The organism is Sphingobium limneticum (assembly GCF_008710165.1).
Taxonomy (GTDB): Bacteria; Pseudomonadota; Alphaproteobacteria; order Sphingomonadales; family Sphingomonadaceae; genus Sphingobium; species Sphingobium limneticum.
Genome location: NZ_VYQA01000001.1, coordinates 115,343 through 230,685, shown reverse-complemented (window position 1 = coordinate 230,685; position 115,343 = coordinate 115,343). Strand labels below are relative to the sequence as shown.

Genomic DNA, 115,343 nt, shown 5'->3' with positions numbered 1-115,343 from the left:
GTGAAACCACAGCAGATCGCGCTCCGGCGTGGTCTTCGCATTGGCCAGCAGCTTCGCGACCGGCGCGGCATATTGGCCCACCGCATCGCTGCCGCTCTTCGTCCGGTCGAAGCCGATGCCGTTCGCGTCCGCCTTGTGATAATAGACCGGGTTCCATTCGGGCCGTGCGAGGTCCGACACCCATGGTCCCGGCCCATAATGATGGCCGGTATCCATGACATGGGCCAGGCCAAGCGGCGTCATATAATCGACCGCCGCTTCGCGCGATCCCATCATCATCTTGACGACCGGCTGCACGACCTTCTGGTCGGGCGAGAAAGTCATCTCCGCCCATTCCTTCGCGATCGTCTCGGCCGACAGGCTGGTGTCCCACGCCAGACGGCCGAACGCATACCAGTCCGCTTGGTTGAAGATCGACCCGCTCCAGTCGCGATCCACGCCGATATTGGCGACGCCTGCGATGCCGGTCAGCTTGTGGCCCTCCAGCGATCCGTCGATGACCTTGGCAACGGTCGATCCCTTGCCCTTGGCATAGGTGTCCGCGTCCAAAGTCTCCTCGAATAGCGGGCCAAGATAGGTCAGGTGCGTCGATTGCCCCAGATATTCCTTGGTGATCTGGAATTCCATCATCAGCGGCGTCTTGGGCATCGCGCCGAAAAGGGGGTGGAAGGGTTCGCGCGGCTGAAAATCGATCGCGCCATTCTTCACCTGCACGATCACATTGTCGGCGAACTTGCCGTCCAGCGGCTTGAAATCCGTATAGGCCTGCTTGGCGCGATCGTCGGGATTGTCATGCGCATAGACGAAGGCGCGCCACATCACGATCCCGCCATGCGGCTTTACCGCTGCTGCCAGCATGTTCGCGCCATCGGCATGGGTGCGATTATAATCCTGCGGTCCGGGCTGACCCTCGCTATTGGCCTTCACCAGGAAACCGCCGAAATCGGGGATTGCCTTGTAGATTTCGTCCGCCTTTGCCTTCCACCATGCGGCGACCTGCGGATCGAGCGGATCGGCGGTCTTGAGGCCATCCAATTCCATCGGCGCGGTCCATTTGACCGACAGATAGACTTTGATCCCATAGGGGCGGAAGATGTCCGCCAACGCCGACGCCTTCTCGATATAGGGTGCGGTCAGGCTGTCGGCCTTGGCGTTCACATTGTTCAGCACCGTGCCATTGATACCGATCGAGGCATTGGCTCTGGCATAGTCGCTGTAGCGCGGCCCCTTCCAGTCCGGCAGGCGCCACCAGTCCCAGATGGATTGCCCGCTATAGCCGCGCTCGACCGTGCCGTTCAGATTGTCCCAATGGTTGAGCAGGCGCAGTCCGATCTTCGGCGCGCTGCGAATGTCGAGTTTGTCGAGGCTCGTTCCGCTCTGTGCCAGACGCAGCCAATGATAGGTGCCATGCAGCAGGCCCACGTCGCTGTTCGCGGCGATGATCGTGACCGCCTTGCCGTCTACCGTCGCGCTGCGAATCGCATAGCCTTCCGCGCCCAGCCCGTCCGTCTTGACCGGCAGGGCAGGGGTGGATGCCGGTGTCGCCAGCAGTAGTGCACCTTGCTGGACCGTTGCCGACATAGCGGGTGTGGTGCCCGTCATGCCGGCGATACCGCGCTGCAATTCCTGCGTCGCGATGGTCAGCGTCGGGCTGGTCCCGGCCGCCACGATAGCGGTCGCATGGGCCGCCAAAACCGGCGCGCGCGCCTGATCGGCGGGCGGATAGCGCAACCACAGATCATAGCCGTCCTCGGCCTGCGCCACGGGCGCCAGAACTGGCGTCAGCGCCGTTCCGGCCATGGCAATCATCCAGCAAAACAGGCGCGCTTTCACTTTCATCCTCTCCCTAGTCCCCGAACGTCAAAGCCCATTGATCGGGCATTGACAAGTCTCTCTTGTCGAAGCAATGGTAACGCTATCAGTTCGATCGCGGCAAGCGGAAAGATTGGCGCGCAATAAAATGGAGGGGGGCATCATGATCCGTAACCGCAAAATCTTGTGTGCCGCATCGGCGCTGGCGTTCAGCGTCGCCCTGCCCATGGCGCCTGCATATGCGGCGCCCGCGACGGCATCGGCCAAGGCCGTCTACAAGGATGCCAACGCCCCGATCGAGGCCCGCGTCGATGATCTTCTCTCGCGCATGACGCTGGATGAGAAGATCGCCCAGATCACCACCGTCTGGCTCGACAAGGTCAAGATTTTCGACGACCAGTTGCAGCTCGATCCTGCCAAGCTGGCAGCGCAATATCCCAATGGCCTCGGCCATTTCACGCGCCCTTCCGATGCGAAGGGTGCCGTCAGTCCTCGGGTCGCACCAGGACGCAATCCGCGCCAGACGGTCGCGCTCGTCAACGCCCTGCAAAAATGGGCGACGACGCAGACGCGGCTCGGCATCCCGATCCTCTTTCATGAAGAGGGACTGCATGGCTATGCGGCCGTCGGCGCGACCAGCTTTCCTCAGTCGATCGCTATGGCATCGTCCTTCGATACGGACATGCTGCGCGACGTCAACAGCGTCATCGCGCGCGAAATCCGTGTCCGAGGCGTGCCGATGATCCTGTCGCCGGTGGTGGATATCGCCCGCGATCCGCGCTGGGGCCGGATCGAGGAAACCTATGGCGAAGATCCCTATCTGGTCGGTGAAATGGGCGTCGCCGCGGTTGAGGGTCTGCAAGGCGTCGGCCGGGGGCGCAATCTGCGCGACGGCAAGGTGTTCGCCACGCTCAAGCATCTGACCGGCCATGGTCAGCCCGAAAGCGGCACCAATATCGGTCCCGCGCCCGTCAGCGAACGCGAACTGCGCGAGAATTTCTTCCCGCCCTTCGAACAGGTGGTGAAGCGCACCGGCATTGAAGCGGTCATGGCCAGCTACAATGAAATTGACGGCGTCCCCAGCCATGCCAATCGCTGGCTGCTGGAAGGCGTGCTGCGCGAGGAGTGGGGCTTCAAGGGGGCGGTCGTCTCCGACTATTCGGCGGTCGACCAACTGATGAGCATCCACCATATCGCCGCCAATCTGGAAGAAGCGGCGATCCGTGCGCTGGATGCCGGGGTGGATGCGGATCTGCCCGATGGCCTGTCCTACGCCACGCTGGGCAAGCTGGTGCGCGAAGGCAAGGTGAGCGAAGCGAAGGTCGACCTGGCCACCCGCCGCATGCTGGACCTGAAGTTCCGCGCCGGCCTGTTCGAGCATCCCTATGCCGATGCCGCCGCGTCGGAAAAGATCACCAATAATGCGGACGCCCGCGCGCTGGCGCTGAAGGCTGCGCAGCGCTCGATCACCCTGCTTAAAAATGACGGCATGCTGCCGCTGAAGCCCGAAGGCACGATCGCCGTGATCGGTCCGAGCGCGGCCGTGGCGCGCCTTGGTGGTTATTATGGCCAGCCGCCGCACACGGTGTCGATCCTCGACGGGATCAAGGCGAAGGTCGGCGCACGCGCGAACATCGTCTTCGCGCAGGGCGTGAAGATCACCGAAAATGACGACTGGTGGGAAGATAGCGTCACCAAGTCGGACCCCTCAGAGAACCGCAAGCTGATCGAGCAGGCGGTGGAAGCAGCCAAGAATGTCGATCGCATCGTGCTGACGCTGGGCGACACTGAGCAGTCGAGCCGCGAAGGCTGGGCCGACAATCATCTGGGTGATCGTCCGTCGCTCGATCTGGTGGGTGAACAGCAGGAATTGTTCGATGCGCTCAAGGCTTTGGGCAAGCCGATCACCGTGGTCCTGATCAACGGCCGCCCGGCCTCGACCGTGAAGGTTAGCGAGCAGGCCAACGCCATATTGGAAGGCTGGTATCTGGGCGAGCAGGGCGGCAATGCCGTCGCCGACGTCCTGTTCGGCGATGTAAACCCCGGCGCGAAGCTGCCCGTCACCGTCCCCCGCTCGGTCGGGCAACTGCCCATGTTCTACAATGCCAAGCCCTCGGCGCGTCGTGGATATCTGTTCGATACCACCGATCCGCTCTATCCTTTCGGCTTCGGGCTTTCCTACACGACATTCGACCTGTCGCCCCCGCGTCTGGCGGCGACCAGCATCGGCACCGGCGGCAAAACGACCGTCTCGGTCGATGTCCGCAACAGCGGCGCGCGCGAAGGCGACGAAGTCGTCCAGCTTTATATCCGTGACAAGGTCAGCAGCGTCACCCGCCCGATCAAGGAGTTGAAGGGCTTCCAACGCGTCACCCTGAAGCCGGGCGAAACCCGCACCGTCACCTTCACCATCAGCCCAGAAAGCCTCCAGATGTGGGACGCGGACATGCATCGCGTCGTCGAACCGGGCGATTTCGAGATCATGACCGGCAACAGCTCGGTCGCACTCAAATCCGCCACGCTGACGGTGAAGCCATGAGCGCTCGTCTTGCTCGTCGTCAGGCGCTCGGCCTGCTCGCCTCCACCTCCTTCTTCGCAGCGGCCCCGGCCGTTGCGGCGAAGGGGAAGGGGCCGCTCTACAAGGATGCCTCCGCCCCCATCGACCTGCGCGTCCGCGACCTGCTCGGCCGGATGACGCTGGAGGAGAAGGTCGGTCAGATCATCGCGCTCTGGGCGACCAAGGCGGACATCATGGACGACCTGACCTTCTCGCCGACCAAGGCGAGCAAGGCCTATCCTAATAGTTTCGGCCAGATCACCCGGCCGTCGGATCGTCGCGGCGCGCCGAATGGCTCCAATCAGGCTGGCGGCGTCGGCGCCCGCTGGCGCACGCCGGCCGATACGGTCGCCTTTGTTAATGCCGTCCAGAAATGGGCGATCGAAGAAACCCGCCTCGGCATCCCGGTGCTGTTCCATGAAGAATCACTCCATGGTTATATGGCGACCGACGCGACCATGTTCCCCATGGCGATCGGCATGGCCGGTGCCTTCGATCGCGACCTGATGCGTGAAGTCCAGTCGGTCATTGCCCGCGAAGTGCGCGCGCGGGGCGTCCATCTGGCGCTGTCGCCGGTGGTGGATATCGCCCGCGACCCACGCTGGGGCCGGATCGAGGAAACCTTTGGCGAAGATCCCTATCTCTGCGGCGAAATGGGCGTTGCGGCGGTGCTGGGCCTGCAAGGCGAAAGCAAGCAGCTTGGCCCGGACAAGGTCATGGCGACGCTCAAGCACATGACCGGTCACGGCCAACCCCAGAGCGGCGAGAATGTCGCGCCGGCCCCGATCAGCCAGCGCGAATTGCGCGAGAATTTTTTCCCGCCCTTCCGTCAGGTGGTCAAGCGCACCGGCATCGCCGCCGTCATGCCATCTTATAACGAGATCGACGGCGTCTCGTCGCACCAGAATGTATGGCTGCTCGGCGACATCTTGCGCGGCGAATGGCATTTCGACGGCGCGGTGGTCAGCGACTATGGCGCGGTCCACGAACTCGACACCATCCACCATGTCCAGCCCGACCCGGAGGCATCGGCCCGCGCCGCCCTCCGTGCCGGGGTCGATTGCGAGTTGCCCGATGGGATGACCTATCGGACGCTCGTGGAACAGGTCCGCAGCGGAAAAGTGCCTTCCGAAGCGGTCGACATCGCCTGCACGCGCATGTTGACCCTCAAATTCCGCGCGGGCCTGTTCGAAAATCCCTGGCCGCGTCGCGATTATGATGCGCTGACCGGCAATAAGGAGGCGCGCGCATTGGCGCTGAAGGCCGCGCACAAATCCATCGCGCTGCTCAAGAATGACGGCATATTGCCTTTGGCCGCCGGCGCGCACAAGCGGGTCGCGGTGATCGGTCCCAATGCCGCCATCGCGCGGCTGGGCGGCTATTCCTCCATTCCGCGTCAGGACGTCTCGCTGCTGGAAGGCGTCCAGTCCAAGCTCAAGGGCAAAGCGGAGGTCGTTCATGCGCAGGGCGTCTTCATCACCCAGAGCGAGGATCGTTCGGTGGACGATGTGTTCCTGGCCGATCCGGTCAAGAACCGCGCGCTGATCGCCGAAGCTGTCGAGGTGGCCAAGGGCGCGGATATCGTGTTGCTCGCCATCGGCGACACCGAACAGACCAGCCGCGAAGGTTTCGCCAAGAACCATCTGGGGGACCGCACCAGCCTCGATCTGGTGGGTGAGCAGAATGACTTGTTTGCGGCGATCAAGGCGACCGGCAAGCCCGTCATTGTCTGTGCCATCAACGGCCGCCCACCCAGCTATCCCGCCGTGGTCGACGGGGCCAATGCCCTGCTCGAATGCTGGTATCCGGGGCAGGAGGGCGGCACGGCCATGGCCGACATCCTATTCGGCGATGTCAATCCGGGCGCCAAGCTGCCTGTCACCGTCGCGCGCGATGCGGGCCAGATCCCGATCTTCTACAATCGCAAGCCCAGCGCCCGGCGCGGCTATGTGTTCGAGGATGTCTCGCCGCTCTTCTCGTTCGGATATGGCCTCAGCTACACCAAATTCGAATTTGGAAAACCACGACTTTCCTCACCCCGCATCGGTATAGGTGGCAGCGTCACGGTCGAAGTCGATGTGCGCAACGCGGGCGACAGGGCAGGGGACGAGGTCGTCCAGCTCTACGTCCATGACCAAGTCGCCACCGTCACCCGCCCGATCAAGGAATTGAAGGGCTTCGAACGCGTCACGCTCGCGCCCGGCGAAACGAAGACCGTGCGCATCCCGCTTGGCCCCGACGCCTTCAGCTTGTGGAATCTCGACATGGAGGAAGTGGTCGAACCCGGCCTCTTCGACATCATGGTCGGACCCGACAGCCAGAATATTCAGACCATCCCGCTCGAAATCATCTGAACAGGACCGCTCAAATGCCCAAGATTATTGATGCCAAGGTCATTGTCACTTCCCCCGGCCGCAATTTCGTCACCTTGAAGATCATCACCGAAGACGGCGTCTACGGTCTGGGCGACGCGACGCTCAACGGTCGCGAGCTCTCGGTCGCCAGCTATTTGCAGGACCATGTCATCCCCTGCCTGATCGGTCGCGACGCGCACCGGATCGAAGATATCTGGCAGTATCTCTACAAGGGCGCCTATTGGCGTCGCGGTCCCGTCACCATGTCGGCCATCGCCGCCGTCGATACCGCGCTGTGGGATATCAAGGGCAAGCTGGCCGGTCTGCCCGTCTATCAGCTGCTGGGCGGCGCCAGCCGGGAAAGCGTCATGGTCTATGGCCATGCCAACGGCACCACGATCGAAGATACGGTCAAGACTGCGCTCGAATATCAGGCGCAGGGTTACAAGGCGATCCGCATCCAGTGCGGCGTGCCCGGCATGGCGTCCACCTATGGCGTGTCGAAGGACAAATATTTCTACGAACCGGCCGACGCAGACCTGCCGACGGAAAATGTGTGGAATACCAGCAAGTACCTCCGCATCGTTCCCGAACTGTTCAAAGCCGCGCGTGAGGCGCTGGGCTGGGACGTGCATCTGCTGCACGACATCCATCACCGCCTGACTCCGATCGAGGCCGGTCGCCTGGGCAAGGATCTGGAACAATATCGCCCTTTCTGGCTGGAGGATGCGACCCCGGCGGAAAATCAGGAAGCCTTCAAGCTGATCCGTCAGCACACCACCACGCCGCTGGCCGTCGGCGAGATTTTCAATTCGATTCATGATTGCCGCGAGCTGATCGAAAATCAGCTGATCGATTATATCCGCGCCACCGTGGTTCATGCGGGCGGCATCAGCCACCTGCGCAAGATCGCCAATCTGGCCGACCTCTATCAGGTGCGAACCGGCTGCCATGGCGCCACCGACCTGTCGCCGGTCTGCATGGCCGCCGCGCTGCATTTCGACCTGTCGATCCCGAACTTCGGCGTGCAGGAATATATGCGCCACACGCCCGAAACCGACGCGGTCTTCCCGCACGCCTACACCTTCGCGGACGGGGCGATGCATCCGGGCGAAGCACCGGGCCTGGGCGTCGACATCGACGAGGAACTGGCCGCCAAATATGAATATAATCGCGCCTTCCTGCCGGTAAACCGGCTGGAAGACGGCACCATGTTCAACTGGTGATTTCGTGCTTCGGCTGCCCTTGACGTCGTCATCCCCGCGAAGGCGGGGATCCATCTTCCACCCCATCTCCAGCCGCACCGTTGGGGATGGTTTCCCGCCTGCGCGGGAATGATGAACCTGATTGGACGAGGGCAGTGACTGCAATTCCCAAAACCGCCGGCCCACCCAAGCCGTCAGGCAAGGTCCGTTGGATCGTCTGCGGCCTGCTCTTCGCGGCGGTCGTGCTCAGCTATATCGACCGGCTTGTGCTGCCGACGCTCAAGCCCGACCTTCAGGCCCGCTATGGCTGGAGCGAGAGCGGCTATGCCAGCCTCGCCATCTGGTTTCAGGCGGGTTACGGCATCGCCTATGTCGTTTTCGGCCGTTTGATCGACCGGATCGGCGCGCGGGCGGGCTATGCGCTCGCCGTGACGCTGTGGACCATCGGCCATGTCGCGCACATCTTCTTCACCTCCACGGCGGGCATGCTGCTCGCCCGCATCCCGCTGGCGATCGGGGAAGCGGGGACATTTCCCGCCGCCATCGCCGCGACCAATGAATGGTTCCCCAAGAAGGAGCGGGCGTTCGCCATCGGCATCTTCAACGCCGGGTCCAATGTCGGCGCGATCCTGACGCCGTTATTTGTCCCGATCATCGCGGTGACGCTGGGCTGGCGCTGGGCCTTCATCCTGACCGGTCTGCTGACGGTCCTGTGGCTGGCGGCATGGTTGAGTTTCTATCGCCGCCCGCGCGAGAAAAAGAGCCTCAGCCCGCAGGAACTGGCCTGGATCGAAACCGATCCGGTCGAGGAAAAGCGCCCCGTCAAATGGGCCACCCTGTTCCGCCATCGCCAGACCTGGGCCTATATGTCGGGCCGTTTCCTGATCGATCCGGTGTGGTGGACCTTCCTCTTCTGGCTGCCCGACTTTTTCAACAAGCAATATGGCGTGAAGATGCTGGACTTCGGTCCGCCGCTGATCGCCGTCTATCTGCTGGCCGATGTCGGCTCCATCGCCGGCGGTTGGGCCTCCTCGCGGTTCATGGGCCGGGGCTGGAGCCTCAATCGCTCGCGCAAGTTCGCCATGTTCCTCGCCGCGCTCTGCGCCGTGCCGATCGCCTTTGCCGCCAGCGCGCCTTCCATGTGGATCGCCGTCGGCCTCATCGGCCTCGCCTGCGCCGGGCATCAGGGCTTTTCCGCCAATCTCTACGCGTTGCCCGGCGATGTCTTCCCGCGCTGGATGGCCGGGTCGGTCGTCGGCCTGAGCGGCCTGTCGGGGGCGGTCGGCGGCATGCTGATGGCCAAATTCGCCGGCGTGATCCTCGAAACCGTCGGCAGCTTCGGCCCGATCTTCGCGGTCGCCTCCGTCGCCTATCTGATCGCGCTGGCGGTCATCCACGTCCTGCTGCCCCGCTATCAGCCGGTGGTCGCCTCTGTTCCCGGAAATCCCGCATGACCAAGACGCTCAGCCTTCATCCCGATCGCCTTTTTCCGTCCGATCCCGCGACCCGCGACATCGCCCGCCGCCTCTATGCGAGCGTGCAGGATCTGCCGATCGTGTCGCCCCACGGCCATACCGATCCGCGCTGGTTCGCCTATGACGAGCCCTTCGCCAATCCGGCGGAATTGCTGATCGTGCCCGACCATTATGCCTTCCGCATGCTGATGAGCCAAGGCGTGAAGCTGGAGGATCTGGGCATCCCGACCGTGGACGGCAGCGCCACGGCCAGCGATCCGCGCGCCATCTGGCGTCTCTTTGCCGAGCGTTATTATCTGTTCCGTGGCACGCCGACCCGCATGTGGATGGACTGGGTCTTCGCCGAAGCCTTCGGCATCGATGTGCAGTTGGACGCCGACACCGCCGATCATTATTACAACATCATCGACGCCGCGCTGAAGACGGATGCCTTCCGCCCGCGCGCCCTGTTCGAACGCTATAATATCGAAGTGATCGCCACGACCGAAGGACCGCTCGATCCGCTCGACCATCACCGCGCCCTCCGCGCGTCGGGCTGGGGCGGCAAGGTCGTTACCGCGTATCGTCCCGACCCGGTACTCGACCCCGACGATCCACGCTTCATCGCCAATGTTCAGCGCTTCTGCGCGATGACGGGCGAAGATCCCGCCAGCTACGCCGGCTACCTGCGCGCCCATGAAAAACGCCGCGCCGATTTCCGCGAAGCCGGCGCCACTTCCACCGACCATGGCCACCCGTCCGCTTTCACCGCTGACCTGCCCCGCGATGAGATCGAGGCGCTCTATGCCAAGGTCACGACCGGCCCCGCGACCGCCAAGGAGGCCGAGCTGTTCCGTGGCCATATGCTGACCGAAATGGCGCGCATGTCGATCGCGGACGGCATGGTCATGCAGCTGCATCCCGGCGTCCACCGCAGCCATAACGCCGCCGTGCTGGCCCGCTTCGGCAAGGACAAGGGCGGCGACATCCCGACCGCCGGTGAATTCGTGCAGGCGCTCAAGCCGCTGCTCGACGCCTATGGCAATGATCCGCGCCTGACCTTGATCCTCTTCACCCTGGACGAGGATGTCTATGCGCGCGAACTGGCCCCGCTGGCCGGCCATTATCCGGCGCTGAAACTGGGACCGCCCTGGTGGTTTCATGATAGCCCGGAAGGCATGCGCCGTTTCCGCGAGCGCACCACCGAAACCGCCGGCTTCTACAATACGGTGGGTTTCAACGATGACACCCGCGCCTTCCTGTCGATTCCGGCGCGGCATGACGTCGCCCGCCGCATGGATTGCGCCTGGCTTGCCCAGTTGGTCGCCGAACATCGGCTGGAGGAGGATGAAGCGCTCGAACTCGCCCGCGCGCTCGCTTATGACCTTGCCAAGGCGGCGTACAAGCTGTGAGCCGCCTGTCTTCCGCCACGCTCGCGCAATTGCCCGCCGACGTCACTCTGCCCAGCTATGATCGAGCCGCCGTGACATGCGGCGTCGTCCATATCGGTATCGGCGCCTTTCATCGCGCGCATCAGGCGGTGGTCTTCGACGACGCCCTCAATGCCGGCGACCTGCGCTGGGGCATCATCGCGGCCTCGCTGCGGTCGCCCGCCGTGCGCGACCAGATGCAGCCGCAGGACGGCCTCTACACCATGTTGGTGCGCGACGGCGCGGCCGAGCAGGCACGCATCATCGGCGCGGTGCAGCAAGTGATCGTCGCGCCGGAAGAGCCGACGGCGCTGCTCGCTGCGCTGGCCTCCCCGGACACGCATATCGTGACGCTCACCATCACGGAAAAGGGCTATAAGCTCGATCCATCGACCGGCGCCCTGATCGCGGACGATCCGCAGCTCGCCGCCGACCTGGCCTCGCTCGAAAGCCCGCAGACCGCGCCCGGCTACCTGGTCGCCGCGCTGGCCCTGCGCCGCGCCGCCGGCCTTGCGCCCTTTACCGCCATCAGTTGCGACAACCTCCCGCATAATGGCGTGCGCCTGCGCAATGCCGTGCTGGAACTGGCGCGGCGGCATGACGCCGATCTGGCCGACTGGATTGCGACCCACGGCGCTTTCCCCGAAACCATGGTCGATCGCATCGTGCCGGCCACCACGCCCGAAGACATCGCCGCGCTCACCCAGCGTCTCGGCCTGGAGGATCAGGCGATGGTCAAGACAGAACCTTTCATCCAATGGGTGATCGAGGATAAATTCTGCGGCCCCCGTCCGGATTTCAGTGCCGGCGTGCAATTGACGCAGGCCGTCGCCCCCTGGGAGGAAGCCAAGCTGCGCCTGCTCAACGGCGCACATAGCGGCATCGCCTATCTGGGCGGCCTGGCCGCCATCGACCATGTCCACGAAGTGCTGGCGCTGCCGGAAGCCCGCGCCTTCGTGGAAGCGCTCTGGGACGAGGCGGAAACCACCCTGACGCCACCGCCCGAACTGGACGTGGCCGCTTATCGCCGCGACCTGATGGCGCGTTTCGACAATCCGACGCTGCGCCACCGCACGCGTCAGATCGCGATGGACGGGTCGCAAAAGCTGCCGCAGCGGCTGCTCGCGCCTATCGCCGCCCGCTTGGCGGCGGGGCAGGGGATCGATGCGCTCGCGCTGGCCGTGGCCGCCTGGCTCCGCTGGCAAGCGGGGCAGGATGACAAGGGCGATGCGCATCAGGTGGACGACCCGCTCGCCGCGCCCATCGCCGCGACGCTGGCCGATGCCCGGACGTCGCAGGATCGCGTGGCCGCCATTCTTGCTTTCGACGCCGTGATTCCCCCGACGCTCGCCACCGACGATCGTTTTCGCACGGCGCTCACGCATTGGCTGACGCTGCTGGAAAGCCAGGGTGCGCTGGGTGCATTGGCCGCTTTCCGCCACTGACAACGTAGTCACCTATATCGTTACCATTGTTGCCCGCCGGACGTCTTGACAAAGTCGACGGCGGGTTTATTGAAGCCATAGTGATAGCGCTACCAGTTTACGCCCACCGGAGAGTCGGGGGCGGCGCTCAGGAGAGGGGTTTGTTCATGTCTTCACGCACCCAGATTTTTCGCACCGCGCTGTTCGCCGCGTCCGCGATCGGTTCGCTGGCTCTCGGCCAAGCCGCCCTTGCGCAGGACGCCGCGCCGCAGGATGGCGACGTTGCCGACATCGTCGTGACCGGCATTCGCGCGTCGTTGCAGAGCGCTACCAATGCCAAGAAGGATGCGGTAGCTTTTGGTGACTCGATCTTTGCCGAAGATATCGGCAAGCTGCCTGCCACCAACCTTGCCGAAACGTTGAACCGTATGCCGGGCGTGCGCCTGCGCCGCGACAATAATGGTGAAGGTACGCAGGTCGCGATCCGTGGCCTTGGCCCCAGCTTCACCCGCGTCCTGTTGAACGGCTCGCAGATTCAGGTCGCGTCGGACGGCGGCACCAACGGTGGCAGCGCCAACCGTGAAGTCGATCTAGACTTCTTCCCCTCGGAACTCTTCACTCGCCTCGACCTGGCCAAGAGCCCGTCGCCCTCTACGCTGGAAGGCGGCATCGCCGGCACCGTCAACCTGCGCAACGCGCGCCCCTTCGACAAGGAAGGTACGCATTTCACCGTCGTGGCGCAGGGCCAATATACCAGCCCCAATGACAAGATCAGCCCGCGCGGCGCGATCGTTGCCAGCCACACCACCGACACGTTCGGTATTCTCGTCGGCGTGGCCGGCGTGAAGACCAAGACGCGGATCAAGGGCTTCGAAACCGTTGGCTGGACCGACGGCAATCTGGGCGCCGTCAACGGCGTGCCCGATGCGGGCGGCAACAATTTCTCCTGGGCATCGGTCGTGCCGCGCAATGCGGGCCATGGTCTGGTCGCTGGCCAGCCGGTCAATGTCGTCGCGACGTCGGGCCTGACCCGCTCGCAGCTCAGCACCGCACTGTTGCCGCGTCTGGGCCGTGAAAGCCTGACCGAAGGCACGCGCTCGCGCATCTCGGCGCTGGCCGCGCTGGAATGGCGTCCGTCCGACACGCTGCATTTCGCCATCGACGGTATCTGGGCGAAGTCGACCCGCGATTATACGAAGGTCAACATGAACTGGCAGGTCCGCAATTCCGGGCCGGGCACCAGCGCGCAATCGACCGGCGGCATGATCCCGATCGGCCTGACCGTGGACGAAAATAATGTCGTGACCAGCGGCACCTTCGCTAACTCGTCCTATTTCCTGGAAGCGAGCGTGTTCAAGCAGACCACGAAATTCTGGAACATCAACCCCAGCGTCAGCTGGGAGCCGACCGACAATCTGAAGGTCAACCTCAGCGCCAACTATTCCAAGAGCCGCTTCTTCCGCGAACAGCCGACCTGGGCGTTCCAGACCACGCCCAATTCGGGCGTCGATACCTATTATGAAAATAAGGGCGGCGATTATCCGTCGATCACCAGCAATCTGGACCTCAACGATCCGAACAATGGCAGCTGGCAGTGGTATCGCCAGAATATCCAGCTGGTCCGCCGTCATACCGAAACCAAGGGCGCACATTTCGACGTCATGTATGGCGACGAACAGTTCAACGTGAAGGTCGGCGCGGCCTATGATCAGGCGACCCGCTCGATCCGTGCCTACGACAATAGCATCGCGTATCAGCAGTCGGTCTGTGGTACGGGCTGCACCGGCGCCACCGGCTCGATCACGACCAGCCAGATCGCGCAATATCTGAAAAGCTCCTCGACGGCCGGCTTCGTCGTGCCCAATTTCGATGCCATCAAGCAGGCGACCAACTATGCCAGCTATCGTGACAGCGCGCCCGAAGCGCGCGGTGCGGTAACGGGCGGCGCGACCGGCGACATGGACGAAAAGGTGATGGGCGCCTATTTCGAAGTGAACGGCGTGACCGAAATCGCCGGTCGTGACCTGCACATCAATGCCGGTATGCGCTATGCCCATACCAATCAGGAAGTGACCGGCCCCAGCCAGGTTGGCACCACGATCATCGACATCACGTCGCGTTCCAAATATGAAAATTTCCTCCCGTCGATCAACCTGACCTATGACGTGGCCGATAATATCAAGCTGCGTGCATCGGCTTCGCGCACCATGACCCGTCCGGATGCTGGCCAGATCCTGCCCGGCGTCACCTTCTCCGATCCTTCGGCTCTGATCGCGAACGCCGGCAACCCGGACCTGAAGCCCTACACTTCGGACAATTATGATCTGGGTGGCGAATTCTACACCGGCGGCATCGGCTATGTCGGCGTCTCGGCCTTCATGAAGAATGTCCAGGGCTTCACCACCACGGTGCCGACGCAGGCGACCTTCGGTTCGCTGAACATCCCCTATGCCAGCCTGCTGTCGACCCAGCAGAATGCATTGACCGATCGTTCGGGGGCAACTGGCGTCGCCATCAACGATCTGGCCATCACCGTGAACCGTCCGGTCAACCTCTCCGACCTGAAGATCAAGGGTCTGGAAGCCACCTGGGTGCAGCCGCTCGACTTCTTCGTGAAGGGCCTCGGCTTCTCGGCCAACGGCACCTATCTCAAGCAGTCCTCGTCCTCGGGCCTGGTTGCCGAAGGCGTGTCGAAATATTCGTACAATCTTCAGGGCTTCTACGAAAATCACGGCCTGTCGCTCAGCCTGAACTATGTCTGGAACGGCAAGTCCATCGCGCTCAACGGCCCGCAGAACGGCATCGCCGGCGCGGACCTGAAGGCCGATGCCCGTGGTCAGCTCGACCTGTCGGCCGGCTATGAACTGCCCTTCTTCAACAAGGCGATGCGCCTGACGCTCGACGTGCTGAACATCACGAACGAGCCGATCCGCACCACCTTCGAATATTCGAACGCCGCTTATTCGGTCTATTATCCGGGTACGTCGGTTCTGGCCGGTATCCGCGCCAACTTCTGATCCTCCCCAAGGACCAACTGACAGGGCCGGCCGCAACGCCGGCCCTATTTTCTTGGGGCTGGTGATTTGGTGAGGATTGGGATCTCATGCTTCCAATGTTGGATTTTATCTGATCTATCCGGGCTGCCTTCCGAAGGGCCGTCAGGCCTGTATAGGAAGTGACGCTTCGCGAGCGCGCAGGGAGCGCCTGGCGAGCGCTTCGCGAACGCTTCGACCCCAAATAGGGCGACAACGGTGTGAACTTCGGCCGTCGCTTCGGTGGCGCGCCATCATGGCAAAAAGGCAAGGCGATGATGCGTCTCTCTCTCCTCTTCACCATCCCCCTTGCACTGGGCACTATGCCGCTGCAGGCCAAGACCTGCACCCCGACCTGGGTCGCCGGTTGGGCCTCCTCGCAATTCCGTCCCACCGGTGACGCCGAACTGCCCGCCGGCACGCTGCGCGACCGGACCCTTCGCCAGATCGTTCGCCCATCCGTCTCCGGCGACCGTCTCCGCGTCCGCTTCTCCAACCTTGCCGGCACGCAGCCGCTGCGCATTGCCGGTGCCAGCATCGCCCGCGCACTGGGCAGCGCATCGCCGACTGTCGATCCCGGCACGCTCATCTCGCTCCGCTTCGATGGCGCGCCAGAAGTCGTCATCCCTGCCGGCGCCGATTATCTCTCCGACCCGGTATCGCTGCCGGCCAGGGCGCTGGACAATATCGCCATCTCGATCCGCTATGAGGGCGAACCGGAACAGACATCCCATCCCGGATCGCGCGCCACATCCTGGCATCTGCCCGGCAACCATCTGACCGCCGAAGCGATGCCCGGCGCCGCCAGTTTCGACCACTGGTTCAATCTTGCTGCGCTGGAGGTCGAACGCTGCGCGCCTGCGCACCTCATCGTGGCGCTGGGCGATTCCATCACCGACGGCAAAGGTTCCACCACCAACGGCAATGACCGCTGGACCGATATACTGGCGCAGCGGCTTCAGGCCGATCCGAAACGGCGTCCCATCGCCATCGTCAATCAGGGCATCGGCGGCAACCGCCTGCTGAACGACGGCCTGGGTCCGAACGCTCTGGCGCGGCTGGACCGAGATGTGCTGGCCCAGCCCGGCGTGAAGTATATGATCCTGCTGGAAGGCATCAACGACCTGGGCACCCTGACCCGCGACACCCCGGTGAGCGCAGAGGCGCATCAGGCCCATGTCGCCCGCATCATCGGCGCCTATCGGCAGATCATCGCTCGCGCCCATGCCAGGGGGGTCAAGGTGATCGGCGCGACCGTCATGCCCTTCGTTGGCAACGGCTATTACCATGCCGACGCACAGAATGAGGCGGACCGGCAGGCGGTGAATGCGTGGATCAGGAAGCCCGGTAACTTCGACGGTCTGATCGACTTCGACCGCGTCACCCGCGATCCCGCCCATCCCGACCGGCTGCTGCCGGCCTATGATGACGGCGATGCGCTCCACCCCTCGCCAAAGGGCTACAAGGCGATGGGGGAGGCGATTCCGCTCAGCCTTTTCGACTGACCCGCTTGTGCCCCGCCTCCAGCACCGTCTCCATCGCCACGAAGGTCGATGTGCTGGCGACATGGGGCAGGGCGCTGATCTTTTCGCCCAGCACGACCCGATATCGCCGGATATCGGACGTCCGTACTTTGAGGAGATAGTCGAAATTGCTCGCCAGCATATGGCATTCTTCGACTTCCGGAATGCGCCGCACCGCCGCATTGAATTCGCGCAGCGCCGCCTCCCTCGTGTCGGACAATTTGACCTCGGTAAAGGCGATATGATCCATCCCCAGCTTCGCGGGGTCGACGATCGCGCGAAAGCCGCGAATGACGCCAGCCTCCTGCAATCGCTTCAACCGCACCTGGCAGGGCGTCTTGGAAAGGCCAACAAAAGCAGCCAGATCGGTGACGGTCATGCGGCCATCTTCGACCAAAGCGGCTATGATCCGCCGGTCGAATTCATCCATTTCGACTGTGATGGGCTTATTCTCCATCCAATCTGCCTAACATGGGCCATTTAATAAGTCACTCCGACCATGTTGGAGCCATTCATAAGACGGAACGAAAATCTGATCTGGATTATTCTTGTCCAATGACCGACCAGCACCCCTTCGCCGACTTCGCTCCCGCTCTCCGCCAGCCCACCCCGCTGCGCGAAGCGATTACCGCCGCCTACCGCCGCGATGAGGCTGAGGCGCTCGCCCCGCTGATCGCCGCTGCGACTCTGCCGACCGAGACTAAGGCTGCGGTCGCCGACACCGCCCGCACCCTCGTCACCGCATTGCGGGCCAATCACAAGGGCACGGGCGTCGAGGGACTGGTCCAGGAATATGCGCTTTCCAGTCAGGAGGGCGTGGCGTTGATGTGTCTGGCCGAAGCGCTGCTGCGCATCCCCGACACCGCCACCCGCGACGCGCTCATCCGTGACAAGATCGCCGACGGCGACTGGGGTTCGCATCTGGGTGGCGACAAGTCGCTGTTCGTCAATGCCGCCACCTGGGGTCTGGTCGTCACCGGCAAGCTGGTCGGCAGCGTGGACGATCGGGGCCTCGGCGCTGCGCTCACCCGCCTTGTCGCCCGCGCCGGCGAGCCGGTCATCCGCCGTGGCGTGGACCTTGCCATGCGCATGATGGGCGAACAGTTCGTCACCGGAGAGACGATCAAGGAGGCGCTCAAGCGCGCAAAGGAACTGGAGGCGAAAGGGTTCGCCTACAGCTACGATATGCTGGGCGAAGCGGCGACGACGGCAGCCGACGCCAAACGCTATTATGCCGATTATGAACAGGCGATCCATGCCATCGGCAAGGCGTCGGCCGGGCGCGGCATCTATGCCGGTCCCGGCATCTCGATCAAGCTGTCAGCGCTCCATCCCCGTTACGTCCGTGCGCAGGCCGATCGCGTCATGGGCGAGTTGCTCCCCGCCGTGAAGAAACTGGCGTTGTTGTCTAAACACTATGACATCGGCCTCAACATCGATGCGGAGGAGGCCGACCGGCTCGAACTCTCGCTCGACCTGCTGGAAAGCCTGGCGACCGATCCGGACCTTGCCGGCTGGAACGGCCTGGGTTTCGTGGTGCAGGGCTATGGCAAGCGCTGCCCCTTCGTCATCGACTGGATCATCGACCTTGCCCGCCGCGCCGATCGGCGGATCATGGTGCGCCTCGTCAAGGGCGCCTATTGGGATGCGGAAATCAAGCGGGCGCAGGTCGATGGCCTGACCGACTTCCCGGTCTATACCCGCAAGGTCCATACCGATGTCGCCTATGTCGCCTGCGCGCAGAAGCTGCTCGCCGCGCCGGACGCCGTCTTCCCGCAATTTGCGACGCATAATGCGCAGACGCTCGCCACCATCTACCAGCTGGCCGGCCCGGATTTCCAGATCGGCAAATATGAATTTCAGTGCCTGCACGGCATGGGCGAGCCGCTCTACGAGCAGGTCGTCGGTGCAACGAAGCTGAACCGCCCCTGCCGCATCTATGCGCCGGTCGGCACGCATGAAACGCTGCTGGCCTATCTGGTCCGGCGTCTGCTGGAAAATGGCGCCAACAGCAGCTTCGTGAATCGCATCGCCGACCCCAATGTCTCGATTGAGGAGATGATCGCCGATCCGGTCGATGTCGTGCGCGTCATGGCTCATCCCGGCCATCGTCACGACAAGATCGCCCTGCCGGCCGATCTCTACCCAGAACGCCGCAATTCCGATGGCCTCGACCTCAGCAGCGAAACCACGCTTGCGGCGTTGGGCGATGCGTTGCAGCACAGCGCCGCGCTCGCCTGGACTGCCGCCCCGGCCAGCGGCGCGGGGGAAGCGCGCCCGGTTCTGAACCCGGCCGACCATCGCGATATCGTCGGCACCGTCTGGGAAGCCTCACCCGACGAAGCCCGCGCCGCCGCCATTCGCGCTGCCGTCTCGCTCTGGCCCAACAGCCCGGTCGCCGATCGCGCCGCTGCATTGGATCGCGCTGCCGATGCGATGCAGGCGCGCATGCCGATCCTGCTCGGCCTCATCGTCCGTGAAGCCGGCAAGTCCCTGCCCAACGCCATTGCCGAAGTGCGCGAAGCGATCGACTTCCTGCGCTATTATGCCGCGCAGGCGCGCACAACTTTCGGCCCGGCCCAGGTTGCGCTTGGCCCTGTCACCTGCATCAGCCCGTGGAACTTCCCGCTCGCTATCTTCACCGGACAGATCGCCGCCGCTCTGGTCGCCGGCAATCCCGTCCTGGCCAAACCGGCAGAGGAAACTCCGCTGATCGCTGCCGAAGCGGTCCGCCTGCTTCACGAAGCGGGCGTGCCAGCCGATGCGTTACACCTGCTGCCCGGCGACGGCCGGATAGGAGCGGCGCTGGTCGCCGCGCCCGAAACCGCTGCCGTCATGTTCACCGGATCGACCGAAGTGGCGCGCCTGATCCAGCGCCAGTTGGCCACACGCCTCTCCCCAACCGGCCGCCCGATCCCGCTGATCGCCGAAACCGGCGGCCAGAATGCCATGATCGTGGACAGCAGCGCGCTGGCCGAGCAGGTGGTGGCCGACGTCATCGCCTCCGCCTTCGACAGCGCCGGTCAGCGCTGTTCGGCGCTGCGCATCCTCTGCCTTCAGGAAGATGTGGCCGATCGCACATTGACCATGCTCAAGGGCGCACTGGCCGAATTGCGCATCGGCCGCACCGACGCGCTGAAGGTCGATATCGGCCCGGTCATTTCCGCCGAAGCGCGTGATGGCATCAACCGGCATATCGATGCCATGGCTACGCTGGGTCGCAAGGTGGAACAAAGCCTGCTGCCGGCCGACGCCGCTCATGGCACCTTCGTCCCGCCCACGATCATCGAGATCGAGTCCGTCGCCGACCTCAGCCGCGAAGTCTTCGGCCCGGTCCTTCATGTGCTGCGCTTCAAGCGGGATCGGCTGGACGCGCTGGTCGATCAGATCAATGCGACCGGCTATGGCCTGACCTTCGGCCTGCACACTCGGCTCGACGAAACCGTCGCTCGCGTGACCGCCCGCGTGAAGGTCGGCAATATCTATGTGAACCGCAATGTCATCGGCGCGATCGTGGGTGTTCAGCCCTTTGGCGGCTGCGGCTTGTCGGGCACCGGTCCGAAGGCGGGTGGGCCGCTTTATCTTGGCCGTCTGGTCGCGACGCCACCCGTTTTCGCTGCGCGTGTCAGCCATCTGCGCTCGCCGCTGCATGCCTTCGCCGACTGGCTGGACGCGCAGGGCGAAGCGGATGTCGCCGCACATGCCCGCCGCACGGGCGACGCGTCGGCTTTGGGCGTCGAACTGACGCTGCCCGGTCCGGTGGGGGAGCGCAATATCTATGCCCTGCACCCGCGTGGCCGCATCTTGTTGCGCCCCGCTACCCGCCAAGGCCTTTTCCGCCAGATGGCAGCCGTCCTTGCCACCGGCAATCATGGCGTCGTGCAGGGGATGACCATTCCGCCCGGCCTGCCCGCCGAAGTCGCCGCCTGTTTCGGTACCGACGCCACGGGTCATTATGCCGGCGCTCTGGTCGAAGGCGGCGCTGCCAAGGTTGCGGCAACGGCCCAGTGCGTGGCGGACCTGCCCGGTCCGATCGTGTCCGTGCATGCCGACGATCATGGCCATGGCTATTGCCTCGACTGGCTGCTGGAGGAGCAGTCCATATCGGTGAACACCACGGCGGCGGGCGGCAATGCCAGCCTGATGATGATCGGCTGAGGAACGCGGCTGGCCTCAGTCCAGGTCGTGAAAGGGGCGGATTTCGATCTCGCTCGGTCCCGGCATGGGGTTGGGGCATCGCTTTACCCAGGCGATCGCTTCCTCCATGTCCTTGACCTCCCAAATCCAGAAGCCGGCGACCAGCTGCAGCGGCTCCGGGAAAGGTCCGTCGATGACGCGCCGGTCGGCGCCATCGAACGCCACGCGCGCGCCGGCCGAAGACGGGGTGAGGCCGTCCGCCATGATGAGGATGCCGGCATCGCGCAATGCGTCGTTGAAACGTCCCATCGCGTCCATCATCGCATCCGTTTCGGGCGACCGCCGATAGCCTTTTTCGCTATCCTCTGTAGCCTTTACCAGCACCATCACGCGCATCGACCATCTCCCGTTTGCACCGCCAATCTGGCAAGGATGGGGACGGTTCAGCTCAACAGCTGAATCATCGACGAAAAATCACGCCCACCCTCGCCCTTGTTGGCGAGCAATTGATACAGGCTTTCCGCCTGCGCGCCCATAGGCACGCTGGCATTGACGGAGGAAGCGGCTTCCAGCGCCAGCTTGAGATCCTTGAGCATCAGGGCGACGGCAAAACCGCCCTGATAATCCGCATCGGCCGGCGTTTGTGGCCCGACGCCAGGCAGCGGACAGTAGCTGGTCATCGACCAGCTCTGCCCGGACGACACGCTGGAAATATCGTAAAAGGTCTGCGGATCGAGGCCGATCTTCTGCGCCATGGCAAAGGCTTCGCACGTTGCCACCATCGTTGCGCCGAGCAGCATATTGTTGCAGATCTTGGCCGCCTGCCCATTGCCCGCACCGCCCGCATGTATCACCGCCTTGCCCATGGCCGACAGGATCGGCTTCGCCTTCGCATAAGCATCGTCCTGCCCGCCGACCATGAAGGTCAGGGTGCCGCCATTGGCCGCAGCAATGCCACCGGAAACCGGCGCGTCGACCATGTCGAACCCCTTGGCCAGCGCAGCGGCGATGACCCGGCGGGCCGTCGCGACATCGATGGTCGAACAGTCGAGCAACAACGCGCCTGCCTTGGCCGCTCCGAACACGGCGTCGTCATACACCGCTTCGACATGCTTGCCGGCCGGTAGCATGGTGACGACGGCGTCAGCGCCGGTCACGGCATCGGCCGCGCTGGAGGCGCGGAGGGCACCTGCCGCCTCCGCCTTGGCCAGCGCATCGTCCGACAGGTCGAAGGCGCGCACCGAATAGCCATTCTTGACCAGATTGGCGGCCATGCCACCGCCCATATTGCCTAGGCCGATGAAGGCGATTGTCTCAGTCACATCCTGCTCCTTACAGCGATCTTCCCTGGGCCGTCATTTGTGCCCATTGTCTATCCATACCGGCCCATCGCGGGCCGTCCGCGCTTAGCGCCCCTTCCAGACGCCGGCGCGCTTTTCGACGAAGGCGGTCATGCCTTCCGTCCTGTCCTCGGTAGCCGTGAGGATCTGGAACAGACGCCGCTCGGTCAGTAGCCCCTGCGCCAGGCCGGTCTCGAAGGCGATATTGACCATTTCCTTGTTCACCATCGCGGCCATCGGCGGCAGCGCGGCGATCGTCGCGGCGGTCTTGAGCGCTTCGTCCAGCAGGTCCGCAGCCGGCACGATGCGGCTCACCAGCCCGGCACGCTCGGCTTCGGCCGCGTCCATCATGCGCCCGGTCAGGCACATCTCCATCGCCTTGGCCTTGCCCACCGCGCGGGTCAGGCGCTGCGATCCGCCCATGCCCGGCGCCACGCCCAGCTTGATCTCGGGCTGGCCGAATTTCGCCGTATCGCCCGCGATGATGAAGTCCGCCATCATCGCCAACTCGCAGCCACCACCCAGCGCAAAGCCCTGCACCGCCGCGATCCACGGCTTGCGGGTCGCGACCACGCCGGTCTGCCAGCCGGAAAAGAAATCCTCCAGGAAGAAGTCGGCGGCCTGCTTCTCCACCATTTCCTTAATGTCCGCGCCGGCCGCGAAGGCCTTCTCACCGCTGCCGGTCAAGACCGCACAATGCTGGGTCGGATCGGCATCATAGGCGGAGAAAGCCGCGCTCAGATCCTTCAAGACCTGGCTATTCAGCGCGTTCAACGCCTGCGGCCGGTTGAGCGTGATCAGCGTCACGGCATCGCGCTGTTCGACGATGATGGTTTCATAAGTCATGGCAGATTTTCCGTTTCAGGCAGAGGTGTCCATTCCTGTTCCGGCGCGAGCGGCGCGAAAAGGCTGTCGATCAGCGCGTCGTCCACGGCTTCCGGCGTGGCGGGTGTCCATCGCGGCGCATTATCCTTGTCAAAGATTACCGCGCGCACGCCCTCCACGAAATCGGGCCGGCGGATGATATGGCAGGCCAGGCGATATTCGTTGCGCATATTGTCGGCAAAATCGGTCAATGCGGCGCCTTCCACCAACTGGCGCAGGGCGACCTTGACCGTCTGCGGCGATTTCGTGGCAAGCACGGCCAACTGCTTTTGCGCCCATTCGGATCCATCGGCGGTCAGCGCGGCCAATATCTCCTCATAGCGGTCCGACGCGAACAACTCGTCGATCGTTGCGCGCTGCGCCGCCAGACGAGAGTCCGGTGTCATCTCGTTCGCGCGATCCAGCAGCGCCGACAGGGCAGTGGGATTGGCCAATATATCGGCCTTCAGCGCGTCCAGCTTTTCCGATCCGATATAATGGGTCGCGATACCGGTGGCCACGCAATCCGCCCCATCGATCCGCGATCCCGTCGTCGCCAGCCAGGCGCCGATACGACCGGCCAGGCGTGGCAGGAACCAGCCGCCACCCACGTCCGGGAACAGGCCGATGCCGGTTTCGGGCATGGCAAAGCTGGTCCGCTCGGTCGCGACGCGATAGCGGCAGGGCAGGGATAGGCCGACGCCGCCACCCATGACGATGCCATCGATGAAAGCAACGATCGGCTTGTCATAGACGAATAGCAGATGGTTCATGCGATATTCGACATGGAAGAAGCGTTCGGCCTCGATGCAATCGGCCTTGGCGCTGTTCGCGATCAGCGCGATGTCCCCGCCGGCGCAAAAGCCGCGCGACAATTTGGGATCGCCATCGGCTGCGGGCATATGGTCTATCATCACGGCGACCACGGCGGGATCGTCCCGCCATACCAAAAGCGCCTGATTGATCGCCTCGCACATGTCGGGCGTCAGGGCGTGGATCGCTTTGGGGCGGTTCAGCCGGATACGGCCGACGCCATTGTCGATGATGGTCAGGACTTGATCGGTCATGGCCTGCTCCTTCACGCGCGCAGCATGTCGCGGGCGACGATCATGCGCATCACTTGATTGGTGCCCTCCAGGATCGAATGGACGCGTAGATCGCGCCAGATGCGTTCGATCGGATAGTCCATCAGATAGCCATAGCCGCCATGCAGTTGCAGCGCGCGGTCCACCACCGAAGAGCCGGTGTCGGTGGCAAAGCGTTTGGCCATGGCGGCAAAGCGCGTCTTGTCCGGCGCATTGTCCGTCACCTTGACGGCTGCGGCGTAGAGCAGAGTGCGCGCCGCCTCCAATTCCGTCTGCATGTCGGCCAGCGTGAACTGCGTATTCTGGAAATCCGCGATCGACTGGCCGAACTGTTTGCGGTCCTTGGTATAGCGCACCGTTTCGTCGATGGCTCGCTGCGCACCCCCCAGCGAACATGCGCCGATGTTGAGCCGGCCACCGTCCAGCCCCATCATCGCGATGCGGAAGCCTTCCCCTTCGCTGCCGACCAGATTTTCGACCGGTACTCGGACACCGTCGAAATTGACCTGCGCGGTGGGTTGGCTGTGCCAGCCCAGCTTGCGCTCCTGCGCGCCGAAGCTGACCCCTGGCATGTCCTTCTCGATGACGAGGCAGGAAATACCCTTTGGCCCATCCTCACCGGTGCGGACCATGACGACATAGACGTCATTCTCGCCGCCGCCGGAAATAAACTGCTTCGAGCCGGTCACGACATAATGATCGCCGTCCCGCACCGCCTTGGTCTTGAGCGCGGCAGCATCCGATCCGGCACCCGCTTCGGTCAGGCAATAGCTGGCCATGCGCGTCATGGGCACGAGATCGGGCAGATATTTGTCCTTCACCGCCTGACTGCCGAACCGGTCGATCATCCATGCGCCCATATTATGGATGGAAATGAAGGCACTGGTCGACGGGCAGCCATAGGCCATGGCTTCCATGATGAGCGCGGATTCGAGCCGACCCAGACCGATGCCGCCGGCTTCTTCCGACACATAGATGCCGCCGAAGCCCAGTTCGGCCGCAGCACGGATCGTGTCGCGGGGGAAGATATGCTTTTCGTCCCACTCGGCTGCATGTGGCGTGATGGCATCGGCGGTGAAACGCTGCGCCATTTCCTGGATGGCACGCTGGTCGTCGGTCAGGTCGAATTGAGTCATATTTCGGTCCTAAAAGGCGCGCGTGCGTACCGAAGAGCTACGCTCGTGCGCCCGAGTTTAGCCGGCGACCTTCCAGAATCCACCGACATCGTGCGGGGCGCTTGGATCCCCGCAAACAGCCTTATCCCATCGTCGGGATAACGAACGCACTGTCGCCGGTGCCGCCACCGTCCGGCCAGCGCTGCGTGATGGTCTTGACCTTGGTCCAGAATTTCACGCCTTCCATGCCATGCTGGTTGGTATCGCCGAAGGCCGAGCGCTTCCAGCCGCCGAATGTGTGATAGGCGACCGGCACCGGGATCGGTACGTTGATCCCGACCATGCCGACATTGACGCGCGCGGCAAATTCGCGCGCGGCATGGCCGTTGCGCGTGAAGATGGCGACGCCATTGCCATATTGATGTTCGCTCGGCAGCTTCAGCGCTTCTTCGAAACTCTCGGCGCGCACCATCTGGAGCACCGGGCCGAAAATCTCCTCCTGATAGGTGCGCATCGTCGGCTTCACATGATCGAACAGGGTAGGGCCGACGAAGAAGCCTTCCTCATGCCCCTGAAGCGTGAAGCCACGACCGTCGACGACCAGTTCTGCGCCTTCGTCCACGCCCATCTGGATATAGTTTTCGATCTTCGCCTTGTGCGCGGCCGTGACGACCGGGCCATAATGGGCATCAGGATCGGTCGAGACGCCGACGCGCAGGGCCTCGATCGCCGGGATCAGCTTCTCGCGCAGCGCGATCGCCGTCTTCTCGCCCACCGGGGTTACGACGGGGAGCGCCATGCAGCGTTCGCCGGCCGACCCGAAGGCGGCGCCGGACAGGTCATTCACGACCTGGTCGAGATCCGCGTCCGGCATGACGATGCCGTGATTCTTCGCGCCGCCCATGGCCTGTACGCGCTTGCCGTTGTCGACGCCGCGCTTGTAGACATAATGGGCGATGTCCGACGATCCGACGAAGCTGATGGCGCCGATATCGGGGTGATCAAGAATGGCATCGACCATTTCCTTGTCGCCCTGCACGACCTGAAGAATGCCGTCGGGCAGGCCGGCTTCGCTGAACAATTCGGCCAGGCGGACAGGTACCGACGGATCGCGCTCGGATGGCTTCATGATGAAAGCGTTGCCGGTCGCGATGGCGACGCCCGACATCCAAAGCGGGATCATGCCAGGGAAGTTGAAGGGGGTGATGCCCGCGCCGATGCCGATGGGCTGACGGAAGCTATAGACGTCGATGCCCGGACCCGCCCCCTGGGTATATTCGCCCTTCAGCACATGGGGGATGCCGCAACAAAATTCGATGACCTCCAGACCGCGCTGAATGTCGCCCTTTGCGTCGGCGATAACCTTGCCATGTTCGGAGCTGAGCAGATATGCCAGCTCGTCCATATTCTTTTCGACCAGCGCCTTGAAGTTGAACATCACACGGGCGCGACGCTGCGGATTGACGGCGGCCCAGGCCGGCTGCGCCGCCTTGGCGGCCTCGACCGCGCGATCGAGCAAGGCCTTGTCACCCAGCGCGACACGCGCCTGCACTGTGCCGTTGTTGGGATCGAACACGTCGCTGTAACGCGCCGCCTTACCGTCATGGGCAAAGGCGAGCTTATGGGAAATGTCGCGCATCGGAACCTCTCGCTATGATTTGCGCCGATCATGACTTCATGCGATATTGCGCGCAATCAATAAATTTCGCAGACTATGTCTGCATTTTTGCAGGATGATGGATGTTCGACTGGGACGATCTGCGTATCTTTCTGACTGTAGCCCGGCTGAAACGCATGGCGCCTGCCGCACGATCGCTCGGTATCGACGCCACCACCATAACCCGCCGCATGGCACGGCTGGAGCAGGCGCTCGGCACCAAGCTGTTCGAGCAATCAGGCGGCGAGCGGGTTCTGACCCAGCGTGGGGCCGTCCTGCTGCGCCATGCCGAAAGTGTCGAGGGGGCGACGATCGACGCGCTGGTCGATGTGCGCGGCGAACAGCATAGCCTGAGCGGCCATGTCCGCCTGTCCGTGGCGGAAGGGTTCGGCACCTGGATATTGGCGCCCGGCCTGCGCCATTTCCATGAGGAACATCCCGGCATCCAACTGGACGTTGTAACGGCGTCCGGCTTCCTCAACCCGTCCAAGCGGGAAGCGGATATGGCGGTCATGCTGGCGCGGCCACAGAGCGGCTATCTGACCGTGCAGCGGCTCGCCGATTATGGCCTGCATCTCTACGCCTCAAGGGCCTATGTCGAACGACATGGGCGACCGCAGGCCCGGTCCGACCTTAGCGGCCACACATTGATCGGCTATGTCCCGGAATTTCTGTTCACGCCGGAACTAGACTATCTGGACGAGGTGGACACCGGACTGGAAGCGACGCTGCGTTCCAGCAGCATCGGGATTCAGCGGCGACTGGTCATCGACGGCGCGGGCATAGGCGTGTTGCCCGATTTCATGGCCGCACAGGACAGCCGGTTGACCCGCATCCTGGCCGACACTGTGGAAATCAAGCGCAGCTTCTGGCTGGTGACGCACCGCGACATGACGAAGCTGGCGCGGATGGCGGCCGTGTCCGACCTGTTGCGCCGTCAAGTGGCGTTGAAACTCTGAGGGTCAGGGTTTCAGGCTCACCGGATCGAGTTTGGCCACGCCCTTCAACGCCATGTCGTCGGCATGATGGCCGACCGCCAGTGCATAGCTGCCACCATCAAGCCGCCAGCCAGCGCCTTCCTCGAACCGGGCGATCAGGCGCGGATCGACGGTCATCGTCACGCGCCGCGTCTCGCCGGCGGACAGGCTGATCTTGTCGAAGCCGGCGAGACGCCAGGCGTTGACACCCGCGCTACCCTTCGCCTGCACATAAAGCTGCGGCACATCCGCGCCGGATCGGTTGCCGGCATTGGTGACGTCGAAGCTGACGGTCAGCGCTGTGCCGTCGTGCACTTTCAAATTTGCATAAGTGAAGCTGGTATAGCTCAGGCCATAGCCGAACGGGAACAGCGGCTTGCTGCCTTTCATCGCATACCAGCGATAGCCCACCTCAGCACCTTCGGGATAATCGACCGCGAACGGTGCAACGCCCCCGGTCATGCCGTAATTGGCGGTATCGCCGGCCTCGCGTCGGGCGTCGGCGGCACGTAGTTCGGCAAGGCCCAATGGTTCGGGGCGTGGCGCCTGATCGGCGTGCACCGGGAAGGTGATGGGCAAGCGACCCGAAGGCGCCACATCGCCAAACAGGATATTCGCCATCGCCTCGCCACCGCGCTGACCGGGATACCAGGCCTGCACCAGCACCGGCACCTTGGCGATCCAGGGCATCTCGACGGGGCCGCCGGTTTCCAGCATGACGATGGTCTTGCGGTTGGCGGTCGCGACCGCGTCGATCAGCGCGTCCTGATTGTCGGGCAGCCGCATATTTTCGGGGTCTTGCGCCTCCGTCTGCCATTGCCAGCCAAAGACGATGGCAAGGTCGGCCCGGCGCGCTGCCTCCGCCGCCGCCTTGGGATCGCTGCCGTCGATATAGGTGACGTCGGCTTGAGGCGCGAGCGCCTGGATAGCCTTGAGTGGCGAAGACGCATGCCAGGTCATCCGCGCGAAGGATGCCGCCGCGCCCTTGGTCAGCGGAATTTCGACCGGAGCCCCGCCGACCGAACGGACCTGAGACGATCCGCCGCCCGACAGCACACCGACATCGGCGTGGCCACCGATCAGGACGATCCGCCGCGCGCTCTTGGCCAGCGGCAGCAGATTGCCCTCATTCTTGAGCAGGACGATGCCTTCCTCCGCCGTCCGCTGGGCGACATCGGCATGGGCGGCATAGTCGATCTGGCGCGGGCTTTCCGGTACCGGATCATCCATCAATCCGCTGGCGATCACGCCATGCAGGATACGCGTTACCATATCGTCCAGCCGAGCCATGGGGATGCGCCCGGTCTTCACCGCGTCCTCGAACGGCTTGCCGAAATGGATGGCGTCGTCCAGTTCCTGACCCGATTCCTGATCCAGCCCGCCTAGCGCTGCCTTCTCGGTCGAATGGACCGCGCCCCAGTCGGACATGACCCACCCCTTATAACCCCAATCCTTCTTCAGGACCGTGTTGAGCAGCCAGTCATTCTCGCAGGCATAGTCGCCATTCACCTTGTTATAGGCGCACATGACGGAGGCCGGATCGCCGATTTCCGTCGCGATCTGAAAGGCCAGGAGGTCGCTCTCGCGCAACGCCGCCTTGTCGATCCGCGCATCTAGAACGGTCCGCCCGGTTTCCTGGGAATTGAGCGCGAAATGCTTGATGGTCGATACGATATGGTTGCTCTGGACACCGCGAATATGTTCGCCGGCCATCACGCCCGCCAGCAGCGGATCTTCGCCCAGATATTCGAAATTGCGTCCGTTCCACGGATCGCGGGTCAGGTTGACGCCACCTGCCAGCAGGACGTTGAAGGTTTTCGCCCGTGCCTCCGCCCCGATCATCGCGCCGCCGGCATAGGCGATGGAAGGGTTGAACGTGGCCGCAGTAGCCAGGCTGGCGGGCAGGGCGGTCGCCGTGTCGCCCTTGCGCTGCTCGATCTGGTTGGCGACGCCCAGGCTCGCGTCGCTTTCGCGCAGTGTCGGGATGCCAAGCCGTGGGATGCCCGGAATATGGCCGGCCGACGGGATCATCGCGATCGGTTGCGGCGGCTTCGCCATCGGCGGGAAATAGCCGTGGACGATCGCCAGCTTCTCTTGCGTGGTCATGGCCGCGACCAGCGCCTTGGCTCGCGCCTCCGCCGACAGCGCGCGATTGCTGCCGGCTGTCGTTGCGGCCAACTGGGCTTGCGCGGCGGGAACGCAGGCGGTGCCAAGCAGGAGGAGAGCGATCAGGGCATGGCGCGTCATGGGCGGTCTTTCATCTATATGATGCAAAAGTGGCGGCGGATGCCCTTGGGGGAGGGGAGGGCGTCCGCCGCCTGAAGGGCGACCGGCTGGGGAAGGAAAGCCGGTCGCTGGCCGTTGTCAGAAGTTCGCGCGGGCGCGCACGCCCCAGGTGCGCGGCGGCTGAAGGTTGGACAGGAAGATCGGATCGTAGCGCGGTGCGCCGAATGCGCCGGCACCGGTACGGATCTTTCCATTTTCGATATTCTGGACGAAGGCCTCGACCGAATATTTCTCATCCGGCGCGGTGAAGCGGATCGACGCGTCGGACCGGAAATAGGCTTTCTGCCGATCCCAATCGGTGCCGTTGGTGCCCCGGCTGGGCATATTGTCGGCCGGGTTGTTGGCATTGACGAACGGATTGGCGTCCCCGTTGAAGTAGCTCAGCCAGCTCTTCGTCTCATAATGGGTGGTGAAGCGCGGGGTGATACGCGCGCCGCTCGCCATCACGAAATCATGCTCATAGCTAAGCGTCGCGGAAAAGCGCGGCGCATGGGCCAGTTCATTGCCTTCAAGCTGGGCGATCGAGGACAGCTTGCCGCCATCGTAAAGCCGACCGTCGACGCTTGCCAGCTCCTCCAGCTTGGTCTTCTGGAGCGTGCCGGAAAATTGCAGCCGGTCATTGTCGGTCAGGTTGGCGACCATTTCCGCTTCCAGGCCATAGGCTTTGGCACCCTTGGCATTTTGCGTGATCATCTGGCTGCGTACGACATTGCCCTGATCGTCGCGGAAGGTGACAGCCTGGTTCACCTGATAGCCCTTGAAGTCGCTATAATAAGCGGCAAGGTTCAGCGTCACGCGGCGGTCCAGGAAGCGGGACTTCAAGCCCACTTCATAGTTGGTCAGCGTTTCCGGATCGGTCAGGCCGGCATTGTCCTGAATATTGCCCGACTTGAAGCCGGTGCTGATGCTGGCATAGCCCAGCACATCCTGCGCCAGGTCCGCATCGACACGGGCCAGATAGGTCAGCTTGTCCCATTTGCCCTTCACATCGTTGCTGGAGATGGAGAAGCCCGGCAGTAGCGTGGCCAGTTCCTCCGCCGTGGCACCCGGATAGGCGCCGAAAATGCCACCGGTGCAGCGGCCGCCGGGCAGCTTGTCGGCATCGGAACAGCCTTCGCCCGAATAAGTCACGTTGCGGCCGCCAATATCCTGCTTCTTGTCGGACGTGTAGCGCAGGCCGCCGGTCACGCGGATCGCGTCATTGACGTGCCATACCGCCTGACCGAATACGGCGCGGCTGTCGATCTGGCGATTGGCCTGGATGAAGCTGCCGGCCCAGCTGAAGGTGCCGTCGCGATAGCCGTTGCGCTGATCGATGTCGAAGCGGATGCGGTTCTTTTCGTGGCTGTAATAGGCACCCAAAATCCAGTCGATCGCCTGCTCGCCGGACGATTTCAGCTGGATTTCATGGCTCTGGAAATCATAGCGCGACGACAAAGTCCGGTTTTCGCCGAACGCGCCCAAGGGCAGATCATTGCCGCTGGCATCGACCTGTCCCGTCGGCGGCATCGCGCCTCCATCGGCGTCGGTCTGGGTCGATCCGCCGATCCGCGACCAGCCGGCGATGTAGCTCAATTGGATGCCGTCGGTCAGGTCGTAATTCATGCTGCTGCGCACGCCCACCGAATAGCGATCGGTGTCGGGCGCGGTGTCGCTCAGCGTCGACCAGCGCTTGGTTCCAGCACGCGGCGTCTGGAGCAGGCCGATGACCGGCGCGCCATTGTCCAGGAAGCCTTCGGCCGACAGGTTCCAGCTGAACTTGTCGCTCGGCTGCCAGAGCATCGACACGCGGCCGGATTGCTGGTCGGCAGCATAATATTTCTTGCCGCTGGTCACGAAGGCGGACTTGTTGATGCCGGTCACATTGGGCGCCGGCTGGAAATCGGCATAGCCGTCATGCCGGTCGGTGACGAAGGCGACGCGGAAGGCCAGCGTGTCGCTGACCGGGATGTTGATCGCGCCGCGCACGCCCAGCCGGTCGTAATTGCCGGCGGTGACTTCGACATTGCCTTCGAATTCGCCGAGCTTAGGCTTGGCGGAAATCAGGCTGAGCGCGCCGACCGTGGCATTGCGGCCGAACAATGTGCCCTGCGGACCGCGCAGCACTTCCACGCGCTCCATATCATACATCAGCACGGACGCGCCCTGCGAACGCGGCGAATAGATGCCGTCGACATAGATGGCGACTTCCGGGTCGGCCACTTCGGTATAGGCGCTGTCGTTGCCGATGCCGCGCAGCGTCAGCAGCACGGCCGACTGGTCGCCCTGCTGGTTGAACTGAAGCGAGGGGACGAAACGCGCAAGGTCGGTTACGTCCTTGACCTGTTGCCTGTCCAACTGCGCCTGACCGAAGGCGGATACGGCGATCGGGGTCGATTGCAGGGTCGTTTCGCGGCGGGTGGCGGTGACGATGATATCGCCGTCATATCTGTTTTCGGGCTGCTGGGCGGCCTGCGGCGCGGTGTTGTCCTGCGCGTAGGCGGGGGCCATCGCCAGCGTCATGGTCGCAAGCGCAGTGCTCGCGACGAGCGCAATGCTCTTCATCATCTCTCTCCCTGGACTCACATCATTGTGTGTGCCGCGTAATGACCAAAGCCTGACAACGATGTCAACATGGTTTTGACAACGATGTCGGATTCGCGCACACAGCATGCCCGCTGCTTCCCATTCCTGCCCATGTCCTGTAAGGATCGACCGAAAAGTCCACTCGATGGTTACCGCTACGTCAACCTTGGCCATTCCCGATGGCGATTACATCGCGACCCGTCTTTTCCGGCTGTCCATCGGCGTGTTTTTCATCGGCGGATTCCTGACGTCATCGGTCAGCCTTCTAGTGCCGCAACTCAAGTTGCTGCTGCATCTCGACTATCGAGAGGCGCTGCTGGTGCAATTGGCTTTCCATTCCAGCTATCTGCTGTTCGCATTGCCCATCACCTGGGCGATCGTCCGCAACGGTTATATGCGCGCTATCGTCACCGGGCTGGCGGTGATGACGCTGGGTTGCCTGGCACTGACCATGGCACAGACCGTCCTGTCCTTCGCCATGGTGATGGGCGCGCTGCTGCTCCTGTCGGCGGGGCAGACCTTTCTTCAGATCGCATCCAACACGGTGGTCGCGGTGATCGGCCCGGCGCGCGGCGCGGTTCGCCGCCTTACTTTGCTTCAGGGCTTCAACGCGCTCGGCACGGTAATGGGACCATTGATCAGCGCGCCGTTGTTGCTGAGCGAACTAGATGCCGACGCCGCGCGGGGCATCGATCCGACGCTGCCATTTGTCGGGACCGCCTTGGTCACCGCGGTCCTCAGCCTGGCCTATATGCGCTATCGCAACTTGCTGGTGCGGGGCGAAGCGCAGCCCTTCGCCGGGATAAGGCAGATGTTCCAGTTGATCCGCCTGCGCCGTTTGAAATGGGGAACGGCGGCGATCTTCTTCTATGTGGGGGCGGAGGTTGCGATCGGTGCGCTGCTGCCCACCGTCTTGATGCGTACCGATCGGCTAGGGGTGACGCCGGTGGCCGGCGGTCAACTGGTCAGCCTTTATTGGGGTGGTGCGATGGTTGGCCGCTTCATCGGCGCCTGGGTGATGACACGCATGGCTGAATATCGTCTGTTGCTGGCGGCGGCACTAGGGGCCGTGGCGTTGACGCTGGCGGCGATCATCCTACCTGGTGCGCTGGGTGCTGGCGCCCTGATCGCGGTCGGCCTGTGCAACGCGATCATGTATCCCACCATCTATGCCCTTGCGCTGCCTGCGGATGATCGGCAGGCGCCGGTCGCCTCCATGTGGCTGTGTATGGCGGTGGTCGGCGGCGCGATCATTCCCCTTGCCACCGGCGCTCTCGCCGACGGGATCGCGTTGCTGCCGGCGCTGCTCGTGCCCGCCGCCTGCTATGCTTTCATTGCCCGGTTCGCCGCCCTGTGCGCGCAGCCGCAGGAGCCCATATCATGAAGACCGTTACCATCAAGGATGTCGCGGCCCGTGCCGGTGTGTCCCCCAAGACCGTCTCGCGCGTCATCAACGGGGAAGATCATGTTCGCGCCGAAATTCGCGAGGCGGTGCAGCGGGTCGTGGCCGAATTGGACTATCGCCCCAATGCCTTCGCACGCAGCCTGTCCAGTTCGCGCTCCTATCTGCTCGGCCTTTTCATCGATGATCCCGTGTCGGGCTATGCCGCCGATGTGCAGCATGGCGCGCTGATCCGCTGTCGGGAGCGCAGCTATCATCTGGTGGTGGAGCCGGTCGACCTGAGCCGCCCCGGCTGGCAGGACCATGTCCGCGACAGCATCGCCAGCCTGCGGCTGGACGGCGCGATCATCGCCCCGCCGATTTGCGACGCGCCCGAACTGATCGACCTGTTCCGCCAGTCGGCCGTGCCCCATGTACTGATGGCCCCGTCCGTCGAGCCGGAGGATAGCGGCGCGGTGCGGATGGACGATCATGGTGCGGCGCGGGAAATGACCGACTATCTGATCTGCCTTGGCCATCGTCATATCGCTTTCGTGCAGGGGCCGGAAAATCACAGCGCCTCCATCCGGCGGGAGGAGGGATTTCGCGCGGCCATGGCGACGGCCGCCATAGCGGTGGACGAGCGTTTCGTGCTGCGTGGCGATTTCAGCTTTCGATCGGGACTGGAACTGGGCGAAGCGCTGTTGCGCGGGCCGGATCGGCCCAGTGCCATCTTTGCCTGCAATGACGATATGGCGCTCGGTCTGCTCATCACTGCGATCAAACGGGACATTCAGGTGCCCGACGATCTGTCGATCGCCGGCTTCGACGATGCCGCTTCTTCGCGTGCGGCTTGGCCGCAAATCACCACCATTCGCCAGCCCAAGGCGGAAATGGCCGCCGCAGCCGTCGATATTCTGGTCGATCCGTCCTTCCGCAGGACTATTCCGCACCCGGACGCACATCTGATGCTGCCCCATGCGTTGGTCGTGCGTGGCAGCACGGGGCGATGCGGGACGGACGCGGACAGGGTTTGACGCAGGTAGCGGCTATCGCTAGGCCGCCGCGATGATCGTCCTGCTGTCGCCCGCCAAAACACTCGATTTCGAACGCGAACTCCCGTCGATAGCGACGACGAGGCCGCATTTCGCTGACGAAGCGCGCAGCCTTGCCCATTCCGCCGCGAACCTGACGCAGAAGCGGCTGGCCGAACTCATGCACATCTCGCCGCGTCTGGCCAAATTGAACGCAGACCGGTTCCGCGACTTTCCCGAATTGCCGGAACGGCCCGCTCTCTATGCCTTCGCCGGTGACGTCTACACCGGCTTCGAAGTCGATACGCTGGACGAAGCCGGGGTCGCCTTCGCGCAGGATCATGTGCGGATATTGTCGGGCCTCTATGGCCTTCTGCGCCCGCTGGACGACATCCGGCCCTATCGGCTGGAAATGGGCACACGCTGGGCACCGCGTCAAAAAAAATTGACCGACTGGTGGGCTGACCGCATTGCCGATCATCTGCGCCGCGAATTGACGGAGGAAGGGTCCGCCACGATCCTGAACCTCGCCAGCCAGGAATATTACGCCGCGGTCGACGGTAAGCTGGCAGGCGTGCGCGTGATCGAGGTGGAGTTTCGCGAGCCGGGGCCGAACGGCCCGCGCTTCGTCAGTTTCAACGCGAAGCGCGCGCGGGGCATGATGGCCCGCTGGCTATGCGAGCATCATGTCACCGATGTGGAGGCCATGCGCGGTTTCGACAGCGACGGCTATCGCTTCGATGCTGAAGAGAGTGATACGGATCGCTGGCGCTTCACCCGCGCCTGACATTCTACTGGACGGATGATTGCTTCAGCTTTGCGCGGGGTTTGCCCGCGATGCGCAGCGCGATCCACCCCGCCAGCATGGGAATGGTAAGAAGGCCCACGGCGATAAGCACCAGATGCTCGCTCTGCAGGTCGAACTGCGCCAGCTTTCCGCCGGCGAAATAGCCAGGCAGCAAGAGGGCCGGCACCCAGAGCAGGGCCGACACGATATTGGCCGTCTGGAAATGGCGTTGCGGCATCTTCACCACCCCGGCGACGACCGGAACGGTGGAGCGAACCGGCCCCAGAAACCGCCCGATCAGCACGGACATGAAACCATAGCGTCGAAAGAACAGGCGCGCCCGCGCGAAGGCCAGCTTATGGCCTTTCAGCCAGCGATGGCGATAGATCGCAGGCCCGATCCGGCACCCTAGCGCGTAGGAGGTCCAGTCCCCCAGGATCGCGCCGACCACCGCACAGGCAAAGACCGGCGCAGGCTCGATGATGCCCGCCCCGATCAACCCGCCGATCGCGATCATCGTCGCGATCGCCGGCACGAACAGGCCGATCACCACCAGCGATTCGAAAAAAGCCAGCACGCCGATGATCGGACCACTCCAGCCGGCATAGCGGGTGACTGCGTCAAGGAGGAGGTCTGATGGGTCGGACATGCTCGATCAGTTCGATGAGAAAGGACGCAGGGTAGCGCCGTCCGATGAGCCTTTGGTTAACAAAGGGCAATGGAGAAAATCCATCTGCCGTAACTGGGCCACGGCTCGGATGCGCCCGAAGCGAGCATGTCGCTTCGGGCGCATCCATATCCCTCGTCACACCAGCTGGTTGGTCCGCACCAGTTCGCGATACCAGTCGGCGCTCAGCTTGGGCGCGCGCTTCTGCGTCTTGAAGTCGACATGATGGATGCCGAACAGCTTGGTATATCCGTCCTCCCACTCGAAATTGTCCATCAGGCTCCAGACGAAATAGCCCTTTACCGGCAATCCCTCACGCGTCGCGCGCTGAAGGTGCGTCAGATAGTTGCGCAGATACATGACGCGGTCGGTGTCATAGACCTTGCCGTCTTCGGCGACCTTGTCGTCGGCCGAGCAGCCATTTTCGGAGATGTAGAGGCCCTTGGGCTTCCACATGTCGTTGATCGCCCGCATGCCCCAATAAATCACCTCCGGCGTGACATAGAGCCAGGGGGAGGGCATGCGCGGCGCCTGACCCGGATGAGGCAATATCTTGTAGCCCGACGGCGCGGTCGGGTCGGCGCGGACGGTGTTGCCGGTATAGACATTGACCGACAGGAAATCGAGCGGCGCGCCGATCAGCTTCATGTCGCCATCCTTGACCTTGGGCGCATCCTTGCCCTGCGCGGTCAGATAGCTGTCGATATAGCGGCCTTCCATGATGGCGGTCAGGAACATGGCATTTTCTTCGCGCACGGCTTTCTTCACCGCCTCGATATGCTCGGGTGTCTCGATCGCGGGGACGTAGATATTGGGATTGTCCGCGATGCCGACCTGCGTGCCGCTCTTCGTCGCCGCCCGGATCGCCTGGACGCCCAGGCCGTGGGCCAGCACGCCATGGTGCCGGATCTGGTTCACTTCACCCATCGGTAGCTTCAGGCCCGGCGCCTTGCCACCGGTCATGTAGCTGAGGTCCGTGAAGCAGCGCAGTTCGTTGACCGTCATGAAATGCTGCACCCTGTCGCCCAGCTTGCCGGCGGTATAGCCCGCATAATCGGCAAAGGCATAAGCCGTGTCGCGGTTCTGCCAGCCGCCCGGCAGGGCTTGGGGCAGATCCCAATGGAACATCGTGACATGCGGGGTGATGCCCGCCGCCAGCAATCCGTCGACCAGCCGGTTATAATAGTCCAGCCCCTTGGCATTGGGCTTGCCCTTGCCATCGGGGAAGATGCGCGACCAGGCGAGGGAGAAGCGATAAGCCTTGACCCCCAGCGCCTTCAGCAGGGCGATGTCGTCATTATAGCGATGATAGCTGTCGCAGGCGACATCGCCCGTATCGCCATTGGCGACCTTGCCCGGCGTGTGGGAAAACACATCCCAATTGGTCTGGCCGCGCCCATCCTCCTTCACGCCGCCTTCGATCTGGTAGGCTGCGGTGGCGCAGCCCCAGAGGAAGTCGGCCGGGAACGACTGCGCACCCTGCGGCGCCGAAGCCGACCCAGCCTGCGCGCGCGCAGTGCTGCCGCCCGCCAGAGAAGCGCCCAGAGCAGCCGCGCCCAGACCCATGCCCAATTCGCGGCGATTGATACCCGTCATCGTCGATAGTCTCCTTACTGGCCTACGACCTGAACCAGGCCGCTCACAGCCTGGCCGGTGGGCAGTTTCGTCTTGCTCGTCAGCGTCTTTGCCTTGTCGTCCCAGACGAGGTCAGCCTTTATCCCGCCCTTGCGATAGGCGTTGGTGGTGCCGTCATCGTCATAAAGGGTGAAGCGCGCATCGGTGCCGGGATAGACGCGGATGCTTTCCAGCGCCTGCTTCTCCGCCGTGCTCTTCACCTGCACGCCCATCGGCACGATCGACCCGGCCTTCACGAACAAGGGAATGCGCTCGATTGGGGCGTCGACCTCGATCGTCTGGCCGCCCTCGAACTTCTGGTTGGTCCAATAATCATACCAGGCGGTGCCCGCGGGCAGGTAGACGGGCCGCTTCGTCTGACCCTGCACCGTCACCGGCGCGACCAGGAAGGCGGGACCGAACATATATTGGTCGCCGATGTTCGATACTTGGGGGTCGTTCGGGAAGTCCATGAACAGCCCGCGCATGAAAGGCGCGCCGGTGTCGTAGGTATGCCGCCCCAGCGCATAGATATAGGGCATCAGCGTATAGCGCAGGCGCAACCAGTCGGCCAGGATCGGTTCGGCCGCCTTGCCATATTCCCACAGCGCGCTGCCCGGCCGCTGGCCATGGATGCGCAGCGTCGGGGTGAAGACGCTATATTCGAACCAGCGAACGAACAATTCGGAATAGTCCGCATAATCGGGGCTGGCCGCCGTGGAGCCGGCCGGATCGACCAGGACCGGATTTTCCGCCTTCGGTCCCTTGGGCCATTGCCAGCCGCCAATGTCGCTGCCCCAATAGGCGATGCCCGAAGCCGTGAAGTTGAGGCCGGTCGGGATTTGCCGGTGCAGCGCTTCCCAGGTCGATTTGATGTCCGACGACCAGAACAGGCCGCCATTGCGCTGCGCACCCAGATAGGCCGCACGCGCCAGGATCATGTTGCGGAAACCGGGGCGGTCGCGCTCCGACCCTTCGGCCACGCCGGTCGTATGCACCAGCGGGAAGAGGTTATGATAACGGTCGCCCGACCCCTTGGAATAGAAATAGCCGTCCGGCACCAGATCCGGCTCCGTTTCGTCCAGCCAGAACCAGTCGAAACCCTGGCTCGCGATATTGTCGCGCAGTTTGCCCCAGAACCATTCCCGCGCTTCCGGATTGGTGCTGTCGATCAGCGCGCCTGCGCGATCGGAGCGGGAAGGCAGGCCATCAACCGGATTGCCGTCCTTGTCCTTCAGGAACCAGCCCTTGGTCGCGAGCATGTCGAAATAGCGCGATTCCCGTTCGAAGCGCGGCCATACGCTGATGATCGAGCGCATACCCAGCGATTTGAGCGTGTCGTTCATCCCCTTGGGATCGGGGAAATAGGTGCGGTCGATGTCGAGTTGCCCCATGCGGGTCCAGTAGAACCAGTCCAGCACCATCACGTCGAGCGGCAGGTTGCGCTGGCGATAGCCATTGGCGATGTCGAGCAGTTCCTGCTGGCTTTCATACCGCGCCTTGCTCTGGATCAGGCCGAAACCGGCCTTGGGCGGCAGCGGCGTTTCGCCGGTCAACTTGGCATAGCCGGCATAAAGTTCGTCGGTCGTCTTGCCGGCGATGACGAAGAACGAGACGCGCTCTCCCACCTGGCTTTGCCAATGGGTGCTGCTGTGCAGGCCGGGCTGGATCAGCGTGCGGGCCGGATTGTCCCAGACGATGCCATAGCCCTTGTTCGTGACCATGAAGGGGACGCAGACCGTCTCGCCGGCCGGCGCATCATAGCTGTGCGAACAATCGATCTGCTTGCCGCGCAGATCCATATAGCCTTCCTGATTCTGACCCAGGCCATAATAATGTTCGTCCGCCGGGGAATCGAAGCTGGCACCGACCTTGAAGGTCTGCTCGCCATTCACCGTCACGGGCGCCATTTCCCAACCGGTCATCTTCGTCAGCAGCGTGCCGCCGGCATCCTTGACCGACAGGCTGACCGGCGGCAGCGACGGCGCGAAATAGCGCTGCATCTGCGTCGGCGCGCCGGGCCATTGCTTGGCGCCGATCGTCAGGGTGAGGGCCGAAGAAGTGAAGACGTCCCCGCTCGCATCGGTGCTGTGGGTCCAGCCAGTCGCGTTGGGCTTGGCGTTAGGTCCTTCGCCCGGTGCGGCGGACGCCAGCACGGGATCGAGCGCGATCGTCACGCGCACGATATTGGGCGCATAGGGTTCCACCGCGACGCGGCTGCCATGCCGGTCCAGCAATGCCATTGGTTCCGCCAGCGCAGGTGCCGCCATCGCCAGGACGGACGCGCCCAGCGCGATCCCCGCCACTTTTGCCTTGAAACCCGTTGCGATCATCCCTGTAATCCCTTGTCTTTGCATTAGATGAGGCCGCGTCCGTCGATGCGGATGGCCGGAACGAAATGGCCGGTGCGTGGCATATCGACATGCAGGCCAGCGCCATCCTGTCGGAAGGGCAGCGGGCCGCCGCCCAGCAGCGTCACCTGGCCGATTGTGCCGTCCACGCGGCCGCGCGCCAGTGAGCGGATGGTCGTAGATCCCTGCGCCCGGCCCAGGAACAGCGCATAAAGTGCGCCCTTGTTAGTGGTGAAGCGGATGTCCTGCGCGGTGAAGGGCTTGGCCTTCTCCTCATTCTGCATCCCCGCGATCAACTGGGTCGGCCCCTCGCCATAAATACGCCAGGGCCGCGATCCGAAGATCGCCTCTCCGCCATGGGTCATCCATGCCGCCATGCCGTCCAGCACCTTCTCCGTCTCGCTGTCGATCGACCCGTCGCCCGGCTGCGGGATGGAGAGCATAAGATTGCCGTTTTTCGACACCACATCGGCCAGCCGCTGGACGACTTCCTCGGCGCTTTTGTAGCTTTTGTCGTGCAGCCGCGCTTCATTGTAGAACCAGTCGCCGATGCAGGTGTCCGTCTGCCACGGCTCGTCCCACAGATGGTCGGTAAAGCCACGCTCCACATCCTGCACCATGCCAAAGCGGGCATAGGGTTTGAGCTGCTTGCCGGTCAGCACCACGTCGATCTTGCCGTGCCATTCGATCGAGCGGTTATAATAGTCCGCCGCCGCTTCCAGCCCTACAGGTCCGAAGGGCAGTTCATGATCGTCCATATAGACCATGTCGGGCTTGTATTTCGCGACCAGATCGGTCTGGCGCAGCAGCCAGCGGGTGACATAGGCCGGGTCGTCCTGCGGCCCCGTTTCGATCCACTGGCCGTTATGGGCATCGTGCCATTTGTCCATCGCCTCGATCGTGTCGATACCATCGGGCAGCACGGCATGGCCGCCGGTATAAAGTTCCTGCGGGTCGAGGCCATCCCACCATTGGCCCTTGCCGTCCGCCTTGCGCAGGCGGAAAGCGTCGTACCGTTCGCCCTTTTTCGGGCCGATCGGGTCATAGCCATAGGCCGGCTGGTACCAGTGCCAGGCATGAGCGGCATGGTTGGACACGCCGAATTTCATGCCCGCCTTGCGCGCCGCCTTCTCCCAGATGCCGACGATATCCTTCTTCGGTCCGACGCGCAGGCTGTTCCAGGCATGGTAGCGGCTGTCGTAGCAATCCAGATTGTCGTGATGGCAGGCCAGCGCCATGAAATATTTGGCGCCCGCCTTCTGATAGCGGGCCATCAGCGCATCGGGCTCCCACTTGTCGGCGGTCCAGAGATTTTGGATGTCCTTCATCCCCGCGACCGACGGATGGCCGTAGGTCTTCAGGTGATGCTCGTACATCGGGTGGCCCTGCATATACATGAAGCGGCCATACCAGTCGCCTTGCGCCGGCACCGATTGCGGCCCCCAATGCGACCACATGCCCAGCTTCGCGTCGCGGAACCAGTCGGGGTAACGATAATTGCCGACCAGTGAGGGCCAACTGGCCTGTACCGGCCCGCGCATCGTGCCCATGGGGCTGGCGGCGCGCGCCGCGCGGGCGAGGCCGAGCGCGGCTGTGCCGGCCAGGAAGGCGCGGCGTCCCAGCATCGTCATTGGATTTCCCTCAAAGCCTTGTCGATGGCTTGCCGCGCCAGCGGGCGCATGATGGCATAGCCTTCTTTGGTCGGATGGACGCCGTCGGTGGACAGGCCCGGCTTCATTGCACCGTCTGCCTGCGCCATGGCGCTGTGATAATCGACATAGGTGAAGCCGCGGCTACGCGCATAATCGGCCAGCCACTTGTTGATCGCCGCGATCTGCGGGGCTGGCTTCATGGCCGGGCTCCAGGGGAAGGCGCCTGCGGGCGGCACGGAGGCGATCACGACCTTGATGCCATGGGCCTGCGCCAGTTCGGCCATCGTCTGGATATTGCCCAGCACCGTTTCCATCGTCGCCGCGCCGCTATTGCCGGCGATATCGTTGGTCATCGCCATGATGTGGACGACTTGCGGTTTCAGCGCGATCACGTCATTGCGGAAACGCACTAGCATCTGCGCCGTGGTCTGCCCGCTGATGCCCCGATCGACCAGCCCGTCCTGAAACATCTCCGGGTCCAGATTGATCCAGTTATCTGTAATGGAATCGCCCATGAAGACGGCGCGCACCTTTTTGCCCGCCAGCGCCTTATTGTCGGCGGCATAGCGGCACAACTGCCCGAAATCGCGGGTCAGCATGTGGAGGTTCCACATCTTCCATTCCGCTTCACCTGTAGGCTTAGGATGGACCGGGCAGGGATCGGCCACGATGCCGACCGGATCGTCGGCATGGGGATCGCCTGGTACTTTCGTTTCCGTCAAAGCGGGGGTGGCCAGCGCCAGCGCGCAGGCAAAAGTGGTGAGTTTCAGCATCCTCTTCCTCATTTTTGGCGCAAGGCTTGCGCGATCGCCCGCTCCGCGATCGGCGCCATCACCGCATAGCCATTGTCGAGCGGGTGGACGCCGTCCTGCGTATAGGCGGCTGTCATCAGGCCATTCCGGTCCACCAGCGCGGCGTGATAATCGGCAAAGCCATAGCCGCGCTCCGCACAGAAGGTGCGCAGCCAGCTATTGAGCGTGACCAGCTCTTCAGGCTTGCGCTCTTTCACGACGTCTTTAGCCGCTTCTGTGTAGTCGTTCACCGGCAGGATCGAGCCGAACACGACCTTGATATGATGGGCCTCTGCCAGATCGGCCATGGCTTCCCAATTGGCTTCGATCTGTTCGGGGCTTTCCTGTTGCAGGAAGCCTTGTACGTCGTTGATGCCCGCCAGGATCACGACGACCTTCGGCTTCAGTACGATTACATCCTGATGGAAACGCAGCAACATCTGCGCCGTCACCTGGCTGCCGATGCCGCGATTAATATAGGGTTTGCCGGGGAAGCTGGCGGCCAGGTTCCAGCGATCGGTAATGGAATCGCCCAGGAACACCACGCGCTGTTCGCCCTGCTTGGGCGCGGATAACGCGGCATTGGCGGGCGCGTAGAGATAGCGCTCGCCAAAATCCTGCATCAGGCTGGGCATCAGCTTTGCGCGGAACGGGCCGAGCCATGGCCCCCAATCCTTCTCCACCACCGTGCGCCGCTCGGGCGAACTTTGATAATCGCCGGGCGCGGCCAGCGCAGTGCCGGCGCTGAACGCCAGCATCAGGGCGATCGGCCATCTCATGCCGGAATCAACCCGTGCTTGGCGGCAAAGGTGGCGAACAGGGCGGGCCAGGCCGATGCCTGCATCGTCGCGGGCAGGCGGGTGCCGAACCCGTGGCCGCCATCCTCGAAGATGTACAGCGCGACCGGGCGTTTTGCCGCTTCCATCGCCTGGAACAGCGCGATGCTGTTGGCGGGCGGCACCAACCCGTCATCGGTCGCATGGACCAGGAAGATCGGCGGTGTCGCCGCGTCGACCCGCATCTCGACCGAGCGGTGACGCCGCGCCTGCACTGTGCCGCCCATGCCCAGCAGCATATCGCGCGATCCACCATGGGTGAAGGCTGCGTCCAGACTGACGACCGGATAGATCAGCGCGGCCAGGTTCGGGCGCGCATCCTGCGCATCGGCGGCGTCGACCGGGTCATAAACTGTCTCGCCGTGACGGGTCGCCAGCGATCCGGCCAGATGCCCGCCGGCAGAGAAGCCAAGTACGCCGATCCGGTCCTTTGCGACAGCGAGTTGGGCAGCTTTTGCGCGGATCAGCCGCATCGCTCGCTGGGCATCCTGCAATGGGACGTCCTGACGCCGCGCCCAGCCTTCGCCGGGCAGGCGGTAGAGCAGGATAAAGGCGGTAATGCCGCGCGCGTTCAGCCATTCGGCCTGGCTGGTGCCCTCATTATCATAGGACAGAAAAGCATATCCGCCACCAGGTATCACCAGCATTGCGGCACCATTGGGGCGGGCAGGGCGCCGTACGACCAGCACGGGGCGTTCGATGCCCGTCACCCAGCGATCCGGCTTGCCGCCGGGCTTGGCCTGATCGGCGATCTTGCGAACGATGCGCGCGCCAGTGTCCCCCGGCGGCGTGCCGGGCCACAGGTCGATAATCTCGTCGCTGGCGTTTGTCTGCGCGCCGGCAAGACCGGGCAGCGCCGCCAGCCCGGCGACGGCCATCAGTGCGGTACGGCGATCAAGTCCGCTCATTGTCCGTTGTCCATGTCGCGCGCGGGAAGGACCATCATCGGCGACATGGCATCGCCGATCGCGGCGGCGGCGTCGCGCACCAACTGGGTGCAGGCCTGTGTCGTCGCCCGATTGGCGGCGCCATCGACGAAGGGCATGGTCAGCGCCGCGCGCGCGACGCCGCCGACCAGGATCGGGGCGGACAGATCGGTGATGCCGGTCAGCATCGGGCTGGGCGCGAAGGCGCCACCCGCTGCCAAGGTGGCGTTCAGCCGCTCCGTCAGTTCCGCTTCATCCAGGGTTTCGCCCGTCGCCCGGATATCCGCCAGCATCGCCGCGCGCGCATCGGACGACTGGAAGGCGAGCAGGATACGGCCGGAATTGGAGCGGTGCAGCGGCCGGCGATAGCCCACGCGCACGGCAAAGCCCGACAGGCCGGGCGCCTCGATCGCGATGATGACGACCATTTCCGCGCCGGATGCGACGGCCAGGTGGCAGCTCTGGCCCGCCCGGCGCGCCAGATCCTGCATCACCGGAAGGGCGGTGGAGGCGAGGTCGCGGATCGGCGGCTGGCTCATGCCCAGCGCGAAGAGGCGGTTTGTCAGCCGATAGCCTTCTTCGGCCCGGGCGATGTAGCCATGCTCCTCCAGCACCTGCAGCATCCGGAAGATTTCGCTGACCGACCGACCTAGCGCCGTCGATATGTCAGACATGATCAGCGGCTCACTCGCACCGGCGAGAAGCTCCAATATTTCCAGCCCCTTGGTGAGGGCTGGCGCCTGATAGCGCGCCTTGCCAGTCATCTGCTCACCCCCTCCATTTTATAGATGATTCTCTGTGCAGGATCATCCCTCGCTGTCCAATACCCATTAGGCGAAATCCAAATATGAAATCAATTTTTATATTTCATAATTTAAAATGTGGGAGTAATGGGGCCTTGTCTTGGTACCGCTCCCAGCAGCGGGTCGGGACATGAAAGGGAAATATTTCGGCCGTTTGCGGCCGCGAATCACGTCAGCGCTCCGGACAGGAGCCAGGGAGAGGAAGGGTTTCATGACCAAGATGATTCACATGCCGCGTCGCGCTGCGCTGCTGGCCGGCATCTCGATCGCCAGCATCGCGCTCGGCACGGCTGCCCATGCGCAGGATAATGCCGCACCGCAGGCCGCAGCCGCCGACGAAGGCGACATCGTCGTCACCGGCGTGCGCGCCAGCCTGTCGAGTGCGCAGGCACTCAAGCGCAACAGCGACGTCATCGTCGATTCGATCGTCGCCGAAGACATCGGCAAGCTGCCCGACCGCAACGTGGCCGAAGCGCTTCAGCGCATCACCGGCATCCAGATCGAACGCAGCTATGGCGAAGGCAGCGCGGTCGCGATCCGCGGCCTCAGCCAGGTCCGCACCGAAATCAACGGCCGCGACGTGTTCACCGCCAATGGCGGTCGTACGCTAAGCCTGGAGGATGTGCCCTCCGAACTGCTCGCCGGCGTCGATGTCTACAAAAATCCGTCGGCCGACCTGATCGAAGGCGGCATCGGCGGTCTCATCAACCTGCGCACGCGCAAGCCCTTCGATTTCGACGGGTTCAAGGCATCGGCCAGCGCCAGCGTCAACTATTACGACCTGTACGGCAAGTCGAAGCCGCAGGCGAACCTGCTGCTGTCTGACCGTTGGGACACGGGCATCGGCGAAATCGGCATCTTGGTCGACCTCGCCTATCAGAAGACGGCTTTCCGCCAGGACCAGATCAGCAGCCAGCCTTTCTTCCTGCTCGACCAGTCGGTCAATGCGCAGGGTCAGCCCAATAACGCCACCGACTATGCCACCGCGCAGGGTCTGGGGCGCTTGGGCAAGCCGACCTATCTGCCCCATGGCGTCGGCATCGGCCAGTATCTGGGCGATCGTCGCCGTATCGGCGCCGACGTCGCGGTCCAGTGGAAGCCCAGCGACACGCTGCTCGTCACCGCCGAATATGTGCGGTCAGACTATAAGTTCCAATATGGCGACTACAGCTTCTTCGCCTATACCGGCAACAATCCGATCACGCCGGATTACGGTACGCCCTTCACGTTCGACGATGCCGGCAATTTCCGCAGCGGCACCTTCGCCAATGTGCCGATCGATTCCAACACCAGCCTGGAACGGCGCAAATCCGTCACCAACGACTTTTCGCTGAACCTGAAATGGAACCCGACCAGCAACCTGACCGTCACGGCCGACGGCCAGTATATTCGCGGCACCACCAGCGGTCAGCGCTCGATCGTCATCCTGCATTCGAACGCAGAACGGCTGCATCAGGTGGTGGGCAACGGCGTGCCGACGATGGAAATCCTGCCGGACAATAACCCAGCGAATGGCAATGGTTCGGTGACGGATATCGCCAATTATGCCCCGCTGGGCGGCGGCTATCTGGACCATATCGAACATTCGGTGGGCAAGGAATATGCCGGCCGTCTGGACGCCGAATATCGCTTCGATGCCGGCATCCTGCGCTCGCTGTCGGCCGGTTTGCGTTATACCGACCGGTCGGCTGTCACCGACAGCAGCACCTATGCCTATTATGGCACCAGCGCGCTGGCCAACGACCTGTACGAAGTGCGCAAGTTCCGCGGCGACCTCTATCGTGGTTTCCAGGGCGTGCCCCAGGGCGCGGTCTTCTTCGACCGCAACCTCGTGCTCGACTATGACGCCACGCGTCAGGCGCTGGCCCCCTATGTCGATCCGTCGCAGCGTGACGCGTTGCTCAATGGCGTCAGCTATGTGCCGAGCGATCGCAACACGCAGGGTGAAAAGACCTACACTGCCTATGGCGTGGCGAAGTTCGATTTTGCCGATGCGGGCTTCCCGCTGGACGGCAATATCGGCGTGCGCGTGATCAAGACGAAGGTGTCCACGGACGGCTTCAGCGTACAGACGCCGCAGATCCAGTTGCCCAGCGGTCCTGCCAATGGTCCGATCAGCTATGTGCCGATCAGTGTCAACAGCAGCTATACCAAGGCGCTGCCAAGCATCAACCTTCGCTACCACTTCACCGACCAGCTTCAGCTGCGTCTGGCCGCGTCGAAGGGGCTGACCCGCCCGGACTTCTCGCAGCTTAATCCGAACATCAACATCGTCGAGCTGAATCCCGGCAGCAACATCCGCACCTCCAGCTCTGGCAATCCTTATTTGAAGCCGCTGGAAGCCACGCAGTTCGACGCGTCGCTGGAATGGTATTTCTCGCGCACCGGTTCGCTCTATGCTGCCGGTTTCTACAAGAAGGTGGATGGCTTCATCGCCAATATCGCGACCGACGAAACCTATGATTTCGGCAATGGTCCCTTCACCGTGTCGGTCAGCCGTCCGCTCAATGGCGACAATGGCAAAATCAAGGGCGTGGAAGTCGGCGGCAACACCTTCTTCGACTTCCTGCCGGGCATCTGGTCTGGCTTCGGCGTGCAGGCCAACTTCACCTATGTCGACAGCAAGGCGCCCAGCCCCGCTGCCACAGACAATGAAGGCAATGCGCTGATCGTGCCGCTCGAAAAGCTGTCGAAGTACAGCTACAATCTGATGGGTTTCTACGACAAAGGGCCAATCTCGGCACGCGTCGCCTATAACTGGCGTAGCAAATATGTCGTGACCACGCGCGGCAATGGCAGCGGCGAACTGCCGATTTTCAACGCCGCGCGCGGGCAGGTCGATGCGTCGCTGACCTATACGGTCAACGAGAATTTCGCGCTGACCGTAGATGGCGTGAACCTGACCGATACCGAGAACAAGACCTATTACGGCATTCCCAGCCGTCCGCAGTCCTCGGTGCTGAACGATCGTCGCGTGAGCATCACCGCCCGTCTGACCTATTGATCCGACGTGCGGACGTTTCTAGCGTCCCTCCCCTGGCAGACCGGACCCGTAAAGGGCCGGTCTGCCTCTTTGGGTAGAAGAGAGGATGGTCTGATGCATAGGCAGGGTAACGGCATCGCACCGAGCAGGCCCGAACGCAGCAGCCCGATGGCCATGGTCCTGACCACGGGGCTTTTCTTCCTGTGGGGCGTGGCGAACAATCTGAACGATGTGCTGATCGCGCATTTCCGGCATGTGTTTTCGTTGTCGGATTTTCAGTCCGGACTGGTCCAGTCGGCCTTCTATCTGGGCTATTTCTGCTTCGCCATTCCGGCCGCGCTGGCCGCCGAGCGACTGGGCTACAAGGCCACGGTCATCATGGGCCTGTTGCTGTTCGGTGGCGGTGCGCTGCTGTTCCTGCCGGCGTCCGCGCAACTCAGCTACGGCTTCTTCCTTTTCGCCCTGTTCGTGATCGCCAGTGGCCTTGCTTTCCTGGAAACCGCCGCCAATCCCATGGTCGCGGTAATGGGACCGGCGGACAGTTCGGCGCAGCGGCTCAATCTGGCGCAGGCGTTCAATCCATTGGGGTCGATCACCGGCGTAGCGCTGGGCGCGACGCTGATCCTGTCCGATACGCCGGCGCAGGGCGCCGCGGGCGCAGCGGCCGTACGACTGCCTTATCTGGCCATCGCGCTGGTCGTGCTGGGCTGGGCGGCGATCTTGGCCTTCACCCGTTTTCCACGCGCCGCCACCCAGGCAGAGGGGCGCACCGGTCCGATCTTCGCGGGCTATGGCGCGCTGCTGCGGCGGCCTCGCTATCTGGCTGGCGTGGGCGCGCAATTTTTCTATGTCGGTGCGCAGGTCGGCATCTGGAGCTATCTGATCCGCTATGCCGAAGCCGTCGTTCCGGGCATCGGCGCGCAAAAGGCCGCCTGGCTGCTCACTTTGTCGCTGGCGCTCTTCATGATCGGCCGCTTCGCCGGGGCGGCTTTGCTGGCGCGCTTCGATGGCGCGCGGCTGATGGCGCTGTTCGCCGGTATCAACATCGCCTTGTCGCTTGCGGCGATCGGCGGTGGCATAGTCGGCCTCGTGGCGCTGGTCGCGACCAGCTTCTTCATGTCGATCATGTATCCGACCATCTTCGTCCTGTCCCTGCGCGACCTCGGCCCGCTGACCAAGCCGGGGGCGTCGATGATCGTCATGGCGATCATCGGCGGCGCGGTGCTGACCATGGCGATGGGACTGGTATCGGACCTGACCGGCACGATCCGCGCGGCAATGCTGGTGCCGGCGCTGTGTTTTGCGGTCGTGACTCTCTTCGCGCGCGCCAACCGACGGGAAGCGGCCGCATGACCGTTGCATCCTATCCGACGCTGGGCATGGGCACAGCGCCCATCGGCAATCTCTATCGCGTGGTGGAGGACGGCGAGGCGCAGGCGACGTTGAACGCGGCCTGGGACGCGGGCATCCGCTATTATGACACGGCGCCCCATTATGGCTTCGGCTTGGCCGAACGGCGGCTGGGCATGATGCTGGCTGCGCGCGACCCCGATGGCACGGCGATCGTTTCCACCAAGGTCGGCCGCCTGCTGGTACCGACCGATGCGCGGGGCGAGCGGCATGGCTTTGTCGATGCCGATCCCTATGCGCCGGTGTTCGACTATCGCTATGACGCGGTACTGCGCTCGTTCGAGGGCAGCCGCGCGCGGTTGGGTCGCGACCGGATCGACCTGTTGCTGGCGCATGATATCGGCCGGCTGACCCATGGCGATGATCATGGCCGCCACCTGCGCGCTTTCCTGGATAGCGGCTATCGGGCGATGCACGATCTGCGCGATGCGGGCGCGATCGGTGCGATCGGCATCGGCGTCAATGAAGTCGCGATTTGCGACGAACTGCTCGACCATGTCGAACTGGACATGATCCTGCTTGCCGGCCGCTATACGCTGTTGGATCGCAGCGCAGAGCGATTGCTGGCGCGCTGCGCCGATCTGGGTGTCCGGATCATCGTGGGCGGTCCCTATAATAGCGGCATATTGGCGCGCGACCTGAGTGGTCCGCTCCATTTCGACTATGCCGCGCCCAGCGAGGCGATCCTTGGCAAGGCGCAGCGATTGGCGCAGACCTGCGCCGAATTTGAGGTGCCGCTGCCCGCTGCCGCGCTGCAATTCCCGCTGCGCCATCCTGCCGTCGTCAGCGTCATTCCCGGTCTTGTCGGGCCGGATCAGGTCGCCGACACCATGACCCGCCTGTCGGTGCGATTGCCCGATCCGCTCTGGCCCGCGCTCGACGCTTCACTGAAAGATTCCTCCATGTTGCAGGACGATGCGCGGCTGATCCTGCTGCATCCTGACGATAATGTCCTCATCTGTGTTCGGCCGATCGAGGCGGGCGATATCCTGCCAGCCTCGGGCGGCACCATCCCGGCGCGCGAAGGCATCGCCATCGGGCATAAGGTTGCGCGCAATGCGCTGCATGCCGGGGACAAGGTGATCAAATATGGCGCACCGATCGGGTCGATGACGGCCGACGTGGCAACCGGCGACTGGGTTCACATGCACAATATGAAAAGCGACTATATCAGCAGCCATACCCGCACCGCGCTGGAGCCGGGGGCATGATCCGCGCCTGGCAAAGGCAGGATGGGCGCAAGGGCATCCGCAATGTCGTGGCGGTCGCCTATCTGGTCGAATGCGCGCATCATGTCGCGCGGCGGATCGTGGACAAGGCGGACGATCCCGACGTCCAGCTGATCGGCTTTCCTGGCTGCTATCCCAATGCCTATGCCGCCAAGGTGATGGAGGCGATCGTCACCCATCCCAATGTCGGCGGACTGGTGATCGTGTCGCTGGGTTGCGAAAGTTTCAATCGCGAGCGGTTGCTGGCGGTGGCGCGGGCCAGTGGACGCCCCGCCGAATTGCTGGTGATTCAGGAGACGGGCGGAACGGCGGCGACGATCGCGGCGGGCGTCGAAGCCGTCGGGCGCGTGCGCGCCGCCATTGCCGGCGTGCCGCGTGTCGCCATGGGCGTCGAGGAGTTGGTCGTCGGCACCATCTGCGGCGGGTCGGACGGGACCAGCGGCATCACCGCCAATCCGGCTGTGGGCCGAGCCTTCGACCGATTGGTTGCAGACGGCGCTGCCTGCATCTTTGAGGAAACCGGCGAACTGGTGGGATGCGAAACGATCATGGCCGACCGCGCCCGCACGCCCGCACTGGCGGTCGCGATCGAGCAATGCGTACAGAAAGCCGAACGCTATTACACCATCATGGGCTTTGGCAGCTTCGCGCCGGGCAATGCGGAAGGCGGCCTGACGACGCAGGAGGAAAAGTCGATGGGGGCCTATTCCAAGTCCGGCTCTTCCACCATCGACGGCATATTGAAGCCGGGCGATGTGCCACCGACCGGCGGCCTCTATCTGCTGGACGTCGTGCCCGATGGCGAGCCGCGCTTCGGCTTTCCGAACATCTCCGACAATGCCGAGATCGTGGAACTGATCGCGTGCGGCGCGCATCTGACGCTCTTCACCACCGGGCGCGGATCGGTGGTGGGGTCGGCGATTTCGCCGGTCATCAAGATCTGCGCCAATCCCGACACCGGCCGCCGTCTGGCCGCCGACATGGACGTCAATGCCGGGCGCATCCTGGAAGGGGAGGCGACGCTGGAACAGGTCGGTACGGAGATATACGACAAGGTGCTCGCCGTCGCGGCGGGTGAACGCAGCATCTCAGAATCCCTTGGCCATCAGGAGTTTATTTTGACTTACAAGGCTTTCGATCCCATCGGTCCCGACTGCTTGCCCACCAAGACCGCGATGGGGGCGCGCGCATGAGCGGGCGTCTGGAGGGCAAGGTCGCGCTGATCACCGCTGCGGCGCGGGGCATCGGTCGGGCCACGGCACAGCGTTTCGTGACAGAAGGCGCCCGCGTGATCGCGACCGACCGGGATGTCGATGCGCTCGAAGGGCTGGAGGGCTGCGAACTGCGCGCGCTTGATGCGACCGATGGTGCGGCGGTACGGGCGCTGGCGACTGAGGTCGGCCCTATCGATATCCTCGCCAACATTGCGGGCGTGGTCCATGCGGGCAACATCCTGGAATGCAGCCAGGAAGATTGGGATTTCGCCCTCTCGCTCAACATGACCGCCATGTATCACACGATCCGTGCCTTCCTGCCCGGCATGGTGGAAAAGGGCGCAGGCGCGATCGTCAACATGTCCTCCATCGCCAGTTCGGTGAAGGGCATCCCCAACCGCTTTGCCTATGGCGCGAGCAAGGCGGGCGTCATCGGCCTGACCAAGGCAGTCGCCGCCGATTTCGTGGGGCAGGGGGTCCGTTGCAACTGCATCTGCCCCGGCACGATCGACACGCCCTCGCTGCAACAGCGGTTGCATGACACCGGCGATTATGAGGCTGCACAGGCCGCCTTCATCGCGCGCCAGCCCATGGGTCGTCTGGGTCGCGCCGAGGAAATCGCGAATCTCGTCCTCTATCTTGCCAGCGACGAAGCCGCCTTCACCACCGGCGCGGTGCATGTGATCGACGGCGGCTGGATCAACTGATGCGGCATGTCCTGCTGATCGACCTGACCGACGAGGCGGAAGCCATCGCCCAATATGAGGCATGGCATGCCGCCGGTGCGCTGCCCCCGGCGATCGGCGCCAGCATCCGTGCCGCCGACATCGGCGCGATGGACATCTATCGCAGCGGCAACCGGCTCGTCATGCTGATGGAAACCGGCCCCGGTTTCGATCCGGCGGCCAAGGCTGCCGCCGATGCCGCCGACCCCGCGGTGCAGGCCTGGGAAGCGCAGATGGACAGCGTTCAGCGCCCGCTGCCCTGGGCCGCGCCCGATGCCAAATGGACGCTTGCCACCCGCATCTTCTCCCTCGACGAACAGCCCTGAAAGGCCCCATCATGACCCTTCCCCGGCTCTTGCTCGCCGCAGCCCTCCTGTCGTCCGCTACACCTGTCTTCGCGCAGGGCGACACCCCGCATATCGAGACGCGCAACGGCAAGCATGCGTTGATCGTCGATGGCGCGCCTTTCCTGATGCTGGGCGGGCAGATCAACAATAGCAGCAATTACGCCACGCCGCTGACGAAGGTCTGGCCGGTGCTGGACCGGATCGGCGCCAACACGGTCGAAGCACCGATCGCCTGGGAGCAGTTGGAGCCGAAGGAAGGGCAGTTCGACTATAGCTTCGTCCAGACCCTGCTCGACGAAGCGCGCCGGCATGACAAGCGCATCGTCCTGCTCTGGTTCGGCGCGTGGAAGAATACGGGCCTGGCCTACACCCCCGACTGGGTGAAGCTCGACAATCGCCGTTTCCCCCGCATGAAGACGAAGGACGGCAAGGATCATGGCGTCCTGTCGCCCCATGGCGCCGCGACGCTGGAGGCGGACAAGCGCGCCTTCCTCAAGCTGATGGCCTATATTCGCGACCATGACGCGCAGAACACGGTCATCATGGTTCAACCGGAAAATGAGGTCGGCAGCTACAAGAACCCACGCGATTACAGCGCCGCCGCGCAGAAGCTGTTCGACGGACCGGTTCCTGTAGCGCTGACCAAAGGGCTGAAGAAACAGGCCGGCAGCTGGGCCAGCGTCTTCGGCGATCAGGCCGACCGCACATTCAATACTTGGTACACGGCGCGCTATATCGAAGAACTGGCCAAGGCCGGCAAGGCGATCAAGCCGCTGCCCATGTATGTCAACGCTTCGCTCGGTGATCCCTTTGCCAAGCCCGATCCGATGGCCTTGTCGAGCGGTGGACCGCAGGGCGACGTGATCGATATATGGAAGGCGGCGGCGCCCTCGCTCGATCTGGCTGCGCCCGATATCTACGACCGGGCGAGCCGCAACGTTTTCAAACATCTCGACCTCTATACCCGGCCGGACAATGCGTTGATGGTGCCGGAAATCGGCAATGCGGCCGAATATGCGCGCTATTTCTGGGCAGCCTTGGGACGCGGCGCGATCGGCTTCGCGCCGTTCGGCATGGATGCCACCGGCTATTATAATTATCCGCTGGGCGCCAAGAGCTTCGACGACAAGACTTTGGACGCCTTCGCCGCCAAATATCGCGTCGTGGCATCCGCGCCCTGGGCGAAGATTGCCTTCGACCATCCGGTCTGGGGCACGGCCAAGCCGGACGATGGCGCACCCATCAGCACGACCATGGGCGACTGGACCATTACCGCCAGCTTCGGCCAGTGGCAGTTCGGCCAGCGCGAATGGTTCCCCAAGGCGGACCTGCCTGCATGGGCGACCGAACCGACCGGCGGCGTGGTGGTGGCGCAGCTATCGGCCAACGAGTTTCTGTTTGCCGGCGATCATGTCCGCGTCGCCTTCGATGCTAAAGAAGGCAGTGGGCCGGGCGGCATGGTCGTCAAGGTCGAGGAAGGCCATTTCGATAAGGGCGCCTGGGTGATGGATCGCATCTGGAATGGCGACCAGACCGATTATGGCCTGAACCTGATCGACCAGCCGGTCTGGATCAAGGTGACGATGGGCCGGTACAAGTGAAGCGCGTCACGCCTATTTTGAGGAACGCGAAGGTGAGCGGTTCACTCAAGTCGCAACGAAGCTGAATTATATGCCGTTCCCCGGCGCAGGCCGGGGTCCAGTTTCATGCTCCGAACTGGACCCCGGCCTGCGCCGGGGAACGGCAAGATGAAGGCTTGTCGGTATAAGATGAATTGCCCTTGGCCCATGCCGCCACGGGTGTAGCGTGCCGGTCATGAGCCGTCATTCCGCTCAAGCCATTCGTTTCGATGGAGCGGAGCCATACTGCGCTAAACCCGCAGCGATACCCTTGCCAGCCTATCCGACGCCGTCAGGAACAGGCTGGCGCCGTCCTTGCCGAAACAGATGTTGGCGACCGCCTTGCCGGTGCCGATCAGGCCCAGCGCATCGCCTTCCGGCGTGAAGATATGGACTCCACCCGGTCCGGTCGCGAAGACATGGCCACTTCGCGCCACCTTGATCCCATCGGGCAGGCCCGGCTGGCCTTGCGCCAGTGCCGCGCTGAAATCATGGAACAGGCGTTGCCCGGTCGGTCGTCCATCCGCACCGATGGCATAGGCGCGCACTTCCGGCTGCTTTTCGTCCGACAGCGCCAGATAGAGCGTCCGCCCGTCCGGTGCGATCGCCACGCCATTGGGACGGCGATGCGTGTCATCGATCAACGTCACCTTGCCATCGGGGGAGAGCATATAGAGGCCGTTATGCGGCAATTCGCGCAGGGCGGACTTATCCCCATCCGTAAAACCATAAGGCGGATCGGTAAAATAGATGATGCCCGACGGCGCGATGCACAGGTCGTTGGGGCTGTTGAAGCGCTTGCCATCGAACCGGTCGGCCAGGATCGTTCGCTTGCGGGTCCGAAGGTCGATATGCACGATCGCGCGTGTCCCGCTGTCCGCGGCGATCAGCGCGCCTTTCTTGTCGATGGTCAGGCCGTTCAGCCCGGCTTCGCGCACCCCCACTGGGATCACGCCCTGAAAACCGGCCGGCGAGAGGAAGGGCTTTGCGCCTTCGCCCTGCCGCCAGCGATAGACGATGTTCGCGGGCGGATCGCTGAACAGCAGATAATCGCCCTGCGGCACCCACACCGGCCCTTCGGCCCATCGGAAACCCTCGGCCAGAAATTCGACCGTTGCCGATGGTGGAAGGATGGCGTCCAGCTTGGGGCTGAGCCGCTTCACGAAGCCGGCCGGGGCAGGGGCCGCCATCGCCGCGACCGGCAGGCTCGCCAGACCCGCAAGCAATGTCCGTCGTGCGATCATGCGCCGATCCTGACGCCGCGGCCTTCGGCGGCACTGCGGTAGATCGCCTCGATGATCCGCAGGTCGGCCAGCCCTTCTTCGCCCGCGACGATTGGCGTCGCGCCGCTGATGATGCATTCGGCCATATGGTCCAGCTGTCCGGCAAACTGGGTCTTGCCTGTGGCGGGCAGAGTGCGGGGCGCCGTCACGCCATCTTTGCGGATCGTCATCATCTGTCCGGAATAGGAAGTCGCCGGTTCCATGTCGATCCAGCCCTGCGTCCCGCTGACCCGATAGCCATTGTGGGACGAGCTATAGCTGGAAACGCAATTGGCGACGATGCCGGATGGAAAGCGCAACAGGAAATTGATCTTGTCCTCCACCGTGCGGAATCGCGGATCGGATTTGTCGGTAGATTCGACCGCGCTTACCGCCACCGGCTCTTCCCCGGTCAGATAGCGCGCGGCATTCAGGCTGTAGATGCCGATGTCCATCATCGACCCGCCGCCGGACAGGGGCCGGTCGAGCCGCCACTGGTCCGGCCTGATCGGAAAACCATGATCGGCGGTGATGATCTGCGTCGGCCCGACATGCGCCGATCGGGCCAGGTCGATCGCCAGCCTGTTATAGGGTTCGAAGCGCGACCGATAGCCGATCATCAGCTTGGTGCCGGCCTTCTTGCAGGCGGCGATCATCGCCTGACATTCCGCCACGGACACCGCCATCGGCTTTTCGCACATCACATGCTTGCCGGCCTGCGCGGCGCGGATGCTATATTCGGCGTGCAGGCTGTTGGGCAGCACGACATAGACGACATCGATATCCGGATTGTCGCGAATGCGGTCGAATTGGGCATAGCTGTAGCGATGCGTTTTGGGGATGCCATAGTCCGCGCCATATTGGTCCAGCTTGGCAGGTGTGCCGCTGACCAGCGCCACCAGCCGGGCATGGTCGCATCCGGCGAAATTGGGCATGATCTGGCGCGTGGCGTAGGAACCCAGTCCGACGATCGCATAACCGATCTTGCGCGTCGGCGCCGTTGCCGCGCGGGCAGCCAGCCCGGTCAGCACCATGCCGGCGCCAAGCCCGGCCAATATTTCGCGACGGGAACCGGTCGTCATGCCATCCCTCCCAATAACGAACGGTGGTTCAATCGGCGATACGGATCAGGGCCGGACGCAGCCAGCCCAGATTGCGGGCAGCGATCGCCGCCTGGGTGCGGTTGCGGACATTGAGCTTGCGCATCAGCGCGGTCATATGGACCTTCACTGTGGCCTCCGCCATGCCCAGCTCATAGGCGATCTGCTTGTTCAGCAATCCCGAATGAACGCAGCACAGAACCTTCATCTGAGTCGGGGTCAGGCGAGGCGGTTCGGCGCCCCTATGGTCGATACGTCCAAATTCCTGCTGATCGAGACTATCGTGCAAATTCATCGCGAAGTGCATCCGTCCTCTCCCTGTTCGGTCCGCCATAGGGTGCGCCAGCTTTTTGGCCTGCTGGCTGCATCGGACTCGGTAACGCTAACAATAGTGGAATCAGTCAGACAGCTTCAAGTAAAACATGCGATGGCTTCACGAAATATCTAGGCTGATGCTAAATATCCTCTATAATCTGTCTAACAGATTTTAAGCCGCCAGGAGCGGAATCGCTGTATTTCAGCGAAAGATGAAGGGGGAGAGGATGGCGCTATCAATCCGTCGTTCGGCGATGTTCGCCGATTTGGGTGTCTCCGCTGGTCGCAGGGGACAGGCGCGATGAGTCCGGCGGACTATCGGCTCGTCCTGGCCGCCATCGTGGGCATCGCTTTATCCATCGTCCTTATCATCCGGGGGCGTCTCCACCCCTTTGTCGGCCTGCTCTGCGGCGCCTTCACGGTCGGGTTGCTCGCGGGCCTGCCGATGGAGGAAACGGCCAAGGCGGTCGAAAAGGGCGCAGGCGCCATTTTGGGCGGGACCGGGCTTGTCGTCGCGCTGGGCCTTGGCCTAGGCGCGATGCTGCAATTGTCGGACGGTGCCGGTGGTCTGGCGCGCGCCGCACTGCGACTGTCGGGCGTACGCGGCGCGCCTTGGGCCAGCCTTTTCACCGCGATCGTCATCGGCCTGCCGCTCTTCTTCGAAACGGGCCTCGTTCTGCTGCTGCCCATTGTCGCCTCGGCGGCGGCGGCGCTGCCAGCGGGGCAGAATGGCGACACCGCCAAATTGCGCCTGATGCTACCCGCGCTGGCGGGCCTGTCGGTCGTCCATGCACTTGTGCCGCCGCACCCCGGCCCGCTATTGGCGGTCAACGCGCTGGGTGCCAATCTCGGCCTCACGCTTCTCTACGGCCTCATCATCGGCATCCCGACCGCGATCATCGCCGGCCCGTTGCTGGCGCGCTTCACGGCGCCGGGCGTCAAACTCAACCCGCCCTTGCTCGATCCGGTCAAGATCGACGTCGTGGCCCCCTCGGTCGGTCGCACGCTGACCGCCGTGCTGCTGCCCGTGGTGCTGATCGCCGCCGGCCAGGCCGTGGCCTTATTGCCGCCCGCCATCGCCGCCCATTTCCACTGGCTTTCCTGGATCAGCGATCCCGTCGTCGCCCTGCTCGTCGCGGTGCTGGTGGCGCTGCCCCTGCTGTTCGGCCGCCGCATCACCGACCGCACCATCCAGAACGCGATCTGGACCGAAGCGATGACGCCCGCTGGCGGCATCATCCTGGCGATCGGCGCGGGCGGCGCGCTCAAGCAGGTGCTGGTGACGGCCGGCCTGTCCGACATGCTGGTGCGCATTGCGCAGGGCGGCGCGATCTCGCCGATCCTGCTTGCTTGGGGCGTATCCGTCTGCATCCGCTTGGCTACCGGATCGGCCACCGTGGCGACCATCACCACCGCGGGCGTGATGCAGGGCTTGGTCGCAGCGTCGGGCGTGGAACCGGAATGGATGGTCCTTGCCATCGGCGCCGGCTCGCTCTTCTTCTCCCACGTCAACGATCCAGGCTTTTGGCTGGTCAAAAGCTATCTGGGCACCGACATGCCCGGCACCTTCCGCACCTGGTCGATCATGGAGACGGTGGTGGCGATCGTCGGGCTGCTATTGGTGCTTGTCGCCAGCAGCATCTTCTGACTAGGCAGACATTATGAGCCAGGCGCGCCTTTCCGATCATGTCTATGCGCAGATCGTCGATATCATAAAGTCGGACGATCTGGAGGTCGGCGCGCGCCTGCCGGCCGAAGCGCGGCTGGCGGAAATGTTCGGCGTATCGCGCGCGATTGTGCGGGAAGCGCTGATGCGGCTGGCGTCGGACGGGATTACGGAGGCGCGGCGCGGCGCCGGATCCTTCGTCAAGAGCCGCCCGTCCGATCGGCTGTCCATGTTCATGCCGTCCACCGAATTGCCCACGACATTGGGCAGTTATGAAGTGCGTTTCGTGCTGGAGACGGAGGCGGCGCGCCTTGCCGCGACCCGCCGCACCGTGCAGGAAATGGCCTATGTCGAAGAAGGCATGGAGATGCTGCGCGCCGCGCTCCTGTCCAGCGAACCGGCCCATGTCGAGGATATGGAACTGCATCGCCGCATCGCCGAAGCGACAGGCAATCCCGCTTTCCTGATCGCCTTCGATGCGTTGCATGGCGATGTGGACAAGATCATGCGGGCTGGCGTCGATATCAGCCGGTCCCGTCCACCCGACGTCATCGCCACGATGCTGCGCGAACATGAGCAGATCGTCGCGGCCATCCGCGCGCAAGACCCCGAAGGCGCGGCGCTCGCCATGCGTTGGCATCTATGGGAAGGGCGCCGTCGCCTGATGCCCTGATTTCGGGATTTTATGGTGCGGCTCAGCGCAGCCAGGCCATCACCCTGTCCCGCAACGCTTCCGGCGCGATATCGGTGGTCAATATCATCGTGCGCGCATCAGGTTCCGGCCGCTCCAATGTCGCAATCTGGCTGTCCAGCAGGGTCGCAGGCATATAATGGCCAGGCCGGTTACCCAGCCGCGCCAGCAATTGCTCCCGACTATTGTCCAGCAGCACGAACCGCACATGGTCGCCGATCGTGGATCGCAACCGGTCGCGATAGCTTTCCCGCAGCGCGGAGCAGGCCGCGACCGCCGCGCCATATGTCTCACTCGCTGTCGCAGTCGCGCTGCCCAACCGGTCGAGCCAGGGCCAGCGATCCTCGTCCGTCAGCGGCTGTCCCCCGCGCATCTTGGCGATCGCGTGCGGTGAATGGAAACTGTCCCCCTCCAGAAACGGGCAAGCCAAGGCGTCTGCCAGCAGCGCTCCCAGCGTCGATTTTCCGCAACCGCTGACGCCCATGACGATGACGGCCAGCGATTGCGACCGGGCAGGATTGGCTGATGAAGGCAGTGATGACGGCACGGGGGCGTCCCTTGCAGGCGAACGAGACCCGGTGGGCATCGTGGTGACAGGCTTGCCTATAAAAGGGCGGACAGGGGGCTGGAAACTACGACCTTTGTCGCAAGTGCCAAAGCCTGCCCCGCCTTCTAGCCCTGCACGCACGATAATATTTGGAGAGGCGGCTATGATCCGACGCACTATGATCGCGGCTTTGCTGGCAGCGACGACCCTGACCGCACCTGCCTGGGCCGCCGGTCCTTCCGTCTTCCCGACGGCCCCCGACGAACCCCATGCCGTCACGGTCAAGGCAAAGGGCGACGGCAAGGCGGATGACAGCGCTGCGATACAGCAGGCGTTCGATCAGGCTCGCGACAAGACCGGCCATGGCCTCGTTTTCCTGCCGTCGGGCACCTATCGCATCACCCGATCGCTGATCGTGCCGGCGGGCGTGCGCGTCTATGGCGTCGGGCCGACCCGGCCGGTCATCCTGCTGGGCGCCAACACGCCGGGTTTTCAGCAAGGCGTATCGACCATGGTCATTTTCGCGGGCGGCGACCAGTATAAGGTGGGCAAGGTACCGGTTCCGGTGCCAACCGTCGTACAGCGCGACAAAATCGTTCGCGATGCCAATTCTGGCACTTTCTATTCCTCGATGAGCAATGTCGATATCGAGATCGGCGCAGGCAATCCGGCGGCGGCCGGCGTGCGCTTCCGCATGGCGCAACATGCGTTCCTCAGCCATATGGACTTCCGCTTGGGCACGGCCTTTGCCGGCGTCTATCAGGCCGGTAACCTTATCGAAAATGTCCATTTCCAGGGCGGTCGCTATGGCATCGTCACGGAAAAGACGTCACCCGCCTGGCAGTTTACCCTGCTCGATTCCACCTTCGACGGCCAGCGTGACGCGGCGATCCGCGAGCATGAAGTCGACCTGACCCTGGTCAATGTCGCGATCCGCAACACGCCCGTCGGGATCGAAATCGATCGGGGCTATGGTGACAGCCTTTGGGGCAAGGATGTGCGCTTCGAAAATATATCGAAGGCCGGCGTCATCATTTCGAACGAGAAGAATGTCTTCACCCAGATCGGCTTCGAAAATGCCCTCGTCGAAAACAGCCCCGTCTTCGCCCGTTTCCGCGACAGCGGCAAGACGATCGCGGGCAAGGGCAAGGCCTATAAGGTCGCCAGTTTCTCCTATGGCCTCGCCATCCCGGATCTGGGTCAGACCGGCGACTATAAGATCGAAGCCGACATTCGGTCCTTGCCCGCCATGCCCGCGCCGCGCGAAGCCGCCATCCGCGACCTCCCGCCGATGGCGGAATGGACCAATATCCGTTCTTTAGGCGCGATGGGCGACGGCAAGGCCGACGATACCGCCGCGATCCAGAAGGCGATCGACAGCCACCGGATCCTCTATTTCCCGACCGGCTTCTACAAGGTGACGGACAGACTGACGCTGCGTCCGGACAGCGTACTGATCGGCCTGCATCCCGCCATAACTCAGCTCTATATTCCCGACGACAATCCCGCCCATGCCGGCCTCGGTCCTGTGGTGCCGATCCTGGAAAGCCCCAAAGGCGGCGACAATATCCTGTCGGGCCTTGGCCTCTTCACCGGCCGCATCAACCCGCGCGCATCCGCGCTGCTGTGGCGGTCGGGCGAAAAGAGCCTGGTCGAGGACGTCAAGATCATGGGCGGCGGCGGCACTCCGACCGCCGATGGGAAGATGCTGGGCGCGCTGCGGGTCAATACCGGCGATCCTCTCACTGACGGGCGACTTGACGCGCAATATCCCAGCATCTGGGTGACGGACGGGGGCGGTGGCACCTTTGCCGACGTGTGGAGCCCCAACAGCTTCGCCCAATCGGGCCTGCACATCACCAACACCAGCACGCCCGGCCATGTCTATGAAATGTCGGTCGAACATCATGCACGCAACGAAATCGTCCTCGACAATGTCCAGAATTGGGAGTTCCTGGCGCCGCAGACGGAACAGGAAGTGGATGACGGGCCGGACGCCATCTCGCTCGACATCCGCAATTCGAAAAATCTGCTGTTCGCCAACTATCATGGCTATCGCGTGACCCGCACCTATGCGCCCGAAAAGAGCGCGGTGAAGCTCACCAACTCCAGCGACATCCGGTTCCGCAACGTCCATATCAATGCCGAAAGCGGATTTGCAACGTGCGACGATGAAGGCTGTGGCACCTTCCTGCGCGCCAGCAAATATCCGTTCGACAATGCGATCGAGGATGTGAGCCGCAAGCAGGTCGTGCGCGAGCGGGAATTTGCCAGCCTGAACATCGGCGCGGCCGACCGCAAGATCCCGGCCGCCGCGCCCGGCAGCGCCAAGGTCGAGAAGCTGGAGGACGGCTTCTGGTCGATATCCGGCGCGGCGGTGGATGCGAAGGGGGCGCTCTACTTCATCGACCGCCGCTTCCAGCGCATCCATCGCTGGACCGAGGCCAAGGGGCTGGAAATCGTGCGCGACAATGCGCTCGACCCGGTCAATCTGGCGATCGACGGGTCCGGTCATCTGCTGGTCCAGTCCTCTCTGGGAGCGAAGGGCGGCGTCTATTCGCTCGATCCGGACGGGCCGAAGGATCAGATGACCCTGATCCAGCCGACTCCGATGCGCACGGGCGCCGCGGCAAAGACGCTGTTGCCGGTCAACTGGTGGAATAATGGCGAGTTCCGGGATCAACTGGATCACAAGACCTATGAATTCACCACGCTCGCCGAAATATTCGCGCGCGATGTCGGCACCGCCAAGACGAAGGAATATCTGTCCCCCGACGGCAGCCTGTCCTTGCCCGCCTTCCGCACATGGCAGCAGGGGCCGGTCGACCATACGGGATGGCGCTGGTCGGATAGCCTGAACGCGAACGGGTTCGTCGGCGGCAAACCGGGCGAACGCCTGTTCGTCACCAACGGGTCGGAGAATGTGACCTATAGCGGCACCGTGGGAGCGGGCGGCACGCTGACCAACCTCAAGCCCTTTGCCAATCGCGGCGGCGAGAGCGTCGCGGTCGACGGCCAGGGCCGTGTTTATGTCGCCAATGGACAGGTCTTCATCTATGGTCCCGATGGCAAGGAAACGGGGCGGATCGACGTGCCTGACCGTCCTTTGCAGATCCTGTTCGGCGGGCCGGACAAGCGGACGCTCTTCATCCTGACGCATCACGCGCTCTATGCGGCAAAGCCCTGAAATCAGGGCTTGGGCAGGCATCTACGACCTATGTCGTAAGTGCAGCCGACCGGGCGCGGCGATAGGCTTTGCATAATCGCCCGCCATGGGCGGCACCGGCTCCGGGAGGGTAGCCGGATATAAAGGGGAAGGATCAATGAAAGTGACGATCGCAATCCATCGGCAATTGGCCGGCGTCAGCCTGGCGGCGGTGGCGACCATGGCCCTTGCCGGTCTGGCGCAAGCCCAGACGGCACCGGCGCCGCAAGCCCAGAGTATCGCGCCGCAGGATCAGGCCGATGCCGCCGCGCCCCGTGCCGCCGATATCATCGTCACCGGATCGCGCATCACCACCAGCGGTTTCAACGCGCCCACGCCGACGACCGTGATCGGCGAAGAGCAGATCGCCAACAATGCGCAGCCCAATATCTTCAACACCATCGCGCAGCTGCCCTCGCTCCAGGGATCGACCGGCGCGGCGACCGGCACCTTCAGCACGTCGAGCGGCCAGCAGGGCCTCAGCTCCTTCTCGCTGCGCGGCCTTCAGCCCATCCGCACCCTGACGCTGCTGGATGGCCAGCGCGTCGTCGCCGCCAACGTCACCGGCGTGCCGGACATCAGCATGTTCCCGCAACTGCTGGTCAAGCGCGTCGATGTCGTGACCGGCGGTGCTTCGGCTTCTTACGGCTCGGACGCGGTCGGCGGCGTCGTCAACTTCATCACCGACACGCGTTTCGAGGGGTTCAAGGGCAATATCCTGGGCAGCATCACCAAATATGGCGATGATGAAACCGCTCTGGTGCAGGCGGCCTATGGCAAATCCTTCATGGACGATCGCTTGCATCTCGTGCTGAGCGGCGAATATGATCATGAAGGTGGGGTGGGTGCCGGCGATTTCGGCACGGATCTGGCCGGCAGCCGCAACTGGTATCGCGCCACGACGCTGATGAACACCGGCATCACAAATAACGGCCTGCCGCAGTTCAACTATCGCGACTATGCGCAGCCCTATCAATATGCGCGTTATGGCCTCATCAACAACGGTCCGTTGCAGGGTATCGCCTTCGCCCCGGATGGCACGCCCTATAATTTCAACTATGGATCGAACGGCAGGCCGACCGGCACTGGCGCTGTCACCAACTGCTATCGCGGCAACAGCTTCTGCGAAGGCGGCGACCTGACGGGCGCGCCGGGTTCGGGCGCCTCGCTCAAGTCGAAACTGGAGCGCATCAACGGCTATGGCCGGATCGGCTTCGACTTCGCGCCGGATAATGAGGCCTATGTCACGGTCAATGTGGCGCAGGTGAAGACGAACAATCAGCCAAGCCCCGGCTATGGCCGTGCCAGCCTGACCGTCCAGTGCGCCAATCCCTATCTGCCCCAGTCCGTCCGCACCGCCTGCGCCACGGCGGGCATCACCTCCTTCGGCTTCGGGTCGAGCAACGCCTCCTTCCCCGATCCGCAAGTCTATACCGATCGCAAGCAATATCGCTTCGTCGGCGGGCTGAAGGGCAAGTTCGATCTGGGCGGCACCGACTGGAATTATGACGCCTATTATGAACATGGCATCACCATTTCCGACATCCGGGTTCGCGATATCGTGTTGCAGAACCGTTATGTCGCCGCGACCAACGCGATTACCCTGAACGGCGCGATCGTCTGTGCCGATCCGGTGGCGCGCGCCAACGGGTGCCAGCCGATCAACATCTTCGGCAATTTCGCGCCGTCCGCGTCGGCGCTCGCCTATGTCGCGCCGCATGAAAACGGCCCGTTCCAGCATACGAAGCTGACGCAGGACGTCGCCAGCCTGAACTTTTCGGGCAACCCCTTCGACCTGTGGGCAGGACCGGTATCGGTCGCCTTCGGTGGCGAATATCGCCGCGAATTCTACCGGGTGAACGCCGACCCTTACGGCGCCGGCGTATCGCCGCTCAGCCCCAACAGTCCGGCCTATCCCGCCGACCCGCTGCTCAATGCGCAGCTGGGCAGCAACTGGGCGGCCGGCAACTACAAGAACGGCCGTGGTAAATATGAAGTCTATGAAGGCTATGTCGAAGTGGATCTTCCCATTTTCGACAGCCAGTCGATCGGCCGTGCCAATCTGAACGCGGCGGGGCGTGGCACCCATTACAGCACGTCCGGGACCGTATGGACCTGGAAGGTCGGCGGCACCTGGGACACGCCGCTCAGCGGCCTGCGCCTGCGCGCAGTCACCTCGCGCGACGTGCGCGCGCCCAACCTGTCGGAATTGTTCGCAGCGCCCACGGTCACGACCCTGCCGAACTTCAACGATCCCTTCCGCAATCAGGCGGTTCAGGTTTTCCAGAATGTCGTCGGCAACACCAATTTGCGTCCGGAAGTCGCACGGAACACCGAACTGGGCGTCGTACTGGCCCGCCCGGAATGGCTGCCCGGCCTCAGCCTGTCGTTCGACTATTACAACATCAAGCTGAGCGGCGTGGTTTCCAGCCTGTCCGCCGACCAGATCGTGCGTTTCTGCTTCGAAGGCAATCAGGCCTTCTGCGGCGGTTTCCAGCTGGACGGGGCGCAGGGCACCAACTTCGTCAATGTCCAGCCGTTCAACCTGGCCTCCTGGAAGACCAGCGGTTTCGATATCGAAGCAAGCTACCAATGGCAGCAGCCGCTCGGCCTGCCGGGCAGCTTCACCGTTCGTGCGCTGGGCACCCATATCCAGAAATTCGTGGTCAGCGCCGGGATCGCCGGCGTCGATCCGGTCGATCAGGCCGGCGCGAACAATGGCGCTACGCCCGACTGGAAATGGCTGGCGGTACAAACCTATGATAGTGGCCGCCTGACCCTGACGGTGCAGGAGCGCTGGTTCAGCGATGGTACTTTCGGCAATCAATATGTCGTTTGCCAAACCTCCTGCCCGGTATCGACCGGCAATCATCCGACGATCGACCGCAACAAGATGAAGGGGGCATTCTATGTGGATGTCGGCGCCACCTTCAAGCTTAACGATCAACTGAGCATCTATGGGAAGGTCGATAATCTGTTCGACAAGGATCCCGTCGCATCGCCCCAGACCAATACCGGTCTGGATGTCAACCCGGCGCTCTACGACACGCTGGGCCGCATCTATCGCGCAGGTGTTCGTTTCAACTTCTGATTGCTCCCCGATGTCCCCCCAAAACTCGTCCCGGTCCTGCACGGCCGGGACGTTTCTTTTTCGCAGCCTGTTACGGGTCTGCCGATCGAAGGAAGCGATCGTCGCCGGCCCCCTGCACCATGCCATCGCGGACGGGCAGGGGGCGACGATCAGGTTCAGCTATGCGTGACCGCACTCCATTTCTGGTCGGACGCGGCGTTGGCGATCACGGTTTCGACGAAGGCCATGGTCCGCAACCCCGCCTCGATCGACGGGAAACCGTCGGCTGCGTCGCTGTTGCCCGTCCGGATGCGCGCGGCAAAGCTGCGATAGAGATTGGCGAACGCCTCAATATAGCCCTCGGGATGACCCGCCGGCGTGCGCAGGCGCGGCAGGGTGGATGGCGCCAGGCCCGGCCCACCGGCCCGCACCAGCTCCGCGGGGCGATCCAGCCAGCGCAGCGTCAACGTGTTCGGTTCCATCTGCGACCATTCCAGGCCGCCCTTCTCGCCATGGATACGCAGTTTCAGTCCATTTTCATCGCCCGCCGCAATCTGGCTGGCCTTGAGCGTGCCGCGTGCGCCGCCGTCCAGTCGCAGCAGCACGGCGACATCGTCGTCCAGCCGCCGACCCTCGACATGGATGGTCAGGTCCGCGCACAATTCGCGCACCCCCAGCCCCGAAACATGCTCGGCAAGGTGGAAGGCATGGGTGCCGATATCGCCCAGGCACCCACCAAGGCCCGCGCGCGCCGGATCGGTGCGCCATTCGGCCTGCTTGTTGCCGTCGCGGTCGATCGGCTGGCTCAGCCAACCCTGCGAATATTCGACCTGCACCAGCCGGATCTTGCCCAAATCGCCGCGTGCCACCCGCGCCCGCGCCTCTTCCACCAGCGGATAGCCGCTATACGTGAAGGCAAGACCGAACTGGCGGCCGGACCGCTCCGCCGCCTGCGCGATCAGCCGGGCTTCCGCCGAACTGAGCGCCATCGGCTTTTCGCAAAAGACGTGAAAGCCCGCGTCCAGCGCCGCGATGGCCATCGGCGCATGCAGATGATTGGGGGTCACGATGGAAACTGCGTCGATCCGCTGGTCGGCCGGCAGCGCGGCTTCGGCCACCAGCAGCGCATCGAGCGAATTATAGACCCGCGCCGGCTCTATGCCCAGCGCGGCGCCCGACCGCCGGTTCCGCTCGGGATCGCTGCTGAACGCCCCGGCGACCAATTGCCATTCGCCGTCCAGCGCGGCGGCGGCGCGATGGATCGCACCGATGAACGCGCCTTCGCCTCCGCCGACCATGGCCAGGCGCAAAACTCCTGTCGTCATCTCTCTCCTCCTTTGTCTCATGCAACGTTAGCGCAATCATTCTGGTCTTGATCTCACATGATTTACCGGTAAATTAATAGCAAGAATAAACAAGATGGAGAGTCGAGGATGCGCAGGGTAGCGAACCTCAATCTGACGCTGATCGCGGGCATCGCGACGGCTATCATAATAGCAGCCAGCACCGCGCAAGCCGGTGCGCAGACGCCGCCGCCGGCTTTCGGCGCTTGCCGCGCTTGCCATAATGTCCAGAAGGATGGAAAAAGCGGCATCGGCCCGAATTTGAACGGGGTAGCGGGTCGCCCGGCGGCATCCTTGCCCGGCTTTACCTATTCGGCTGCGCTCAAGGCGTCGAAGCTGCGCTGGGACGATGAGAGCCTGGACGCCTTCCTGGCCGCGCCGATGAAGAAAGTGCCCGGTACCCGCATGCCGATCGGCACGGCTGATCCTGCCAAGCGCGCGGCCATCATTACCTATCTGAAGAGCTTGAAATGACGCAGCAATATGGCATGCGCGGCCCCGCCGTCTTCCTCGCCCAGTTCATGGGTGATACGGCCCCCTTCGACACGCTGGACAATGCCGCGCGCTGGATGGCGGCGGCGGGTTACAAGGGCATACAGGTGCCCAGCAACGATCCGCGCTGCATGGATCTTGCGCTGGCAGCGGACAGCCAGGATTATTGCGACGAACTGGCCGGCCGCTGCCGCGAGGCGGGCGTCGAGATTTCCGAACTGTCGACCCATTTGCAGGGGCAGCTGGTCGCGGTCCATCCGGCCTATGACGCGGCGTTCGACAATTTCGCGCCGCCTGCCTTGCGCGGCAAGCCTGCCGAGCGGCAGGCCTGGGCGGTCGATCAGCTGAAACTGGCGGCAAAGGCCAGCCGGCGTCTGGGGCTGAAGGCGCATGCGACCTTTTCGGGCGCCTTGGCCTGGCCCTTCATCTATCCTTGGCCGCAACGTCCGGCAGGTCTGGTCGAGGAAGCCTTTGCGGAATTGGGTCGGCGCTGGCTGCCGATCCTGGATGCGTTCGAGGAAGAGGGCGTTGACCTCTGCTACGAACTGCATCCGGGCGAGGATCTGCATGACGGCCTGACCTTCGAGCGCTTCCTGGACGCGGTCGGCGGCCATAAGCGCGCCAATATTCTGTACGATCCCAGCCATTTCGTGTTGCAGGCGATGGACTATCTTCAGTTCATCGACATCTATCACGACCGCATCAAGATGTTCCATGTGAAGGATGCGGAATTCAACCCGACGGGCAAGGCCGGCGTCTATGGCGGCTATGCCGACTGGGTCGATCGCCCCGGTCGCTTCCGCTCGCTGGGTGATGGGCAGGTCGATTTTACCGGCATCTTCTCGCGCCTGACCCAATATGGCTATGATGGCTGGGCCGTGCTGGAATGGGAATGCTGTCTGAAGCATCCGGAAGATGGCGCGCGCGAAGGCGCTCCCTTCATCGAGGCGCACATGATCCGGCGGCCGGAACGGGCTTTTGACGATTTCGCCGGCGGCGGCGATCCCGCCAACAATCGCCGCTGGCTGGGACTGGACTGACAGTAGCGCACATCAAAAGCCCCGATAACAGGCATCGGACGGGGCAAAAAGGGTAGAGGAACGGGCATGACGGGCATAAACCGGCAAAGGCTATTTTGGCTGAGCGTATTGGCGCTGTTCACCGCGTCGATGAGCGCCTCTTTGCGCGCGGCGGTGGCAAGCAGCCTGAAGGCGGAATGGATCGACCCGATCGCACCGATCGCGGCGGGTGAGATGATCGGCGCAGCGCTCGGCTCGGCCTTTCTCGGCTTTTCGATCACGGTTTTCGTGGTCAGCGCGTTTCTCGACACGCTCGGCATCCGCCGCGTCCTGATCGGCTGCGGCGTCGCCTTCCTGATCGGCACGACGCTGATCGTGGGCGCGGGCGCCTTTGCCAGCGGCATGGCGGTCTATCATCTGGTGTGGCTCGGCATGCTGCTGTCCGGCATCGGCTGGGGCTTTGCCGAAGCGTCCATCAATCCGCTGACCGCGCGCCTCTATCCCGAAGACACGACCCATCGCCTCAATGTGCTGCACGCCTGGTATCCCGGTGGCCTGATCGTCGGCGGGCTGGCCGGCGTGTTTCTGGCATCCGCCCTGCCGTGGCAGGCGATTATGGGTCTTGCCTATCTGCCCGCCATCGGCGTCATCCTGATCGCCGCGACCACGACATTCCCCGAAACGCCCAAGGCCGTGGGCGACGCCGGCATGAAGGAAATGATGCTGGAAGTCGTCCGCCGCCCCAGCTTCTTCATCTGGTTCGGCGCCATGTTCCTGACCGCTTCGTCCGAACTGGCGCCGGGCCAGTGGATCGACGTCGCGCTCAGCAATCGCGTGGGCATGCGCGGCATCCTGCTGCTGGTCTATGTCAGCGCGCTGATGTTCGTCTTCCGCCATTTTGCGGGGCGGATCGCTGGCCGCCTGTCCAACCCCGGTCTGCTCTGGGTGTCCAGCCTGCTCGCCGCGATCGGCCTGTTCCTGCTGTCGCAGGCGCAATCGCCGGTTTCCGCGATCCTGGCTTCGACCGTCTGGGGCCTTGGCGTCTGCGCCATGTGGCCGACCATGCTGGCTTCGGTCGCCGAACGCTATCCGCGCGGTGATGCCTGGGCGCTGGGGCTGGTTGGATCGGCCGGCGCGCTGGCCAGCTTCTTCGTCCTGCCGCGCCTGGGCGAAATGTTCGACCAGGCGAAGGTGGAGATTGCCGGCGGTCCCGAGGCTTTCACCCGCCTGACCGGCGAAGCGCTGCGCACGGTCGAGGATGCCGCCGCATCGCAGTCCTTCGCCCGCCTGACCTTCGTGCCGTTGATCCTGCTGGTCGTCTTCGGCGGCGTCTGGCTGGCGGAACGGCGCGCCGATCGCCGGGCAGCGCGCGTGACGGAGCGCGCGGCATGAGCCTGTCGCGCCGCGCGATGATCGCGGCCGGCCTTGCGACCGCAGCAGCCCCCGCCATCGCCGCCGCCGGAAAGGGCCGTTCCAACGCCGCCCATTTCTCGCTCGCCTACGCCCCGCATGAGGGCAGCTTCGCCAGCCGGGGTGGCCTGCTCGAACAGATCGCCTACGCCGCCGATCAGGGGTTTACCGCTTGGGAAGACAATGAAGCGCGCAGCCGCCCCGTCGCACAGCAGGAAGCCATGGCAAAGGCGCTCGCGCAGCGCGGCATGACCATGGGCGTCTTCGTCGCCTCCATGCCCAAATGGGCCGATTTCCGCCCACTCTTGGGTAGCAATGACGATGCCGAGCGCGAAGCTTTCCTGGCCGATGTCCGTAGTTCGGTCGAGGTCGCCAAACGCCTGAACGCCAAACACGCGACCGTCGTCACCGGCTTCATGGATCGCAAGCTGCCGCAGGATATCCAGACTGCCCGCATCATCGACTGCATGCGCCGCGCCGGCGATATCGTTGCGCCCCATGGCCTTGCGCTGGTGATGGAGCCGCTCAACACCCGGACCAATCATCCCGGCGTCTTCATGCAGTCGATCGCGCAGGGCTATGCCGTCGCGCGCGGCGCCAACAGCCCTGGCGTCAAGATTTTGGCGGATCTCTATCATGAACAGATTCAGTCGGGAAACCTGATCCCGACGCTGGACGCCTGCTGGGAAGAGATCGGCTATATCCAGTTCGGCGACAATCCGGGCCGCAAGGAACCGGGCACGGGCGAGATCAACTATGCCAACATCGTCCGCTGGCTGCGCGGCCGCGACTATGGCGGCGTGATCGGCATGGAACATGGCAATTCGGTAGCCGGGCGCGAGGGCGAGGATCGACTGATCGCCGCCTATCGCGCCATCGACAAAGCATAAAAGAGGAGGAGGCGAGAGGATGAAACCCATTCCTATCGGCGTGGCAATGGCGGTCGGCCTGATGGCGGGCACATTGGTCCATGCGCAGGACAAACCCGGAAAGCTGGGTTTCAAGGACACACCGATCCTGCCCGGCGGCAAGTGGCATGTCCATGATCCCGATCGTCCGGCCCCCACGGTCGTCACGCCGGCCGCGCAACCGGGCGGCGCGCCGTCCGACGCGATCATCCTGTTCGACGGGAAATCGCTCGACGCCTGGCGCAGCGAGCGCAAGCCCTGGACCGTGGCGAAGGGTGTGATGACGATTCCGTCCCGCGCGGAGAGCGGCGGCGAAAACGCCCTCATTTCCAAGCAGGAATTTGGCGACGTCCAGTTCCATCTGGAATTTCGCTCGCCCAACCCGCCGACCAAAAGTTCGCAGGATCGCGGCAATAGCGGCATATGGTTCATGCAACGCTATGAGGTGCAGATTCTCGACGGCTATCAGAACCCGACCTATGCCGATGGCACGGTCGGCGCGGTCTATGCGTGGAAGCCGCCGCTGGTGAACCCGTCGCGCAAGCCGGGCGAATGGCAAAGCTACGACATCATCTTCGAGCGGCCCCGCTTTGCTGCGGACGGCAGCGTCGCACGCCCGGCCTATGTCACCGTGCTACTCAACGGTGTGATGGTGCAAAATCATCAGGCGATGCTGGGCACCACAAAATGGCGCTCGATTGCCCAATATCAGGCGCATGGCGACAAGGCGCCGATCCAGCTTCAAGATCATGACTCGCCGGTGTCGTTCCGTAACATCTGGGTCCGGCCGTTGCCGCAGGACGCCATCGCACAGGACAATAAGGGGGCAGGACAATGATGGACCGCAGACAGGCGCTGGCCGGCGTACTCGCCCTATTCGGCGCGCAGGTTTTTGCGCCGCTCGCCCGCGCCGCAGGCCTCGCGCCGGCCGGCGTGATCAGTGAGGGCGCACCCAGCATCCAGGTCTTCACGCCCGACCAGCGCGCGCTGATGACGGCGCTGAGCGAGCGCATATTGCCGACCACAGACACGCCCGGTGCCATCGCGGCAGGCGTGCCCGCCTATATCGAAAAGCTGCTGGCCGACTGGGCGCTGCCGGAAGATCGCATCCCCATCCTGTCGGGCCTTGCGGAAATCGATTCCCGCAGCCGCCAGGACTATAAGCTGCCCGCCGTCGATACCAAGCCGGAACAGCAGGATGCGCTGCTGACGCTGGCGATGAACGATGCGCTGCCAAACGGCATCGAATTTTTCGAAGCGTTCCGGCAACTGGTCATCACCGGCTATTATACGTCGGAAATCGGCATCACGCAGGAACGCGAATATCTGCCCGTACCCGGCGAATATAATGGCGCCTTCCCCTATGCTCAGGTCAACAAGGTCTATTCCGCATGATCATGAACCGTCGCTCCATGCTGCTGGGCGCAGGTGGCCTTGCCGCGCTCGCCAGCCAGAACTTCCTTGCCGGCGACGCGCAGGCCGCGCAGCTTCGCAAGGTCGGCCTGCAACTCTATACCGTGCGGGAGCTTTTCTCCGCCGATCCGGTGGCGACCTTGGAGAAGATCGCGAAGGTCGGCTATCGGGAGGTCGAATATGGCGGTGGCGGCTATGACGCCATGGACCATAAGCTGCTGCGCAAGACGATGGATCGTCTCGGCCTGACCAGCCCGTCCTTGCATATCGGCTATGACGCGCTGCTCGGCGATTTCGACGCCAGCGTCGCCATGGCCAAGACGCTGGGCGCGGACACGGTCATCCTGCCCTATATGGTGGACAAGCATCGCAACGCGGCGGCGTGGGACGCGGCGCTGGTCAATATCAACCGCTTCGGCGCGCAGTTGAAGGCGGCCGGCCTTGGCTTTGCCTATCATAATCATGATTTCGAATTTACCGTGAAGCCCGATGGCGTCAGCCTGTTCGACCGGCTATTGAAGGCCTGCGACCCCGCACTGGTGAAGATCGAACTGGATCTCTACTGGGCGATCCATGCCGGGGAGGATGCGCAGGCGCTGATCAAGCGTCTTGCCGGCCGCATCTATGCCTATCATGTGAAGGATATGCGCGCCGATCGCAGCATGACGGCGGTGGGTGCGGGCACGATCGACTTCGCCAGCCTGTTCAAGCTGAACGCGGTGGCCGGGGTGCGGCATTTCTATGTCGAAAATGACCAGTGCCCGGCGCCCTTCATCCCCGACATCACCAAAAGCTTCCAGACGCTGCGCGGTCTGCGCTTTTAAAAACTCCATCCTTGGGAGAGGATCATATGGCTTCGACGGACAGATTCGATGCGATCGTCATCGGTACGGGCATCAGCGGTGGCTGGGCCGCCAAGGAATTGACGGAAAAAGGGCTGCGCGTCCTGATGCTGGATCGCGGCCACATGGTCGAACATGGCGAAGGCTATACCTATGACGGTCGCCCCGCCTTTGACGTGCCGGCGCGCAACATCATGCCCGACGCCCTGCGGGAAAGCGACTATTTCATCGCCAAGCACGGCTATGTTCAGCCCAGCAACCAGGCTTTCTACAATAACGACCGGCTGAACCCCTATGATTATGAGGAGGGCAGCAAATTCTACTGGATTCGCCCTGGCGCCGTCGGCGGCAAGTCGCTGATCTGGGGGCGCTGGAGCTTCCGCTGGAGCGCTGCCGATTTCGAGGCGAACAAGCGCGATGGTATCGGCGGCGCCTGGCCGATCACCTATGACGACCTTGTGCCGTGGTACGACTATGTCGAAAAATATGCCGGCGTATCGGGCTCGCGCGAGAATCTGCCTTATCTGCCGGATAGCCAGTTCCAGCCGCCCATGCCCATGAATATCGCGGAAAAATGGATGAAGCAGCGGCTGGAAAGCGAATTTCCCGGCCGCAAGATGATCAACGCCCGCCTGTCCAACATGACCGAAGACAAGCCGGAACAGGGCCGCACCAAATGCCAGGTCCGCAATCAGTGCGGCAATGGCTGTTCCTTCGGCGCCTATTTCTCGACCCAGGCGGTGACGCTGCCGGCGGCGCGGGCGACCGGGCGGCTGACGCTGCGCTCCGATGCGGTCGTCACCAACCTCGAATATGATCCGGCGACCAAGAAGGTGACGGGCGTGCGCTTCGTCGACACCAAGACGGGCCAGGCCGAAACGGTGACCGCGAAGCTGGTCTTCCTCAACGCCTCGACCCTCGGCTCGGTGCAGATCCTCATGAACTCCCGCCAGCCGGACGGGACGCGCAGCCATTTCGATTCCAGCGGCACGCTGGGCCGTTATGTCATGGACCATATCTTCCGCGTCGGCGTGAAGGGCGACATTCCCGGCATGGAGGAATTTATCGAATTCGGTCGCCGTCCCGGCGGCGTCTATGTCCCGCGCTTCCGCAACAATGGTCAGGATGGCGATGTCGGCTTCAAGCGTGGCTATGGCTATCAGGGTGCCGCCTATCGCGAACCGTCCAAGCCGGTCGGCTTCGGCGCATCGATGAAGCAGGGCATGCGTCGTTACAGCGGCTGGAAATTCCAGATGGGCGCCTTCGGCGAATGCCTGCCTTACGAAGACAATCATGTCGCGCTGAACCCGGACAAGACCGACCGGTTCGGCGTCCCGCTGATGCGGTTCAACGTCACCTTCCGCGAAAATGAGCAGCGGATGATGATCGACGCCCGCGAACAGGGCGAAAAGATGCTGCGCGCCGCCGGCCTCAAAAATGTCGAAAGCAGCGTGCGGGAACATGTGCCCGGTGACGCCATCCATGAAATGGGCGGCGCACGCATGGGCGACGATCCCCGCGCGTCGGTGCTCAACAAATGGAGCCAGGCGCATGACGCGTCCAACCTGTTCGTCACCGACGGCGCCCAGATGGCGTCGATCAGCTGCGTCAATCCCTCGCTCACCTTCATGGCGTTGACAGCGCGCGCCGTGGATCATGCGGTCAAGGGGTTGAAGGCCGGCACGGTCTGAACGACATCCCGTCCCTTTCGCCACTATGACGCGATCGACAAGGCGCTATCAGGAGGGGCGAGGGGGACATGGATGTGACGGTAAGACGACGGCAAAGGGGGGTGACCATCCGCGCAGTGGCGGAACGGGCCGGTGTGTCCGCCATGACCGTTTCCAACGTCATCAACGGTGCCGGTCGCGCGGGCGCAGCGACGATCGAGGCGGTGCAGGCGGCGATCGCGGACCTCGGCTATGTCCCCAACCTTGCCGCCCGCCGCCTGGCCAAGGCGCGGGCGACGACCGTGGGCCTGATCTACGATCGGCGCACGCCCTTTCTGGACGCGGTGTTGGTCGGTTCGCTGCGGGCCACCAATGCCCATGGCTTGCAACTCATCCTGCGCGATGGTGAGGATGTCGCCCGCGACGGTGCCGAACGGATCGCGCAGGATCTGGTGCGCAGCGGGGCGGATGCGCTGCTGCTCGTCCCGCCCTTTGCCGAACAGCTGAGCGGTTCGGCCGCCCTTGCGTCGCTGGGCGTACCGCTGGCGACGATCGCGACCGGCATGGCCATGCCGGACGTGACCACCGTCCGTATCGACAATCACGCGGCGATGCTCTCCATAACGCAGCGGGTCATCGCCAACGGCCACAGGCGGATCGCCTATATCGCCGGTCCCGATCCCTATAGCGTCGTCGCCGCGCGTCTCGACGGCTTTCGCGCGGCGCTCGCCCGGCATGGCCTGTCCGAAGATGCGGCATTGATCGTCGAGCATGGCGACTTCGACTATCTGTCGGGCATCGCGGCCGCACAGTCGCTGCTGTCCAACCCGGATCGGCCCACAGCCATCATCTGTAGCAGCGACGATCTGGCCGCCGGCGTCATCGCCCATGCCCAGACTATCGGGCTGCGCCTGCCGCGCGATCTGACGGTGACGGGCTTTGACGATACCATCCTTGCCTCGCGCATCTTTCCGCCGCTGACCGTGGTGCGTCAGCCGGTCGAGGAGATGGCGTTTCGTGCGACCCAATGCCTGATCGCGGCGCTGGGCAAGGGGGCCGAGCAGACGATCATCAGCGACGAGCTTTTCGACCATGTCATTGTCGAGCGCCAATCCGTGGCGGCGGCACCCGAACATGAATCTATGAAGGAGTGAGGCAATGAAGGCCAGCAGAAGGGAATGGACAGCCATGGTGGCATTGGGTGGTGCGGGTATGGCGCTGACGCCGGCAAAGGCGGCGGGTCAGCCGCAATTGGTGCATCATGTCTTTTTCTGGCTGAAACAACCCGGATCGCAGGCGGATCGCGACCGATTGATCGCGGGGCTGCGCACATTGCGCGATATCCCCGTCATCCGCAGGCTGGAAATCGGCGTCCCCGCCAGCACCGAAAAGCGCGACGTCGTCGATTCCAGCTATGATGTGTCGGAACTCATGTTCTTCGACAATGCGCAGGATCAGAAAAGCTATCAGGATCACCCGATCCATCAGGCCTTCGTGAAATCCTGCGAAGGGCTGTGGCAGAAAGTCGTCGTCTACGACATGGCGATCGTGCCTGACTAGGGCTGGCGTCTATCGGCACACCGCCCATTTGTCGCAGCTTATGCTGTCGGCGCCGGGCAGGCTGCGCAGATAATCCTGCGTCCAGCGCCGCCCGCCTACGACAACATTGTCCAGCGTCGGCGGGTCGACGTCCACGGTCACGGACGGCTTGGCTTCTCGCCCCACGCGGATATTCACCAGCCGCAGGTCGTGGATCGGCGCGTCGGGCAGGCCGCGCACGATCAGCACCCGCTCGGTCGATCCGATCACGCAATCGCGCGCCGACACATGGGCGACCTGCGGCACATGGCCGCCGCCGTCGCCTTCTTCATAAAGCATCCAGATCTGGATGAAGGCCTTGTCCACTGCGCCGGCCTGGATACGGCGCAGATGGATATGGTCGATCAGTCCACCGCGATAGCTGTTCGATTTGATGATGAGCGCACGGGTCAGGTTCGGGCTGTCCATCCGGCAGTCATGGATGAAGACATTGCGCACGCCGCCGGTCAGCTCGCTGCCGATGGCAACGCCGGCATGGCCATCCTTCATCAGGCAATGGCGGATGACGATATTCTCACAGGGCTTGCCCAATCGCCGCCCGTCCGCATTGCGCGCCGCCTTGATGGCGATGCAATCGTCGCCCGTGTCGAACACGCACTGTTCGATCAATACGCCGTTGCAGGATTCCGGGTCGATCCCGTCATTGTTCGGCCCATGGCTGGCGCAGGTGACGCGGCGGAAGGTGACGTCGGTACATTCGACCGGATGCACCTGCCAGAAGGGCGCGGCCTCCACCCTGATACCCTCCATCAGCACCCGGCGGCAACGATAGGGCTGGAAGAAGGAGGGACGCAGCCGGCTGCCCTCGCCGAATATGCGCTCGGCCACCGGCACGCCACGTTCGGCCATGTCGAACAGGCGTGCGCGATCGGCGGCCTGTCGTTCCTTGTCCGGCGTGTCGCCATAGCGCCCCGCCCAGGGGCCTTTCCAGGGCCACCATGTCCGGTCGTCCGCCGATCCGTCGATTACGCCGTCGCCGGTCAGCGCGATATCCTCCGCCTCGAACGCATGGATGAGCGGCTGATAGCCCATCAATTCCACGCCTTCCCAACGCGTATGAACGGGTGGAAGATATCTGGCCGGATCGGGGATGAACGTCAGCCGTGCGCCCTTGGCCACATGCAGTTCCATGCGCGATTCCAGGCGTATGGGACCAGTCAACGTTACCCCACGCGGCACGATGATCCGGCCGCCACCTGCTGCGGCACAAGCGGCGATGGCGCGGGCGATGGCGCCGCTGTCGTCCGTTCGCCCGTCCGACACCGCACCGAAGGCGGCGATCGGAAAGCGACGGTGCGGGATTCGCGGCGGCTGGATGGCGTTCGCAATGGCTCTGGCCTTCGCCTCGACATCATCCAGCGACGTCGCGGCCCATCCCGGTCGCAGCGATAGGAGGGAGAGAGCACCGGCCATCGCACCGCGGCGCGACGATGCGAATGATATCGTCACCGGGTGGTAGCCAGATCGACGCTACCGGCCCTCAGGCCGTCGGCGGTGGCGGTGACGGTCAAGCGCCCTTTGCCCGCGCCCCGGACCAGCGCGACCGCCAGCCCGTCCTGCACAGCACGATCGGGCGAGGGGAAGGGGGTATGATCGACCGAGGAACCGTTGTCGGTCGCAATCAACTGTCCCGCGCCCTTGACTGTGAAATGCAGGCGGTGGCTGGCGGAGGGAACCGTGATGCCGTTCGCGTCCACCACCCGCGCGCGCACATAGACCATGTCGTCGAACGTCGACCCGACGGTCGGCGCGTTCGGCGTCAATTCGACGCGCACCGGCTTGCCCGCGGTCCGCAGGCTGTCGGACACCGCCTCGCTGCCCGGATCGCGACAGGTGGCCCGCACTTCGCCGGGCGCATAACGCACCGCCCAGCGGCGCGGCGAGGCATCCTGATGGATCGGCAAGGAGCCGAGCGAACGGCCGTTCATAAACGCCTCGACCTGCTGGCAATTGCTGTAGACCTCGATCGTCTCGTCATGCGGGCTGCGATCCTGCGGCGTCCAGTCGTCGAACAGGGCGACCTTTGGCTTGGGCGTGGCGACGGCGATCATCGTCGGCAGCACGGGCTGGTTCGGCCCGCCCGCGCCATCGGTCGACGGACCGGCCGCCGCCGGATCGGCATTGCGCACGACATGCAGCACCGGCTTGTCCGACCACCAGCTTTCACGCTCCATGCCGCTGATCTTCTGGCGGCCGGTGCGATCCAGCAGACCCGCCGGATTCTGGATATTGGGCCAGCCCGACCGGTTCGCCTCGCCCAGATAGTCGATGCCGGTCCAAAGGAACATGCCCGAAAAGGGCGCATAGTCGCGCACCGGCACCCAGTTGGTGCGATTATGGGCATTTTCGGTGCCGACGATGCTGCGCTTGGGGTTCTGCTTGCTGGCCGCGATCAGCTCATTTTCGCGATAATTCTGCCCGACGACGTCCAGCATGTCGGCCAGCCCATTGTCATAATCCTTGGTCACGTTCGGTCGGAATAGCGCCATCGTCACCGGGCGTGACGGATCTGCGGCATGGACGATGTCCAATATGCTGCGCAGCGCCGCCTTGGCCTGTACCGGATAGGCGGTGTCGTGGATTTCGTTGCCCGCGCTCCACAGGGCGATGCTGGGATGATTGCGGTCGCGCCGTACCATGTCCAACGTATCTCGCTTATGCCAGTCGCCGAAGAAGAGATGATAATCCTCCGGCGTCTTGGCGACATTCCACTGGTCGAACAGTTCGTCCATCACGATCAGCCCGAGTTCGTCGGTCAGGTCGAGAAATTCGGGGCTGGGTACATTATGGGCGGTGCGGATCGCATTGACGCCCTGCGCCTTGAGCGTCGTCAGTCACTGGCGCCACACCGCCAGCGGTACGGCAGCCCCTACCGCGCCGCCATCATGATGCAGCGCCACGCCCTTCAGCTTGAAATTGCGGCCATTCAGCCAGAATCCGGTTGCGGGATCGAACCGGGCTTCGCGCACGCCGAAGCGCACATCCTCATTATCGAGCAGCGTGCCATCGGCGGCCAGCACCCGAATGGCGGCGTGATATTGCGCCGGATCGCTGATGTCCCAACGACGCGGGCGGGGCAGCGCGACCTCGACCGGAACGATCACCGTACGACCGGCGGCCACGCTGGCGGCCGTCGTCACGGTCCGGGCGACTTCGCGGCCATCGGGATCGGTCAAGACCAGTTCGATCTTCACCTGCGCCGCATCGCCGCTATCATTCTGCACATCTGCGGTGACGGCAATGGTCGCCTGGCTGTCGCTGATGGCCGTCGCCCGGACATAGGCGCCGCCCTGCGATATATGCACATCCCCCGTTTCGATCAGGCGGACAGGACGATAGATGCCCGATCCTGTATACCAGCGCGAAGACGGCGCAGCGGACGTGTCCGCACGCACTGCTATAACGTTGCGGCCATCCGCGCGTAGATGTCGGGTCAGGTCGTAACGCTGGCTGACATAGCCCATTGGGCGATAGCCGATATGATGGCCATTCACCCAGACGCCACTACGCTCCATGATGCCATCAAATTCGATATAATAGCGCCGCCCCGGCTTGGGCGTCAGGGTCAGCGGCTTGCGATACCAGGCTACCCCGCTCGGCAGGAAGCCATTCTCGCCAGCGGCTTTCGCATTGGGGTCGAACGGGCCGGCGATGGCCCAGTCGTGCGGCACGGTGACGGCCTGCCATGACGCATCGTCCAGCGTCGCCGTCTCTGCGCCTTCCGGATCGGCCTGGATGAAACGCCAGCCGTCGGGCAGCGGCGTCACGGCGCGCGGCGCCGCGTGGGCTGCGCCGATCGACGCCAGAACCGTCGCCAGCGTGTAGACTTTCCTCATGCCGACCCATGTGCGCACAGCCATCTCCTCTCCTGCTGACCAGCTTCACCGGCCTAGGTGCATGGCTAAAGACTATTCCACTATTTGCAATATGGTTTCAACATGCGGAGTATTTTGAGGTGGCGAGGCCAATGGAAGGCGGCGCCGGCGATTCCTTTCCTGACGGACGGGAAAGGCCGGCGCGGATCAAATCAGACGAACTGATGCTTCTGTTCGCCCAGCTTTTCGATGCCAAGGCTGACGACGTCACCGGCCTTCAGATACCAGGGCTCCGGCTTCTGCCCCAGCCCTACGCCCGGCGGCGTGCCGGTGGTGATGATGTCGCCGGGCAGCAACGTCATGAACTGGCTGACATAGGCGACGATCTGCGCGACGGTGAAGATCATCGTCTTCGTGCTGCCGTCCTGTTTGCGCGCGCCATTGACGTCCAGCCACATGGACAGCGCCTGCGGATCGCCCACTTCGTCGGCGGTGACAAGCCACGGACCCACCGGGCCGAAGGTCGGGAAACCCTTGCCCTTGTCCCATGTCGCGCCGCGCTCGATCTGCCACGCGCGCTCGGACACATCGTCCACCACGCAATAGCCCGCAACATGGTTCAGGGCGTCGGCTTCGCTCACATTATTGGCGGTGCTGCCGATGATGACGCCCAACTCGACTTCCCAGTCGGTCTTTTGCGATCCGGCCGGAATGGTGACGGGATCATTCGGGCCCTGAATGCAGCTGACCCATTTGTTGAACACGACCGGTTCGGCCGGGATCGGCAGGTTCGATTCGGCGGCATGGTCGGCATAGTTGAGGCCGATGGCGACGAACTGTCGCGTGCCGGCGACCGGCGGACCATAGCGGACCGGCCCTTCGATCAGGGGCAGGCTTGTCGGATCGATGGCGGCCAGTCGCGCCAATCCCTCCGGACCGATTGCCGCGCCGTCCAGATCGGCGACATGGGCCGACAGATCGCGTATATAACCATCGCCATCGACCAGAGCAGGGCGTTCCTGACCGGCATCCCCGATACGGCATAATTTCATGTGTGGCGTCCTTTCAGATGAATTTTCGACGAACTGGCATAAATGATTGCGCTACCATCATTCCGATGCCCTATGTAGTGGAATTGGCGCACAAGAAGCTGGGTGGAGAGAGACATGGATGAGCATCGCACCGCGCGGCCGCGCATCCTGGATTCGCATCACCATTATTGGCGGATAGGGGGACCGGGGCAAGCCTGGCCCGATGCAGGCTGGCCATTGATTCACCGCGACTTCCTGCCGACCGACCTGCGCGCGGCGACGGACGGGCTGGATCTGGTCGGCACCGTGCTGGTGCAATCGCAACCGGACGATCGCGACACCGACTGGATGCTCGCACTGGCTGCCGAGGATACTTCCATTCTGGCTGTCGTGGGCTGGGTCGCGCTGGACGATGCCGGCGCTCCCGCCCGGATCGCGCAACTGGCCCGGCATCCCAAGCTGGTCGGCCTGCGTCCGATGTTGCAGAGCATGGACGACAGCGATTGGATTTTGCGGGACGCCTGTGCCCCTGCGATCGACGCGATGCTGACCCATGGCTTGCGCTTCGACGCGCTGGTGCAGCCTCGTCATTTGCCGGCGATCGGCCGTCTGGCCCAACGCTGGCCGGACCTGCCGATCGTCATCGACCATGGCGCCAAGCCTTTCGCGGCCCAAGGACGTCTCGATCCCTGGCGTGACGACCTCGCCGCACTGGCGCGCTTTTCGAATATCTGGTGCAAGCTGTCGGGCCTGCGCACGGAGCAGGCGCCGGGACAGTCGGCCGATGCGCTGGCGCCCTATGTCGCGCATATCCTGGCGCAGTTTGGCGACCGGACGATGTGGGGCAGCGACTGGCCGGTGCTTTTGCAGATGGGCGATCGGTATAGCGATTGGGTCGACGCCACAGTGCGACTTGCCGGCCCGCTCGACGCGGACGGCCGCGCCCGTTTGTTCGAGGGCGCGGCCCGCGCCTTTTATGGCCTGCTGGCGGACTGATTGGCAAAGTGCAGGCTGTCCTACAGCGCACCATCCGGGATATGGACGATCCAGAGGACACAGCGCCAGCCTGTTAATATAATATCCTATCGTCGCATCGATATTTCAGGATTTACGGGAAATATGCGAAGTTAAGGCAGGCCTTTCCTATTGTCCGGCCCGCCGCAGGACGCAGCGGGCCTTGCCTTCATTCACTGGCGACGCTGACCCGCTCCAGTCGGGGCGAGAGCAGGTGCACGGCCGCCAGCGCCACGAAATAGGCGCTCGCCGCCACGGCGAACAGCGGCGTATAGCTGCCGATACTGTCGAGCACATAGCCGGCATATTTGGCCATCGCCATGCCGCCCATCGCGCCCACCGTGCCGCCGATGCCCACGACCGATCCCACCGCACCGCGCGGGAACAGGTCCGACGGCAATGTGTAGAGATTGGCCGAGAAAGCCTGATGCGCCGCCGTCGCTATGCCGATGATCAGCACCGCCACCCACAGATTGTCGATCGACTGGGCAAAGAAGACCGGCAGCACTGCGCAGGCGCACAGCAACATGGTCAGCTTGCGCGCGGCATTGACGCTCTTGCCCGCCTTCATCAAACGGCCGGACATCCATCCACCCGCAACGCTGCCCAGGTCCGATAGTAAATAGATGGCAACCAGCGGCGGCCCGAAGCTCAGCAGGTCGAGGCCATAACGGGTACCCAGATATCCGGGCAGCCAGAAGAGGAAGAACCACCAGATCGGGTCGATACAGAATTTCCCGATGGCATAGGCCCATGTTTCTCTGACGGTGATCAGGCGGCCCCAGCCGATCGGCTGGACCGGATCGGCCGGATCTTGGCGGATATAGGCCAGTTCCTCGGCCGAAATCTTCTTATGGGCCTCAGGCTTGCGATAGAGCGCCAGCCAGGCGATCAGCCAGAGGACGCCGAAAATCCCGGTAGCGTAGAAAGCGACCCGCCAGCCATAGGCGACGGTCAGCCAGGGCACCAGCAGCGGCGTCACGATCGCGCCGATATTGGCCCCCGCGTTGAACAGGCCGATGGCGAAGGCGCGTTCCTTTTGCGGAAACCATTCGGTCACCGCCTTGATCCCCGCCGGGAAATTCCCGGATTCGCCGACGCCCAGACCAAAGCGCGCCATTGCGAACTGGGTGACGCTATGCACCCCGCCATGCGCCATATGGGCGATGGTCCAGATGACGACGGCGATGGCATAGCCAAAGCGTGCGCCGACCAGATCGACGATCCGGCCGAAGCCCAGATAACCGACCGCATAAGCCGCCTGGAACCAGAAGACGATATTGGCATAATCCGTTTCGGACCAGGCCATTTCCGCCGACAAAGTGGGTTTCAGCACCCCGATCATCTGACGATCGACATAGTTGATCGCGGTCGCCGCGAACAACAGCGCGACCACGACCCAGCGATAACGGGTCGGCGGGCGATCCTCGATCTGTATGTCCTTCATCATCCTGCTCCTGTTGCGGCTCTTGACGTCCGCTGTTTATCGCGCTGGCTGGGCTTCTATCCGGCAGTTCAGGGTGCCAAGCGGGCCGAAATCCGTTTCCACCTGCTGCCCGGGTCTGACAGGATGGACACCGGTAACCGCGCCGGTGGAAATCCACCAGCCCTCTTCGACCGCGATGCCGCGCTGCGCCAGATTTTCCAGCAGGAATCGCACCGATCCGATCGCGCCATGGTTGAAGGCCGCGGCCGTGCCTGCGCCGATCTCCACCCCGTCGATGCGAGTAACGATCCGCTGTTGTGCATAGGCGCCATCGTGCCAGTCGGGTACGGCCGGGCCGATCAGCAAGCCGTTATTATTGCCGAAATCGGATACCGTCACTGCCGGGCCATGACCGTTGATGCCCTGAAAGGGCGAACTGGCAATCTCGATCCCGATATGCACGGCATCGACATGGTCGGCGGCTTCCTCCAGCGTGAATTGCCGCTGATCGGGGGCGGGGGCTTTACCGATCCGAAACAGAAATTCCGCCTCGACCGCGCCGAACCCTTCGGCGAAGACAAGGCCGGTCGCCAGCCCATCCACCTGCGCTACCGTCGAGGCGAAAATCGGTCCGGCGAGCCGGTCGCAGCCATAGCGAGCATCCAGCGGCGGCAATATGCGCCCGACCTTCCAGCCGGCAACCGGTTCCGTTACCCGCGCCATGGCTTGTGCCTGAATATCATAGCCCGCATCCAGCGTTTCCGGTGGGGTGCCGGGATAGTCGGTCAGGCCCGTTGCGGCCCGACGTGCGGCCAGAAAACGGTCCGCGATGGTCCCTGCTCCGTTGCTTGCGTTCATGGAACGTCCTTTTCTGTCATTTGCCTATGCGGTAATGGAAACCGGTGTCATTGGCAAGCGGACGCTTCTGGCGTCGCATCGATTGTGCGGTATAAGGCGGCATGGCAAAGCAGAAGCAGGATGAGGGGCAGGCGCCCAAGCTGACGATCAACGACATCGCCCGCATGGCCGGCGTGTCGAAAAAGACCGTCAGCCGGGTGATAAACCGTTCGCCGCTATTGAACCGGGAAACCCGCGACAGGGTGGAAACGATCATCCGCGATACCGGCTATGTCCCCAATCCGCAGGCGCGCGCGCTTGCGCTGGGGCGCAATTTCCTGATCGGCCTGGTCTACGACAATCCCAACGTCCAGATGATCCTCAGCATGCAGAAGGGGATATTGGAAGCGCTGCACGGCACGGAATTCGAACTCGTGATTCGGCCGGTCGATCGCGGATCCAATCTGGTGATGGAGGATATTCGCAGCTTCGTGACGCGCCAGCGCCTGTTCGGCGTGGTCATCCTGCCGCCCATGTCGGAAAATGACGCGCTGGCGCGCATGCTGGATGAGGAAGGGTGTCGCTATGTCCGCATGGGTTCGGCCGTGCTGGACGATCCTGAGCATATGGTGGCGTCGAACGATCGGGAGGCGGTGGCCGATGCGGTGCGCCATTTGATCGCGCAGGGGCATCGACGGATTGGTCTGATCGCCGGGCCGCACGGCTTTCGCTCCGCGCAGGAGCGGCGGGAAGGTTTTGAACTGGCGTTGAAAGAGGCCGGGATCAGCCTGCCACGCAGCCTGGTAGCGGACGGCCAATATACGTTCGAATCGGGTCTGTCCGCGTCCGAAAGCCTGCTCGACCTGTCACCTCGACCGACCGCGATCTTCGCCAGCAACGACGAGATGGCGGCCGGCGTCCTCTATGCCGCGCGCCTGCGCGGGATCGCCGTGCCGGAAGAATTGTCGATCATCGGCTTCGACGATACGCCGGTCACGACCCGCGTCTGGCCGCCATTGACCACGGTTCGCTGGCCGATCGTCGCCATGGGCCGCGCCGCCGCGCTCAAATTGATCGGCACCGCCATCGGCGAAGATGCAGAAGTCAACGAGCCGTCGATGTTCAGTTCGACATTGATCCGACGCGGATCGGTTGCACCGCCAGCGACAAGCTGATATCGCCGCTTCATGACACCGGTGTCCAATGGGGCATGGCGGAGAGGAGATTCAGATGTTCGAGAAGACCTATTATGCGACGCATCCCGATATGATGGAGTGCGTATCGAACGATGAATTGCGGGATCGTTATCTGATCGGCGGGCTGTTTCGCGATGGTGAGGTGGTGCTGAACTATACCCATGCCGAACGGTTCGTGATCGGCGGCGTGGCGGTGGTGGATGCGCCGGTGACGCTGCCGGCGCAGAGCGAGCCGGCTTCTGCGGCGGGCCATCCTTTCCTTGAGCGGCGCGAACTGGCGATCGTCAATGTCGGCGGCGTCACCGGCACGGTCACGGTCGATGGCGAAGTCTTCACGCTGGGCAACAAGGATTGCCTCTATGTGACGATGGGCGCGAAGGATGTTGAATTTGCGGGGGCTGGCGCGCGCTATTATCTCGCCTCCTGCCCGGCGCATAAGGAGTTCAAGACGCAGCTGATCTCGGTGGCGGATGCGACCACGCTGGAACGCGGCTCCCTGGAGGAATCGAACGAGCGGACGATCTATCAGATGGTCATCCCCGGCATCTGCGAGAGCGCGCAGCTGGTGATGGGCCTGACGGTGCTCAAGCCCGGTTCGGTGTGGAACACCATGCCCCCGCATATCCATGAGCGCCGCAGCGAGATCTATTTCTATTTCGAACTGGACGGGCCGAGCGACCGCGTCTTCCACTATATGGGCGAAGGCGAAGCGATGCGGCACATCGTCATGGCGAACGAGGAAGCGGTGATATCACCGCCCTGGTCTGTGCATATGGGATCGGGCACCAAGGCCTATGCCTTTATCTGGGCGATGGCGGGCGAGAACCAGGATTATACCGACATGAACGTGCTGGATATCTGCCAGCTGGCGTAATCGACCGCCCCCCTAACCCCCTTGCCGTCATTCCCGCGAAGGCGGGAATCCATCTCCCGGTCGTGCGATCTGTGGCTTGGTCAGGAGATGGATACCCGCCTTCGCGGGGATGATGCGGAGAATAGTCCATGACCCAAATCTTCGATCTTTCCGGCAAGGTGGCGATCGTCACCGGGGCCAATACCGGTATCGGCCAGGCGATCGCGCTGTCGCTGGCCGCGGCGGGCGCCAATATCGCGGCGGTGGGGCGCACCCCGGCGGAAGAGACGGTAGCGCAGGTCCGTGCGCTGGGTCGCCGGGCGGACATCATATCGGCCGATCTCAGCAGCATCGAGCCGGTGCAGCGGGTGGTGGACGAGACGATCGAGAAACTGGGCGGGCTCGACATATTGGTCAACAATGCCGGGATCATCCGCCGGGCCGACAGCGTCGACTTTACCGAAGCGGACTGGGACGCGGTGATCGACACCAACCTTAAAGTTTTGTTCTTCCTCTGTCAGGCGGCGGGTCGGCACATGATCGCGCAAGGCAGCGGCAAGATCGTCAACATCGCGTCCTTGCTGTCCTTCCAGGGTGGGATCCGGGTGCCAAGCTATACCGCGTCCAAGAGCGGGGCGGGGGGACTGACGAAGCTGCTGGCGAACGAGTGGGCGGCCAGGGGCGTGAACGTCAACGCCATCGCGCCGGGCTATATCGCGACCAACAACACCGCCGCCTTGCAGGCCGACGAGACGCGCAACCGGCAGATACAGGAGCGCATCCCGGCCGGGCGCTGGGGCGAGGCCAGCGATATCGGCGGCGCGGCGGTGTTCCTGGCGTCGCGCGCGGCGGACTATATCCATGGCCATGTGCTGGCCGTCGATGGCGGGTGGCTCGCGCGCTGATGTGAACACACGGGAGAGGAGAGAGGCATGCCCAATCGGCGGGGCTTCATCGGCGCGGGGCTGACCCTGATGGCATCGCCAGCCTTTGCGGCGGCATCCGATCCGGTCGTCACCACCAGCCATGGCCGGATAAGGGGCGTGCGGGAAGGCGGGCTGCATGTGTTTCGCGGGGTCCGTTACGGGCAGAATACCGCAGCACGCCGGTTCCGTGCACCGATCGCGCCCGCACCTTGGCGAGATGTGAGGCCGGCCGTCGCCTTCGCGCCCTCCTGCCCACAAAAAGCCATGCAGGCCGCGACCAGCGAGGATTGTCTTTTCCTCAATATCTGGACGCCGGGGACGCAGCGGCAGGCGAAACGCCCGGTGCTGCTCTATATCCATGGCGGCGCCTATTCCAACGGCAGCGTGGTCGATCCGCTGAATGACGGGCGGCATCTGGCCGGGCGCGATGTCGTGGTGGTCACGGTCAATCATCGGCTCAATGCGCTGGGCTATCTCTATCTGGCTGCGCTCGATCCGCGCTTTGCCGATAGCGGCAATGCGGGGCAGCTGGACTTGATCCTGGCGCTGCGCTGGGTGCGGGAGAATATTGCGAGCTTCGGCGGAGATCCGGCGAACATAACGGTCTTCGGCCAGTCTGGCGGCGGCGCCAAGATTGCGACGATGATGGCGATGCCCGCCGCCAAGGGGCTGTTCCACCACGCCATCACCATGAGCGGGCAGCAGGTGACGGCCAGCGGCCCGATCAACGCGGCGCGGCGGACGGCCGCCTATCTGACGAAACTGGGCGTGTCGCCGACCGATCTGACGCCGTTGCTGACCATGCCGGTCGCGCGTCTGATAGACGGGCTGGATGCTGTCGATCCGATATTGGGCGGCGGTCTATATATGGGGCCGGTGCTGGACATGCGCTGGCTGAAGCGACACCCTTTCTGGCCCGATGCCGCGCCGCAAGGCAATGCCATCCCGATGATGCTGGGCAATACACGGGACGAGACGCGCGCCTTCATCGACCCGGACGGGCCGCTGATAAGGGGGCTGGACTGGGCCAACCTGCCCGGCCGGATGGCTGGCGAACTGCGCATGGACCTGCCTCCGGAATGGATCGTCGCGCAATATCGGGCGCATCATCCCGACTGGTCTGCGGAGCGCATCTTCTACGCCGCGACCACGGCCGGGCGCAGCTGGCCGGGGCAGGTGATCGAGGCGGAGGCGAGGGCGCGGGCCGCCGCGCCGACTTGGGTTTATCAGGTCGATTTCCAGTCGCCGACCCAACCCCGACGGGGTGCACCGCACACCATGGATATCGCGCTGGCCTTCGGCACGCTGGACGCACCGGGTTCCTTTACCGGGACCGGAGCGGGTGCGCGGGCCGCATCGGCGGCGATGATGGATCGCTTTTTGGCGTTCGCGCTACGGGGCGATCCCAATGGCGCGGGTCTGGCGGACTGGACGCCATATCGATTGGACCGACGATCCACGATGATCTTCGACATCGACAGCCATATGGCTGACGATCCGCGCGGCTGGGAACGGGAAATATTCGCGCAGGTACCTTATATCCAGCCGGGCAGCTGACAGGAAATCCCACGCTTAACTTCGCACATTTCCCGCAATTTTCGACATTTCATATCCTATGTCGGATATTTTATTGCCAACCATCGTGGTTGATCGCGACAGGGGCAGCCTTGGCTGCTGCGCGCCGACACCGCGCATCATGGCATTATGGGGCTGGATAGGACAGGGTGCTGGCGACACTGGCCCAGCATGCGCGCGCTAAAAAGCGGAACTTCCCCAAGCCACTTATCCTCACTCCTTCACAGGATAGGCAATAATCAACGCCAGCGGTTCGCGGCCGGTCTGTTTGATCCCCACGACGGCGCCATCGTAGAGATAGGCGGCCATGCCGGGGGTCAGATTGCGGGTCTGGCCGTCGGAACTGACGTCGCCGGTGCCCGACAGGACATAATAGACCTCGTCATGGGCGATGGGGTGCAGGCCGATGGCGGCGCCGACATGCAGGATTCGCTTGCGGAACTCCATGCGGCGCGGTTGGGGCACGGCGTCGCTGATACGATAGGCGGTGCTCATGCCGATCTTGCCATGGGGTGTGGCTTCTTCGCGCGCGACGTCCTTCTCGTCGATCACCGCCATGGGCGGCGCAGCAGAGGTAGCGGCCGCGGCGGCCAGCAATAGCGGCAGGATGGTCATTTCTTCCCTCCCGGCTCGCCCTGCCGCATCATCTTGTCGCGGTCCGACAGATGTTCGGCAATCTCCGCCTTTTGCCCCGGATAGCGACCCGATTTCGGCTCCATCGTGTCGAGATTCCAGTCGGCCTCGACAAAGGGGGCACGCGTCTGCGCCATTTTCGGATAGCCGCCGACCTGCCGTTCATCATCGATGATCTCGCCCCGCCCTTCGGCCACGAAGAAGAGGACGCGCAGATCGTCGGCGTCGCGGTCCCAGGGGCGGGCGCCGGCATGGCCAAGCACATGGGTTTCGACATCACGCGTCGGCAGAACCTGCGTCCCGGGCCACCAGATGGGCGGCGCCGGCAATTCGTTCAGCTTCGCGCGGGTTTCGCCATAGCGGCCGAACATCGGCAGCGGCTGGCCGAATTTATCGACGGCGATATTATCCTTGCCATGATAGTCGAGGTCGCCGTCGCCGCCCAGCGTCAGGAACGGCATGCCGGGAGCGGTCGACACGCCGCCGCGCAGGACATTGCCGACTGCCGATATCTTGCCGGTCTGATAGGGATGATCGCCCCATTCCAGCGCCATCAGATTATAATGGACCGCCCGCTCGCCCGGATCATAAAGGATATTGTTGACCAGTTCGACCTGGCCGCCGCCCTTCACCAGCGGGTTGCGTTCCTTGTTATGGGCATAGATGTTACGCCAGATCATGATCTGGCTGGCATTGTCGTGAATCAGCGTGCCCTTGCTATGTTCGCCCTTGGGGTGGCTGGCGTCGGCTAGGCCTTCTGCCGCGATATTGTAGGAGAAGGTGATGGCGTGGCTGGTGCCCTTGCGCCAATCGTCCGGCGTCCTGCCCTCGAAGCGCGGGCCGGATGCGGACATATTCTCGTCGATCGCCCAGGTGAAGCTGCAATGGTCGATGATGACATGATGGGCGGCCACGGTGGACAGGGCGTCGGCTTCCCAACCGCTCAGCTTGGGCTGGCCATCGACGCCGGTGCGGATGCGGATATGGCGCATCACGACATCATGAGTCGCGATGTCGATGCCGGTCTTGATGAGGGTGATGCCGGGCGACGGCGCCGTCTGGCCGGCGATGGTGACATAGGGTTCGGTGATTTTCAGCGTTTCGCGGCCTAAATCGATGATGCCAGCCACTTCGAACACGATGATGCGCGGGCCCTTTGCCTCCAGCGCGGCCTTGAAACTGCCCGGGCCGTCGGGTGCGAGGGTGGTGACGCGAATGATGCGTCCGCCCCGTCCGCCGGGGGTGGTGGCGGCCCAGCCGACTGCGCCGGGAAAGGCGAGGGCGCTGCTCTGGTTCGTGTCGGCCTGTCCGGCTTTGACGTTGGCGGTGGGCGGTGCGGCCATGGCGGGCACAATGGGGAGCAATGCGAGCGCACCCAGCAGAGCAAGAGATGGCGTGGCCGAAGGCAGGGTCATGACTTTTCTCTCCTATCCGTACATTATTGGCATCGTGACGATATGGCTGCAAGAATTTTTGACACCGGTGTCCGATTAAGGTGAATGAGCCAGCGCCAATCAGCTGTGCCCTGAGGAAAAACTCGAGGCCCGCCCCCATAATTTGCTATTATATTCAATATTATATCAGATACGTCCTGTCTGTTGCTCCGGATCATATTGACAGTCCGTCGCAGCACGCGCATCAATGACACCGGTTTCCAACCATGGTCGTGATCGCTGAAAAGGCGACGGGCGATGGGCCGGGCATGATCCCGGCAGGACCATGACGCACGACCGGCTCCATCGCCGGCGTGCGGGCATAGTGGGAAAGGGAGAGGAAAGCTGATGCGTGCAAAGCAATTCACAAGGGGCGAGCGGTCCTGGTTGGCAGGGACGTCGCTGGCCGCCATGCTGCTGGCGATGCCGGGCGCGGCGCTGGCGCAGGACGCAGGGCCGGTCGATCCGGCGCCACAGGCGGCCGTCGGCGATGAAGCGGCCGATATCGTCGTCACCGGCTTTCGCCAGTCGCTGGGCGCGGCGATCAACCTGAAGCGACAGACGGTGGGATCGGTCGATGCGATCGTGGCGGAGGATATCGCCAAATTCCCCGACCAGAATCTGGCGGAATCCTTGCAGCGTATTCCCGGCATTTCGATCCAGCGCGATGGCGGCGAAGGGCGCGCGATCACCGTCCGCGGTCTGGGCGCGCAATTTACCCGCGTGCGCGTGAACGGGCTGGAAACGGTCGCCACCTCGACCGACGGCGCCAGTTCCAACCGCGACCGCGCCTTCGACTTCAATGTCTTCGCGTCGGAGCTGTTCAGTTCGCTGGTGGTGCACAAGACGGCTGAGGCCTCTTTGGACGAAGGCTCGCTTGGCGCGGTGGTGGACCTCAACACCGGCAATCCTCTGGCGGGCAAGGACGGCTTCACCTTCGTCGGCTCGGCGACCGGTTCCTATAATGACCTGAGCAAGAAATGGGGACCGCGTCTGGCGGGCCTCATGTCCTGGAAGTCGGCTGACGGGCAATGGGGCGTGGCGCTGTCCGCCGCCTATTCCAAGCTCGACACCAAGCAGATGGGCAACAATACGGTGCGCTGGTCGCAGGCCCGGTTCGACAGCGTCAATGGCACGCGTTGTTTCTACCAAAGCGCTGCGAGCAACACGGGCGTGGCCAATGCAGGCGGCGTCTATACCAACGGCCGGGTCGCGGCCTGCGATCAGGCGGCGCTCGCCTTCCACCCGCGCATCCCACGCTATGGCGAAATTGCCCAGGAACGCGAGCGGCTGGGCGTGACCGGGTCGATCCAGTGGGCGCCGTCCGACGCGACCAAGGTATCGATCGACGGCCTCTTCTCCCGCTTCCGCGAGACGCGCGAGGAGAAATGGGGCGAAGTGCTGCTCCGATCCAACGAGCGGTCGATCGACGTGGTCAACCCGGTCTATGACGGCAAGGGCAATATGGTGTCGGCGACGCTGAACGACGCCTGGGTCCGCACCGAACATTATCTGCGCAAGTCGCAGACGAAATTCTATCAGCTGGGCGGAACCTGGGATCAGGATGTCAGCGATGCCTTCCGCTTCACTTTGCTTGGCGGTTTTTCCAAGTCGGATGCGTCGATCCCGGTCGAAACGACCTTGGTGTTCGACGATCGCGATGCGCAGGGCTACAGCTACGACTATAGCAATATGCGCCGGCCGGTGCTGAGTTTCGGCACCAGCGTCACCAACCCGGCCAATTTCCAGCTGGCCGAAATCCGCGACCGGCCATCCTCCACCGTCAACAAGTTCCGTACCGCGCAACTGCGCACCGAATGGGATGTGACAGAGGGGTTCACGGTGAAGACGGGCGCGCTCTATCGCCGCTTCTCCTTCGATACCGAAGGCTTCACCCGCGACACCGTGGTGTGTGGCAATGGCGGTGTCGACCGCGTGCTGGGCACGGTCAACTGCTCGCCCAGCAGCGCCTTCGGGCCGAGCGCCATCTACGGCCTGCCGGTGACGTCGGCGCTGGCGGAGCTGTTCACGCTGAAGGGCGCGGGCGCGCCGGCGGGCACGACGACGCAATGGCTGGTCCCCAATCTGGCGGCGGGCACCGACTATACCAAACTATATGAGCGGGCGCTGACGGTCGATGCCGGCAATACCCGCGGCGTGGTGGAAAAGACCACCGGCGGCTATATCCAGTTCGATGCCAAGGGTGAGATTTTCGGCCTGGAATATGCCGCCAATGCCGGCATCCGCTATGTGAAGACCGAGCAAAGCTCGCGCGGCCTCAACAATGGCACGATGGTCAGCGTGTCGCGATCCTATGAGGATTGGCTGCCCGCCGCCAACATCGCCTTCTTCCCGCATCGCGACGTGATCGTGCGCGCGTCGGTGGCGGACGTGGTGACGCGCCCGTCGCTCGGCAATCTGACGCCGGGCGGATCGGTCGATGGCTTCAATTATCGGGTCAGCTTCGGTAATCCGTTCCTCGATCCGTTCCGGGCCACGGCCTATGACGTGGCGGTCGAATGGTATTTCGCGCCACAGTCGGTCTTTTCCGTCGCGGCGTTCAAGAAGGATGTACAGAGCTTCCCGATCAGCCAGACCATCACCGGCACCTTCGCGTCCACTGGCCTGCCTTTGTCGGTCATCCCGCCCAGCTCGCCCGCCGCGCTCCAGCCGGAACGGACGGAAGGCTGGGCGATCAGCACCATCGTCAACGGCACGGGCGCCAGCCTGAAGGGGATCGAACTGTCGGTGCAGGCGCCCTTCACCTTCCTGCCCGGCTTCCTGTCGCATTTTGGCGGGATCGTGAATGCGACCTTCGTGGATTCCAGCGCCAACTACACCGTGTCCGGCCCGGCGATCGTGCCCGGAGGTGGCAATATCGCCTCGGTCCGCAACGCGACCCTGTTCGGCCTGTCCAAGCGCGCCTTTAACGGCACGCTCTATTATGAGGACGCCAAATTCTCTGCCCGCGTGTCGGCCAGCTATCGCAGCGGCTATATCGACCAGAATAGCGGGACGGGCAATGTGTTCGAAGGCTATAACAGCACGGTCAATGTCGATGCGTCTGTGCGCTACAAGCTGACCGAGGGACTTGAATTGTCGCTGGAAGGGATCAACCTGACCGACGATTATCGCGACCGCTACACCGATCTGGACGCCAATCGCAATTATGAGCAGCTGCATTTCGGCCGCACCATCCAACTGGGTGCGCGGTTCAAGATGTGACGGTTCATGGGTCCGGGCCGCTTCTGCACGGGCGGTCCGGACATTTCATTCAAGGAGAGAGCATGACGATCAGCCGGCGCGACGCCATGACGGGCGTATTGGCCGCAGGCAGCGCAATGGCGCTGACCCGCACCGATCGGGCGGAGTCAGCGCCTGCTGCTACGGCGCCCGCCACCGAATGGAAACGCGGACCGGACAACCAGCGTATTGCCGACCTGGGCGACGGGCGCTTCCTCAATCCGCTATTGTCGGGCGACCGGCCCGATCCCGCCATCCTGAAGGATGGCTCGGATTATTACATGACCTTCTCCAGCTTCGACAGCTATCCCGGCATCACCATCTGGCACAGCCGCGACCTCATCAACTGGCAACCGCGCAAGGCGGTTTTGAACAAGAATATCGGATCGGTCTGGGCGGTCAGTCTGGAGAAATATAAGGGCCGCTATTTCCTCTATATTCCGGTCAAGGCCGAACCCAACAGCATCTTCGTCATCCATGCCGACAGCATCGACGGGCCGTGGAGCGACCCCATCGACCTGAAGCTGCACCAGCATATCGACCCCTGCCATGCGGTGGGCGAGGATGGCAGTCGCTGGCTGTTCCTGTCGGGCGGCGACCGCATCCGCCTATCCGACGATGGCCTGTCGACCGTGGGCGAGGTCGAGCATGTCTATGACCCCTGGCGTTATCCCGACACATGGGATGTCGAGGGTTTCGCGCCGGAGGGGCCGAAGATTCACCGCCATGGCGACTGGTTCTACATGCTGACCGCCGTGGGCGGCACCGCCGGGCCGCCGACCGGCCATATGGTGATCGCGGCAAGATCCAAATCGATCCATGGCCCGTGGGAGCAGCATCCCGATAACCCGCTGGTCCACACGCAAAGCGCCGACGAACGCTGGTGGTCGCGCGGCCATGCCAGCCTGGTGGAAGCACCGGACAAAAGCTGGTGGGCGGTCTATCATGGTTATGAAAATGGCCTGTGGACGCTGGGGCGGCAGACCCTGCTCGATCCTGTGGAATGGACGCCGGACGGCTGGTTCCGCATGAAGGGCGGCGATCTGGCGCAGCCGATCGCCAAGCCGCGCGGCGGGCAGGCATTGGCGCACGGCATGGCGCTGTCGGACGATTTTCGCGACCTGAAGCTGGGCGCGAAATGGAATTTCTTTCGCCCGGCCCCGGACGAAGCGCGCCGGGCGCGGGTGGAGAAGGGCGCGCTGATCCTGACAGGGCGGGGGACCGCGCCGGTCGATTCATCGCCACTGCTGCTGATCGCGGGCGACCCGGCTTACGAGTTCCAATGCGACATCGAAATTGCGCCGGGCGGCACGGCGGGGCTGATCCTCTTTTATGACGACAAGCTCTATTGCGGGCTGGGTTTCGACGAGACGCGCTTCGTCACTCACCAATATGGCATGGAGCGCGGCCGGCCGGCCAACCCCTATGGCCGGCGGCTGACGTTGAAGGTCAGCAACCGCCACCATATCGTCTCCTATCACCTGTCGCGTGATGGTGGACGGACATGGAGCCGGTTCGACCGGGGCATGGAAGTGTCGGGATATCATCATAATGTGCGCGGCGGCTTCCTGATGCTGCGACCGGGGCTGTATGCAGCGGGACCGGGCGAGGCGAAGTTTCGCGATTTCCGGTTCCGGGCGTTGTAATATAGGGGACGTCATGCTGAACTTGTCTAGCTGCGCTGGCCCTCGGCTCAGCATCTATTGTGCCTCCCGGCACCGTCTGCCTGTTGGTTCAGCATGATGATTGGTAACGGTGGTCGCTCCTATAACGGAATGGCCGTCGTATATTTCGTCATCGACAGGGCGAAATGGGACGCTGCGCCCGCCACCGAAGGATGGCCGAGCAGGGTTTGCATCAGGAAGCGGTTATAATCCTCGACATCGGCGACGACGATCCGGATCAGATAGTCCCATTCTCCGGACATGGAGAAACATTCCACGATCTCCGGCCGCCCGTCGACGAAATGTTCGAAGGCGGCGCGGGCTTCGCGGGCGTGGCTGCGCATGCGGATGTTGCAGAGGACGTTGACGCCCCGCCCGACCTGCGCCGGATCGACCAGCCGCACGGTGCGGGTCAATATGCCCGCCGCCTCCAGCGCCTTGATCCGCCGCCAGCATGACGCGCTGGACGCGCCGACCCGCTCGGCCAGATCCTGATGGCTAAGGCTGGCATCGGCCTGGAGCGCGGACAGGATGCGCCGATCCACCTCATCTATCTGACCATCCTGTTTCATATACTGTCCATATATGATGAATATTCATCGTTTATAGCTGAGAATCCGGCAAGAATGAAACGTAATTTCCGGTTTCGCGTGGCATGATGCGTCTATGGCGCAAACAGAAATGATCGCCCCACCGGGCGCCAGAGAGGATTGGACCATCCCGCAGGACTGGGCGGCTTACACCGCGCAGGACCATGCGATGTGGGACCGTCTGTTCGCGCGCCAGACGCAGATGCTGGCCGGCCGCGCCGTACCGGAATTTCTGGAGGGGCTGGACATATTGCGGATGACCCGGCCGGGCATTCCCGACTTTGCCGAACTGTCCGACCGGCTGATGCAACGGACCGGGTGGCAGGTGGTCGCCGTGCCGGGGCTGGTGCCCGACCGGCTCTTCTTCGAACATCTGGCCAATCGCCGCTTCGTCGCCGGCCGCTTCATCCGCCAGCCCGAACAGATCGACTATCTGGAGGAGCCGGACGTCTTTCACGACGTTTTCGGCCATGTGCCCTTGCTCGCGAACCCGGTCTTCGCCGATTATATGCAGGCCTATGGCGAAGGGGGGCTACGCGCCCATGCGCTGGGGTCGATCGAGCGGCTGGCACGGCTCTATTGGTACACCGTGGAATTCGGCCTGATCCGACAGGATGATGGCCTCAAACTCTATGGCGCCGGCATCGTTTCCTCCCATGGGGAGTCCGAATTTGCGCTGGACGATCCGTCGCCCAATCGCCTCGGCTTCGACCTCAAGCGGCTGATGCGTACCCGCTATCGCATCGACGATTATCAGCAGAGCTATTTCGTGATCGACAGTTTCGAGCAACTGTTGCGGATGACGGCCGAAACCGATTTCGCACCGCTTTATGCGCAGCTTGACGGCCTGCCCGATCTCGACACCGATACCATCTTGCCGACCGACCGCGTCTTCACCCGCGGCAGTCAGGCCTATGCGAACAAGAAAAAGGAAGAGGACGCCCTATGACCACCGACACCAACCCGCTGGGCCTCAACGGCTTCGAGTTCGTCGAATTCACCTCGCCCGATCCAGAAGCGATGGCGGCGCAGTTCGAGCAACTGGGCTTCGTCGCCAGTCACCGCCACCCGCGCAAGAATATCACCCGCTATCGTCAGGGGCGCATCAACCTGATGCTCAATCGCGACGATGCCGGGCGCGTGGCGGAATTTCGCGGCGTCCATGGCCCATCGGCCAGCGCCATGGCCTTTCGCGTTACCGATCCCAAGGCCGCGCTCGCATGGGCGCTGGCCAATGGCGGCAAGGCCACGGCGGAGGATGACACGGTGATCGAGGGGATTGGCGGCGCCTATCTCTATTTCATGCCGGCCGACGGCGATCCCTATGCCGACTGGGCCGAATTTCCGGGCTGGGAGGAGAAGGCGGCCGACAACAACGTCGGCCTCGACCTGCTCGACCATCTGACCCATAATGTCCGGCGCGGCCAGATGCGGGTGTGGAGCGAATTTTATCGTACCCTCTTCGGCTTCGAGGAACAGAAATTCTTCGATATCAAGGGGAAAGCGACGGGCCTGACCAGCCAGGCGATGATCGCGCCGGACAAGGCAATCCGCATTCCGCTCAACGAAAGCCAGGACGACAAGAGCCAGATCGAGGAGTTCATCCGCGACTATCATGGCGAGGGTATCCAGCATCTGGCGCTGACCACCGACAATATCTACGACACGGTCGAGAAATTGCGGGCGCGCGGCGTCCGGCTTCAGGACACGATCGAAACCTATTATGAACTGGTCGACAAGCGCGTGCCGGGTCATGGCGAGGATCTGGCGCGCCTCAAGAAGAACCGCATCCTTATCGACGGCGATGTCGAGGAGGAAGGCATATTGCTGCAAATCTTCACTGAGAATATGTTCGGCCCGATCTTCTTCGAGATCATCCAGCGCAAGGGCAATGAGGGCTTTGGCAACGGCAATTTCCAGGCCCTGTTCGAAAGCATAGAGTTGGACCAGATCAGGCGGGGCGTCGTTAGCGTCGATGCGTGAGATAATCTGACACCGTTCGCGCTGCGCCTTTCGAAATGCTCAGGGCGAACGGAGGAGAGTGACGATGGATTATCTGACCGGGGATTATCTGACCGGCTTCGGCAATCATCATGCGAGCGAGGCGGTGGCGGGCGCGCTGCCGGTCGGGCGCAATTCGCCGCAGCGCGTGCCCTATGGCCTTTATGCCGAACAATTGTCCGCGACCGCCTTCACCGTGCCGCGCGCGGACAATCGGCGCAGTTGGCTCTACCGCATGCGGCCGAGCGCGATGCACGCGCCCTTCCTACCCTATGCCAAAGCGAGCCTGCTGCGCAGCGCGCCCGACGCTGACGCGGTCGCTTCGCCCAACCGGCTGCGCTGGAACCCGCTCGACCTGCCGGCCGACCCGGTCGATTTCATCGATGGCCTCGTCACCTATGCGGTCAATGGCGATGTTGCGGCGGGTATCGGGTGCAGCGTCCATGTCTACGCCGCCAACCGATCCATGGTCGATCGCGCCTTTTTCAGCGCGGATGGCGAATGGCTGATCGTGCCGCAGCAGGGGCGGCTGCGGATCGTCACCGAAATGGGCGTGCTGCCCGTCGCCCCGCTCCAGATCGCGCTGATCCCGCGCGGGGTGCGGTTTCGCGTCGAATTGCTGGACGATGATGCGCGCGGCTATGTCTGCGAAAATCATGGCAGCCCGTTCCGGCTGCCGGACCTTGGGCCGATCGGCTCCAATGGCCTCGCCAATGTCCGCGATTTCGAGGCGCCGGTCGCAGCCTATGAGGATGTGGAACGCCCCCATGAACTGGTGCAGAAATATCAGGGGCAACTCTGGTCGACGATGCTCGACCACAGCCCGTTCGATGTGATCGCATGGCATGGTAATGTCGTGCCCTATCGCTATGATCTGACACGGTTCAACACGATCGGCACGGTCAGTTTCGACCATCCCGATCCGTCCATCTTCACGGTGCTGACATCGCCCAGCGACAGCGCCGGCACCGCCAATATCGACTTCGTCATCTTCCCGCCGCGCTGGATGGTGGCAGAGGATACGTTTCGGCCGCCCTGGTTCCACCGCAACGTCATGAGCGAGTTCATGGGCCTCATCACCGGCCAATATGATGCCAAGGCGGGCGGTTTCGCGCCGGGCGGGGCCAGCCTGCACAATATGATGTCCGCCCATGGGCCGGATGTCGCCAGCCATGACGGGGCCGTCGCAGCGGCTTTGCAACCGCATAAGATAGAGGAGACGATGGCGTTCATGTTCGAAAGCCGATTGCCGTTCGCGCCGACAGGCTGGGCGATGAAAACGCCTTTGTTGCAAGGCGATTATGACGCATGCTGGACAGGCTTTCGCAAGGCGCAACTGCCGCCGGGGGACGCGGCATGAGCTGGTGGACGACCGACGAGACGCATGATCCCGCCCGCACCAGCTGGGTGGAAAGCGCTAACGGCCATCCCGATTTCCCGATCCAGAACCTGCCCTATGGGGTGTTTTCGTCCGCCAGCGGAGAGGCAGGCATCGGTGTCGCCATCGGCGACCGGATATTGGATCTTTTCGCCTGCGCCGCCGCCGGCCTGCTGCCCGCTCCCATCGCGCCGCTCTGCACGGCCGGGACGCTGAACGGGTTGATGGCGCTCTCCGTCGCCGACCGGCGAGCGCTGCGCCGCTTGCTCAGCGATCTTCTGTCCGACCCGGCCTATGCGGATCGCCTGACGCCGATGCTGCATGCTGCGGCGGATTGCGCCCTGCATCTGCCCGCGCATATCGGCGATTATAGCGACTTCTATGTCGGCATCCACCATGCCACCAATATCGGGCGGCAGTTCAGACCCGACAATCCACTCCTGCCCAACTATAAATATGTGCCGATCGGCTATCATGGCCGGGCGTCCTCGATCCGGCCGTCGGGCGTGGCGCTGCGCCGGCCGGTGGGGCAGCGCAAGCCGCCAGAGGCCGACGCGCCCATGGTCGGTCCGTCCGCCCGGCTGGATTATGAACTGGAGCTGGGCGTGTGGATCGGCGCCGGCAACGCTCTGGGTACCGCCATCCCGATCGCGCAGGCGGCGGACCATGTCGCGGGCTTCTGCCTGCTCAACGACTGGTCGGCGCGCGATTTTCAGGCCTGGGAATATCAGCCGCTCGGCCCCTTCCTGTCCAAAAGCTTTCAGTCGACCATTTCCCCCTGGGTGGTGACGAGCGAGGCGATGGCGCCGTTCCGCCCGGCGCAACCGCCCCGGCCGACGGACGATCCGGCGCCCTTGCCTTATCTGTCCGATGCGGACGATCAGGCGCATGGCGCGCTGGGCCTGACGCTGGAGGTGCTGATCCTGACCGAAGCGATGCGCACGCGCGGGGAGGCGCCGTTCCCGCTCAGCAGCGGTCCGGCCAGCAACATGTATTGGACGGTGCAGCAGATCGTTGCTCACCATGCGTCCAATGGCTGCAACCTCAATCCCGGCGACTTGCTGGGCAGCGGCACCATCTCCGCACCGGACCGGTCGGGCTATGGCAGTCTGATCGAATTGTCGGTCGGCGGCAAGGAACCGGTGGCGCTGCCCGGTGGCGAAAGCCGCACTTTCCTGGAGGATGGCGACGAGATCATCTTGCGCGCGCGCGCATCGGCGCAAGGCTTCGTGCCGATCGGCTTTGGCGAATGTCGGGCAATGGTGATGCCGGCGCTCTAAGCGCGGCTTCGTAGGCGGCGATCAGCCGGTCGAAATGGGCGTCCTCATTGAAGCGGGCGCGGACATCGGCATGACCCGCCACGCCCAGCCGCCGGCACAGCGCCGGATCGTCCCACAGGCGGCGCATCTGCCGGGCCAGATCGGCGGCATCCCCGGGTGCGAAATGCAGCCCGGTCACGCCTTCGCGCACCGTGTCCTGCAAGGCGCCGATGCGGGATGCGATGACCGGCACGCCATGGGCCATGGCTTCGGCGGCGACGATCGCGAAGGTTTCGAACCAGAGGTTGGGCACCACCAAAGCCCGTGCGCCGCGATAGACGGCAGCGAGCGACGCCGGCCCATCGGTGATGGTTACCGGCACCCCATGCGCCTGTAATGGCGCGGGATCGCTGCCGGCCGGCCCAGCGACATGAATCGGCAGGCCAGACAGTCGGGCAGCCTCGATCAGCACATCCAGCCCCTTTTCCGGCACGAAACGACCGGCAAAAGCGAAATAGCGGCCGACTGCGGGATCGACGGGGTCGGGCGCGGCGGGGATGGCACATTCGTTGACGCTGATCCGGTCGATCGGGATGGCCGCGTGGCGATGCAGCCAGTTGCGGCTGAAGTCGGTCAGCACGATGAAACGACTGACATGGTCATAGAGGTTTCGCCGCTGTGCCACAGCATGGCGCAACGCGAAGGCGGCGCTTTCGGGCAGGCTGTTCCGGCAATTGCGTTGGAGCGCGTGATGCGCCCCCTGATCGGTACAGCGGTTGCAGACTGCCGCGCCGTCATGATGGGTGGCGATCGGGCAAGTGATACGGAAATCATAGCAGCTATGGACCACCGGCACCCCGGCGCGCGCGCAGAGCGGGAACAGCCAGGGGGTGAGCAACGGATAGAGTTCATGGCTATGCACGATATCCGGCCGGTCCGTCTCCAGCCGCGCCGCGAACTCCCGCAGCGTGGCGACGGGGTAGAGGCCATGGGCAAAGGCCGTGATCTTTCCTGAAACGCCAGTTGAAAGGTGACGACTATCCTTCTCGAAATATCGACTTTTAACCCGCGTCTGCGCGACAGGGCGATGGTCGCGTCCCAGGCATTGTCGGCCCCGCCGCCCTGACGATGGCGGTTGAAGACATGCAGGATCTTCATACCACCTGAGCGGGCGCGAACAGGTCGGCACGATAGCGGGCGCCGATTAGCGCGACATCGCCAGCGTGCATGGCGCGATCAACATGCTGGGCTTGGCCAAGCGCACCGGCGCGAAAATCCTGTAAGCCTCCACCAGCGAAGTCTATGGCGATCCGGAGGTTCACCCCCAGCGCGAGGATTATTGGGGCCATGTGAACCCCATCGGCCCGCGCGCCTGCTATGACGAGGGGAAGCGCTGCGCCGAAACCCTCTTCTTCGACTATCATCGCGAAGGGCGGGTGCGGATCAAGGTCGCGCGCATCTTCAACACCTATGGCCCGCGCATGGACCCGGCCGACGGGCGCGTCGTGTCCAACTTCATCTGCCAGGCGCTGCTGGGCCAGCCCATCACCCTCTATGGCGATGGACAGCAGACTCGCTCCTTTTGCTATGTCGACGATCTGATCGAGGGGCTGATCCGGCTGATGGGCAGCGCGGACGCGATCACCGGCCCGATCAACATCGGCAATCCCGACGAATTCACCATGGTCGAACTGGCCGAAATGATCCTGGCGCTGACCGGATCGCGATCGTCCCTCATCATGCGGCCCTTGCCCGCCGACGATCCGCGCCAGCGCCGCCCGGACATCGGCCGCGCCCGCGATATGCTGGATTGGGAACCCACCGTGCGGCTGCGCGAAGGACTGACCCGCACCATCGCATATTTCGACGCGCTGCTGGCCGGCGCGGCCAGCCCGGTGCTGCCACTCTCCATGCCGGGCGACATCATCCTGCCGCCCGTCTATCCGGTCAACCGGCTGGGGGCGTAAGCGCCGGACAGGCGGACCGGCGCGATGCCGCCCATGCCACCGCATTTTCCAGCATGGTGACATAATGGGGATCGGCATAGGTTGCGGGGCGATGGCCGATGCCGGAATAGAAGACCCGGCCCTTGCCGACGCAACGGGTCCAGGCGATCGGATGGTCGCCCATGGCCAGCGCGCCCGGCTTGTAGCTGCCCTCGTCCAGCGTCGCGATGACGGCGCTGCCGGGGCGGGGATTGGCCGTGAAGCTGTACCATTCGTCGTTCATCACCCATTGGTCGGGCAAGCCGGCCGCGATCGGATGGCTGCGCCCCTCGACCACCACTTTGGCGTCCTGAAATTGCGGGTCCATCGGGTGTCCGGCAAATTGCGTGCCGACCAGCGTGTCGACATACCAAGGCCAGAAAGTGGACGGATCGCCCGATGATCCATGCACCGCGACATAGCCGCCACCCTGTTCGATATAGGATTTGAACGCGGCCCGCTGCGCCAGCGTCAGCACGTCGCCGCTGACATTGTTCCAGATGATGGCGTCGAACTGGCGCAGCAGGGCCGGCGTCATCACGCCACCCTTGTCGCTCACCACCACGGCCCATCCCTTGCGCTGCGCCATCACCTGAAAGGCGGCGCGGGCGGCATCGACCGAGGGACCATCGCGAAAGCCGTTGATCTTTTCGAAGATCAGCAACCGGGGCTTGCCCTTGGGCAGCGTGATGGTCGGGCGGTCGTCGTCATAACGGGCACAGCGCGCCACCTTGTCCGCTGCCGTCACCGGCAGGGCACGCAGCTTCGCGTCCAGCGCTGTCATCTTGTCGGCGGGCAGATTCTTCATCTTCGCCAGCGCCTTCAGGTTCAGGATCGCGGCGAAGGTCGGCGCTTTCGTCGAGAAGAAGCGCGGGGGCAGGGCGGTGAATATGTCCGGGGCGTCGGTTTCCAGAATAGCCTTGGCGGCAGGGCTGAGCAGCAGGTCCACGATCGGCGATTCGGTCGAAAAGGGCGCATCGCGCAGCGCGCAATCGGTGACAGGCTTGGCCGAAACCGCCGCCGGCAATAGAGCCAGCATCAGGGCCGCACCGACGGCCAAAGCATTTTTCATGTCCCTCTCCCACGCTTGTTTCGCTTGTCCTAGCCTGCCTGGCGGCGCGCGGAAAGCCGATCCGTACGCCACTTCATGACTTGCCAAAGCAGCCTCTATCGCTCAGAGTAATGATAACGCTACCAGACGCAAGCGAACAGGGAGAGCATGATGAAACCACTGTCCAACTCGGTGTCGCATTGGCGACGACTGGTATCCCTCTCCGCTATCGCCCTGGCCTCGCTCCCGGCTTCGCTGCTCGCCGCCGATAGCGTGTCCATCAGCAAGGACTGGCGCTTTACGAAGGGCGATCCGGCTGGCCTGACCACCGACTTGCGCTATGACGTCCGCCCGCCGATCGAGGATGCCGGCGACGGCAAGCTGGCCGACACACCCGCCGACGCAGCCGTGAAGGTGGACGACAGCGGCGCCAACGTGCTGAAACCTTGGATCCTGCCCAGCGCCAATCCGTTCATAAAAGACCCCGCCAAACATCATGCCCGCCCCGCCGGCAATCCCGGCGGCGACGTCCCTTATGTGCAGGCCGGTTTCGACGATAGCGGCTGGACCCATGTCGACCTGCCGCACGACTGGGCGATCGCCGGCCCCTTCATCAAGGACGGACCCTATGGCGGCATGGGCCGCCTGCCCAGTTGGGGCATCGGCTGGTATCGCAAGACGCTCGATATCCCGACGAGCGCCAAAGGCCAGTCCATCTTCCTCGATGTGGAAGGCGCCATGTCCTACGCCACCGTCTGGCTCAATGGAAAGCTGGTGGGCGGCTGGCCCTATGGCTATAACAGTTTCCGCCTCGACCTCACCCCCTATGCGGTGCCGGGCGGCAAGAACCAGCTGGCGATCCGCCTCGACAACCCCGCGGCCTCGGCGCGCTGGTATCCGGGCGGCGGCCTCTATCGCGACATCTATCTTACCACCGCCAACAAGGTCCATGTCGGCCAATGGGGCAGCATCGTCCGCACGCCTCAAGTCAGCAAGGACCACGCCACCATCGATCTCAGCCTGACGCTCGACAATGACGGCGACAAGCCTGCGCAGGTAGACGTCTCGACCGCCCTTTACGCGCTGGACGCGAAGGGCAAGCGCACCGGCCGTCCGGTGGCCAGCATCGCGCGCCAATCCGCCAGCATCGCGCCGGGCGAAAAGGCCGTGCTGAACGGCTCCGCCACCCTCGCCAATCCCCGCCTCTGGGGGCCGCCGCCGACGCAGCAACCCAATCGCTATGTCGCCGTCTCCACCGTGACGCAGGGCGGCAAGACCATCGATACCCACGAAACCCGCTTCGGCGTGCGCGATATCAAGTTCGATCCCGACAAGGGCGTGATCGTCAATGGCGAGCATATCCCGCTGCGCGGCGTCAACAATCATCATGATCTCGGTGCGCTGGGCGCCGCCTTCAACGCCCGCGCGGCCGAACGCCAGCTGGAAATATTGCGCGACATGGGCACCAACGCCGTGCGCATGAGCCACAACCCGCCCGCGCCCGAACTGCTCGAACTCACCGACCGCATGGGTTTCCTCGTCATGGACGAAGTGTTCGACAGCTGGGAAAAGAAGAAGACGCCGCACGACTTCCACCTGATCTTCCCCGACTGGCATGAGGCGGACGCCCGCGCCATGCTGCGCCGCGATCGCAACCACCCCTCCATCATCCTGTGGAGCGTCGGCAACGAAGTGGGCGAACAATATGATGGGGAAGCCGGCGCCAAGATCGGCCGCGAACTGGTCGCCATCGCGCATGAAGAAGACCCGACCCGGCCGGCCACCGGCGCGATGAACTTTGCCAAGGCGGACATGCTGTTGCCGACCACGGTGGACGTCATCAGCCTCAATTATCAGGGCGCGGGCATTCGCGGCATCGTCGGCCAATATCCCGCTTTCCGCGCCAAATTCCCGGACAAGGTCATCCTCTCCACAGAAAGCGCGTCGGCTCTTTCCAGCCGCGGCGAATATATGTTCCCGGTCGCCGGCGCCATCAGCGGACCGGTGCGGCCATGGTCGGGCGGCAATCCCGACACGCATCAGGTGTCCGCTTATGAACTCCATGCCGCCGATTTCGGCTCGTCGCCCGATCGCGTATGGGCCGCTGACGACCAGAATCCCTATGTCGCCGGTGAATTCGTCTGGACGGGTTTCGACTATCTGGGCGAACCGACGCCCTATTATACCTCGCGCAGCAGCTATTCGGGCATCGTCGATCTGGCCGGTTTCCCCAAGGATCGCTTCTGGCTCTATCAGGCGCGCTGGCGCCCGGACCTGAAATTCGCCCATATCCTGCCGCATTGGACATGGCCTGATCGCGTCGGCCAGATCACGCCGGTCCATGTCTTTTCCTCGGCGGACGAGGGCGAACTGTTCGTCAACGGCAAGTCGCAGGGCAAGATCAAGAAGCGCGATTATGAATATCGCTTCCGCTGGGACTATGTCGTCTACGAACCGGGCGAGGTGAAGGTCGTCACCTGGAAGAAGGGCCAGCCCTGGGCGACCGAGACGATCCACACCGTGGGCGAGGCGGCGAAATTGTCGCTGACCGCCGACCGCTCGGGTATCGCCAGCGACGGCCGCGACCTCAGCTTCGTGACGTTGAAGATATTGGACAAGGACGGCAATGTCGTTCCCGCCGCCAAGCAGAAGGTCGAATTTTCGATCGAAGGGCCGGGCGAAATCGTCGCCACAGACAATGGCGACCCGACCGATCTGACCGCCTTTCCATCCAAGAGCCGCGATGCCTTCAACGGACTTGCTCTGGCGATCGTGAAGAGCGACGCCAAGCGCGCGGGCAAGATCATCCTGCGCGCCCGCGCTCAGGGGCTTGGCGAAACACAGATGGAGATCGTCACCCGCTGACGGGCGGGGCGCTCGATTCTGACGGGACCAGCGAGAGGGCGGGGCTGTCCATATCGGACAGGGCCTGCCCCTCGATCAGGTCGATCAGTTGGCGTGTCGCCATTTCCGCCATCTCGCCGAAGGGACGAGCGACGGTAGTCAGCGAAGGCGTCAGCATCTCCGCCACAATGCTGCCGTCGAACCCGACCACGGACAGAGCGGCGGGCACGGCGATGCCGCGTTCGCCCGCAACCTTCAATACGCCGGCGGCCATGATATCGTTGGCGGCGAAAATGGCGGTTGGCGCGGGCGGTGCGGCCAGCAACTGGCGGGCGGCGGCAATCCCGGCGGCCAGGCTGTAGTCGCCCTCGACCTCGGCCATCGGCACCATATCGGCCTCCGCCAGCGCCTCGACAAAGCCGGCCCGGCGCTCGATCGCCGATATCATGTCCTGCGGGCCGGTAATCATCGCGATCCGGCGATGGCCTAGGTCCAACAGATGGCGCGCCACATCGCCGGCCGCCTGCCGCTCGCGCGACAGCAGCACCGCGCCATAACCCTGGATGGCGACCGCAGAAATGGCGACGGCCGGCACATGATCCCCCTGTAGCGCGGCGGGCAGTCCGACCATGTCCGACACCGGCGGCATCACCACCAGCCCGTCGACGCGCGAACGTCGTGCGAAGTCCAGCACATCTGTTGCCGCACCCGGATCGCCGACCGGCACGCTATGGCATATGACCTCATAGCCGCGCCGGGTGGCTTCCCGCCCCACGCCGCGCTGTACGCTGTCCAGCACCAGGGCGTTGCGATCATTATGCACCATGCCGATCAGCAAGGACCGCCCTTTGGCCATGGCGCGGGCGCGCAGGCTAGGACGGAAATTGAGCGTATCGATCGCGCTCTGGATACGGGTGCGCGTATCGTCATTCACCTTGGGCGAATGGTTGAGCACGCGCGACACGGTACGGATCGATACGCCCGCCAGCGCGGCGACGTCGATGATGGTCGGTTCGCCGGGGCTGGAATCCTTGGGGGGCATGGCGGCTTTCGCTGATGGGTCGGACGGCCCGCTCTATGTCAGTGCGGGCGTCCTGACAAATCAGGCCGCGCTTGCCAGCGACCGGGGCGAGGCCTCGGGCAGACGATAGGCCTTGCGCACCAGATTATAGGTCAGGTCTTGGGCCAGTTCCTGTGCCTCCCAATCGCGTAGCCGCCCTTCGGCCACCAGCCGTGCCAGAAAAGCGCAATCCACCCGCCGCGCGACATCGTGCCGCGCCGGGATCGACAGGAAGGCGCGGGTATCGTCGTTGAACCCGACCGTATTGTAGAAGCCCGCCGTCTCCGTCGTCATCTCACGGAAGCGCATCATCCCTTCCGGACTGTCATGGAACCACCAAGCCGGGCCTAGTTTCAGGCAGGGATAATGGCCCGCCAGTGGCGCCAGTTCGCGGGCATAGGTGCTCTCGTCCAGCGTGAAGAGGATGATCGACAGGTCCGCTTCATTACCGAACGCATCGAGCAGCGGCTTCAATCCTCCCACATAATCGGTGCGCCCCGGAATGTCGGCACCCTTGTCCCGGCCATAATGGTGATGCAGCCAGCTATTATGGTTGCGGCAGGCGCCGGGGTGGATCTGCATCACCAGCCCGTCGTCCAGGCTGAGCCGCGCCATTTCGGTCAGCATCTGCGCGCGGAACAGTTCGGCGTCCTGCGCCGTCCAGTCCTTGCCGACGATCCGGTCGAACAGGGCGGCAGAGTCGGCGGCGGACAGGTTCGTCGTGCGTGCGCTCTGATGCCCATGGTCGGTGGAGGTCGCACCCCTGGCGATGAAATCCTGCCGCCGCTTCGCATGCGCGCGCAGATAGCCGCGCCATGTCATCACATCCTCACCCGTCAGATCGGCGAAGGCGACCATGCTGGCATGGAAATCCTCATGCTCCGGATCCACCACCGCGTCGGGCCGATAGGCGGTGACGACTTGGCCGGTCCAGCTCGAGTTGCGGATGGCGTCATGATGGTCCAGCCGCTCATGCGCGCCTTCGGTCGTAGCGATGAGTTCGATGTTGAACCGGTCGAACAGCGCGCGCGGGCGGAAGGCAGGGGTGGCGAGCAAATCGCCGATGCGGTCGAAATAATGATCGGCCGTGTCCGCGCTCAGCACCTCTTCAAAACCGAACACTTCGGCAAAGACATGGTCCAGCCACATCCGTGAAGGCGTGCCGCGAAACAGATGCTGGCTGCTGGCGAATATGCGCCACGCCGCGCGCGGATCGGCATCGCCCGGCACGCCATGGGCAGGAACGCCCAATGCCTCCAGCTTCACGCCCTGGCTGTAGAGCATGCGATAGAGATAATGATCCGGCGCCAGCAGCAGCGCAGTCGCATTGTCCCAGGCATCGTCGGTCGCGAACCAGGCGGGATCGGTATGACCATGCGGGCTGACGATCGGGAGCTGCGCGACGCCGTCATACAGTTTGCGGGCGATGGCGCGGGTGCCCGGATCGGCCGGGAACAGACGATTGGGGTCGAGCGTCAGCGGGGGCACGTTCATCATCTCCTTTGGACTTGTGCCAACGTTGGCACAAATGCTATCACGGCGCAATGGAGACGATGCCAGACACCCTAGATCAGCCTGTTCAGACCCTGCCAGATGCCGTGCGGATCGCACCGGACGACGATGTCGCCGTGGCATTGCGCGCGCTGGCGGAGGGCGAAACCATCCATGTCGCGGGGCAGTTCGTCACGCTGGCCCAGCCGATCGGCCGGGGCCACAAGGTCGCGCTGCATGCGGTTGCTGCGGGTGATCCGGTGCGGCGCTATGGCTGGCCGATCGGCAGCGCGACGGCGGCGATTGCGCGGGGCGCCCATGTTCACAGCCACAATATCCGCACCAATTTGAAGGCGGAGGAGCCGTACAGCTTCACGCCATCGCCATCGGCTCCTGCCACCGCAGACAAACGCTGGCAGTTTCAGGGCTATCGCCGCGCCGATGGCAGCGTGGGCACCCGCAATGAAATCTGGGTGATCCCGACCGTGGGTTGCGTCGCCCGCACGGCGGAACGGATCGCGAAGCAGGCAGCGGATCGCCATGCCGGACAGGTTGATGCCGTACTGGCCTTCCCCCATCCGCTGGGCTGTTCGCAACTGGGCGACGATCTGGACGGCACCGCGCGGGTGCTGGCGGCGCTGGCGTCCAATCCCAATGCCGGCGCCGTTCTCATCATCGGTCTTGGCTGCGAGGAAAACCAGCTGTCCAAGCTGCTGGAGCGCATCCCGCCGGCGCGCCGCGACCGCATCCGCAGCGTCGGCGCACAGATCAGCGCCGACGAATATGAAGCGGCGGAAAGCGCGATCGATGAGCTGGTCGTCATCGCGTCGCAGGACCGGCGCGAACCGGTAGGCATTGAGGCGCTGCGCCTCGGCCTCAAATGCGGTGGTTCAGATGGGTTGAGTGGTATCACCGCCAACCCCTTGATCGGCCGCGCCGCCGATGTCGTCACGCAAGCGGGCGGGCAGGCGATCCTGACGGAAATACCGGAAATTTTCGGCGCGGAACGGCTGCTGATGCAGCGCGCGGCCGATGAGCCGGTGTTCGATGCGCTGGTCGCTCTGGTCAACCGCTTCAAACGCTATTTCATCGACCATGGCGAACCGATTTCGGAAAATCCCAGCCCCGGCAATGTTGCGGGCGGCATCACCACGCTGGAGGAAAAATCGCTGGGTGCCGTGCAGAAAGGCGGCCATGCGATCGTGACGGACGTCCTGGCCTATGGCGAAACGCTGCGCCGACCGGGCCTGACCCTGCTGGAGGCGCCGGGCAACGACGCGGTGTCGACCACCGCGCTGGCCGCCGCCGGCGCGACGATGACACTCTTTTCCACCGGGCGCGGCACGCCATTGGGCAGCCCCATTCCGACGCTGAAACTCGCCACCAATCACGACCTGGCACGGCGCAAGCCCGGCTGGATCGATTTCGATGCCGCTCAGGTTTTGGATGACGGCCTCGACGCCGCCACCGATGCGCTGATGGCGCGCATCTGTGCCATCGCGTCGGGCGAACCAGCCCGCAACGAAGTCAATGGCGAGCGCGACATCGCCATCTGGAAACGCGGCGTCACCCTCTGATTGCTCGGGAATTGTCCATGACTCGCTTATCGTCCGCCACATTGGCTGCCTTGCCTGCGACTGTCGCTCGCCCCGCTTATGACCGGAGCCAAGTGAAGCCCGGCGTCGTCCATTTAGGCATCGGTGCCTTCCATCGCGCGCATCAGGCGGTGATGTTCGACGATACGCTGGCGGTGGGCGATCTGCGCTGGGGCATCCGCACCGTGTCCTTGCGTTCGCCCGGCGTGCGCGACCAGATGGCGCCGCAGGACGGTCTTTATCATATATTGGTGCGAGACGGCGCTGAAGTCGCCGTGCGCACCATCGGCGCAGTGTTGGACGTGACGGTCGCGCCGGAAAGCCCCGACACGGTGGTCGATATGCTGGCCGATGCCGACACCCATATCGTGACGCTGACCGTGACGGAAAAGGGCTATAAGCTGGACCCCGCCAGCGGCGCGTTGCGCACCGACGATCCGCAACTGGCCGCCGACCTTGCCAGCCTTAACGCCCCCGTGACCGCGCCCGGCTTCCTCGTCGCCGCTTTGGCTAAACGCCGCGCGCGCGGCCTGCTGCCCTTCACCGCTATCTCCTGCGACAATCTGCCGCGCAACGGGCAAAGGCTGCGCGGCGCGGTGATCGCGCTGGCGCAATATCATGATCCAGCGCTGGCAGAGTGGATCGCGCAGGAAGGCGCCTTCCCCGAAACCATGGTCGATCGCATCGTGCCGGCCACGACCCCGGACGATATCGCTGCCTTCGCCCGCGATCATGGCGTAACGGACGAGGCGCTGGTCAAGACCGAACCCTTCACCCAATGGGTGATAGAGGATCGCTTCTGCGGCCCGCGCCCCGATTTCGGCGCCGGCGTTCAGATCACCGCCGCCGTCGCACCATGGGAGGAAGCCAAGCTGCGCCTTCTCAACGGTGCGCACAGCGCTATCGCCTATCTGGGCGGGCTGGCGTGCATCGCCCATGTCCATGAAGTGCTGGAACATCCCGCCATGCGCGCCTTTGTCGAACGGCTATGGGACGAGGCGGAAAGCACCCTGTCGCCGCCCGCCGAACTGGATGTTGCCGCCTATCGGCGTGACCTGATGACGCGCTTCGACAATGGCGCGCTGATGCATCGCACCCATCAGATCGCGATGGACGGGTCGCAGAAACTGCCCCAGCGCTTGCTCGCCACCATAGCCGATCGCCGCGCGGAGGGACAGGATGTGGATGCGCTGGCGCTGGGCGTGGCGGCCTGGATACGCTGGCAGGCGGGGATCAGCGATGCGGGCATCACACATGTGGTGGATGATCCGCTGGCCGACAGCATTGCCGCCTTGCTGGCAGAAGCCGCCGATGCCGCTGGCCGCGTAACCGCCATCTTGGCCTATGACGCGATCATGCCTGCCGCGTTGCGCGACGATGCCGTCTTCGCCGACCAACTGATCGCCCATTTGACCAGCCTCGAAGAAAAAGGCGCCATGGCCACCGTAGCAGCCATGGCGCCCATTCCGGCCTGATTGGATCAGGCGGCGTCGACCAGCACGATCTCGCTATCCTCGATCGCGGTCACGCGGATGACCTCGACATCGCTGATGGCCACGCCGTCACGGGCATTGGCGCGGACATCGTCGATCTGGATCGCGCCGGTGGCGGGGACCAGATAGGCCTTGCGATCGGCGCCGATCGGATAGTCGGCGCTTTCCCCGGCCTTGAGCGTCGCAGCCACGATCCGCGCATCGGTGCGGATGGTCAGCGCGTCATTGTCATTCTCATAACCCGACGCCAGCGTCACGAAATGCCCCGACCGTTCGCCCTTGGGGAAGGGGCGGGCGCCCCAGCTGGGCGCTTCGCCCTGACGGGTGGGGATGATCCAGATCTGGAAGATCTTCGTCGTCACATCTTCGCGATTATATTCCGAATGGCGCACGCCCGTGCCTGCGCTCATCACCTGCACGTCGCCCGCTTCGGTCCGGCCCTTGTTGCCCAGACTGTCCTCATGGGTGATCGCGCCTTCGCGGACATAGGTGATGATTTCCATGTCGCGATGCGGGTGCGGCGGAAAGCCGGTATGCGGCGCGATCGTGTCGTCGTTCCACACGCGCAGATTGCCCCAGTGCATACGGGCGGGATCATGATAGCCGGCGAAGGAAAAATGATGCTTGGCGTCGAGCCAGCCATGATTGTCACCGCCAAGGCTATCGAAGGGGCGCAGTTCGATCATCGTCTTATCTCCTGATCGGGCGGAGGTCGCCGGGATGGCGTCGCCCTATTGAAGACGTCTTTACCCCTTGCCATCTTTCCTGTTCAGATGGATAAAACTGATCCTTATGTTCGAGGAAATGGAATAGTGAATAATCCCGGCACGCCGACATTCGACCAGCTGCGCATTTTTCTGGCGATCGTGGACACAGGCAGTTTCGCCGCCGCCGGCCGCAAACTCAACCGCGCCGTGTCGGTCATCAGCTATGGCATTTCCAATCTGGAGGCGCAGCTTGGCCTGTCCCTGTTCGACCGGGAAGGGACGCGCAAACCGCAACTGACCGTCGCCGGCCGCGCCTTGCTGGCAGAGGCGCGCAGCATATCCCATGGCCTGGATGGACTGCGGGCGAAGGTGAAAGGCCTGCTCGACGGGCTGGAGGCGGAGGTCGATCTGGCGGTCGACGTCATGCTGCCGTCCGATCGACTGGGTAAGGTATTGCGCGCCTTTTCTCAGGCCTTCCCGACTGTGCAGTTGCGCCTCCATGCCG

The 115,343-nt window shown here is 63.6% G+C and carries 87 protein-coding genes and 1 pseudogene (2 of these 88 running past the window's edge); 50 read left to right on the top strand and 38 right to left on the bottom strand.

What is annotated here, in order from left to right:
- Positions 1-1,809, bottom strand: partial view of an alpha-glucuronidase family glycosyl hydrolase gene (locus F4U95_RS00840; protein WP_425505026.1) — the 5' portion only. Its footprint begins 324 nt before the window's first position; the window shows 1,809 of its 2,133 coding nt (coding positions 1-1,809); it begins with the start codon at positions 1,807-1,809; its stop codon lies off the left edge, out of view.
- A 166-nt stretch (positions 1,810-1,975) separates the two neighbouring features.
- On the opposite strand from F4U95_RS00840, the gene F4U95_RS00835 reads away from it, so the two are divergent.
- The 8 genes from F4U95_RS00835 (at position 1,976) to F4U95_RS00800 (ending at position 16,773) form a co-directional block, all read left to right on the top strand.
- On the top strand, positions 1,976-4,351 hold the full coding sequence (locus F4U95_RS00835; RefSeq protein WP_120253568.1) for a glycoside hydrolase family 3 N-terminal domain-containing protein: 2,376 nt from the start codon (positions 1,976-1,978) through the stop codon (positions 4,349-4,351).
- Positions 4,348-6,723 (top strand): glycoside hydrolase family 3 N-terminal domain-containing protein, encoded by a 2,376-nt coding sequence (locus F4U95_RS00830; RefSeq protein ID WP_150424393.1) that lies wholly within the window; start codon positions 4,348-4,350, stop codon positions 6,721-6,723. The genes F4U95_RS00835 and F4U95_RS00830 overlap by 4 nt, the downstream gene beginning before the upstream one ends.
- Before the next feature lie 14 nt (positions 6,724-6,737).
- A complete protein-coding gene (gene manD / locus F4U95_RS00825) occupies positions 6,738-7,949 on the top strand; it encodes a D-mannonate dehydratase ManD (protein WP_120253118.1) in 1,212 nt (403 codons plus the stop codon).
- Positions 7,950-8,083: 134 nt separating this feature from the next.
- Positions 8,084-9,382 carry an MFS transporter gene (locus F4U95_RS00820; protein WP_211363925.1) on the top strand — a complete coding sequence of 433 codons (1,299 nt, stop codon included), beginning with the start codon at positions 8,084-8,086 and terminating at the stop codon, positions 9,380-9,382.
- Positions 9,379-10,794: a glucuronate isomerase gene (uxaC, locus tag F4U95_RS00815; RefSeq protein WP_120253117.1), complete on the top strand. Its 1,416-nt coding sequence runs from the start codon at positions 9,379-9,381 to the stop codon at positions 10,792-10,794. The genes F4U95_RS00820 and uxaC (F4U95_RS00815) overlap by 4 nt, the downstream gene beginning before the upstream one ends.
- Positions 10,791-12,257, top strand: coding sequence for a mannitol dehydrogenase family protein (locus F4U95_RS00810; RefSeq protein WP_120253116.1), 1,467 nt, complete (start codon positions 10,791-10,793; stop codon positions 12,255-12,257). Before uxaC (F4U95_RS00815) ends, F4U95_RS00810 begins: the two co-directional genes overlap by 4 nt.
- Positions 12,258-12,403: 146 nt before the next feature.
- Positions 12,404-15,253, top strand: coding sequence for a TonB-dependent receptor (locus F4U95_RS00805; RefSeq protein ID WP_120253115.1), 2,850 nt, complete (start codon positions 12,404-12,406; stop codon positions 15,251-15,253).
- Positions 15,254-15,546: 293 nt separating this feature from the next.
- A complete protein-coding gene (locus F4U95_RS00800) occupies positions 15,547-16,773 on the top strand; it encodes an SGNH/GDSL hydrolase family protein (protein ID WP_150411833.1) in 1,227 nt (408 codons plus the stop codon).
- On the opposite strand, the gene F4U95_RS00795 is transcribed toward F4U95_RS00800, so the two are convergent.
- A complete protein-coding gene (locus tag F4U95_RS00795) occupies positions 16,757-17,248 on the bottom strand; it encodes an Lrp/AsnC family transcriptional regulator (RefSeq protein WP_120253114.1) in 492 nt (163 codons plus the stop codon). The two genes, F4U95_RS00800 and F4U95_RS00795, sit on opposite strands and share 17 nt — an antisense overlap.
- A gap of 98 nt (positions 17,249-17,346) precedes the next feature.
- Between F4U95_RS00795 and putA the strand changes: the two genes are divergently transcribed.
- A complete protein-coding gene (putA, locus tag F4U95_RS00790) occupies positions 17,347-20,949 on the top strand; it encodes a trifunctional transcriptional regulator/proline dehydrogenase/L-glutamate gamma-semialdehyde dehydrogenase (RefSeq protein WP_232016264.1) in 3,603 nt (1,200 codons plus the stop codon).
- 15 nt (positions 20,950-20,964) lie between these two features.
- Here the strand turns inward: putA and F4U95_RS00785 are convergent, their stop codons facing one another.
- From F4U95_RS00785 to F4U95_RS00760, 6 genes are all read right to left on the bottom strand, one after another.
- The gene (locus F4U95_RS00785; protein WP_120253112.1) at positions 20,965-21,324 is read right to left on the bottom strand and encodes a YciI family protein; all 360 of its coding nucleotides are present in this window, start codon (positions 21,322-21,324) and stop codon (positions 20,965-20,967) included.
- Positions 21,325-21,371: 47 nt separating this feature from the next.
- Positions 21,372-22,250 (bottom strand): 3-hydroxyisobutyrate dehydrogenase, encoded by an 879-nt coding sequence (gene mmsB / locus F4U95_RS00780; protein ID WP_120253111.1) that lies wholly within the window; start codon positions 22,248-22,250, stop codon positions 21,372-21,374.
- An 84-nt stretch (positions 22,251-22,334) separates the two neighbouring features.
- Positions 22,335-23,114, bottom strand: a complete 780-nt coding sequence (locus F4U95_RS00775) for an enoyl-CoA hydratase-related protein (protein WP_120253110.1) — start codon at positions 23,112-23,114, stop codon at positions 22,335-22,337.
- A complete protein-coding gene (locus tag F4U95_RS00770; RefSeq protein ID WP_150411815.1) occupies positions 23,111-24,199 on the bottom strand; it encodes an enoyl-CoA hydratase/isomerase family protein in 1,089 nt (362 codons plus the stop codon). Before F4U95_RS00770 ends, F4U95_RS00775 begins: the two co-directional genes overlap by 4 nt.
- 11 nt (positions 24,200-24,210) lie before the next feature.
- Complete coding sequence (locus tag F4U95_RS00765) at positions 24,211-25,353, bottom strand: acyl-CoA dehydrogenase family protein (RefSeq protein WP_120253109.1); 1,143 nt, start codon at positions 25,351-25,353, stop codon at positions 24,211-24,213.
- A gap of 121 nt (positions 25,354-25,474) precedes the next feature.
- Complete coding sequence (locus tag F4U95_RS00760; protein ID WP_120253108.1) at positions 25,475-26,971, bottom strand: CoA-acylating methylmalonate-semialdehyde dehydrogenase; 1,497 nt, start codon at positions 26,969-26,971, stop codon at positions 25,475-25,477.
- A 101-nt stretch (positions 26,972-27,072) separates the two neighbouring features.
- On the opposite strand from F4U95_RS00760, the gene F4U95_RS00755 reads away from it, so the two are divergent.
- Positions 27,073-27,948: a LysR family transcriptional regulator gene (locus F4U95_RS00755; protein WP_120253107.1), complete on the top strand. Its 876-nt coding sequence runs from the start codon at positions 27,073-27,075 to the stop codon at positions 27,946-27,948.
- Between the two features lie 3 nt (positions 27,949-27,951).
- On the opposite strand, the gene F4U95_RS00750 is transcribed toward F4U95_RS00755, so the two are convergent.
- Positions 27,952-30,213 (bottom strand): beta-glucosidase family protein, encoded by a 2,262-nt coding sequence (locus F4U95_RS00750; protein ID WP_120253106.1) that lies wholly within the window; start codon positions 30,211-30,213, stop codon positions 27,952-27,954.
- A gap of 117 nt (positions 30,214-30,330) precedes the next feature.
- Entirely contained in the window at positions 30,331-32,796 is a 2,466-nt protein-coding gene (locus tag F4U95_RS00745) for a TonB-dependent receptor (protein WP_425505025.1), read from the bottom strand.
- Positions 32,797-32,962: 166 nt separating this feature from the next.
- Here F4U95_RS00745 and F4U95_RS00740 point away from each other — a divergent pair, with 166 nt between their 5' ends.
- From F4U95_RS00740 to yaaA, 3 genes are read left to right on the top strand one after another with little or no spacing between them, the layout of a single operon-like run.
- Complete coding sequence (locus F4U95_RS00740; RefSeq protein WP_120253104.1) at positions 32,963-34,201, top strand: MFS transporter; 1,239 nt, start codon at positions 32,963-32,965, stop codon at positions 34,199-34,201.
- Positions 34,198-35,235, top strand: a complete 1,038-nt coding sequence (locus F4U95_RS00735; RefSeq protein WP_120253103.1) for a LacI family DNA-binding transcriptional regulator — start codon at positions 34,198-34,200, stop codon at positions 35,233-35,235. Before F4U95_RS00740 ends, F4U95_RS00735 begins: the two co-directional genes overlap by 4 nt.
- 31 nt (positions 35,236-35,266) lie before the next feature.
- Positions 35,267-36,019 carry a peroxide stress protein YaaA gene (gene yaaA, locus F4U95_RS00730; RefSeq protein WP_120253102.1) on the top strand — a complete coding sequence of 251 codons (753 nt, stop codon included), beginning with the start codon at positions 35,267-35,269 and terminating at the stop codon, positions 36,017-36,019.
- Between the two features lie 4 nt (positions 36,020-36,023).
- On the opposite strand, the gene F4U95_RS00725 is transcribed toward yaaA, so the two are convergent.
- The 8 genes from F4U95_RS00725 to F4U95_RS00690 all read right to left on the bottom strand — a co-directional run bounded on the left by F4U95_RS00725 (position 36,024) and on the right by F4U95_RS00690 (position 45,620).
- Positions 36,024-36,668: a DedA family protein gene (locus tag F4U95_RS00725; protein WP_120253101.1), complete on the bottom strand. Its 645-nt coding sequence runs from the start codon at positions 36,666-36,668 to the stop codon at positions 36,024-36,026.
- A 156-nt stretch (positions 36,669-36,824) separates the two neighbouring features.
- Complete coding sequence (locus tag F4U95_RS00720) at positions 36,825-38,282, bottom strand: GH1 family beta-glucosidase (protein ID WP_120253100.1); 1,458 nt, start codon at positions 38,280-38,282, stop codon at positions 36,825-36,827.
- A 14-nt stretch (positions 38,283-38,296) separates the two neighbouring features.
- Complete coding sequence (locus F4U95_RS00715) at positions 38,297-40,633, bottom strand: glycoside hydrolase family 31 protein (protein WP_120253099.1); 2,337 nt, start codon at positions 40,631-40,633, stop codon at positions 38,297-38,299.
- A gap of 23 nt (positions 40,634-40,656) precedes the next feature.
- The gene (locus tag F4U95_RS00710; RefSeq protein WP_120253098.1) at positions 40,657-42,282 is read right to left on the bottom strand and encodes an alpha-L-fucosidase; all 1,626 of its coding nucleotides are present in this window, start codon (positions 42,280-42,282) and stop codon (positions 40,657-40,659) included.
- Positions 42,279-43,076: an SGNH/GDSL hydrolase family protein gene (locus F4U95_RS00705; RefSeq protein ID WP_232016259.1), complete on the bottom strand. Its 798-nt coding sequence runs from the start codon at positions 43,074-43,076 to the stop codon at positions 42,279-42,281. Before F4U95_RS00705 ends, F4U95_RS00710 begins: the two co-directional genes overlap by 4 nt.
- Before the next feature lie 8 nt (positions 43,077-43,084).
- Positions 43,085-43,873, bottom strand: coding sequence for an SGNH/GDSL hydrolase family protein (locus F4U95_RS00700; protein WP_120253096.1), 789 nt, complete (start codon positions 43,871-43,873; stop codon positions 43,085-43,087).
- Positions 43,870-44,838, bottom strand: coding sequence for an alpha/beta hydrolase (locus tag F4U95_RS00695; RefSeq protein WP_120253095.1), 969 nt, complete (start codon positions 44,836-44,838; stop codon positions 43,870-43,872). The genes F4U95_RS00700 and F4U95_RS00695 overlap by 4 nt, the downstream gene beginning before the upstream one ends.
- Positions 44,835-45,620 carry an IclR family transcriptional regulator gene (locus F4U95_RS00690; protein ID WP_120253094.1) on the bottom strand — a complete coding sequence of 262 codons (786 nt, stop codon included), beginning with the start codon at positions 45,618-45,620 and terminating at the stop codon, positions 44,835-44,837. The genes F4U95_RS00695 and F4U95_RS00690 overlap by 4 nt, the downstream gene beginning before the upstream one ends.
- 250 nt (positions 45,621-45,870) lie before the next feature.
- Here F4U95_RS00690 and F4U95_RS00685 point away from each other — a divergent pair, with 250 nt between their 5' ends.
- The 7 genes from F4U95_RS00685 to F4U95_RS00655 all read left to right on the top strand — a co-directional run bounded on the left by F4U95_RS00685 (position 45,871) and on the right by F4U95_RS00655 (position 55,168).
- On the top strand, positions 45,871-48,663 hold the full coding sequence (locus tag F4U95_RS00685; RefSeq protein ID WP_120253093.1) for a TonB-dependent receptor: 2,793 nt from the start codon (positions 45,871-45,873) through the stop codon (positions 48,661-48,663).
- Between the two features lie 93 nt (positions 48,664-48,756).
- Positions 48,757-49,995 (top strand): L-fucose:H+ symporter permease, encoded by a 1,239-nt coding sequence (fucP, locus tag F4U95_RS00680; protein WP_170267457.1) that lies wholly within the window; start codon positions 48,757-48,759, stop codon positions 49,993-49,995.
- On the top strand, positions 49,992-51,263 hold the full coding sequence (locus tag F4U95_RS00675) for an aldo/keto reductase (RefSeq protein ID WP_150424392.1): 1,272 nt from the start codon (positions 49,992-49,994) through the stop codon (positions 51,261-51,263). Before fucP ends, F4U95_RS00675 begins: the two co-directional genes overlap by 4 nt.
- The gene (locus F4U95_RS00670) at positions 51,260-52,474 is read left to right on the top strand and encodes a UxaA family hydrolase (RefSeq protein WP_120253090.1); all 1,215 of its coding nucleotides are present in this window, start codon (positions 51,260-51,262) and stop codon (positions 52,472-52,474) included. The genes F4U95_RS00675 and F4U95_RS00670 overlap by 4 nt, the downstream gene beginning before the upstream one ends.
- Positions 52,471-53,202 (top strand): SDR family oxidoreductase, encoded by a 732-nt coding sequence (locus F4U95_RS00665; RefSeq protein WP_120253089.1) that lies wholly within the window; start codon positions 52,471-52,473, stop codon positions 53,200-53,202. The genes F4U95_RS00670 and F4U95_RS00665 overlap by 4 nt, the downstream gene beginning before the upstream one ends.
- On the top strand, positions 53,202-53,546 hold the full coding sequence (locus F4U95_RS00660) for an L-rhamnose mutarotase (RefSeq protein WP_120253088.1): 345 nt from the start codon (positions 53,202-53,204) through the stop codon (positions 53,544-53,546). The genes F4U95_RS00665 and F4U95_RS00660 overlap by 1 nt, the downstream gene beginning before the upstream one ends.
- 11 nt (positions 53,547-53,557) lie before the next feature.
- Positions 53,558-55,168 carry a DUF5597 domain-containing protein gene (locus F4U95_RS00655; protein ID WP_120253087.1) on the top strand — a complete coding sequence of 537 codons (1,611 nt, stop codon included), beginning with the start codon at positions 53,558-53,560 and terminating at the stop codon, positions 55,166-55,168.
- Between the two features lie 269 nt (positions 55,169-55,437).
- Here the strand turns inward: F4U95_RS00655 and F4U95_RS00650 are convergent, their stop codons facing one another.
- The 3 genes from F4U95_RS00650 to F4U95_RS00640 are packed head-to-tail and all read right to left on the bottom strand — an operon-like array spanning position 55,438 to position 57,843.
- Complete coding sequence (locus tag F4U95_RS00650) at positions 55,438-56,430, bottom strand: SMP-30/gluconolactonase/LRE family protein (protein WP_120253086.1); 993 nt, start codon at positions 56,428-56,430, stop codon at positions 55,438-55,440.
- On the bottom strand, positions 56,427-57,530 hold the full coding sequence (locus F4U95_RS00645; protein WP_120253085.1) for a Gfo/Idh/MocA family protein: 1,104 nt from the start codon (positions 57,528-57,530) through the stop codon (positions 56,427-56,429). The genes F4U95_RS00650 and F4U95_RS00645 overlap by 4 nt, the downstream gene beginning before the upstream one ends.
- Before the next feature lie 28 nt (positions 57,531-57,558).
- Positions 57,559-57,843, bottom strand: a complete 285-nt coding sequence (locus F4U95_RS00640) for a response regulator transcription factor (RefSeq protein ID WP_282960126.1) — start codon at positions 57,841-57,843, stop codon at positions 57,559-57,561.
- 321 nt (positions 57,844-58,164) lie between these two features.
- Between F4U95_RS00640 and F4U95_RS00635 the strand changes: the two genes are divergently transcribed.
- Both F4U95_RS00635 and F4U95_RS00630 read left to right on the top strand, forming a co-directional pair.
- Entirely contained in the window at positions 58,165-59,511 is a 1,347-nt protein-coding gene (locus F4U95_RS00635; protein ID WP_120253084.1) for a GntT/GntP/DsdX family permease, read from the top strand.
- Positions 59,512-59,524: 13 nt separating this feature from the next.
- Positions 59,525-60,202 carry a FadR/GntR family transcriptional regulator gene (locus F4U95_RS00630; RefSeq protein ID WP_120253083.1) on the top strand — a complete coding sequence of 226 codons (678 nt, stop codon included), beginning with the start codon at positions 59,525-59,527 and terminating at the stop codon, positions 60,200-60,202.
- 22 nt (positions 60,203-60,224) lie between these two features.
- Here F4U95_RS00630 and F4U95_RS00625 read toward each other — a convergent pair whose 3' ends face one another.
- Entirely contained in the window at positions 60,225-60,704 is a 480-nt protein-coding gene (locus F4U95_RS00625; protein WP_172598901.1) for a gluconokinase, read from the bottom strand.
- A gap of 226 nt (positions 60,705-60,930) precedes the next feature.
- Between F4U95_RS00625 and F4U95_RS00620 the strand changes: the two genes are divergently transcribed.
- Positions 60,931-63,954: a glycosyl hydrolase family 28-related protein gene (locus tag F4U95_RS00620; RefSeq protein WP_150424391.1), complete on the top strand. Its 3,024-nt coding sequence runs from the start codon at positions 60,931-60,933 to the stop codon at positions 63,952-63,954.
- A 136-nt stretch (positions 63,955-64,090) separates the two neighbouring features.
- The gene (locus F4U95_RS00615) at positions 64,091-67,063 is read left to right on the top strand and encodes a TonB-dependent receptor plug domain-containing protein (RefSeq protein ID WP_120253081.1); all 2,973 of its coding nucleotides are present in this window, start codon (positions 64,091-64,093) and stop codon (positions 67,061-67,063) included.
- Between the two features lie 155 nt (positions 67,064-67,218).
- On the opposite strand, the gene F4U95_RS00610 is transcribed toward F4U95_RS00615, so the two are convergent.
- The gene (locus tag F4U95_RS00610; protein WP_197716464.1) at positions 67,219-68,367 is read right to left on the bottom strand and encodes a Gfo/Idh/MocA family protein; all 1,149 of its coding nucleotides are present in this window, start codon (positions 68,365-68,367) and stop codon (positions 67,219-67,221) included.
- A 108-nt stretch (positions 68,368-68,475) separates the two neighbouring features.
- Between F4U95_RS00610 and F4U95_RS00605 the strand changes: the two genes are divergently transcribed.
- The 10 genes from F4U95_RS00605 to F4U95_RS00560 all read left to right on the top strand — a co-directional run bounded on the left by F4U95_RS00605 (position 68,476) and on the right by F4U95_RS00560 (position 77,699).
- The gene (locus F4U95_RS00605; protein WP_120253079.1) at positions 68,476-68,859 is read left to right on the top strand and encodes a c-type cytochrome; all 384 of its coding nucleotides are present in this window, start codon (positions 68,476-68,478) and stop codon (positions 68,857-68,859) included.
- Entirely contained in the window at positions 68,856-69,917 is a 1,062-nt protein-coding gene (locus F4U95_RS00600) for a sugar phosphate isomerase/epimerase family protein (protein ID WP_120253078.1), read from the top strand. The genes F4U95_RS00605 and F4U95_RS00600 overlap by 4 nt, the downstream gene beginning before the upstream one ends.
- A gap of 66 nt (positions 69,918-69,983) precedes the next feature.
- The gene (locus tag F4U95_RS00595) at positions 69,984-71,288 is read left to right on the top strand and encodes an MFS transporter (RefSeq protein WP_120253077.1); all 1,305 of its coding nucleotides are present in this window, start codon (positions 69,984-69,986) and stop codon (positions 71,286-71,288) included.
- Entirely contained in the window at positions 71,285-72,196 is a 912-nt protein-coding gene (locus F4U95_RS00590) for a hydroxypyruvate isomerase family protein (RefSeq protein ID WP_120253076.1), read from the top strand. The genes F4U95_RS00595 and F4U95_RS00590 overlap by 4 nt, the downstream gene beginning before the upstream one ends.
- A 19-nt stretch (positions 72,197-72,215) precedes the next feature.
- Positions 72,216-73,052, top strand: a complete 837-nt coding sequence (locus tag F4U95_RS00585; RefSeq protein ID WP_120253075.1) for a 3-keto-disaccharide hydrolase — start codon at positions 72,216-72,218, stop codon at positions 73,050-73,052.
- Positions 73,049-73,609: a gluconate 2-dehydrogenase subunit 3 family protein gene (locus F4U95_RS00580; protein WP_120253074.1), complete on the top strand. Its 561-nt coding sequence runs from the start codon at positions 73,049-73,051 to the stop codon at positions 73,607-73,609. Before F4U95_RS00585 ends, F4U95_RS00580 begins: the two co-directional genes overlap by 4 nt.
- On the top strand, positions 73,606-74,451 hold the full coding sequence (locus F4U95_RS00575) for a sugar phosphate isomerase/epimerase family protein (protein WP_120253073.1): 846 nt from the start codon (positions 73,606-73,608) through the stop codon (positions 74,449-74,451). The genes F4U95_RS00580 and F4U95_RS00575 overlap by 4 nt, the downstream gene beginning before the upstream one ends.
- A 26-nt stretch (positions 74,452-74,477) precedes the next feature.
- Positions 74,478-76,160 (top strand): GMC oxidoreductase, encoded by a 1,683-nt coding sequence (locus F4U95_RS00570; RefSeq protein WP_120253072.1) that lies wholly within the window; start codon positions 74,478-74,480, stop codon positions 76,158-76,160.
- A gap of 68 nt (positions 76,161-76,228) precedes the next feature.
- Positions 76,229-77,293 (top strand): LacI family DNA-binding transcriptional regulator, encoded by a 1,065-nt coding sequence (locus tag F4U95_RS00565; protein ID WP_120253071.1) that lies wholly within the window; start codon positions 76,229-76,231, stop codon positions 77,291-77,293.
- A 4-nt stretch (positions 77,294-77,297) separates the two neighbouring features.
- Positions 77,298-77,699 (top strand): Dabb family protein, encoded by a 402-nt coding sequence (locus tag F4U95_RS00560; protein WP_232016247.1) that lies wholly within the window; start codon positions 77,298-77,300, stop codon positions 77,697-77,699.
- A 9-nt stretch (positions 77,700-77,708) separates the two neighbouring features.
- Here the strand turns inward: F4U95_RS00560 and F4U95_RS00555 are convergent, their stop codons facing one another.
- The 4 genes from F4U95_RS00555 to F4U95_RS00545 all read right to left on the bottom strand — a co-directional run bounded on the left by F4U95_RS00555 (position 77,709) and on the right by F4U95_RS00545 (position 82,605).
- Entirely contained in the window at positions 77,709-79,187 is a 1,479-nt protein-coding gene (locus tag F4U95_RS00555; protein WP_197716463.1) for a glycoside hydrolase family 28 protein, read from the bottom strand.
- Entirely contained in the window at positions 79,184-80,572 is a 1,389-nt protein-coding gene (locus F4U95_RS24875; RefSeq protein WP_211363928.1) for a glycoside hydrolase family 2 TIM barrel-domain containing protein, read from the bottom strand. The genes F4U95_RS00555 and F4U95_RS24875 overlap by 4 nt, the downstream gene beginning before the upstream one ends.
- Positions 80,573-81,598, bottom strand: a complete 1,026-nt coding sequence (locus F4U95_RS24870; protein ID WP_211363924.1) for a glycosyl hydrolase 2 galactose-binding domain-containing protein — start codon at positions 81,596-81,598, stop codon at positions 80,573-80,575.
- Between the two features lie 167 nt (positions 81,599-81,765).
- The gene (locus F4U95_RS00545; protein WP_150411819.1) at positions 81,766-82,605 is read right to left on the bottom strand and encodes a fumarylacetoacetate hydrolase family protein; all 840 of its coding nucleotides are present in this window, start codon (positions 82,603-82,605) and stop codon (positions 81,766-81,768) included.
- A gap of 114 nt (positions 82,606-82,719) precedes the next feature.
- On the opposite strand from F4U95_RS00545, the gene F4U95_RS00540 reads away from it, so the two are divergent.
- Positions 82,720-83,580 (top strand): amidohydrolase family protein, encoded by an 861-nt coding sequence (locus F4U95_RS00540; protein WP_120253067.1) that lies wholly within the window; start codon positions 82,720-82,722, stop codon positions 83,578-83,580.
- A gap of 187 nt (positions 83,581-83,767) precedes the next feature.
- Here the strand turns inward: F4U95_RS00540 and F4U95_RS00535 are convergent, their stop codons facing one another.
- Positions 83,768-85,048: an MFS transporter gene (locus F4U95_RS00535; RefSeq protein ID WP_120253066.1), complete on the bottom strand. Its 1,281-nt coding sequence runs from the start codon at positions 85,046-85,048 to the stop codon at positions 83,768-83,770.
- A gap of 33 nt (positions 85,049-85,081) precedes the next feature.
- Positions 85,082-85,882, bottom strand: coding sequence for a 2-keto-4-pentenoate hydratase (locus F4U95_RS00530; protein ID WP_120253065.1), 801 nt, complete (start codon positions 85,880-85,882; stop codon positions 85,082-85,084).
- A 101-nt stretch (positions 85,883-85,983) separates the two neighbouring features.
- On the opposite strand from F4U95_RS00530, the gene F4U95_RS00525 reads away from it, so the two are divergent.
- The 4 genes from F4U95_RS00525 (at position 85,984) to F4U95_RS00510 (ending at position 90,393) form a co-directional block, all read left to right on the top strand.
- Complete coding sequence (locus tag F4U95_RS00525; RefSeq protein WP_120253064.1) at positions 85,984-87,036, top strand: LacI family DNA-binding transcriptional regulator; 1,053 nt, start codon at positions 85,984-85,986, stop codon at positions 87,034-87,036.
- A gap of 55 nt (positions 87,037-87,091) precedes the next feature.
- Positions 87,092-87,931 carry a 5-dehydro-4-deoxy-D-glucuronate isomerase gene (kduI, locus tag F4U95_RS00520; RefSeq protein ID WP_150411820.1) on the top strand — a complete coding sequence of 280 codons (840 nt, stop codon included), beginning with the start codon at positions 87,092-87,094 and terminating at the stop codon, positions 87,929-87,931.
- A 128-nt stretch (positions 87,932-88,059) separates the two neighbouring features.
- Positions 88,060-88,815 (top strand): 2-dehydro-3-deoxy-D-gluconate 5-dehydrogenase KduD, encoded by a 756-nt coding sequence (gene kduD / locus F4U95_RS00515; RefSeq protein ID WP_120253063.1) that lies wholly within the window; start codon positions 88,060-88,062, stop codon positions 88,813-88,815.
- A 27-nt stretch (positions 88,816-88,842) separates the two neighbouring features.
- The gene (locus tag F4U95_RS00510; RefSeq protein WP_120253062.1) at positions 88,843-90,393 is read left to right on the top strand and encodes a carboxylesterase/lipase family protein; all 1,551 of its coding nucleotides are present in this window, start codon (positions 88,843-88,845) and stop codon (positions 90,391-90,393) included.
- A gap of 231 nt (positions 90,394-90,624) precedes the next feature.
- On the opposite strand, the gene F4U95_RS00505 is transcribed toward F4U95_RS00510, so the two are convergent.
- Both F4U95_RS00505 and F4U95_RS00500 read right to left on the bottom strand, forming a co-directional pair.
- Entirely contained in the window at positions 90,625-91,026 is a 402-nt protein-coding gene (locus F4U95_RS00505; RefSeq protein ID WP_172598872.1) for a cupin domain-containing protein, read from the bottom strand.
- The gene (locus F4U95_RS00500; protein WP_120253061.1) at positions 91,023-92,387 is read right to left on the bottom strand and encodes a pectate lyase family protein; all 1,365 of its coding nucleotides are present in this window, start codon (positions 92,385-92,387) and stop codon (positions 91,023-91,025) included. The genes F4U95_RS00505 and F4U95_RS00500 overlap by 4 nt, the downstream gene beginning before the upstream one ends.
- Before the next feature lie 438 nt (positions 92,388-92,825).
- On the opposite strand from F4U95_RS00500, the gene F4U95_RS00495 reads away from it, so the two are divergent.
- Entirely contained in the window at positions 92,826-95,702 is a 2,877-nt protein-coding gene (locus F4U95_RS00495) for a TonB-dependent receptor (RefSeq protein ID WP_120253060.1), read from the top strand.
- 62 nt (positions 95,703-95,764) lie between these two features.
- Positions 95,765-97,366: a family 43 glycosylhydrolase gene (locus tag F4U95_RS00490; protein ID WP_120253059.1), complete on the top strand. Its 1,602-nt coding sequence runs from the start codon at positions 95,765-95,767 to the stop codon at positions 97,364-97,366.
- Between the two features lie 119 nt (positions 97,367-97,485).
- Here the strand turns inward: F4U95_RS00490 and F4U95_RS00485 are convergent, their stop codons facing one another.
- On the bottom strand, positions 97,486-97,956 hold the full coding sequence (locus F4U95_RS00485) for an Lrp/AsnC family transcriptional regulator (RefSeq protein WP_120253058.1): 471 nt from the start codon (positions 97,954-97,956) through the stop codon (positions 97,486-97,488).
- A gap of 94 nt (positions 97,957-98,050) precedes the next feature.
- On the opposite strand from F4U95_RS00485, the gene phhA reads away from it, so the two are divergent.
- The 4 genes from phhA (at position 98,051) to fahA (ending at position 102,633) form a co-directional block, all read left to right on the top strand.
- On the top strand, positions 98,051-98,923 hold the full coding sequence (phhA, locus tag F4U95_RS00480; RefSeq protein WP_120253057.1) for a phenylalanine 4-monooxygenase: 873 nt from the start codon (positions 98,051-98,053) through the stop codon (positions 98,921-98,923).
- Positions 98,920-99,957, top strand: coding sequence for a 4-hydroxyphenylpyruvate dioxygenase (gene hppD / locus F4U95_RS00475; protein ID WP_120253056.1), 1,038 nt, complete (start codon positions 98,920-98,922; stop codon positions 99,955-99,957). Before phhA ends, hppD begins: the two co-directional genes overlap by 4 nt.
- A gap of 64 nt (positions 99,958-100,021) precedes the next feature.
- On the top strand, positions 100,022-101,335 hold the full coding sequence (hmgA, locus tag F4U95_RS00470) for a homogentisate 1,2-dioxygenase (RefSeq protein WP_120253055.1): 1,314 nt from the start codon (positions 100,022-100,024) through the stop codon (positions 101,333-101,335).
- On the top strand, positions 101,332-102,633 hold the full coding sequence (gene fahA / locus F4U95_RS00465) for a fumarylacetoacetase (protein ID WP_120253054.1): 1,302 nt from the start codon (positions 101,332-101,334) through the stop codon (positions 102,631-102,633). The genes hmgA and fahA overlap by 4 nt, the downstream gene beginning before the upstream one ends.
- Here the strand turns inward: fahA and F4U95_RS00460 are convergent.
- Positions 102,548-103,801, bottom strand: coding sequence for a glycosyltransferase family 4 protein (locus F4U95_RS00460; RefSeq protein ID WP_120253053.1), 1,254 nt, complete (start codon positions 103,799-103,801; stop codon positions 102,548-102,550). The genes fahA and F4U95_RS00460 overlap by 86 nt on opposite strands.
- Entirely contained in the window at positions 103,767-103,961 is a 195-nt protein-coding gene (locus tag F4U95_RS25440) for a hypothetical protein (protein WP_331852628.1), read from the bottom strand. Before F4U95_RS25440 ends, F4U95_RS00460 begins: the two co-directional genes overlap by 35 nt.
- Here F4U95_RS25440 and F4U95_RS00455 point away from each other — a divergent pair.
- Positions 103,956-104,579: pseudogene (locus F4U95_RS00455) on the top strand (NAD-dependent epimerase/dehydratase family protein); the annotation flags it as partial. The gene F4U95_RS25440 and the pseudogene F4U95_RS00455 sit on opposite strands and share 6 nt — an antisense overlap.
- Here the strand turns inward: F4U95_RS00455 and F4U95_RS00450 are convergent.
- On the bottom strand, positions 104,560-105,669 hold the full coding sequence (locus F4U95_RS00450; protein WP_120253052.1) for a ThuA domain-containing protein: 1,110 nt from the start codon (positions 105,667-105,669) through the stop codon (positions 104,560-104,562). The pseudogene F4U95_RS00455 and the gene F4U95_RS00450 sit on opposite strands and share 20 nt — an antisense overlap.
- 147 nt (positions 105,670-105,816) lie before the next feature.
- Here F4U95_RS00450 and galB point away from each other — a divergent pair, with 147 nt between their 5' ends.
- Positions 105,817-108,513, top strand: a complete 2,697-nt coding sequence (gene galB / locus F4U95_RS00445; protein WP_232016243.1) for a beta-galactosidase GalB — start codon at positions 105,817-105,819, stop codon at positions 108,511-108,513.
- Here galB and F4U95_RS00440 read toward each other — a convergent pair.
- Positions 108,503-109,534, bottom strand: a complete 1,032-nt coding sequence (locus F4U95_RS00440; RefSeq protein ID WP_120253051.1) for a LacI family DNA-binding transcriptional regulator — start codon at positions 109,532-109,534, stop codon at positions 108,503-108,505. The genes galB and F4U95_RS00440 overlap by 11 nt on opposite strands.
- 60 nt (positions 109,535-109,594) lie before the next feature.
- Positions 109,595-111,049, bottom strand: a complete 1,455-nt coding sequence (gene uxaC, locus F4U95_RS00435; protein ID WP_425505024.1) for a glucuronate isomerase — start codon at positions 111,047-111,049, stop codon at positions 109,595-109,597.
- Positions 111,050-111,105: 56 nt separating this feature from the next.
- On the opposite strand from uxaC (F4U95_RS00435), the gene F4U95_RS00430 reads away from it, so the two are divergent.
- Both F4U95_RS00430 and F4U95_RS00425 read left to right on the top strand, forming a co-directional pair.
- Positions 111,106-112,620, top strand: coding sequence for a UxaA family hydrolase (locus F4U95_RS00430; RefSeq protein ID WP_120253558.1), 1,515 nt, complete (start codon positions 111,106-111,108; stop codon positions 112,618-112,620).
- 17 nt (positions 112,621-112,637) lie between these two features.
- Positions 112,638-114,113: a mannitol dehydrogenase family protein gene (locus tag F4U95_RS00425; protein ID WP_120253050.1), complete on the top strand. Its 1,476-nt coding sequence runs from the start codon at positions 112,638-112,640 to the stop codon at positions 114,111-114,113.
- A 5-nt stretch (positions 114,114-114,118) separates the two neighbouring features.
- Here F4U95_RS00425 and F4U95_RS00420 read toward each other — a convergent pair whose 3' ends face one another.
- A complete protein-coding gene (locus tag F4U95_RS00420) occupies positions 114,119-114,817 on the bottom strand; it encodes a pirin family protein (RefSeq protein ID WP_056692756.1) in 699 nt (232 codons plus the stop codon).
- A 126-nt stretch (positions 114,818-114,943) separates the two neighbouring features.
- Here F4U95_RS00420 and F4U95_RS00415 point away from each other — a divergent pair, with 126 nt between their 5' ends.
- Positions 114,944-115,343, top strand: the start of a protein-coding gene (locus F4U95_RS00415) for a LysR family transcriptional regulator (protein ID WP_120253049.1). Its footprint extends 530 nt past the window's final position; the window shows 400 of its 930 coding nt (coding positions 1-400); it begins with the start codon at positions 114,944-114,946; its stop codon lies beyond the right edge, outside the window.

What these genes read in the sequence shown, in the direction of transcription:
- F4U95_RS00675 (WP_150424392.1), top strand. Translation starts at nt 49,992, where the DNA reads ATGACCGTTGCATCCTATCCGACGCTGGGCATGGGCACAGCGCCCATC.
- F4U95_RS00665 (WP_120253089.1), top strand. Translation starts at nt 52,471, where the DNA reads ATGAGCGGGCGTCTGGAGGGCAAGGTCGCGCTGATCACCGCTGCGGCG.
- F4U95_RS00570 (WP_120253072.1), top strand. Translation starts at nt 74,478, where the DNA reads ATGGCTTCGACGGACAGATTCGATGCGATCGTCATCGGTACGGGCATC.
- phhA (WP_120253057.1), top strand. Translation starts at nt 98,051, where the DNA reads ATGGCGCAAACAGAAATGATCGCCCCACCGGGCGCCAGAGAGGATTGG.
- F4U95_RS00590 (WP_120253076.1), top strand. Translation starts at nt 71,285, where the DNA reads ATGAGCCTGTCGCGCCGCGCGATGATCGCGGCCGGCCTTGCGACCGCA.
- F4U95_RS00700 (WP_120253096.1), bottom strand. Translation starts at nt 43,873, where the DNA reads ATGAGATGGCCGATCGCCCTGATGCTGGCGTTCAGCGCCGGCACTGCG.
- F4U95_RS00735 (WP_120253103.1), top strand. Translation starts at nt 34,198, where the DNA reads ATGAAGACCGTTACCATCAAGGATGTCGCGGCCCGTGCCGGTGTGTCC.
- F4U95_RS00770 (WP_150411815.1), bottom strand. Translation starts at nt 24,199, where the DNA reads ATGACCGATCAAGTCCTGACCATCATCGACAATGGCGTCGGCCGTATC.
- F4U95_RS00760 (WP_120253108.1), bottom strand. Translation starts at nt 26,971, where the DNA reads ATGCGCGACATTTCCCATAAGCTCGCCTTTGCCCATGACGGTAAGGCG.
- F4U95_RS00755 (WP_120253107.1), top strand. Translation starts at nt 27,073, where the DNA reads ATGTTCGACTGGGACGATCTGCGTATCTTTCTGACTGTAGCCCGGCTG.
- F4U95_RS00605 (WP_120253079.1), top strand. Translation starts at nt 68,476, where the DNA reads ATGCGCAGGGTAGCGAACCTCAATCTGACGCTGATCGCGGGCATCGCG.
- hppD (WP_120253056.1), top strand. Translation starts at nt 98,920, where the DNA reads ATGACCACCGACACCAACCCGCTGGGCCTCAACGGCTTCGAGTTCGTC.
- kduI (WP_150411820.1), top strand. Translation starts at nt 87,092, where the DNA reads ATGTTCGAGAAGACCTATTATGCGACGCATCCCGATATGATGGAGTGC.
- F4U95_RS00620 (WP_150424391.1), top strand. Translation starts at nt 60,931, where the DNA reads ATGATCCGACGCACTATGATCGCGGCTTTGCTGGCAGCGACGACCCTG.
- F4U95_RS00655 (WP_120253087.1), top strand. Translation starts at nt 53,558, where the DNA reads ATGACCCTTCCCCGGCTCTTGCTCGCCGCAGCCCTCCTGTCGTCCGCT.
- F4U95_RS00800 (WP_150411833.1), top strand. Translation starts at nt 15,547, where the DNA reads ATGCGTCTCTCTCTCCTCTTCACCATCCCCCTTGCACTGGGCACTATG.
- F4U95_RS00600 (WP_120253078.1), top strand. Translation starts at nt 68,856, where the DNA reads ATGACGCAGCAATATGGCATGCGCGGCCCCGCCGTCTTCCTCGCCCAG.
- F4U95_RS00490 (WP_120253059.1), top strand. Translation starts at nt 95,765, where the DNA reads ATGACGATCAGCCGGCGCGACGCCATGACGGGCGTATTGGCCGCAGGC.
- F4U95_RS00425 (WP_120253050.1), top strand. Translation starts at nt 112,638, where the DNA reads ATGACTCGCTTATCGTCCGCCACATTGGCTGCCTTGCCTGCGACTGTC.
- F4U95_RS25440 (WP_331852628.1), bottom strand. Translation starts at nt 103,961, where the DNA reads ATGGCCCCAATAATCCTCGCGCTGGGGGTGAACCTCCGGATCGCCATA.
- F4U95_RS00420 (WP_056692756.1), bottom strand. Translation starts at nt 114,817, where the DNA reads ATGATCGAACTGCGCCCCTTCGATAGCCTTGGCGGTGACAATCATGGC.
- F4U95_RS00835 (WP_120253568.1), top strand. Translation starts at nt 1,976, where the DNA reads ATGATCCGTAACCGCAAAATCTTGTGTGCCGCATCGGCGCTGGCGTTC.
- F4U95_RS00830 (WP_150424393.1), top strand. Translation starts at nt 4,348, where the DNA reads ATGAGCGCTCGTCTTGCTCGTCGTCAGGCGCTCGGCCTGCTCGCCTCC.
- F4U95_RS00785 (WP_120253112.1), bottom strand. Translation starts at nt 21,324, where the DNA reads ATGCGCGTGATGGTGCTGGTAAAGGCTACAGAGGATAGCGAAAAAGGC.
- F4U95_RS00440 (WP_120253051.1), bottom strand. Translation starts at nt 109,534, where the DNA reads ATGCCCCCCAAGGATTCCAGCCCCGGCGAACCGACCATCATCGACGTC.
- F4U95_RS00660 (WP_120253088.1), top strand. Translation starts at nt 53,202, where the DNA reads ATGCGGCATGTCCTGCTGATCGACCTGACCGACGAGGCGGAAGCCATC.
- F4U95_RS00650 (WP_120253086.1), bottom strand. Translation starts at nt 56,430, where the DNA reads ATGATCGCACGACGGACATTGCTTGCGGGTCTGGCGAGCCTGCCGGTC.
- F4U95_RS00740 (WP_120253104.1), top strand. Translation starts at nt 32,963, where the DNA reads ATGGTTACCGCTACGTCAACCTTGGCCATTCCCGATGGCGATTACATC.
- F4U95_RS00795 (WP_120253114.1), bottom strand. Translation starts at nt 17,248, where the DNA reads ATGGAGAATAAGCCCATCACAGTCGAAATGGATGAATTCGACCGGCGG.
- F4U95_RS00705 (WP_232016259.1), bottom strand. Translation starts at nt 43,076, where the DNA reads ATGCTGAAACTCACCACTTTTGCCTGCGCGCTGGCGCTGGCCACCCCC.
- F4U95_RS00635 (WP_120253084.1), top strand. Translation starts at nt 58,165, where the DNA reads ATGAGTCCGGCGGACTATCGGCTCGTCCTGGCCGCCATCGTGGGCATC.
- F4U95_RS00580 (WP_120253074.1), top strand. Translation starts at nt 73,049, where the DNA reads ATGATGGACCGCAGACAGGCGCTGGCCGGCGTACTCGCCCTATTCGGC.
- uxaC (WP_120253117.1), top strand. Translation starts at nt 9,379, where the DNA reads ATGACCAAGACGCTCAGCCTTCATCCCGATCGCCTTTTTCCGTCCGAT.
- kduD (WP_120253063.1), top strand. Translation starts at nt 88,060, where the DNA reads ATGACCCAAATCTTCGATCTTTCCGGCAAGGTGGCGATCGTCACCGGG.
- F4U95_RS00715 (WP_120253099.1), bottom strand. Translation starts at nt 40,633, where the DNA reads ATGATCGCAACGGGTTTCAAGGCAAAAGTGGCGGGGATCGCGCTGGGC.
- F4U95_RS00585 (WP_120253075.1), top strand. Translation starts at nt 72,216, where the DNA reads ATGAAACCCATTCCTATCGGCGTGGCAATGGCGGTCGGCCTGATGGCG.
- F4U95_RS00685 (WP_120253093.1), top strand. Translation starts at nt 45,871, where the DNA reads ATGACCAAGATGATTCACATGCCGCGTCGCGCTGCGCTGCTGGCCGGC.
- F4U95_RS00765 (WP_120253109.1), bottom strand. Translation starts at nt 25,353, where the DNA reads ATGACTCAATTCGACCTGACCGACGACCAGCGTGCCATCCAGGAAATG.
- F4U95_RS00560 (WP_232016247.1), top strand. Translation starts at nt 77,298, where the DNA reads ATGAAGGCCAGCAGAAGGGAATGGACAGCCATGGTGGCATTGGGTGGT.
- F4U95_RS00690 (WP_120253094.1), bottom strand. Translation starts at nt 45,620, where the DNA reads ATGACTGGCAAGGCGCGCTATCAGGCGCCAGCCCTCACCAAGGGGCTG.
- F4U95_RS00630 (WP_120253083.1), top strand. Translation starts at nt 59,525, where the DNA reads ATGAGCCAGGCGCGCCTTTCCGATCATGTCTATGCGCAGATCGTCGAT.
- hmgA (WP_120253055.1), top strand. Translation starts at nt 100,022, where the DNA reads ATGGATTATCTGACCGGGGATTATCTGACCGGCTTCGGCAATCATCAT.
- F4U95_RS00615 (WP_120253081.1), top strand. Translation starts at nt 64,091, where the DNA reads ATGAAAGTGACGATCGCAATCCATCGGCAATTGGCCGGCGTCAGCCTG.
- F4U95_RS00545 (WP_150411819.1), bottom strand. Translation starts at nt 82,605, where the DNA reads ATGAAATTATGCCGTATCGGGGATGCCGGTCAGGAACGCCCTGCTCTG.
- F4U95_RS00540 (WP_120253067.1), top strand. Translation starts at nt 82,720, where the DNA reads ATGGATGAGCATCGCACCGCGCGGCCGCGCATCCTGGATTCGCATCAC.
- F4U95_RS00640 (WP_282960126.1), bottom strand. Translation starts at nt 57,843, where the DNA reads ATGAATTTGCACGATAGTCTCGATCAGCAGGAATTTGGACGTATCGAC.
- F4U95_RS00450 (WP_120253052.1), bottom strand. Translation starts at nt 105,669, where the DNA reads ATGAAAAATGCTTTGGCCGTCGGTGCGGCCCTGATGCTGGCTCTATTG.
- F4U95_RS00495 (WP_120253060.1), top strand. Translation starts at nt 92,826, where the DNA reads ATGCGTGCAAAGCAATTCACAAGGGGCGAGCGGTCCTGGTTGGCAGGG.
- F4U95_RS00500 (WP_120253061.1), bottom strand. Translation starts at nt 92,387, where the DNA reads ATGGCCGCACCGCCCACCGCCAACGTCAAAGCCGGACAGGCCGACACG.
- F4U95_RS00430 (WP_120253558.1), top strand. Translation starts at nt 111,106, where the DNA reads ATGCCAGACACCCTAGATCAGCCTGTTCAGACCCTGCCAGATGCCGTG.
- galB (WP_232016243.1), top strand. Translation starts at nt 105,817, where the DNA reads ATGATGAAACCACTGTCCAACTCGGTGTCGCATTGGCGACGACTGGTA.
- F4U95_RS00645 (WP_120253085.1), bottom strand. Translation starts at nt 57,530, where the DNA reads ATGACGACCGGTTCCCGTCGCGAAATATTGGCCGGGCTTGGCGCCGGC.
- F4U95_RS00670 (WP_120253090.1), top strand. Translation starts at nt 51,260, where the DNA reads ATGATCCGCGCCTGGCAAAGGCAGGATGGGCGCAAGGGCATCCGCAAT.
- F4U95_RS00710 (WP_120253098.1), bottom strand. Translation starts at nt 42,282, where the DNA reads ATGACGATGCTGGGACGCCGCGCCTTCCTGGCCGGCACAGCCGCGCTC.
- fahA (WP_120253054.1), top strand. Translation starts at nt 101,332, where the DNA reads ATGAGCTGGTGGACGACCGACGAGACGCATGATCCCGCCCGCACCAGC.
- F4U95_RS00725 (WP_120253101.1), bottom strand. Translation starts at nt 36,668, where the DNA reads ATGTCCGACCCATCAGACCTCCTCCTTGACGCAGTCACCCGCTATGCC.
- putA (WP_232016264.1), top strand. Translation starts at nt 17,347, where the DNA reads ATGACCGACCAGCACCCCTTCGCCGACTTCGCTCCCGCTCTCCGCCAG.
- F4U95_RS24870 (WP_211363924.1), bottom strand. Translation starts at nt 81,598, where the DNA reads ATGGCTGTGCGCACATGGGTCGGCATGAGGAAAGTCTACACGCTGGCG.
- F4U95_RS00575 (WP_120253073.1), top strand. Translation starts at nt 73,606, where the DNA reads ATGATCATGAACCGTCGCTCCATGCTGCTGGGCGCAGGTGGCCTTGCC.
- F4U95_RS00530 (WP_120253065.1), bottom strand. Translation starts at nt 85,882, where the DNA reads ATGAACGCAAGCAACGGAGCAGGGACCATCGCGGACCGTTTTCTGGCC.
- fucP (WP_170267457.1), top strand. Translation starts at nt 48,757, where the DNA reads ATGCATAGGCAGGGTAACGGCATCGCACCGAGCAGGCCCGAACGCAGC.
- yaaA (WP_120253102.1), top strand. Translation starts at nt 35,267, where the DNA reads ATGATCGTCCTGCTGTCGCCCGCCAAAACACTCGATTTCGAACGCGAA.
- F4U95_RS00745 (WP_425505025.1), bottom strand. Translation starts at nt 32,796, where the DNA reads ATGAAGAGCATTGCGCTCGTCGCGAGCACTGCGCTTGCGACCATGACG.
- F4U95_RS00805 (WP_120253115.1), top strand. Translation starts at nt 12,404, where the DNA reads ATGTCTTCACGCACCCAGATTTTTCGCACCGCGCTGTTCGCCGCGTCC.
- F4U95_RS00535 (WP_120253066.1), bottom strand. Translation starts at nt 85,048, where the DNA reads ATGATGAAGGACATACAGATCGAGGATCGCCCGCCGACCCGTTATCGC.
- F4U95_RS00610 (WP_197716464.1), bottom strand. Translation starts at nt 68,367, where the DNA reads ATGACGACAGGAGTTTTGCGCCTGGCCATGGTCGGCGGAGGCGAAGGC.
- F4U95_RS00775 (WP_120253110.1), bottom strand. Translation starts at nt 23,114, where the DNA reads ATGACTTATGAAACCATCATCGTCGAACAGCGCGATGCCGTGACGCTG.
- F4U95_RS00525 (WP_120253064.1), top strand. Translation starts at nt 85,984, where the DNA reads ATGGCAAAGCAGAAGCAGGATGAGGGGCAGGCGCCCAAGCTGACGATC.
- uxaC (WP_425505024.1), bottom strand. Translation starts at nt 111,049, where the DNA reads ATGATGAACGTGCCCCCGCTGACGCTCGACCCCAATCGTCTGTTCCCG.
- F4U95_RS00510 (WP_120253062.1), top strand. Translation starts at nt 88,843, where the DNA reads ATGCCCAATCGGCGGGGCTTCATCGGCGCGGGGCTGACCCTGATGGCA.
- F4U95_RS00565 (WP_120253071.1), top strand. Translation starts at nt 76,229, where the DNA reads ATGGATGTGACGGTAAGACGACGGCAAAGGGGGGTGACCATCCGCGCA.
- F4U95_RS00625 (WP_172598901.1), bottom strand. Translation starts at nt 60,704, where the DNA reads ATGGGCGTCAGCGGTTGCGGAAAATCGACGCTGGGAGCGCTGCTGGCA.
- F4U95_RS00750 (WP_120253106.1), bottom strand. Translation starts at nt 30,213, where the DNA reads ATGACGCGCCATGCCCTGATCGCTCTCCTCCTGCTTGGCACCGCCTGC.
- F4U95_RS00695 (WP_120253095.1), bottom strand. Translation starts at nt 44,838, where the DNA reads ATGAGCGGACTTGATCGCCGTACCGCACTGATGGCCGTCGCCGGGCTG.
- manD (WP_120253118.1), top strand. Translation starts at nt 6,738, where the DNA reads ATGCCCAAGATTATTGATGCCAAGGTCATTGTCACTTCCCCCGGCCGC.
- F4U95_RS00720 (WP_120253100.1), bottom strand. Translation starts at nt 38,282, where the DNA reads ATGACGGGTATCAATCGCCGCGAATTGGGCATGGGTCTGGGCGCGGCT.
- F4U95_RS00595 (WP_120253077.1), top strand. Translation starts at nt 69,984, where the DNA reads ATGACGGGCATAAACCGGCAAAGGCTATTTTGGCTGAGCGTATTGGCG.
- F4U95_RS00505 (WP_172598872.1), bottom strand. Translation starts at nt 91,026, where the DNA reads ATGACCATCCTGCCGCTATTGCTGGCCGCCGCGGCCGCTACCTCTGCT.
- F4U95_RS00485 (WP_120253058.1), bottom strand. Translation starts at nt 97,956, where the DNA reads ATGAAACAGGATGGTCAGATAGATGAGGTGGATCGGCGCATCCTGTCC.